Origin of the sequence: Corynebacterium glutamicum ATCC 13032 (assembly GCF_000011325.1) — a bacterium.
GTDB classification, from domain to species: domain Bacteria; phylum Actinomycetota; class Actinomycetes; order Mycobacteriales; family Mycobacteriaceae; genus Corynebacterium; species Corynebacterium glutamicum.
Window position 1 is genome coordinate 632,061 of record NC_003450.3, and the last position, 115,343, is coordinate 747,403.

A 115,343-nucleotide genomic window follows, 5' to 3' on the forward strand; every position below is an offset into this window, starting at 1 on the left:
TCCACGCGCCCCAATTACAGTGGCAATTGAGCTCAGATTAGCTTCCCGGTCTGCATTAACATCCTGTACTGCTCCAAGGATCTGACTGGCCATGCCCCACAAGAAAAAGGATCCCAGTGCTATCCACATCGCTGCTGAAGGAGATGTTCCAGTGATCGTTGCACCGATTAATGCAGGTGAAGTGAAGTGAGTAGAAGATGTTAGAGCATCGATAAAGGGGCGTTCTTTAAAACGCAATTTCGGTGCTGAATAAGCAATCACTGCTAGCACTGAGAGTGTCAGCCATAAAGACGACATCCAGGTGCCAAATATGAAAAGAATAACTAGGAAAGGAATTGTTGAGATAGCCGAGGCCCATAACAGTGTGCTGTGGGAACTTTTCGGTAGCACGGCCCCCTCGACGCCGCCTTTGCGGGGATTACGCATATCAGATTCGTAATCAAAAACATCGTTGATACCATACATGGCGATGTTATACGGGATAAGAAAAAATACGATGCCTAGCCAAAACAGCCAGTCAATCTCTCCTGCATTTAATAGGTAGGCCAGACCAAAGGGGTAGGCGGTATTGATCCAGCTAATGGGGCGAGATGACAATAGAATTAGTCTTATTTTTTCCATCATGACTACGGCTTTTCTGGCTCAGATTGCGTGGTGGTGGATCTAGTAGTGATGCTTCCATTGGCGATGGTGGGTAAGGAATGGTGTGGACGTTTTTTCCTGCGTTTAAACATATTTCCAGGCAACCATAGGGCAGGAATCAGAAGTACTGCGAAGAGCGGATAGAAAAGATCCTCTAGGGGGATTAAACCGAGCCAAATGCCAAGGTGCTGGGTATCGCCATATCCAAAGAGATCAGCCCAAACCATGAGGTTATCAAATATGATAGTTAGGGAACATAGGGTAAGGGCACTGACAGCGGTGATTGGTAAAAGTTTAGGTGTTCCAGACTGCAGCTTTAAGACAAATAGGACCATGGCTATTGCTAAAAAAGGAATGCTTATAAAAATATAAGTCATGGTTCAACCTCGGGAGTGGTAGTTGGTTGGAAAGTATCGCGCTGTGGTGTGAGGGGAGACTTTTTACCGGGTTTTTTAGGCAGTGGTGCTTTAAGCCATAATGCTGCTGCCGAGGTAAGGTTGAGGGTGATGTAGCAGAGGAAGAATAAGAAAAAAAGTTCTTCAATGGGCATATGGGGTGCAAGGTTAATACCGGACATAAACGCTGAGTCTCCGCGATAAAAAGTGCCAGTAATAATGCCAAATATATCCCATAAAAGAAATCCAATATATGCAGCACCTACCGAAAGAATTGCTCGTAACGGATGGCGGAAGAACGCTAGCTTCCAACGGTGGTCGCACAAAGCCATGCACCCAATGAGAACTAGGAGAGTACCTAGATAAATAAAGGCCATAAAAATATCGCTATCTTGCTCATTTTGTGAAATATCGATGATAGGGATCAAAATTTAATGATCGTATGAGGTCTTTTGAGATGGTGTCGTTTTAGGCGGCAATGGTTCGGGCAGTGGTCCTGCACTGGTATCGGCATGTAAACGCTTAATAATATTCTCGGCAGAAATTAAACACATGGGTATTCCTACACCCGGGACGGTGGTGGCACCGGAATAGAAGAGGTTATTGACCTTGCGGGAGCTATTGCGCCCTCTTAAGAAAGCGGACTGTCTGAGGGTATGTGCTGGACCCAGCGCACTGCCTACCCATGAATGGTAGCGGTGCTCAAAATCCGCAGGGCCAATGGTGCGTTTGACCACAATTCGGTCAGTGAGGTCAGGGATGCCGGCTTGCGTAGCAATTTGATTGATTGCATGTGACGCGATTGTTTCCACGGATGCTGAAGCCGACTGCATATACGCATCACCGTGGCCGATGCTGCTAGAGGCCTTGGTCGGAATTAAAACAAAAAGGTTTTCGTATCCAGCAGGTGCAACGCCGTCTTCGGACGTTGAAGGCTTGGAGACATAAATGGAATTTGATGCATTGTGGGGGCGGGTAAGTTGAGGCCCGTCGAAAACTACAGCAAAATCATCTGTCCAATCTTCACTGAAGAAAAGGTTGTGATGGTCGAGCTGGGGTAACTCTCCTTTTACGCCCAGGAGGATTAATACCGCTCCAATTCCAGGATTGCGATTGGACCAATATCGTTCGGGATAGGTTCGAAGTTCCCGGGGAAGCAGATTATTTTCTGTATGGTGTAGGTCGCCTGCTGAAACCACAAGATCCGCATCTAGATTTTGCACTTTTCTGTTGTGAAGCAAGCTCACACCTGTGGCGCTTGTGTTGCCCCTCGATGAAGCAGTGTTGATGGAAATGACCTCAGAATCGAGTTGAAACTCAACCCCGTTTTCCAGCGCTAACTGATGCAGAGCGTTAACCACTGCAGTAAAACCACCTATAGGGTATTTCACTCCCTGCACCAAATCGGTATGACTCATCAAGTGGTACATCGATGGGGTAGTAGTGGGTCGGGAAGACAGGAAGACTGCTGGATAGGTTAGGATCTGGCGCAACACCGGGCTACTGAATTGACTATTTACGTACTTTTGTAAAGAACGGGTCAGTAGAGAAAACAGTCGGCCAGCTCGGGTCAGTACATCCCGGTGAAGCAGCGGGCCTAACGTGGAGAAATTATTATAAAGGAATCTATCAATGGCAATGTCATAGGCGTCTGCCGCGCTATCAAGATAATTTCCTAGTTTTGCACCCGCGCCGGGTTCGATGGATTCGAATAGCGCAATTGCTTCTTCACGCCCAGTGGGGACATCGACAGCGTCATGTGTGCCAGAAAAAACTCGATAACCAGGCGTTAATTCTACCAAATCGAGATAATCAGAAGTACATGCACCAAAAAGTGCGAAGAAATGGTCAAAGGCCTCGGGCATGAGGTACCAAGAAGGTCCGGTATCCCATCGAAAGCCAGGAAAGCCTGATATTTCAAGCGATCCAGCTCGGCCACCGACATCAGTATTTTTTTCCAAAACAGTTACTTGCCAGCCATCACGTGCTAAAAGTGCAGAAGTGGCTAAACCAGCAACACCTGCGCCTATGACTACGGCGGTACCTGAGGAGCGTGGAGTTTTAGTCGAGACCTTCATCACGAATTCTTTCTGTAGATGCTCATAGATAGACCTTTCATCGTGGCTCTAGCGAGTGTAGAGAGTTTGATATGAAGTGGAACTCTGATTCGCTCCCGCAATAAATCGGCGGTAGGAGTAGCCTCAATTCGGTCAGTGAGTTTTTGAAAGAGCAAATAAGCAGAGATCACTCCGATGCGAGCCTGCACTGGTATTTCTGGAAATGCATCGTGGGCAATTGCTAGGTCTTGACGGATATCAGCGATGAGATCTTCTTTTTGTTCTTTAGTAAGAGTTCCTTGGCTGGTTTTGGGGAAATAAAATCGGCCCAAATTTTGCTGATCTTCTGCCAAGTCACGGAGAAAGTTAATTTTCTGGAATGCCGCTCCCAATGAGCGGGCTCCGTTTTGCATAATCTCTAGCCGTTTTTTGCTAATCGTTCTACCTTGGTTGAAAACGCTGAGACAAAGCAGGCCTATAACTTCCGCGGAGCCATAGACATACGTTGTGAAGCTATCTGGGTCGTGTGTATTAGCTTTGAGGTCCTTACGCATTGATGCAAAGAAGGCTATTACATGCTCTTGTTCGAAATCACAGCGTCGGGCAGTTTCACCATAAGCTTGTAAAACAAGATCTGTGTTGAAGCGTTGTTGTGGTGCTGCAAGAACCGCAATTTCATAGGCATCGAGAATCTCTTCGATTTTGGCAGTTGAGCAACCAGCGGCATGTGCAGTGCCGTCGACAATCTCATCGGCGATACGAACTACTGCATAGAGATTTCGTATGTCATTTCGTATGCGTGGGGATAGCAACCACGTAGACAGACTGAAGCTCGTCGAATATTCTTCGATCACTTTATGTGAAGCCTTGAATGAGGCCCGATTGTAAAGTCTCAGTGCACTTTTAAGGAAGAGAGGCGAATTTTGGTGTGTCATAGCTGAGGCTGCTTCTGGTATTTCTGATTGGACAATTTTGACGGCCACCAGATTTTCGGTCCGATGTCGTAGAACAAAGCAGGCACCAAGAAGGCGCGAACGAGCAGGGTATCAATAAGAACTCCAAAAGCGACAATGAAGGCAATTTGTGCCAGGAATAGAATTGGGATGACATAGAGTGCTGCGAACGTTGCGGCGAGAACTACTCCAGCTGAGGTAATTACTCCGCCGGTTACTGTCAGGCCTCGAAGAATTCCAAGTCTTGTGCCGTGGGTTTTGGTTTCTTCACGGATTCGGGTGACTAAGAAAATGTTGTAGTCGATGCCCAAGGCTACTAAAAATACAAATCCGTAGAGAGGTACTGCGGGGTCTGCTCCTGGGAAACTGAAAACGTGATTGAAAAGTAAAGCAGCCACGCCTAAAGCAGTAGCAAAAGACACCACGGTGGTGACTACTAGCAGGAGTGGTGCGACAATAGACCGCAGCAACAGCATGAGAATAACCAAAATGACCAGCAATACAATTGGGATGATCAGGTTGCGGTCATGGATGGAGGCATCGTTAGTGTCTACGGAAGTTGCAGTGACACCGCCTACTACCGCTGATATATTTTCATCTGCAAAAGTTTGGCGGATACTGCGAATAGCTTTTTGAGCTTCTTCGGAATCTGGTGCTTCGACAAGTGTTGCTTGTAAAAGGACTTGCCCTTCTACAACTACCGGGCCTGGAGCTGTACCAGAACCTAACGGCACAATACCGTCAGCGGTGATTGGGGCTGAGCCAGAGGGGGAGTCAGCACTAGTTACAGTTACAGTCTCGAAATTGTCGTTGTTAAGGACTACGTCAGCAGCCTGTGCTGCCTGTGTTTCATCAACGATAATATAAGCAGGACTGCCGGATCCACCGGGGAAGTGTTCGCCTAAAGCCTGCTGGCCATCACGTGCTTCAGAGGAACCCAGAACTAGGTCGGATTGGGACACACCGTCCGCTTTTAGTGTGGGAACGAAAGCCGCACCCAAGAGAAGCACAATAAGTGTAGATACCCAGATTGCACGAGGATGCTGCTCCACTAAATCAGCCACTTTTGACCAGATCCCGCTGGCGGGGATGTCGTTTTTCGCACGGGCTTTTTCAGGTTCGTATTTTGGTCGCTTGGGCCAAAAGGCCACCCGACCGAATACAAACAGCAGGGCTGGTAGCAGAGTAAGAGCAGAAAGCATTGCAAAAATAATGCCCACCGAAGCTACTGGACCTAGCGTGGAGTTAGATTTCAAATCACTAAATAGCAAACAAAGGAGGCCCGCAATAACAGTGCTGCCCGAGGCAAGAATGGGTTCCACCGATGCCCGGATGGCTTTCCCTGTGGCTATCCCTTTATCTTGTTGAACGCGTAACTCTTCACGGAAACGAGCAACGTATAGCAATGAGTAGTCGGTGGCGGCGCCAATGACCAGAATGAAGAGGATGCCTTGAGTCTGACCCGAAAGCAGCAGGATGTCCCACTTAGCTAGCCACCACACCACCAATAGAGCTACAGTCAGCGCAAACAAACTGGTGGCAAGCACGGCGATGGGCAGAATGAAGGAGCGATAGACGATGACAAGAATGACAAGGACGGCAGCCAAGGCGACTGCTAGGAGTAGCCCATCAATACCCGCGAAAGCTGCGCTGAGATCAGCGGTAAACCCAGCCGGTCCGGTCACATAGGTGCTCACATAGTCCGGCGTTTGCTGGGTCAAGGTCTCAGAGAGCTTCTCGACGCTTTCCGTCAGCTCCGCTGATGGATTGAGGGGGACAAACACTTGGACAGCTCTGCCGTCCTCGGATGGAATAGCAGGGGAGACTTCATCGGAAACTATGTCTAATTCTGAAAGCCCAGCAACAACTTCATTGAGTTGTGTGATGTCTTGCTGTGTTAAGGGTTCATCGCTGACCATTACGACAATGGCTGGGATGGATTCAGAATCAGTAAAATCTCCCAACTGTTCCTGTACTTGAGTGGCATCGGCAGATTCTGGCAGATATGTGGTCTGGCTGTTGGAGGAGACCTCACTAACCTTGCCAAAATAAGGACCGCCGACTCCAGCTCCTACAAGCCAAACTAAAATTAGCAAGGCGGGCAGAAAGATTCTCATCAAGCGAGGAGGACCAGATTTCTTCTTGTTCTCTGTTGTGATGCTAGTAGACATCAAATTCACTTCCGTTAAAGGCGTAAAGGTTAGTTCTAAGATTTGCGGCTGGCTAGTTGCTCAACTTGTTTAAGTAATAAATTTTGAGCCTTGGGATCTACCTGGGGGCTTAGTGTTTTGATCATCGAACGGCAGATATTTAAGTGGTCGGAGATGGCATTCAAGGAGTGATTCTTTGCTCCACACTGTATGAGAAGATGTTGAATTCGCTCTGCCTGAGAGGTGCTCAGATCTGCGGAGCCGAAGTTGTCTTGAATATCAGTCCATTTAGCAGTATCTCGAGCGAAGGCGATAATTGTAGTTTCTTTTCCTTCTCGAAGGTCAGAAAAGGCATCTTTGCCGTGTTCGGCTGCGTCACCAAAAGTAGATAAGTAATCGTCCTGCAATTGATAAGCGATGCCCAAGTTTGTGCCTATCTCACCTATCTTTGTTTCAATCTCCTGAGGTAGTTCCGCGAGAATTGCCGCTGCTCTCATTGGAAGTTCAAAAGTGTATGTGGCTGTTTTTAGCCGACTCATTTCTAGAGCAATGTCCATATTGGGGCTGATGGCTTTGCTGCTTAATCCCACATCAAGAAACTCACCCACAATAGTGTCATTTATCGTGTGGTTGAGTAAATCTAAAAGTCGAACCCGTTGGTGATGTGGAAGGTCAAGGCGCGCGAAGATTTGATGGGTGGCAGCAAGAAAAAGATTTCCCATAAGCAGTCCATTAGATTGTGCCCAATCTAGATGCTCTGGATCGCGCTGGATTTGTGCAAAACTTTCAGGTGTGCGATGCATGAGAATCTGCCCAATAAAATTAAGTTTGCCTCGGCGATAGAGGTCTCCGTCAATAACATCGTCATGAACCAAAAGGGAAAAATGCAGTAGTTCTAAAGCCACTGCTACCTGTAAAACGGTGTTGAGTTTGACCTCAATGTCATCGTCTACAAGCGTGTTGTATAGCCCCAGTAGCATTCGAGGGCGGATTAACTTGCCACCTCGCAAAGCTTGGAAAGCAGCATCTAGGCAGGTACGGAACTCTGGTTGATATGTGCTGCACTGTTGAGATAGCGAAGCGCAGATGCGGTTTAGTTCCCGATAAATCTCATCATTGAAATCAAGATCAGGATGAGTTGAATGTTCTGTGGTGATTGTCATGCCATTGTCCATTCGAGTATCACACGGCCAGTTATCTCGCAAAAATTCCCAATCGTTGTATATGGCGCTTTATTTTGATGAAGTACAGAAAGTGTGAATTTGGGTCCATAAAAATAATGTGCCTACAAGAAATTTATAGTATCCCATGAGTTAATATTTTTAAAAATAAACTTTATCTGACTTTGTAGAAAAAGGTGATTACTATGCTGAATATGCAGGAACCAGATAAAATCCATCCGGCAGAACCTACACTTCGTAATATTTATGACGTTAAAACTAGTGATCCCAAAAGTGAATTAGTTGATCGTTCTGGCATGTCGGAAGAAGACATTGCGCAAATTGGGCGGCTAATGAAATCGTTGGCCAGTCTTCGCGATGTGGAACGTAGTATTGGTGAAGCCTCGGCACGTTATATGGAGCTAAGTGCCCCTGATATGCGAGCTTTGCACTATTTGATTGTGGCGGGCAATGCGGGCGAAGTGGTGACTCCAGGAATGCTTGGAGCTCACCTTAAGCTTTCCCCGGCATCTGTAACAAAGACGCTTAATAGGCTAGAAAAAGGTGGGCATATTGTTCGTAATGTGCACCCCGTCGACCGCAGGGCTTTCGCCCTCATGGTCACTGATGCCACTCGTGGAGAGGCGATGCGGACGCTTGGTAAGCATCAGGCGCGTCGTTTTGATGCTGCTAAACGATTAACTCCACAAGAGCGTGAAGTGGTTATCCGATTCCTTCAGGATATGGCACAGGAGTTATCCCTTAATAATGCACCATGGCTCAACACGGAGTAGATGACCATCTACGTTAATTAAAGTGTGCAGAGCGGAGTGGCGGTGTTTAAGCCACCTGTCGCTGGGACTGTAATGAATGCGCATGGCCACCACCCACTGTCCTCTGTAATGTTCCGAACGTGAGACCATTGGTCACTACTGAGCTGTGGCGTGCGGGATAGTATAAATCCTGAGGACCGGCTTGGGCTGCCGACGATTGCTAGTGAATAATCATCTTCGATATAGGTCACGCGGTAGTTTGCTTGATTGTCTTCACTCTGAAATGGAATACCTGGGAAGCTAACCTTTAATGAAGCATTGGAAACTACTTTAGCGCTGCCTTCAATAACTGAAGGCCCAAAGAAAGTGCCACACTTATTTGTTACAGAGATTGTGTCCGAGTCGATCACGCCGTAATCAGCGGTAACGTCATGTGAGCACTGTAAAGAGAATGGTTGGGGAATTGCTGCGACTTGATACCACTTGCCTTTGTAGCGTTCTAGGTCAATGCTATTTTCAATTTCGGGCAGCGCTAGGTTTTCAGGAACCGAACTTAGGTTAGATACCTGCGAGGAGCCACCTGCAAGTCGTCCGCCGTCAAAAATGTCTTGGGCTTGTGCCGTGGATATCCCGAAAAGTGAAATGGCTGCGAGTAGTGCTGTGGTGACAAGTTTGCTTGAAATGCGCATAAAGCAAATCCTTTCTTCATGTTTATATTAACTCAATAGTTATTACTTCTAAAAGTATAGTAGATAGTTGTGGATGGGTGAAGAATTTCATAGAAATCGCACTCGATTCACTAAAGACCCAAGAGTAAAATCCCAGGATTTGCTTATACTTGCGCTCATGGATAATCAACTTCGTCCCACTTTGCATTATCAAGCTCAAAACCCGCACCGGCGAGTGCTGGTCACCGGTGCGACAGGCTACATTGGCGGCAGGTTGATTACTGAGTTACTTGCTGCCGGTTTCCAAGTTCGGGCCACCTCGAGGAAAAAAACAAGTCTTCAGCGCTTTGACTGGTACGAGGACGTCGAGGCAGTGGAAGCGGATCTGACTGACGCGACTGAGTTAGATACGTTATTTAAGGATGTAGACGTTGTTTACTATCTAGTGCATTCCATGGGAGGTAAGAATGTTGATTTTGAAGAGCAAGAGCAACGCACTGCTGAAAATGTAATTCAAGCTGCTGATCAAGCCGGGATAAAACAGATTGTCTACCTTTCCGGCTTACACCCGCGTAATCGAAAAATAGAAGAACTATCTAAGCACATGCGCTCACGGGAAAAGGTCGCCCAGATTTTGCTGGCAGGCCAGACACCAGCTTTAATTTTAAGGGCTGCCACAATTATTGGTTCCGGCTCTGCATCATTTGAAATAATCCGTCATCTCACGGAGCGTTTGCCTAGAATGATAGCGCCTCAGTGGATTACTAATCAGATTGAGCCTTTAGCAATACGGGATGTTTTGCATTACCTAATCTCGGCGGCTGATTTAAAGGATCCAGTCAACCGCTCCTGCGATATTGGGTGTGGAAAGTCGTATGAATTTGCGGATCTATTGCGTATCTATGCCGATGTTCGGGGACTGAAACGTCATGTAAATTCCGTACCTCTCAATTTGCCCATGGACAAGCTATCCGGTCTTTGGATTAGTCTAGTGACACCTGTTCCATTTCAATTGTCTTTCCCTTTAGCTCAATCAATGGCTGAGGATGCCGTCACTGAAGAGCACAGCATTAAAGATATTATTTCAGATCCACCCGATGGTTTTATTGAGTATCGGGAAGCAGTGGAGCTGGCATTAGCTGCAGAATTTGATCGTGGAGTTCCAACGTCATGGGATCGAAGCTGGACTGTACAACAACCGTGGGCTGGCCAGCCTACCGATCCAGAGTGGGCGGGCAAAGCTGTATATGAAGACGTCCGCACAGAAGATACTGATCTCCGAGCAGCGCAGGTCTGGCCGATCATTGAAGGTTTGGGTGGCGTGAACGGCTGGTATTCTGCACCACTGCTATGGCGATTGCGGGGTATCGCTGACAGACTCATCGGCGGTCCAGGTTTGGGCGGACGGCGGGATCCCCGTCATTTGAAACTTGGGGATCGCATTGATTGGTGGCGGGTTACTGAGATCGATCCACCACATAGATTAGTGCTCACCGCAGAGATGAAAGTAGATGGTGGCGCTTGGCTGATCCTGGAAGTTGCGGACAAGGAAAATGGCGGATGTACTTATACCCAGCGCGCAATATTTGAGCCGAAGGGTTTGCCCGGTTATCTCTATTGGTGGGTTGTTTCACCGTTCCATGCGATTATTTTTCCTTATATGCGTTCGAATATTTTAAAAGCTGCGCGTAAACTCACTTAATCGCAGAGTAGGCGTCTAAAGCAATTTGACGGGATTCTTTCAGATCGACGATGGGATCCGGATATGATGGTGTTCCATATTCGGGTACCCAGCGACGAATATAAGTTTCATCTGGATCAAATTTTTTCGCTTGGGTGACCGGATTAAAAATACGGAAATAAGGCGAAGCGTCATCTCCGCTACCCGCAGCCCATTGCCAGTTGAAAGCATTAGAAGCTGGATCAGCATCTACGAGAGTTTCCCAAAACCATTCTTCGCCATGACGCCAATGGATCTGGAGATTCTTGGTTAAAAAACTAGCTACTACCATTCTGACGCGATTGTGCATTGACCCGGTGGCCCATAATTCTCGCATGCCTGCATCGACCAGCGGAATTCCTGTTTTTCCTGCACGCCATGCTGCTAAATCCTCATGGAATTGGTCAGCTTTGGTGGGGATAAGAGGGGTGGATGGAGTGTTAAGTTTATCTTTTTCACTCGGATCCCAGGACCATCCGAAACGATTAAATTGCATACGAACGTTTTGCGTGTCCATGTGTGGCAGGGCATAAAGTCGATGCCACGCAAAATCTCTCCAGAGAAGTTCTTTAAGAAATAACTCAGTTCCTTCAGAGTCTATTGCTGCAGTCTCTGCCCACACGCGGTGGATGCTGATCTCACCAAACCTTAGATGAGCAGATAATTTACTTGTAGCGGATCGGGCTAAGCTGTCTCGAGCTTGCGGGTAGTCCTGTAGATGTTCCAAAAAATCAAAGAGTTTTTCCGAAGCATTTTTTTCACCGGGAGCACACTCCTTAACTAACGTTGTTGACCAAAAAGGTTGCTCCATTTCTAGGATGGGCAGCTCTACATCCTCTGGTCCTGTTAGGTGAGAGGGGACAGGCACATTGTTTTTAACAGTTTCATATGCATGTACTCTGGCTACTTCCCATGCGGCTTTAGAAAAAGGGGTAAATACCTTGTAGGGAGTTCCGGTAGCGGTACTGACTTCCCAGGGTTCAGTGAGTAAAAAACCTGGGTGGCTATGCACTTCAATCCCTTTATCACGGAGATTCTTTTTGAGAGTGGCATCCACTTCACATAACGGTTGATGATAGCGTCGATTCCATGTGACGGCTTTGACTTCCATCTCAGAGACTATTTTCGGCAGTATTTCAAGCGGATTACCGGTACGTCGTAGTAAAGGTACTCCGTAAAAAGAAAGATCTTGGGCTAAAGCATTAAGGCTTTGTTCTCGCCACCATCGTGCTGCGGCCCCAATGCTGCGATTGATCGTTTCATCAATGAAGAGTCCAATAACGGGGCCATGATCAGCAGCCCATTTTAAGGCAGCATTATCACTTAGTCGGAGGTCATCGCGGAACCATAGAAGGGTGGGAGAGCGTTGTGGATCATTCATAGCTAATGAGTTTAAAATAAACACCCTTGCGTTTGCATTCATTCAACCGTGGAGAAAGCCAGATTTATGACAACCTCAATCCAACGCAGAATCAGTATCGTAATTCCATGTCTAAATGATGCAGTACTTCTAGAACAGTGCTTAAGCTCAATTGTTGCGCAGACTCTTCAACCTGAGGAAGTCATCGTCGTGGACAACGGTAGCACTGATAACTCAGTTGAAGTGGCAAATCGGATGGGGGCTCGCGTGGTTCATGAGCCACTTCAAGGCATCACTTGGGCTAGTGCAGCTGGATATAATTCTGCGCGTGGAGACCTAATTGTCCGTTTCGACGCAGATTGTGTGATTCCTCCTGATCATCTAAGCCAAGTCAATGCCATTTGGAACCGTACAGAGGAGACGCCTGGCCGTACTATAGTTGCGCTAACAGGTACCGGCAGTTTTGATATTCCTGGCCGTATGGGAGAGTGGTTGGCTCTATGCTATCTAGGCGCCTACCGATGGTCTACGAAACAAGCACTAGGACACTATCCGATTTTTGGTTCGAACTCCGTAATTAGCAGGCAATGGTGGGAGGATGTAAAAGACCAAATTACGTTATCAGAAACTTTTGTGCATGAGGATATGTACTTTTCCTTCTTTGTCCGCCCACATGAGACGGTCTGGTTCGAAAAAAATTTAAAACTCATCATGCATCCACGTGCTTTGATGGGAGTCAGGCAGTCCTTTATCCGATTGGTACGAGGATTTTATACTATTAAAATTGCTTGGAAAAGAGAACCAGTCCATCAGCGGCTGGAATCTAGAAGAGATTGGACCTAACTTTTCTTTTTTAGATTCCTAACATCTCCGAGAACCTGGGGTTGGGGGCTCATCTGTTTATGGTGGTTAATCACAACACATCTTAGGAGATTAATCGCGTCTGAATCGACCAGAAAGCGCTGTAGCTTGAATCCTAGCCTATACAAGAAGATTCGGCTGCAAGAAGATTCGGCATAGAATTTTAGCGGCTTATCAAGCCTGGTGCCTATGATTATTAAGGCTGTATTAGTCGTAATCGGAATTTATGAGGTCGTTGTCCAACCCGAACGGATGCTGTTTATTTTCCTTATTCATCTTGGCTTTCGATTCTGCTTAGGCGGTTTGTGAAATGTTGTCAACTGGTTCTGGTTCGAAAGAACCCAGGTAAATAGTCGATTTTTGGATTTTATAATCAAACCACCCGACGTCGTTTGTTCGCCAGCACGATGAGCGCGCACAGTACAGATCCTGCGACCATCGCGAGAACCGTTCCGCCGAGAATGTCTACTTGAAGTGGTGCCGTCGCAGCGGTGTTGGTGGCAGAACTGGCAACGAATCTGCCTAAGAATCCTCCCGAAACTGCACCAACAATGGCAGCCGGCAATGAGAGCGCGATCATTTCAATAGCCATCACCAGAATCTGACCAGTTGAGGTCAGTCCAATGGTGCGCAGCAAATAACGATCGCGGGCACGCTCAGAAATGGTGAGTGCCACTGTGTTGATCAGGCCAACGGCAGCGATCGCTAAGGCCACGATGGCAAGCAGTGTGGACATGGTGGTGATGCGGGAAACCAGTTCAAAAGTGTTTTGGCGGGCGGAGAAACCCTCGGTGATGGAGTATCGTCCGTCGAAAAGCGAAATGGTCTTGCGTACCGCCTGCGCCGTGGCGTTGTCGGGGGCCTGGTTGGAGTCGCCGTCGAGCAGGATCAGTACGTTGCGTGTGGTGCTGGGGCCGGTGGCGAGTGCTGGGTCGATCATGGAGAAGTAGTTGTCGCTGTGGAAGATTTCCGCCTGCGTTGGGGTATCCGCGACAATGATGTTTGCAGCCTGGCCGGCCGGGTAAGCATCCTGGTCAGGAGAGTTTCTGCCCAAAACAAGGCCACCAGCTGGTGCACCAGTATCGCCTGCGCGCATCACGGAGGCTCCGTCTTCTTCAGCGAGCATGAGCACAGAGAAATTGCCGGAATCTTCCAATTCCACAGCGGTGGTGGCTGGCGCGATGGCAGTTTTCACGCCGTCGATGCTAGAGATTTCCTCCAGCATTCCGGCGGGGATTTCCCCATCAAGCGCTGTAACCATCATGTCTGTGCCGCCCATGCCTTTAGCCACGGCCACCAAATGCGTGCCGATATGTGCCTGGCCATGCAGAACAGCGGAGCTTAATGCAGAACCAGCAAGAATCACAGCGATCAGCGCCGCCGAACGAGATTTCTGCTTTGCTGCAAACGCCAATCCCAACTGAAGTGTTGGGACGGTGCCGCCCACAATCCTGGAGAATACGTGCAATAACCAGGGCACGAGCACCGCCGTGGCAATCAACAACGCACACACCAAAGCGCCTGAACCGGCGATGGATAAAGCCACTGAACGCATGCCGCGGTAGTCCGAGGTTGCCTCATACGCCCACATTCCGCCGGCGCCCACAATGCCCGCGAGCAGCAACCATAATGCACCGAACCAGGGGGAAGTCCTCGAAATAGCAGGCGTACTCAGTGATTCCACTGCGGATTTTCTGCACACACTGAACACTGCCGGTAATGCCGCAATCACGGACATCACCACGCCGACGCCAGCGATGAGCCACATCGTGCTACTTGGCAGATCAATCACATCAATGGGCACACGAATGCCAAAACGTGCGGCATTATCCGCCAACAAACGCGCCGCCATCAATCCGGCGGGCGCACCAAAACCAGCAGCCACCACACCGAGGATGCCGGCTTCAAAAATCACTGACCCCAAAATCTGCGGCGTCGATGCGCCCACTGAACGAATCAGCCCGAACTCGCGAACTCGCTCACCAGTGAGCACCGAATATGCAGAAAAGACCACCAAAAACGCCACGGCAGCAGCCACTGCCACAAACGCTGCGAGCAGCAAGAAATAGCGATCTCGCTGGCCCAAATAAGAATCAGCAAGCTTATCGACGTGCCCCTCCGCCGAAGCAACCACCACCGTAGCGTCGCTAAAGCTTGCAGCCTCTAGCGAGGCAGGATCGGAAGTTGCCACTCGGAATTCACCCCGCACACCGGAAGAATTCCACTCCATCAGCGCATCAGGAGACGCCACAACGAACGGTGCGCCACCTAAAGTTTCCTGCGCCGCTGGCTCCACCACGCCAACCACAAGAACCTCAGTGTCCTCAGTGTTTTGGGACAGGCGAATGGATACGTGCTCACCAACTTCAGGCGCACCCGGGGCCGTTGTTACTGCAATCTCACCAGGTCCTTGGGGCAATCGGCCTTCTAGGATTGGCCGCCACTGCAGTGGGCCTTCCGAAATTGACTGGACTGAAGTACTGGCGTAAATCCCGTCTGATTGCTTTACAGAGGCTGCAAAATTTTGATCAAAAGCCAGAGCTTCAACACCAGGTGTCGTAGCTAATTGTTGCTCAAAAGCTGCAAAGGAATCTTCGTTTTTCGCAGACACCGTGACCACAAGATCAGCGTTTTCATACGGCTTGGCAAAAAGATCATTAACACTGGACACCAAAGAATTTGTCAACGCAGTGGCGCTAACAGTCAATGCAACCGAAGCGAAAATCGCGAAAAACAATGAAAAATAGCGCCCACCTCGTCGCCGAAGTTGAGCGAAAGCAAGCCTGAACATTAACGCCCCACCCGCAAATCTGCCGTATCGATGATCTTGCCATCACGCATTGTGATCAACACGTCACCACGGTGAGCAGCATCTTTATCGTGGGTGACAAACACAAGTGACTGCCCAAAATCATCAACAATGCTGCGGAACAAATTCAACACTGCATCGCTGGTGACGGAATCCAAACTTCCTGTTGGCTCATCCGCAATGACAATATCGGGCCTAGACATCAACGCCCGGGCAATCGCGGCGCGTTGTTGCTGACCGCCAGACAGCTCCCCAGGCAAATGGCGCATACGATTATCAATCTTCAACACACTGGTGATGTGTTCAAACCACTGCTTATCCACCCTGCGATGCGCAAGACGCAACGGCAGCAAAATATTGTCCTTCACCGACAAAATAGGCACCAAGTTGAAATCCTGAAACACCATGCTGATGTGCGTGCGACGCAGCTTGGCACGCTTATTTTCTGACAGGGAGCTCAACGTGATGTTGTTTTTGTTCAGTGTCACTCTGCCTGAGGTTGGCTGCGCCAATCCGGAAAGGCACTGCAACAGAGTTGTTTTGCCAGAGCCTGATTGCCCCATGATGGAGGTCCATTTGTCGGACTGAATCTGTACAGAAATGCCATCGAGAGCCCGAACTTCTGTTGATCCTTTTCCATAGATCATCATGAGATCTTGGGCTGAAAGGACCGGCGGAGCGTTATCTGTGGCAGGGTTCAAGATTATTCCTTTGGGGCGTAGCTGCGTGGGTGGACTAACGCATCAACACTATATGGGCATTTGGGCATAGAAAAACCCGCGATGCCTACTTCGAGGTAGATATCACGGGTTTTTCTATGCAAGAGGTTTAGCGGCGCATGATCTTCTTGGACAGCCAATTGCCCAGAAGCTGGGCTGCCTGCACGATGATGACGATAACCAGGACGGCAACGTACATAACTTCGTTGTCGAAGGCGCGGTAGCCGTAAACAATGGCGAAGTCACCAAGACCACCGCCACCGATGTAGCCGACCATTGCGGACATATCGACGATCGCGATGAACAGGAAGGTGTAACCCAGAACCAATGGTCCAAGTGCTTCTGGAATGATCACGGTGGCGATGATGCGCATCGGGGACGCACCCATGGAGCGAGCTGCCTCGATGACACCAGGATCAATGGAGACCAAGTTTTGCTCCACGATTCGAGCCACAGAGAAAATCGCTGCGACAACCATGACGAAGATGCCGGCATCTCGGCCGATGGAGGTGCCCATGACGGCGACCGTTAGTGGCTTGATGGCGGCGATCAAAATAATGAATGGGATGGGTCGAACAAAGTTCACCAGCACATTCAAAATGGTGTAGATGACCTTGTTCTTCAAGATTCCACCAGCGCGGGTGGTGTAAAGCAGCAGGCCGACGACAAGACCCAGTAAGCCAGCCACCACCATGGTGATGATGACCATCAACAGGGTGTCAATGATGGCTGTTTGGAAGGTGGGTCCTAGCCGGTTCCAGTCAGCTGCGAGGATCATCTCGTTCATCGGGTGATCTCCTTGATGGTCGTGGTCTTGGTCAAGGTTTGATAGAACTCTTCAATCGCAGCGGTGTTGCCGGTGAGTCGAACAGTCATTTTGCCAAATGATTGGCGTTGCAAGGTGGTCACGCCACCGTGAACGATGTTGACAAAAGCACCTTGTTCGGCAGCACGAGCGGTTGCTGCAAAGAAGCCGGACGTTTCAGTCAGATCAATGGTGAACAGACGTCCCTCATGGCTAAGCAGATCTTCCGATTCCACTTGGTCTGGGGTGTTACGCAGCGCGGTGGCCACGAACTTTTGAGCAACCTGTGTTTGTGGATTGGAGAACACCTCGTAGACGCTGCCGTATTCCACAACTTTGCCGGATTCCATCACAGCAACCTTGTCTGCGATGGAACGCACAACTTCCATTTCGTGGGTGATCACAACGATGGTGATGCCCAGTTCGCGGTTTACCTTGCGCAGCAGCTCCAGAACTTCATGGGTGGTTTCTGGGTCCAAAGCGGAGGTGGCTTCGTCGGCAAGCAAAAGCGTTGGATTGGTGGCCAGTGCACGGGCAATGCCGACGCGCTGCTTCTGGCCGCCCGACAGCTGCTCGGGGTAGTTTTTGCCTTTGTCGCCCAGGCCGACGAACTCGAGCATTTCTTGCACGCGAGCTTTACGAGCTGCCTTGTCCATCTTGGCAACTTCCAGCGGGTACTCCACATTTCCAGCCGCAGTACGCGACTGGAACAGGTTGAACTGCTGGAAAATCATGCCGATATTACTGCGCAGTTTACGCAGCTTAGACTCGGGCATTCCGACGATGTCGGTGCCGTTGAGCAGCAACGAACCGCTCGTGGGGGAGTCAAGGCCATTGATGAGGCGGACAAGAGTGGACTTGCCGGCGCCAGAGTAACCGATGATGCCGATTACCTCACCGGGTTCTACGGTGAGAGTGACATTATCAAGCGCGGTGGTTTTAGCAGATTTATTGTTGCTAAAGACTTTGGTTATGCCGCGGAACTCAACGCGAGTGCCCTGGGTGCTGGGTTGCTGCGCGGAGTATTCCTCTGGCGTCGGTGTGGACGCGGTGTGTGACACGACGGTGTCCTCGATTCGTACAAAAGTCGGGGGACAAAAGCTGGAAGACAAATAGTTTAACGCCCCGAGGAAGCGTACGCGACGTGGTGTTCGTCAAAAGATTCCAAGCGGGGCGTTTGAAGTTCACAGTCTGATTTTCAGGCTGTGATTGTGCAAAGAAATCTGCACATGGGTATGCAAAGAACTCAAAAGAGATTATGCGTTTTCCTGATCAGCCTCAAGGCGATCAAGGATTTCCTGAAGGTCAGCTCCTGGACGATCAACTGGGACGGAGGTGCCCTCAGAGTCGCGGTCTACTGCAGCCAGAACCTCTGGGTCGTGCCACAGCTCAACGAGGCGGGCGATGTTGGCATCGTCCTTGTCCTCAGCCTTGGTGACGAAGACGTTGATGTATGGCTCTGCTTCTTCAGACTCAGGATCATCTTCGAAGACCGCGAGGTTTGGATCGATGCCTGCGCGGTCAAGGAAGGAGTTGTTGATGATCGCTGGGCGACCCTCCTGGTAAGCGGTTGGTGCCTGAGCTGCGTCGACTGGGATGACGGAAACCTTGGAAGCTGCCTCGTCGATATCGACTGGAGCTGGGGTGACCAGACCTGGGGTCTTCAGGGTGACCAGACCTGCCTGAACGAGAACGTTGATGGCGCGGCCCTGGTTGGAAGGATCGTTAGGGATGGCAACGGACTCGCCGTCAATGCCGTCGATGGAGTCGTGGTCCTTCCAGAATAGTGCCAGTGGCACGATTTCGCTGGAGCCAACTGGGGTGAGGTCTGCGCCGGAGCCGACGTTGTACTCAGCCAGGAACTTCAGGTGCTGGAAGAGGTTAACGTCCAGCTGATCCTGGGCAAGAGCCTCATTTGGGGTGGAGTAGTCAGAGAAAGGAACGATGTCGAGGGTGATGCCCTCTTCAGCTGCCTTGTCTTCGAATACGGTCCATGCTTCCTTCGCAGCGTCGGTGGTGCCGATGCGGATGGTCACGCCTTCGGTGCCTTCAGCAACAGTGGTGCTGCTTCCATCGGAATCGGAGCCACAGGCAACAAGTGCGGTTGCGGCGAAGAGGCCAGCGATGGCGGTGGTTGTGATGCGACGAAGTTTCATTTTCAAATACGTCCTTGTTTGGGAAAGTTTTTGTGAATGGATCATGAAATGGTCATTCAAGTATTTAGGAGATTAGCACCATAGACCGCGATCTGTACAGCTTGGTCTATTTCCTTCTCCGGCTGGCGTGGAAAACTTATTGGAAAATTTGTTCTAAAAATGTATCCTATCATTATGGAATGGAATGGCGGGGGAAGCTTTAACGGCAGGCCATTATCGTGGTCCAAATTGGAAAGAATCCTCTCAGGTAAAAAGGTCGAATCTCTGCGTCCGGTGCTGCATGAGCCGGATGCGCAGGCGCCTTCATCTGCCATGCAGGGGGAAGCGTCGGTTCCTTTTGCCGAGCTGCATGCCACCAGCAGTTATAACTTTCTCACTGGCGCATCGGATCCGTCTGATGTGGTTGTGCAGGCCAAAAAGTTAGGACTTGTTGCTCTATCAGTCATGGATAGGGATGGTTTTTATGGTGCAGTGAGATTTGCGGAAGCTGCCGCGGAAGCTGGAATGCATACCGTTTATGGTGCGGAGCTGAGTCTGCAAGAAGGCGTGTTGACAGTCTTGTGTAAAAATCCGGAAGGCTACAAAAAGCTCAGTCACCTGATCAGTGACGCGAAAATGGCAACGGGAGAAAAGGGGGAAGTTCGCTATCCGCCGCTGCCAATGGTTGCTGAACATGCTGCAGGGGATTGGGTGGTCCTTGCAGGTTTTCAGTGGTTGGACAAAATCGACTATGTGATCGATTGCTTTAAACCGGAAAATATTGTGCTGGAATTCGGTTCAACCATGACACCGGAAGACGCCGACCGCAATGAATACCTCAGAAGAACGCAAGCCAAATTCCAGCTTCGAGGCATCCTAAGCACCAACCCAGAATCCGCTGCCCGGGGGAGCGTGCGGCTTGCCGGCGCCAAGCAGGCACTAGCCCGCAAGATGCCGCTTGCCGACGCCGAAAGCGAGCTACATCCCATGGGCACTACCTGGATGCGCAGCGGGGATACATTGTTAAAAGCACACCCTGATTACGCGGATCTCATTGCAACCACGGTGGAATTAGCTGCTGAATGTGCTTTCACCCTAGATTTGGTGGCCCCGAATCTGCCCAAGTGGGATACCCCTGGTGAACACACGGAAATGTCCTGGCTTGCGCACCTGGTTTCCACTCGGATTGATACCCGCTATGTGGGGCGCTCCGCAGACATCAAAGCACGAGCTGCCACACAAATTGACTATGAATTAGGCGTTATTGAAAAGCTGGGTTTTCCAGGCTATTTCCTCGTCGTTAATGATCTGGTGGAGTTTTGTCGCGATTCCAATATTTTGTGCCAAGGCAGAGGTTCCGCGGCGAACTCGGCGGTGTGCTTTGTCCTAGGCATCACCAACGCGGAGCCGATCTCTGCTGGATTGTTGTTTGAACGGTTTTTATCTCCTGACCGGGATGGTCCACCAGATATTGACATTGATATTGAATCCGGCAGGCGCGAAGAAGTAATCCAATACGTGTATGAAAAATACGGAAGGGATAACGCAGCTCAAGTAGCCAATGTCATTACCTACCGAACAAAAGGCGCGATGCGTGATGCTGCCCGTGCACTGGGTTACCCGCAAGGTGCTGCCGATGCCTGGGCTAAAGGAACCTCGGAACCACCCGATGATGTGCTGGAATTAGCTGCGCAATTTAAAGGGCAACCACGGCATTTGGGTATTCACTCCGGTGGCATGGTCATTTGCGATCGCCCCATCGCCGATGTGGTGCCAGTGGAATGGGCTCGGATGGATAACCGCTCGGTTGTGCAATGGGATAAAGATGACTGTGCCACGGCAGGCTTGGTCAAATTCGACCTTTTGGGATTGGGCATGTTGGAAGCCATCCATCACATGCTGGATCTGGTGGCAGAACACCGAGGTAAAAAGATCAATTTGTGGGAACTAGATCTGGCGGAACCGGAGGTCTATGACATGTTGTGCAAGGCAGATGCCGTGGGTGTGTTCCAGGTGGAATCACGTGCGCAGTTATCCACGCTGCCTCGACTCAAGCCCCGCACCTTCTTTGACCTGGTCGTGGAGGTAGCTCTGATTCGTCCAGGTCCCATCCAAGGCGGATCGGTGCACCCGTATTTGCGGCGCCGTGCTGGTGAAGAGGCCATCACTTATGACCACCCCGTGTTGGAAAAGTCTTTGGGTAAAACCTTAGGAATCCCACTGTTTCAGGAACAGCTCATGCAGGTAGCTGTTGATGCTGCAGGTTTTAGTGGTGGGGAAGCGGATTCCTTGCGCAGAGCGATGGGGTCGAAACGCTCACCTGAACGCATGGCTGCGTTGCGCTCGCGGTTTTTCCAAGGGCTGAAAGATACCAATGGGATTGTGGGGGAGACCGCCGAGAAACTGTGGAACAAAATTGTGGCCTTTGCTGCCTACGGTTTTCCGGAATCGCATTCGCAGTCGTTTGCGTCCTTGGTGTATTTCTCCGCGTGGTTTAAATACCACTACCCGGCTGAATTCTGCGTGGGATTATTGCGGGCACAACCCATGGGTTTCTATTCACCACAGTCTTTGATCAGTGATGCCAGACGCCACGGCGTGAGTATCCTGCCGATCACGGTCAATGATTCCGGTGTGGAGGCCGATGCTCCGAATGGTGCGATTCGATTGGGGCTCAACCTGGTGAAAGGCCTTGGCCACGATGCCGCGCAAAGAATAGAGGACAACGCCCCGTTTGATTCCATTCCGGATTTATCGCGCCGGGCTGATCTTAATGTTGCTCAAGTTGAGGCATTGGCGCGAGCGGGAGCGGTGGACTGCTTGGGGGTCGGACGTCGACAAGCATTATGGCAAGCGGGCGTCGCAGCGACCGAAAAACCTGGAATGCTGCCTGGCCTTTCGGTGATTGAAGCTCCGGCGTTGCCGGGGATGAGCGCCTTTGAGCTGATGGCGACCAATATTTCCGCCACGGGAGTCACCGCGGATTATCAGCCGATGGCGTTGATTCGGGAGCGGATGGAGGAGCTGGGGATCGTGCCGGCGGATCGGCTATTGGAGGTGGAAGATGGCACGCGGCTGCGGATCGCTGGCATTGTCACGCACCGGCAGCGCCCGCAAACTGCGTCGGGGCTGACATTTTTAGGGATGGAGGATGAGACCGGGCTGATGAATGTGATGGTGTCCGTTGGGTTGTGGCAGCGGCAGCGCGTGCTGGCCAGAAATGCCAAGGCGTTGATTATTCGAGGGATTGTGCAGAATGCGCAAGGGGTGGCGACAGTTGTCGCTGACCGGTTGGAACCGTTGGACATGGGGGAGTTTCTCAGCCGTGGCTCACGAGATTTTCGATAATTTGGCAAAGTGGACATTATGACAAATACGCACAGGCGAACCCCAGAACCACATGAGGGCATGAATCCAGTGTCACCAAAACTGACCACGGCCAGGTACCTCACCCGCATTCCATGGCTGCTGATCAGCGCGATTGTGTTTGGGGTGCTTGGAGTTTTTGTGTCTTCGTGGTTTTACGCCGGTGTGATCGTAGTTGCCGTCATTCTTATCTGGCAGCTGTGGCTGATCCCGCAGCAGGTCAAGCGACTGGGATGGCTGGAAACCTCCGATGAGCTGCTGATCACCAAGGGAAAACTGTGGCACACCTTCACGGTTGTTCCCTATGGCCGCATCCAGTTTGTTGATGTCACCGCAGGTCCCCTCGAGCGCGCGTTTGGCATGAAACAAGTGCAATTGCATACCGCGTCGGCGTCCTCTGACTCCACCATTCAAGGCCTGCCTGTCGCGGAAGCCGATGCCTTACGTGAGCGACTGGCTATTAAGGCCCGGGAGAGGATGAGCGGACTATGAGCAGCCTTGAAGGGTTTCGAAAAGTCCACCGCGCCACCCCATTCCTTCGCATCTGGACCATCATCGTCGCAGTTCTCGCGGCATTCGCATTCAATTCCGGCGCATCCGTTTTAAGTTTCATCTGGGGTGTCGTCACCGGCGAATACGGATTCGCAGTGCTGCCGATTCTATTGACCGTCGGTGGCGCCGTCATTGTGGTGGCACTGGCCTGGATTATCACCGGAATTTGGTGGAAAGCCGTCGGATTCCGCATCACCAATGAAGAGGTGCAGCTGCAACGCGGAGTGATCAGCAAAGACCTCCGCACCGCCCGATTTGACCGTATCCAAGCCGTTGACCTGGTGGAATCATTCATCGCCCGTATCTTCCGACTGGCAGAAGTCCGCATCGAAACCGCCGGCGGCAGCGACTCCGCCATCAGCATTGGCTTTTTAAGAAAAAGCGAGGCCGAGGCCCTAAAAAGGGAGCTTCTCGACGCCTCCCAGCACTCAGTCGCCACCACCCCAGCCGGAGTTCCGGCTGAGCCTGGGGTAGGGGAGACCGTTGTAGTTGAGAGCGCGGGCGATGTTCTGGTTCCACAAATCCCCGTGCAACGCACCCTCGCCAGCACCGCCTTATCACTAGCAACCATCATCACCGCGATCGGTATTGTGATTTTGCTCTTCGTTCCTTTCGGAGTGAGCATTGCCGTGCCGTTCTTTGTAGGCATGGTGCCAGCGGTCTGGAACTTGATCGATAAGTCGTGGCAATTCACCGCAACACAGCGCAACGATGTCCTGCATGTCAGCTATGGACTTGCCAACCGCCGCAAACAATCAATCCCACTGGGACGCATCCACGCAGTGAAACTAAAACAGCCATTGCTGTGGCGACTGGTTGGCTGGTGGACCGTGACCGTGACTGTAGTTGGCTACGGCGACACCACCCAAGGCGGAACCTCCAAAATCTTGCCCGTGGGTTCCAAAGAACTCGCACTAAAAGTCCTTGAAGCGGTGGGGCCACTAAACAGCGCCGACATCGCCGAATCTGCAGACCCATCACATATGAGCAGACCCCAGTACACACCACCAGTTGCTGCACGCCTGCTCACACCAGTCGATCGGACCCGCCAAGGCGTCACGTTGATTGGTGTGGCTGGTGCCCCTGGTGCGGTGGTCGTGCATGAAGGCAGATTCATGCCACGTATGTCTGTGATTGATACCTCCCACATCCAAGAACTCACCCTTAAACACGGGCCGATCCAAAGAATACTGGGACTCTCCACCGTTGTGTTTAACCTGGTCCAAGGGCCAGTGGGAATGGCCGCATCGGATCTCAGTGCAGCTGATGGAAAAGAACTTCTCAACATTCTCCGCAACAGAAAACTACCCGCACTGGAATCAGCTCCGCTGGGACAAAACAGCCTGGACTAAGGTGTAATCATGCACATCTCAGATCTTCCCGATAGGTCCCAGGACTACCTGAAGACAATCTGGGACATCACAGAACTCCTTGATGATCAACCAGCAGCACTCGGCGATATCGCCGAAAAAATGAACCAGAAAACTCCTACCGCCTCCGAAGCAATCAAAAAGCTGGCGGCAAGGGGCCTGGTCAACCATGAAAAATATGCTGGTGTCACCCTCACTGAACAGGGCAAAACGCTAGCCATCGACATGGTGCGACGCCACCGCCTGCTGGAAACCTTCCTCCACGATGTTTTGGGATACACCTGGGACGAAGTCCACGCCGATGCAGACCTGTTGGAACATGCAGCCTCTGATCAGCTCATCGAACGCATCGATGCTCACTTGGGTCGTCCACGCAAAGATCCCCACGGCGATCCCATACCAACTGCCGAAGGCGTTATTGAAGAGTCTCCCCGAACCACCCTCGAGGCAGTTCAGCCAGGGGAGACTGTCACGATTTCCAGGGTCAAAGACATTGATCCTGAATTGCTGCGCTACCTCGCGCAATACAACGTCTCACCAGGATGCCGGATCACCGTTGCGTCCGGCCCACTAGCTGGCATGGTGCATGTCGTTGTAGAAGGCACCGACACCAGCTTCCCCCTGGCCGAAACGCAACTGCCATTAATTACAGTGCAGGACTAAGCAGATTCATCATAATGGTGCTCATATTTCCCGATGAGACCAAACCAATCTGAATGATGACCGCCACCGAGAATACGAACAGTAAGAACTTATCGGCAGGACCGTTGGCACGAATGCTTAAAAACTTAGGCAATTTGAGGTTCCACCAGCGTTTGCCCTTCAGCGGAATGACCGGGGCAAATGCTGGGATACCGGCCTTAGTGGCCATATCGCCAGCCAAGTGGGTCAGGCTTCCAACTGTAATGGCGGAGCCTAACACAATGCCGAATGAACTTTCGGGAGCATAATTCCATACTCCCACTGCTAATGCAGCGGAAGCTCCAGTAACTAAAAGCCAATCTGCGTTCTTTGACCATTCAGGCATGAGACCTCTAATGGCGAGCCCGAGGAAGAAAAACAGCAAACCAATCACCGCAGGTTTTCCATAGGCGCCAATTAGCGCTGTGGCACCAGCGCCTGTGGCAGCAGCGCTCCACACCGTATGTGTCAACGTGCGGTGCCCGTTGTTGCAGTGTTTGTCTTTCCTGCCCCTGGTGACATTGACGAAAGTTTGGCAAATATTCTCTGTAAAACGCGAAATCACTTGGGTAATCGGACCAAAAGAACGCGACACCGTGGCCTGCGGTGAATCAAGGTCCGGGAGCAGCGCTGCACCCGCCGCTAAACCCGCATAAATAAAAGCCTCCGTGGCGGTGGTAACCCCACCCCATTCTGCTGGGAGAATTTGAGCAACAGCAAGCCCCACGGCTGCACCGCTCATAGCGTGGGTTGGCCCCATAACCACTTGTGCATCAACTACTTTCACAACTAAAAATTCAAAACTTAAGTGAGTTCAAGAATAAACCAAAGGGTGGACACTTATTCGAACGGGTGCTTGATTTAGGCAACTTGAGCAAAATTCTGCCATTTCGCCTCAAATCGGGCTAGTTTTGAAGCATGAGCGAACGTCAGCTGGAAAAGTCAATTGAGCACGCCGTCGAGTTAGCCCGCGAAGCCCGAAACATCGAAGTTTTTACCGGAGCCGGAATGAGCGCCGACTCCGGGTTGGAAACGTATCGTGATGATAAAACCGGGCTGTGGAGCAACGTAGATCCACAAGCGATGGCAAGTATCGATGCATGGCGCAAAGATCCAGAGCCAATGTGGGCGTGGTATCGCTGGCGCGCCGGGGTGGCAGCTAGGGCAGAACCCAACGCGGGGCATCAAGCTATTTCCTACTGGGAGGGGAGTGACACCGTCGAACACGTTCACATCACCACCCAGAACATTGACAACCTGCACGAGCGAGCTGGCTCTAGCGATGTGACACATCTTCATGGCAGCTTGTTTGAATACAGGTGCTCTGATTGTGCGACTCCATGGGAAGACGATAAAAACTATCCGCAAGAACCCATTGCACGCCTTGCTCCTCCACAATGTGAAAAGTGCGGAGGGCTGATTAGACCAGGTGTGGTGTGGTTTGGTGAGAACCTGCCCGTAGAAGAGTGGGATATTGCAGAGCAACGCATCGCAGAAGCCGATCTCATGATCATTGTGGGTACCTCCGGGATTGTTCATCCTGCAGCAGCACTCCCGCAATTAGCCCAACAACGCGGCGTTCCCATCGTGGAGATCTCCCCAACGCGCACCGAACTTAGCCGGATCGCAGACTTCACCTGGATGTCCACCGCAGCCCAAGCGCTACCAGCGTTGATGCGAGGTTTGAGCGCCTAACATGACTGAAGATGACTTAGATCTGCTGCACCGCACAGTAGAACTAGCCACCCAGGCACTCAAGCAGGGAAACAGTCCTTATGGATCCCTGCTGGTTGATCCCTTCGGCGCGGTCGTTTTTGAAGACCACAACCGAGATGCCGATGGGGATCTGACCAAGCACCCGGAATTCGCCATCGCCAAATATGCGATCGAAAATTACAGTGCATCAGAACGTGCTGCGTGCACTGTTTATACCTCGACGGAACATTGCGCGATGTGCGCCGGTGCCCATGCGTGGGCTGGACTGGGCAAAATTTACTGCGCCACCACAGGTGGGCAAACAGCCGCTTGGTACGCAAAGTGGGGTGCAGAATCTGGGCCTTTGAACCCGATTTCAGCGGACAAAATTAGCCCGAACATATCCATCGAAGGACCTGCTTCCAGATTTGAGGAAGTCCTGTATGAACTGCATCGATGGTTTTATTTAGGGCAGTCTCCGAATAAGGCTCTTTAGCGCTGGGCATGTGACTTTAAAAGCGCACTAAGAGCTCGTCAATTCTTTAAAACAAGCTGAGAATGTGAATAATAGGATAGGTTAACCTGATTCGATTAGAAAACGGAGATTTGTCGTGCAATCCCGCCTGTCCAAAATCCTGCGCAGTAGCGTCGTAGGCGTTGCTGTCCTAGCCCTGTTAGCTGGGTGTTCTAACAATGCAGATGACACCGACGCTGATTCAACATCCACGGGAAACTCCGCTTTTCCTGTTTCGATTGAACACGAGTTCGGAACCACCACAATCGATGATGTACCCGAAAGAGTTGTCACCCTTGGCGTTACCGACGCCGATATTGTCCTCGCATTGGGGACCGTCCCAGTAGGCAACACCGGATACAAATTCTTCGAAAACGGATTGGGACCGTGGACTGATGAGTTAGTGGAAGGCAAAGAATTAACACTGCTTGACTCTGATTCCACACCAGATCTTGAACAAGTAGCAGCCCTGGAGCCAGACCTGATTATTGGAGTCTCTGCGGGGTTTGACGACGTTGTATACGAGCAACTATCTGATATCGCACCGGTGGTCGCCCGTCCAGCGGGAACAGCTGCATACGCAGTAGCTCGCGAGGAAGCTACCAACCTTGTTGCCCGTGCGATGGGGCAATCAGAAAAAGGACAAGAGCTCAATGAGGAAACAGATGCTCTGATCCAAGCTGCGCGTGATGAAAATCCTTCTTTTGACGGTAAAACAGGAACCGTCATCTTGCCATACCAGGGTAAATACGGTGCCTACCTGCCAGGCGATGCACGGGGACAATTCCTCGATTCACTTGGCATTTCGCTGCCGGAAGCAGTTCTTTCGCGAGACACCGGCGACAGCTTCTTTGTCGATGTCCCCGCTGAAAGCGTCAAAGACGTAGACGGTGATGTTCTCCTCGTGCTTTCCAACGACGAAAATCTGGATATCACAGCAGAGAATCCACTGTTTGAAACACTCAACGTTGTGCAAAAAGACGCAGTAATTGTGGCAACAACCGAAGAACGCGGGGCGATTACCTACAACTCAGTGCTGTCTGTTCCTTTTGCGTTGGAACATCTCGCACCACGTATTGCTGAGGCTTTGAAGTAAAACTCAACTACTCGAGCACAATCAAAAAAGAAGCACCCCGGAGAATCTATCCCCGGGGTGCTTTTTAAATGAGGCACATGCCTGCCCCAGAAGCCCAGCAAAAAACTAAACCCCACCCACAAATCCGAGTTGACGCCATGCTTCATAGGTCGCTACCGCCGCGGAATTTGAAAGGTTCATGGAACGCCTACCGGGAAGCATGGGGATCCGAAGCTCACTGGTGATTCGGGAATGCTCAACATGTTCTTGAGGGAGTCCTGTTGGTTCAGTTCCAAAAAGGAGTGCATCGCCAGGTTCAAAAGCGATATCGGTGAAGCGGGTATTGGCCGTTGTGGTGAAGGCAAATACGCGACCAGGGACTGCAGCCATGGCTTCATCGAAGGTTGCATGCACTGTGACATCGGCTAAGTCGTGGTAGTCAAGGCCTGCTCGGCGAAGGTGCTTTTCTGTCAGCTCAAAGCCTAAAGGTTCAACAAGGTGCAGGTGAGCGCCTGTTCCTGCACACATTCGGATGGCGTTTCCGGTGTTGGGAGGGATGACAGGATTGTCGAAGATAACGTGAAGTGGGTGTTCCGGCATGTGTTTGATTGTAAGGCCTTGGAAAAGGGTGGAATAATAGCGGGCGTGACTGCAATCAAACTTGATGGAAACTTATACCGCGGGGAAATTTTCGCCGACTTGGAACAGCGCGTTGCTGCGTTGAAGGAGAAAGGGATTGTGCCGGGGCTTGCCACCGTGCTGGTGGGTGATGACCCAGCGAGCCACTCTTACGTGAAGATGAAGCATCGTGACTGTGAGCAGATTGGTGTGAACTCGATCCGTAAGGATCTGCCTGCTGATGTCACGCAGGAAGAGCTTTTCGCTGTCATCGATGAACTGAACAACGATGATTCTTGCACTGGTTACATTGTGCAGCTTCCTTTGCCTAAGCACTTGGACGAAAACGCTGTGCTGGAGCGCATTGATCCAGCTAAGGATGCTGATGGCCTGCACCCTGTAAACCTGGGCAAGCTTGTGCTCAACGAGCCAGCTCCACTGCCATGCACCCCGAATGGTTCCATCAGCTTGTTGCGTCGTTTCGGCGTTGAGCTTGATGGCGCGAAGGTTGTTGTCATTGGCCGTGGCGTCACCGTTGGTCGCCCAATTGGCCTGATGCTGACCCGCCGTTCCGAGAACTCCACGGTTACTTTGTGCCACACTGGCACGAAGGATCTGGCTGCGGAGACCCGTGCGGCTGACGTCATCATTGCTGCAGCTGGTCAGCCGCACATGCTGACCGCAGACATGGTCAAGCCAGGCGCAGCGGTGCTCGATGTCGGCGTCTCCCGCAAGGACGGCAAGTTGCTTGGCGACGTCCACCCCGACGTGTGGGAAGTCGCCGGCGCGGTCTCACCAAACCCAGGCGGCGTTGGCCCTCTGACCCGTGCATTCTTGGTGCACAATGTTGTCGAGCGCGCTGAAAAGCTGGCTGGACTCTAAAAACACATGACTAATCCCGGCAAAAAGCACATCAGTGAAGAGCAACTTCTGGCGAATCCCCATGACGGTGGATTAGCCCCATCGAAGTTTCCCATCAAGGTGCAAAAAGCCGGGATTGTCGTATTCGTACTGGCAGTAGTGGCGGCTTCGGCCTTTGCTCTCACAGAGCACTGGCGCCGAGCCACATTCACACTTGGTGCATCACTGCTGTATCTTTCGCTACTGCGTCTGACCTGTGACTCCAAGATTCTTGGAGTGCTCGCAGTGCGATCGAGGCGTTTTGATGCCATCTACACCGCCATTGTTGGCGGATTGATGACATTCCTTGCTACCTCAGTCGATGCGCTGGGCAGCTAGATTATTTTTCAGAGCGATCTTCCACAGTTTCATCGCGTGAAAGCGCTTCAGCAATCGCTGCACCCTGAGCGGAGCCCTGTGCATGTCCAGCAGCACGGCCTTGGATGATCTCAGCTAGATCAATGCCGGTGGTTTGCTTGACTGATTCAATAATGGATTTCAGTCCAAGTGCTTGTTCACCGGCAAAACGTGAACCCACGGAATTCTCGGATCCTTCTCCACCGGAGAGCACTGTCATGGATCCAATGTTTGCGTATCCAGAGGCGAAGTTGCTCATGAGTTCCGGCAGGATTTCCATGGCTTGCTGGGCGAGTAGTGCTTCTTGGTTTTCGCGGTAGGCCTCGGCCTTTGCCTTGATAGCGTCTGCCTCTGCCTGTCCCTTCAATCGAACAGCTTCGGCTTCAGCCATTGCACGAACCTTTGCAGCGGTAGCTTCGGCTTCTGCGATTTCGACCTGAGCCTGTGCGCGCCTGGTTTGCTCGAAAGTATCGGCTTCGACTTCCTGCTTGCGGCGGTAGCGTTCAGCGTCGGCCACCTTGTTCACTTCGGCTTCCAGCTCGATCTGCTTATTTTCAGCCTGTTGGCGAAGAACCTCTAGTCGAGCTTTTTCATCGGCAAGGCGTTCAGCCTGCATAGCCTGGGCACGGGCTTCACCGACCTGAGCATCAGCGGCAGCCTTGTTGGCATCAAGTTGGGTCTGTTCAACCAGATCTGCCTCTTGGTTAGCAATGCGTGATTTAGCGATCGCACGAGCAGCTTCAGTTTCTGCAATTTCCGCAGCCTGCTTCTTTGCCTGAATTTCCGGTGCGCCGAGGGATTTGATGTATCCCACATCATCGGTGATGCCACGAATCTGGAAGGAGTCAAGAATCAAACCCTGCTTCTCTAGCTCGGGGATGACTGTTTCAGCGATCTGCTCGGAGAATTTTTTACGCTCACGCATGAGCGACGTGACTGTTTGCTGCGCCACGACACCACGAAGCACACCTTCCAGCTGATCCTGTGTGAACCGAACAATTTCTTTGTCACTGGAAGCGAAGCGCTGGGCAGCGCGACGAATAAACTCAGCTTCGGAACCGATCTTCACCAGCGCAACAGCCTCGACATTCAACGTGACATTGTCATCGCTTTGTGCCGTCACCTGCATATTTACCTGACGGGAACGCAGAGAGATCTTCTGGTGAGTCTGGGTAATAGGCATTACCACAGCTTTGCCGTGGACAATGACCTGCGATTCCCCCTTCTTCTTCGCAGAGACAATGAGCGCTTCATCAGCTGCAGCCACCTTGATCCAGGTGCGTGAAGTTAAGAAGAAAATACCGAGGACAATGACCGCGACGACAAGAATCGCCCCAATGACAAATAGTATGGCAATAGCTTCCATAAATGATCACTTGCTTTCTGTGTTGCTGGTTTCTAAAAGGACTGGGCGGAAAAGGGCGGTAGTCAAAGCGGATGCACATGTAGAAAATGACAAGGCTTCAAACACAAGAGCAAAACTCTTTGCCCTAACCAAACTACTATTTTCCGTTTATAAATCACCCTATGGTCATTAATCGGGTGCCCCTGAATAAGCCCAGTTCCGGACTGGTAGGAAACTTAAGAGCTGAAAAATTAGACGGAATGACCGTAGTAGAGAGTGCCTATTTTTGAACCACAGAAGCTCTGAGCGGAAGTATTCGGCATTGACAAACTATTCGAGCACGACTACTCGAGCTATTAGATCCAAACTAAACCAATGCCAGTTAAGGTGACTGAAAAGAGGTCTGAATATTGGGGACTCCCCGTGCAGAGAGTTCAGCGTTTTCAGGCACGCTCTCTTTATAGCTGAAGTCGAGCTCAGGGCCTTTCATCTGGAAGAATGCTGAGCCATCTTTCTGCTCATTCCAAATGATGTAGGTATCACTGAACGTATCAGCGATTTCTTCTTGCTGTTCAGAGCCGGAATCGCCATTGGCAAGGTCGATCCAGTTGGAGGTCATCTTTAAGAACAGGGTCTTTTGCTCTTCAGTGAGCTGTGCTCCTCGCAAACCGGATCCTTGGAGCGCTGCCTGCTGGGTTGGATTGAGGCTTCCCACCAGTTGTTCCGCAGCTTTTTTGATTTGCGATTCCGAATAGGAGGTATCTAACGCCTCAGTGACACTAACGACCTCAGCTGGGCTCAGGCCCAAATGAGCATCCTTGAAAGTGATCTGACCGTCCGGATCGAAAGTGACTTTCAATCCGACAGTTGGTCCATCCAGGGTCAATTCCCAAGAATTCTCGGTGGATGGTTCAGGCGAGAACTTCAGAAAGTGGTGTGGATTATCGCCAGGTTCTTGAGCTACATGCTGAATCACTGCAGAAACCAGCTCGTATGCATGCTCATTGAAGAGGGATTCCAGCACACGCAGCGCGGTAACCTGGTTGGCCCAGGTCAGCGTGCTGATGTCCAGGCCTTCACCGAGCAAGGCGGCGCGTTGCTCCTCGTCAAGATAGTCCAAGAAACCCAGCGCCGTCAGCGAGGTTTCGCGTGAGGCGTTAAACGAGGTTTCATTGCTTATCGACGTCTCCCCAGTCGTTGTCTGCATTGCCGCCGCAACTTTAGTCGGCGGTTCAGGGGAGCTCGTAGCACTGGAAGTTACGGAGGTACATCCGCTTAATCCGAGAGTGCTGGCGACTAGCGTGGTAGCAAAAGCGCCAGCGGCCCGACGAGAGTTCAACAAAGTCACAACTACTTATGTTAGAGATTGTTTTTTGGTTTATCCGGAGGGTTGCCTGTGAGTTGTTTAGAGATCCCTGTCTATTTGTCGTAAATACCTATTAGATGTAGAACTCGATGTAGGTCGAAGGGTTGTCTTCGTCTGGGGAGATGAGGCTGAAGAAGTTCCTCACGATGCGATCCATTTGGCGGCTTTCGGTGAGGAAAGCATCGTGGCCGACAGGGGATACGATTTTTGCCATTGCCAGTAGATTTCCCAGGTTTCTGGAGAGGTGTTCTTGCTGGTGGTAGGGGTACAAAATATCGGTATCTACGCCTGCGACAAGGACTGGAACTTTGATGGATTCGAGTGCCTTGTTGAGGCCTCCGCGGTCGCGACCAATGTCGTGGCGGTTGAGGGCGTCGGTGAGCAAGACGTAGGAGCCGGCGTCGAAACGCTGTACTAGCTTGTCTGCTTGGTAGTCCAAGTAGGATTCCACGGCGAAGCGCTGGTCGGGCTTGCGGTAGGGACCGAGTGGGTTTTCGTTCTTTTGGGCTTTGGTGCCGAAGCGTTCGTCGATTTCTAGTTCGCCACGGTAGGTGAGGTGGGCGATGCGTCGGGCGGCGCCGAGTCCGGTGGCTGGGTTGCAGCCGGATTCGTAGTAGTTGCCTTCGTGCCAGTGGTGGTCGTTTTCAATCGCCTTAATTTGGGCGGATTGAATGCCGATTTGCCAGGCGCTGGCGCGTGCAGAAACTGCAAGAACAGCAGCTGCGCCAACAGTTTCTGGGTACATTGCGGCCCACTCTAGGGTGCGGGCACCACCCATGGAACCACCAAGTACTGCGGCGACCGTGGTGATGCCGAGTGCGTCGAGGAATTGTTTTTCGGCGTTTACCTGATCACGAATGGACGTGGCGGGGAAGCGATTACCCCAGAAATTTCCATCTGGATGCATGGAGCCAGGTCCGGTGGAACCGTTGCAACCACCGATGACGTTGGTACAGATCACGCAGTAAATATCAGTGTTGATGGCTTTGCCGGGACCGAGCAAGTCAGCCCACCAATCGGCTGCGTTGGAATCTCCAGTGAGGGCGTGTTCGATGAGAACGACATTGCTGCGTCCTTCTTTATCTACGCGGTATTCACCCCAGCGGTGATAGGCGATTTCAGCGTTTGTAATGATTGCTCCGGCTTCGGTGGAGACATCACCGATCGCTTGGATTTCAAGTTGACCTGAAGGCGCGAGGGTGGGCATGAAAATAACCGCCTGTTCTGGGTGGACAAGACTAAAACTTCGTCCAGTGTATATGGACAGCTCTGTCTAGTCTAGTTTGCATTCTCACGAGTCTGAAAAAGAAAAACCCAGCGCTTTAAGCACTGGGGTGAGTCTATTTAAAGCTAGATTGCAGCAAAGCCGCCTTCGAGGTCAGCGATGATATCATCAATGGTCTCGATGCCAACGGACAGGCGGACGGTGGACTGGGTAACGCCCGCGCGTGCCAGGCCAGCTTCGTCGGACTGTGAATGGGTGGTGGTTGCTGGGTGAACAACGAGGGAGCGAACATCGCCGATGTTTGCAAGGTTGGAGTGTAGCTTCAGGGCGTCGATAAATGCCCAAGCCTCATCCTTGCCGCCCTTGATCTCGAAGGTGAGAACGGAGCCGGTGTACTTCAGGCCAAGCTTTTCCTTGGTTGCGTACCAAGGGGAATCCTTCAGGCCTGCGAAGTTAACCTTTTCCACCTTCTCGTGGTTGTTGAGGAATTCTGCAACCTTGATGGCGTTTTCGTTGTGGCGCTCCAGGCGCAGGGAAAGGGTGTCGATGCCCTGGACTGCAGCCCATGCGTTGAATGCGGAGAGGGTGGAGCCGGTGTCGCGTAGAAGGCCAACGCGAACCTTGAGGCCGAAGGCTGGTGCACCAAGGTCTGCGTACTTCAATCCGTGGTAAGCAGCATCTGGAGTGACGAAGTAGGGGAATACTGGCTTTCCATCCTTTTCGACAGTCCAATCGAACTTTCCGCCGTCGATAAGCACGCCGCCCAGTCCGGAGCCGTTGCCGGTGTAGAACTTGGTGAGGGAAGCGACGACAACGTCTGCGCCGAGCTCGAGCGGGCGCACGAGCGCTGCGGTAGCGATGGTGTTGTCGATGATCAGTGGAACGCTGTTGCGGTGCGCAACTTCAGCCACCGCAGGAATATCCAGGACGTCTGCCTGTGGGTTGGCGAAAGTCTCGCCGAAGAATGCTTTGGTGTTTGGCTGAACGGCTGCCTGCCAGGACTCAGGGTCGTCGGGGTTTTCCACGAAGGAAACATCGATACCCAGGCGGTTAAGAGTGATAAGGAATAGAGTCTCGGTGCCACCGTAGAGGCGTGGGGAGGTGACGATGTGGTCGCCCGCTCCTGCCAGGTTCAAAATGGCGTTGGTGGTTGCGGCCTGTCCGGAGGAGAACGCTACAGCGTGGACGCCACCTTCGAGGGAAGCGATGCGGTTTTCCAAAGCCTCAACGGTTGGGTTGGTGAGGCGGGAGTAAACAGGGCCTAGATCCTCAAGTGCGAAACGCTGCTTGGCGTGCTCAGCGGAGTCGAACACGAAAGCGGTGGATTGGTAGATCGGAAGGTTTCGTGCGCTGGTCTGTGCGTCTACTGACTGGCCTGCGTGAATGGAGCGGGTTTCAAAGCCCCACTGGTCAGCATTGGAATTGTCGTACTTTGGCATTTGGAGGTCCTTAAGAGTTTTTATTAGGAAATTCTTCTCCCATGCACCCTACTGAACAGCTTGGTCTATTGCAATAGACTGTGTGGTATAAATTTATTCTCGGGTAATTTTCTTGACTTTTTCCAACTGATTTGAAATCGATTGCGTACAGCTAGGGTTATGGGGGTATGACTAGCCCCACTCTAAATGGTGCAGGATGGTATAAATCATCTCTCAATGTTACTTTTCCATTGTTAAGAATTAACAACTCTCGGTGATTTGTCGCATACCCAGCTGTCAAAGATCCGATCATCGGCATACAGAAACACCCATCTGGCCGAACTTTCCTTTTTCTGCATGCATTTCTGCACACAGTTTCTGCCCGCTGTTTCTACGCATAGTGGCTTTGAAACGACCCGAAGAGAAAACAGTAAAGATCGTGACCATAAAACAGACTGACAACATCAATGACGATGATTTGGTGTACAGCAACGCTACTGACCTTCCAGTAGGCGTGAAGAAGTCCCCTAAAATGTCACCGACCGCCCGCGTTGGTCTCCTTGTCTTTGGGGTTATCGCGGCGGTGGGTTGGGGAGCAATCGCTTTCTCCCGTGGCGAAACAATCAACTCTGTGTGGCTGGTTTTGGCGGCAGTTGGTTCCTATATCATTGCGTTTTCTTTCTATGCCCGACTGATTGAATACAAAGTTGTTAAGCCGAAAGATCAGCGAGCAACCCCGGCGGAATACGTTAATGACGGCAAGGACTATGTCCCAACGGATCGTCGTGTGCTTTTTGGCCACCACTTTGCAGCTATTGCAGGTGCCGGTCCATTGGTTGGACCTGTCATGGCCGCGCAGATGGGCTACCTGCCAGGCACCTTGTGGATTATCCTCGGTGTGATTTTCGCCGGTGCAGTGCAGGACTACCTAGTGCTGTGGGTGTCTACTCGTAGGCGTGGACGCTCACTTGGCCAGATGGTTCGTGATGAAATGGGCACGGTCGGTGGAGCTGCCGGTATCTTGGCGACCATCTCCATCATGATCATCATTATCGCGGTGCTCGCATTGATCGTGGTTAATGCACTGGCTGATTCACCATGGGGCGTTTTCTCCATCACCATGACCATCCCAATTGCACTGTTCATGGGTGTGTACTTGCGTTACCTGCGCCCAGGTCGTGTTACTGAAGTGTCCATCATCGGTGTGGCACTGCTCCTGCTGGCTATCGTTGCTGGTGGTTGGGTTGCAGACACCTCATGGGGCGTGGAATGGTTCACCTGGTCTAAGACCACTTTGGCGTTGGCCTTGATCGGTTACGGAATCATGGCTGCGATTTTGCCGGTGTGGCTGCTGCTTGCACCGCGCGATTACCTGTCTACCTTTATGAAGATCGGCGTCATCGGTCTGTTGGCAGTGGGTATTTTGTTCGCACGTCCTGAGGTGCAGATGCCTTCCGTGACCTCCTTCGCACTTGAGGGCAACGGTCCGGTGTTCTCTGGAAGTCTGTTCCCATTCCTGTTCATCACGATTGCCTGTGGTGCACTGTCTGGTTTCCACGCACTGATTTCTTCAGGAACCACACCAAAGCTTGTGGAGAAGGAATCCCAGATGCGCATGCTCGGCTACGGCGGCATGTTGATGGAATCTTTCGTGGCGATGATGGCACTGATCACCGCTGTTATTCTGGATCGTCACCTGTACTTCTCCATGAACGCTCCGCTGGCACTGACTGGTGGAGATCCAGCAACCGCAGCTGAGTGGGTTAACTCCATTGGGCTGACAGGTGCGGATATCACCCCGGAACAGCTGTCGGAAGCTGCTGAAAGTGTCGGAGAATCCACTGTTATTTCCCGTACCGGTGGCGCACCAACCTTGGCGTTCGGTATGTCTGAAATCCTCTCCGGATTCATCGGCGGCGCTGGAATGAAGGCGTTCTGGTACCACTTCGCCATCATGTTTGAGGCTCTGTTCATCCTCACTACTGTGGATGCAGGTACTCGTGTGGCTCGCTTTATGATGACCGATACCTTGGGCAATGTTCCAGGTCTGCGCCGTTTCAAGGATCCTTCATGGACTGTCGGTAACTGGATTTCTACCGTGTTTGTGTGTGCTCTATGGGGTGCTATTTTGCTCATGGGTGTTACCGATCCACTGGGCGGCATCAACGTGCTTTTCCCACTATTCGGTATCGCTAACCAGCTGCTCGCCGCTATTGCACTTGCTCTCGTGCTGGTTGTTGTGGTGAAGAAGGGCCTGTACAAGTGGGCGTGGATTCCAGCTGTTCCTTTGGCATGGGATCTCATTGTCACGATGACTGCGTCATGGCAGAAGATTTTCCACTCTGATCCGGCTATTGGCTACTGGGCTCAGAACGCGAACTTCCGCGATGCAAAGTCTCAAGGCCTTACCGAATTTGGTGCCGCTAAATCTCCTGAGGCAATCGATGCGGTTATCCGAAACACCATGATTCAGGGCATCTTGTCCATCCTGTTCGCGGTGCTCGTCCTCGTTGTTGTCGGCGCAGCCATTGCGGTGTGCATCAAGTCCATCAGGGCTCGTGCAGCCGGAACACCTTTGGAGACCACTGAAGAGCCTGATACTGAATCTGAGTTCTTCGCCCCAACTGGATTCCTTGCATCTTCCAGGGATAAGGAAGTCCAGGCCATGTGGGACGAGCGCTACCCAGGCGGTGCGCCCGTGTCTTCTGGAGGGCACTAAAACATGATGGCTCTTACTCATGCACTGTGGAAAATCCCGCGGGCGGTGTGGTGGTATCTCACTGAGCTCATGGGGGACACGGCGTATTCCAAGTATGTGGTGCACTTAAAGCACCACCATCCGGATGCTCCGATTCCTACTGAGCGGGAGTATTGGCGGGCAAAGTATGCAGATCAGGACGCTAATCCTGGTGCCCGCTGCTGCTAGATAAAACGAAAAGGCGCGTTGATTCTTAACTGAGTCAACGCGCCTTTTATCTGTGGCAGGAAGCGATTAGCCGCGAACCAAACCAGGTGACCGAAAAACTTCCGCCACTCAATTTTCGGCCACATAGGACAGTTATCAGCGCTCGAAACCAGTCCATATGACCGAAGAACTCTCAAAACTTCTCCCGTAGGTCACCTGGTTTGGAATGAAGAGCGAGGCCACCCCAAAAAAGACTTTGCTTATCGACGCCTCCCTCCAGCGTCCAAGAATATGCCCCCGCGCGCCGGGTGGGGAGCGAAGGGAACCCCCAAGGAATTGGCGTTGAGGTGGTGATTTTGCATGTTTTACTCAAAATCACTTTGATGGTCACAAAATTACACAACTTTTACAGTGACCTACATTGCTTTTTAAAGAATTAGTGTGGTGTGCAACATTAGTTCGTTGAGAAGGAGTCACATTCCAGCCATGATTAACCACGAAGTGCGCACCCACCGTTCTGCGGAAGAGTTCCCGTACGAGGAGCACCTGGCTCACAAGATCGCTCGCGTTGCAGCCGACCCAGTTGAGGTTGCTGCGGACACTCAGGAAATGATCATCAACCGCATCATCGACAATGCATCGGTGCAGGCAGCTTCCGTGTTGCGTCGACCAGTTAGCTCTGCCCGTGCGATGGCACAGGTCAGGCCAGTTACCGATGGTCGGGGTGCATCTGTTTTCGGTCTGCCAGGACGTTATGCCGCGGAATGGGCTGCGCTTGCTAACGGCACTGCGGTGCGTGAGCTTGATTTCCATGACACGTTCCTCGCTGCGGAATACTCCCACCCAGGAGATAACATTCCTCCGATTTTGGCTGCAGCACAGCAGGCTGGAAAAGGTGGCAAGGATCTGATCCGTGGCATCGCTACTGGGTATGAGATTCAGGTTAACTTGGTGCGTGGAATGTGCCTGCATGAGCACAAGATTGATCACGTTGCTCATCTTGGACCATCAGCGGCTGCTGGTATCGGAACCTTGCTAGACCTAGATGTGGAACACCATCTACCAGGCAATTGGTCAGGCATTGCACACCACCACGGCGACGAGGCAGTCCCGTAAAGGTGCGATTTCTTCATGGAAGGCATTTGCTCCTGCGTTTGCGGGCAAGATGTCCATCGAGGCAGTAGATCGCGCAATGCGTGGCGAGGGCGCACCGTCACCAATCTGGGAAGGCGAAGACGGCGTAATCGCGTGGCTGCTGTCCGGTCTTGATCACATCTACACCATTCCTTTGCCTGCAGAAGGTGAAGCCAAACGAGCAATCTTGGATACCTACACCAAGGAACACTCGGCGGAATACCAGTCACAGGCACCGATCGACTTGGCGCGCAGCATGGGGGAGAAGCTGGCAGCACAGGGCTTGGACCTGCGTGATGTGGACTCCATCGTTTTGCACACCTCCCACCACACTCACTACGTGATCGGCACCGGATCTAATGATCCACAGAAGTTCGATCCAGATGCATCGCGAGAAACCCTTGATCACTCCATCATGTACATTTTCGCTGTCGCGCTGGAGGATCGCGCGTGGCACCACGAGCGTTCCTATGCTCCTGAGCGAGCCCACCGCCGAGAGACCATCGAGCTGTGGAACAAGATTTCCACGGTGGAGGATCCTGAATGGACCAGGCGTTACCACTCCGTTGATCCTGCAGAAAAGGCCTTCGGCGCACGCGCAGTGATCACCTTCAAGGATGGAACCGTCGTGGAAGATGAACTGGCTGTGGCGGATGCGCATCCTCTGGGAGCACGGCCTTTCGCTAGGGAGCAGTACATTCAGAAATTCCGCACCTTGGCTGAAGGTGTTGTGTCCGAAAAGGAACAGGATCGCTTCTTGGATGCGGCACAGCGTACGCACGAGCTTGAGGATCTTTCAGAACTCAACATTGAATTGGATGCCGATATTTTGGCCAAGGCTCCTGTGATTCCGGAAGGACTGTTCTGATGGCGGGTTTGTTTTCCTCTGCTGTTGCACCAACGGAGCGTCGAAAAGCATTACGCGCGGCACTGGCTGCGCCTGAAATTGCCCGCATGCCTGGTGCATTCTCCCCGCTGGCGGCGCGCGCAATCCAGGAAGCCGGATTTGAAGGCGTGTACGTCTCGGGCGCCGTCGTGGCGGCTGACCTTGCATTGCCGGATATCGGCTTGACCACATTGACCGAAGTGGCGCACCGCTCCCGGCAGATCGCACGCGTGACAGACTTGCCCGTGCTGGTCGACGCCGACACCGGCTTCGGCGAACCCATGTCCGCAGCGCGCACCGTCTCCGAACTCGAAGATGCAGGTGTCGCGGGCTGCCACCTGGAAGATCAAGTCAACCCCAAACGCTGTGGGCACCTGGACGGAAAAGAAGTAGTGGGCACGGACATCATGGTTCGTCGCATCGCCGCAGCTGTCAACGAGCGTCGCGATGAGCAATTCGTCATCTGCGCTCGCACCGACGCCGCGGGAGTGGAAGGCATCGACTCCGCGATCGAGCGCGCCAAAGCTTACGCGGATGCCGGCGCCGACATGATCTTCACCGAAGCGCTGTACAGCCCTGCAGATTTTGAAAAATTCCGCGCGGCCGTCGACATTCCGCTGCTGGCCAACATGACGGAATTTGGCAAAACCGAACTTCTGCCCGCGCAGCTTCTGGAAGACATCGGATACAACGCAGTGATCTACCCAGTGACCCTGCTGCGCATTGCGATGGGACAGGTCGAACAAGCTCTCGGCGACATTGCAAACACCGGAATCCAAACCGACTGGGTCGACCGGATGCAACACCGATCCAGGCTGTATGAGCTGCTGCGCTACAACGAGTACAACGCTTTCGACCAGCAAGTATTCACCTATTCCGCTGACAGCTACAAGCCCATCTTCTAACCCGCCTATATATAAGGAGTGAATCACCATGTCCAGCGCCACAACCACTGATGTTCGCAAAGGGCTCTACGGAGTCATCGCCGATTACACGGCCGTTTCCAAAGTCATGCCAGAGACCAATTCACTGACCTACCGTGGCTACGCGGTGGAAGATTTGGTGGAAAACTGCAGCTTCGAGGAGGTGTTTTACCTCCTGTGGCACGGCGAGCTGCCCACTGCGCAACAACTTGCGGAGTTCAATGAGCGTGGCCGTTCCTACCGCTCCCTGGATGCCGGTTTGATCTCCCTGATCCACTCTTTGCCCAAAGAAGCCCACCCGATGGATGTTATGCGCACCGCGGTGTCCTACATGGGCACCAAGGATTCCGAGTATTTCACCACCGATTCTGAGCACATCCGCAAAGTTGGCCACACCTTGTTGGCGCAGCTTCCGATGGTGCTAGCCATGGATATTCGTCGCCGCAAGGGCCTCGATATCATCGCCCCTGACTCCAGCAAGTCAGTCGCCGAAAACCTGCTGTCTATGGTGTTTGGTACTGGCCCGGAATCACCTGCATCCAACCCAGCTGACGTCCGCGATTTTGAGAAATCACTGATCCTCTACGCCGAGCACTCCTTCAACGCCTCCACCTTCACCGCCCGCGTGATCACCTCCACCAAATCGGATGTGTACTCCGCAATCACCGGCGCGATCGGTGCTCTCAAGGGCCCATTGCACGGTGGCGCCAACGAGTTTGTCATGCACACCATGTTGGCGATCGACGATCCCAACAAGGCCGCCGCCTGGATCAACAACGCTTTGGACAACAAGAATGTGGTCATGGGCTTTGGCCACCGCGTGTACAAGCGCGGCGATTCCCGCGTGCCATCAATGGAGAAGTCCTTCCGGGAATTAGCTGCCCGCCACGACGGCGAAAAGTGGGTTGCCATGTATGAAAACATGCGCGACGCCATGGACGCCCGCACCGGCATCAAGCCGAATCTCGATTTCCCTGCTGGCCCTGCCTACCACCTGCTCGGTTTCCCGGTCGATTTCTTCACCCCGCTGTTCGTCATCGCCCGCGTCGCCGGCTGGACGGCCCACATCGTGGAGCAGTACGAAAACAACTCGCTCATCCGCCCACTGTCCGAGTACAACGGCGAGGAGCAGCGCGAGGTCGCGCCCATTGAAAAGCGCTAAAAGATTTTCGCTTTTCGACGCCCCCTCCCACTCATTTCAGCCATGGTGCAACATTCTCGTCCCCACCATGTTCTTCTGACTCCCGGGAAGAACATGTTTCGCCACCGCTTCGCGCCACACGTAAAAATGCGGCGCGCAGCGGTGGGCATCAAGAGCCGCTTGATCCGCGTAAAGTTCGAAGAAACTGAAATGAAGCTCATCATCAACATCTTGTGAAACGTCGAAATACACGCAACCTTCTTCATCCTGAAAGCTGCGCTGCGCATTCTCCGAAATGGCGTTGAGGAATTCCTCTAGATGGCCAGGTTTAACGCGCAGATCAACGGTGAGTTACAACATGGTTCTCGATTGCCAGTTCTTGCAGTTCCATCCACGTTTTTTCAGGCAATGAAATACCGTGCGCAGAGTTTTTCCGATGCGCACGGTCTTCCGATTCACCGGGGTAGAAAATCTCCTCGGTGTTTTGTGCTTTCGGAGTGGATTTAACTTCCCCAACCAGATCGCTGAGTGCGTCATCGAAATCTTGTGGATCGCGAAACGCTGCAACATCCAACGCGATGAACAAGTGGCCAGCTCCACCTGGGGGAGTGGGATCATACGGACCATGTACCTTGGTGCTGTGCTGGGAACCAGTGAGAACTCCAGAAAGCACATCCATCATGAAGCTAATCGCATAACCTTTGTGACCAGCCATGGGAAGGACGACACCGTTGATTGCCTCAGCAGGATCCGTGGTGGGTGCGCCCTCACTCGTGATCGCCCAAGTCTCAGGAATGGGCATGTTTGTCTGTCGTGCGTGGTAGATCTTTCCGCGCGCAACCGCAGTATTGGCTATATCGACTACCGTAGCCGTTTCTCCAAAAGGTGCCGCAATAGACCATGGGTTGGTACCGATCCGTTTTTCTCTGCCACCCCAGGGCGCCATCGCCGGAGATGCATTGGTGGTGAGAATGGAAACACATCCTTGCGCTGCCGCTTTCCGGGTGTAGTACATGGCAGTTCCAAAATGATTGGAGTTGCGCACCGACACCGCACCGATGCCGAACATCATTGCCCTAGTCACTGCTTCTTTACGAGCATGATCAGCTAAAACTTGGCCGATTCCATTGTGTCCATCCAACGCCAACACGGCACCCAAATCATTGAGAACCTCCACGTGTGCATGTGTAGTCATCGCGCCACTGTGGAGTCTGCGCACATACCAAGGCAGTCGAAGCACACCGTGGGAGGGGTGACCCCAAAGATCAGCCTGCACCAAACTATCACCGACAAGATGGGCGTCTGCTGCAGGTACTCCAGTTTTGGTGAGGATGTCTGTGCAGAGAACAGTGAGTTGTTGGGCGTTGACAGTGACTTCTGGCATGAATCCCTCAATTCGGTTTAGGTATACCGAAATGTATACCAGCAATAGGTATAGGCGCAACCCCCTTTAATCGCCATCAGTGCACGCTGGTTCTAAGACCTAATATCAATGCCCTGCGAGCCCGTAGAATCAGCATTAATCAATGCGGTCAAAATGCTCTTTTCTACATGGATCAGGTGCTGTCTACACGCAGCGCCTGCCGACCTTAAATCTCCTGAGGCCACAGCTTCACACATTTCAATATGTTCCTGAACCGATTGGCGCAGACGCGCATGATCGGAATGCGCAATGATCCGCAGCCTCGTGGTGTGCGGTTTTAAACTTAAGATGCTGCGTCCAAGGAATTGGTTGTGAGTATTTGCTGCAACAAGATCATCAAACTTACTGGTCAATCGCCTAAAATCGGCGGTGAAATCTGCATCGTCTGCAGAGTTTTCCAGCTCTCGAAAATCTGCCGCCAACGTAGAAAACTCACCAAAGATACGCGGTGATTTACTCGCTCCAACAGAGATTTCCTCAAGCGCTGCGACCTCGACGATCCTGCGGAACTCAAACAGATCCTTAATGTGGCGAAGCGAAAGTGGCGACACCATAGGCGCCTGACGTGGCTCCAAAATGATCAACTCGTCTGCGGCTAACCGGCGGAGAGCATCCCGGACTGGGGTTCTCGAAGCGCCGGTGTGTTCAACCAGCCACACTTCCGACATTCGTTGCCCAGGATTTAAGGTTCCATCTTCGATTTCACGACGAATCTGTGTGTATACCTGATCTGCTTTTCTCGTAGCAGGGGAGGCCTGGGCATCTTTTTGGACCATGACAACACCTTAGTACACCGAAATTTAGACTATTTGTGACACTGGGTTGCAGAAAGTGGATGCTAGGTTGGGGGAGACGTCGACAAGCAATTTTTTGCTTGGCGTATTACTGGCTGTGCTTGGACTGCTTCCTTGAGTTAGTCCACGCCCTGATCCCGAGGACGATGACCGCCAAAGCGATGGCGCCTCCAATCAGGATGTACTGCAGTGGGATTGGGCGGGCGTCATCGATGGCATCGATGCAGTTTTGGAAATCCTCTTTAAGAGCGGTTTGGGATTCGTTGTAATCATCGGTGCGGTCGGCGAATACTTCGGCGCGGATTTCTGCGGTGCGGGTGCCGGTGGTGGCGGCTTGTTGAAGTTGGCTGAGTACATCGCTGGCTGGATCGCTGGAGAATCCGCTGATGATGTCTTTGGCTTCGTCGTATGTGTACTCCGTTTTGAAACTTTCCTCGGCGTTGGGGTCTGCCAGCGTGGGATCGTCTGGGAGGAGCATGGCTAGGCCTTCGCCGGATTCGATGGCATCGAGGCGTACTTGCAGTTCAGCAGCAGTTGGGGCGTTGTCATCTTGGGCGATGTAGCTTTCAATCGCCGCTTTGATTCCTGGATCTTGGGCGTCTAGTTCGTCGAGGCGTTGTTCGCGCACGGAGTCTTCAATGGAGTTCCAGAAGGTAACCACCGCGGAATCGTCGGTGTTGCTGGCGATGCACAATTCCTTGTCGGTGTCGGCGGTGAGTGTGGCAGCAGATGCTGTTGGGATGCTCACGGCGGTGGTGATAAGAAGTGCGGGAAGAACTCGAGAAAAACGCATGTGCCCATTATGGCAATAAAAATATGAAAAAGCGCTGTGCTTCCATGTGAGGAAGCACAGCGCTTTTTGTGAAGAGACTTTACTTCTTCAGTGCGTCAACGATCTCGTTGAACTGTGCGACTGGGCGCATGATGTTGGTGAGCTTCTCCTCGTTAGGGGAGTAGTAGCCACCAAGGTCAGTTGCTCCACCCTGAACTGCGAGCAGTGCAGCATCGATGTCTGCAGCGCCTGTGTTCAGTGCTTCTGCGACTGGTGCGAAGGTAGCAGCCAGATCTGCGTCCTCGGTCTGAGCAGCGAGCTCGTCAGCCCAGAACTTGGTCAGCCAGAAGTGGGAGCCACGGTTGTCGATCTCGCCAACCTTGCGGGATGGGGACTTCTCTTCGTTCAGCAGCTTCTCAGTTGCCTTGTCCAGAGCGTCAGCCAGAACGCCGGCCTTGGTGTTGCCGTTGTTGTTGAGCTCGTGGCGGAAGGACTCAGCCAGTGCGAGGAACTCACCGAGGGAATCCCAACGCAGGTGGTTTTCTTCCTGAACCTGCTGGACGTGCTTAGGAGCAGATCCACCAGCACCGGTCTCGAACAGTCCGCCGCCAGCCATCAAAGGAACGACAGACAGCATCTTTGCAGAGGTGCCCAGCTCCAGGATTGGGAAGAGGTCGGTGTTGTAGTCACGCAGAACGTTACCGGTGACAGAGATGGTGTCCTCGCCACGGCGGATGCGGTCGATGGAGAGCTGGGTTGCCTCAACAGGGGAGAGGATCTGGATGTCCAGGCCCTCGGTGTCGTGGTCAGCCAGGTACTTCTCAACGAGGGAAGCCAGGTTGCGGTCGTGTGCGCGCTCTGGATCCAACCAGAACACTGCAGGCATTCCGGAGAGACGGGAGCGGGTGACAGCAAGCTTTACCCAATCCTGGATTGGGGCATCCTTGACCTGGCATGCACGCCAGATGTCATTTGCCTCAACGTCGTGCTCGATGAGAACGTCGCCGTTGGAGGAAACAACCTGAACCACACCGTCTGCTTCGATGCGGAAGGTCTTGTCATGGGAGCCGTACTCTTCAGCCTTCTGAGCCATCAGACCAACGTTAGGGACGGTACCCATGGTGGTTGGATCGAATGCGCCGTTCTTGCGGCAGTCTTCGATAACGGTCTGGTAGACGCCAGCGTAGGAGGAGTCTGGGATGATTGCCAGGGTGTCCTGCTCCTGGTCGTCTTTGTTCCACATGTGGCCGGAGGTACGAATCATTGCTGGCATGGAAGCGTCCACGATGACATCGGAAGGGACATGCAGGTTGGTGATGCCGCGAGCGGAGTTAACCATGGCCAGGTCTGGGCCGTCTTCCAAGCCCTTCTCGAATGCAGCCTTGATTTCTTCGCCGTTGTCCAGGGACTCCAAGCCGGAGAGGATTGCAGCGAGGCCGTTTTCGCCGTTGAGGCCAGCTGCGAGCAGCTGCTCACCGTACTGTGCGAAAACGTCTGCGAAGTAAGCGCGCACAACGTGGCCGAAGATGATTGGGTCGGAGACCTTCATCATGGTGGCCTTCAGGTGTGCGGAGAAGAGGATACCTTCTGCCTTTGCGCGAGCGACCTGCTCGAGAAGGAATGCGTCCAGTGCCTTTGCGGACAGAACGGTTCCGTCTAGAACTTCGCCTTCAAGAAGCTTGAGGCTGTCCTTGAGGATGGTCTCGGTGCCGTCAGCTGCGATGTGCTTGATCTGAACTTCATCAGCAGCGTCGAGGATGATGGACTTCTCGTTGTGGCGGAAGTCGTTTGCATCCATGGTTGCAACGTTGGTCTTGGAATCTGCAGACCACTCGCCCATGCGGTGTGGGAACTTCTTAACAAAGTTCTTGACAGCGATTGGTGCGCGGCGGTCAGAGTTGCCTTCACGCAGCACTGGGTTCACAGCGGAACCCTTAACAGCGTTGTAGCGTGCGAGGATGTCTTTTTCCTCGTCGGTGGTGGCGTTATCAGGCAGTTCTGGGATGTCGTAGCCCTGGTCCTGCAGTTCCTTAATAGCAGCCTTGAGCTGTGGAACAGAAGCGGAGATGTTTGGAAGCTTAATGATGTTTGCTTCAGGAGTCTTAGCAAGCTCGCCGAGTTCTGCGAGTGCGTTGCCTACCTTCTGATCTTCGGTGAGGCGCTCTGGGAACTGGGCGAGGATGCGTCCAGCGAGTGAAATGTCCCGGGTCTCGACCTCAATGCCCGCGGTAGCAGCAAATGCCTCGACGACCGGCTTCAGCGAGTAGGTCGCGAGCAGCGGTGCTTCGTCGGTGCGGGTCCAGATGATCTTAGCCATGAGTCTCCTTGGTTGATGGGCTCTTTTGTTCAGCTACCTAGAATACAGTGTTCTACTAATTGCTGGCGCCTATGGTGGCAGTTTCAGCCCCGCATGGAAACGCCGTGTTTCCAATACCCCATGAATGCCACTTGGGAACGGTCGAGGCCTTTCTCTTTCACTAGAGATCGACGAATGCTGGTCACGACACCACTTTCGCCAGCAATCCAGTAGTAGTCGCCTGAACGTGGGTTGGATTCTGTGATCTGTTCGCCAGTGGCGGAGAACACAGGAGTCTCCCACACAAGTTCGCCTTCGGAGGTGGCTGCAGCTTCTGTTTCTTCATGGTGGAGGGCCAGGGTTTCCATCAACAATTCACCGTGCTTGCGGCCGTTGCGGGGCAGCCATTTCACATCGATGGAGGAAGGTCCCTCGATGGCAAGTGCATCGTCATCTGAGGGGATTTCGATCATGGCGGTTCCTGGAATATCGGAATCTGCGAGGTCTTCGAGGATGCGCGCGATTGCGGGTGCTGCGGTTTCATCGCCTGCCAAGATCACCTTGGTGGCTGCACCGGGAGCGAATTCAATGCCACCCATATATTCAGCATCGAGTCGTGGTGCCACAATCAAAATTTCATCACCAGCTGCAGCAGACGCCGCCCACGTGGATGCAGGTCCGGTGAGCCCCGGCGCGATGTGGAGGACGAAATCGACGGTCATGCGGGTGGCTTCTTCGGTGCGCTCCAGTGAGCGGATGGAGTAGGTGCGCATGACGCCGCGGGAGTCTTCGGGAAGTTTGGCCCATTCTTCGTACCAGAGTCCTTCTTGGGGGAATTCAGGTAGGGGTTGGCCGGGGTTGGGAAAAATGAGTTTGATGCGCTGATCGTAAAGCGGTGTGTCGCTGCCCACCACTTTGAGTTCTGGTCCGGTGAACACAATCCGGATGAAGTTGGGGCTGATCTGGGTTGCGGATTCAACGATGGCGGTTACTGGGGCGGGCATGGTGTTCTCCTAGTGAAGTGCGGTGATGTGGTGTCGTCCCATGGGCATGACCAGTGGTGCGCCGGAGACTGGGTCGGCGATAATGCGGGCGTCGGTGTGGAAGACCTCGCTCATCATGGTTTCGGTGATGACGTTGGTGGGGGTGCCTTGGGCGTAGATTTTTCCGGCGTTCATGGCGATGAGGTGGTCAGAGTAACGTGCGGCAAGTCCCAATTCGTGGAGCACCATGACGATGGTGGTGCCGTGGTTGTGGTTGAGGTCAGTGAGGAGATCAAGCACTTCGAGCTGGTTGGCGATGTCGAGGTAGGTGGTGGGTTCATCAAGAAGCAGGATGTCTGTTTCTTGGGCAAGGGCCATGGCGATCCAGACGCGTTGGCGTTGGCCGCCGGAGAGTTCGTCGATGGGGCGTTCGGCAAGCTCGGTGGTGTTGGTCATTTCCAATGCTTGGGCCACTACTTCGTAGTCGCGTGTGGACCATCTGCCCATGAGTCCTTGGTGGGGGTGGCGGCCGCGGCCCACGAGGTCGGCGACGACGATGCCTTCAGGTGCGGTGGGGGATTGCGGTAACAGCCCGAGCATGCGAGCTAGTTCTTTGCCTGGCAGTGAAGGAAGGGGGTGGGCGTCGATAAGCGCTTGCCCGGCGCTAGGTTTAAGGAGGCGCGCAAAGGCGCGCAGCAGCGTTGATTTGCCGCATCCGTTGGGGCCGACGATGGAGGTGATTTTGCCGGGGACGATGTCGACGCTGAGCGAATCGATGATGGTGCGCTCGCCGTACGCCAGGGAAATTTCTTCGGCGGATAGTTGATGGTTGGTGGTCACAGGGTTACTCCCGCGCGGTTGGAACGAATGAGTAAATAGATAAGGAATGGGGCGCCGAATGCGCCGGTGACAACTCCGACGGGGTAGCGGGTGCCGAGGAAGTATTGGCCAATTAGGTCGGCGATGAGCACGATCAACCCGCCGATGAGTGCGGAGGGGATGATGAGCGATCCGCCGGAGCCTAAAATGCGCGCGGCAATGGGGCCAGACACAAACGCCACGAATGCGATCGGGCCGCATGCAGCGGTAGCAACGGCGATGAGCGCAACAGCGGCAATAATCGCAATGACGCGCGTGCGATTAGTAGCAACGCCCAAACCCACCGCGGAATCATTGCCCAAACGCATAAGATCCACATTGCGCGCATTAGCCACCAGCAGCGGAATGAGTACCACAGTGGTGACAATCAGCGGCATCGCACGATCCCACGTCGCACCATTGAGCGAGCCGGTAAGCCAGCGCGTCGCGGTCGGCAGATCCCAAGAATCAGCCTTGGACAGCGAATACGACACTAATGAATTCAGCATCGCAGCAATACCAATGCCGGTAAGAATCAGACGCGTGGCCGAAAAACCACCGCGATACGCCACCAGATAAATCAACAACGCCACAGCCAAGGACGCACACAAAGAAATCGCCGACACTGCAGACTGCGACATCCCGAAAAACACAATGCAAATTACGCCCGCCGCCGACGCGCCAGAAGAAATGCCGATAATATCCGGCGACGCCAACTGATTACGCAACACCGTCTGAAAAATCACGCCCGCCGCGCCAAACGCCAAACCCGCAGTCAAACCCATCACCGCGCGCGGCAAACGCAACACGCCAACGGAATAACTCGCGCCGGGAACCTGCTGTCCAGACAACACTTTCAGCACCTGAGCAGGGCCATAAAACACCTCGCCCCACATCAAAGAAAAAGCAAAAATACCAAGCGTGACGACGCCCAATGCCGCAACAATCAGCCACCTGCGGGAGTTGCGCGATGCGCGCTGGCGCTTGAGTTGATGGCTAAGGCTCATAGCTCTTTGACTTTCTGACGACGAATAATCCAAATAAACAGTGGCGCACCAATGATCGGCATGATGATGCCCACGGCAATTTCACTCGGACGAGTCACCACGCGCCCAAAAGTATCCGCCGCAACAATCAACACCGCGCCCGCTAGCGCCGAACAGGGCACCAGCCAGCGATGATCCGTGCCCACAATCAGGCGCGTAATGTGCGGCACCACCAGCCCCACGAACGCGATCGGGCCGGCCAGCGCCGTAGCCACGCCGCACAAAATAACAGCGCCTATCGACGCCACAATCCGTGTTCTCAGCACATTCTCACCTAAACTGGTGGCCACATCATCACCCAACGCCAACGCGTTCAAACCAGTGGATGTGAGCACACACAGCAAGAAACCGACAGCGAGAAACGGTGCAGCCAGGGCCATTCGATCCCACTCTGCGCCACCCACGCCACCGATCTGCCAAAAGCGGAATCTGTCCATGACATCAACGCGAGGCAACAACACAGCACTGACCAAGGACGTGAGCGCAGCGGTGGTGGCTGCACCTGCAAGAGCAAGCTTGAGCGGCGTGGCCCCACCGCGACCCAAAGAACCCACGGTGTACACAAACACCGCAGCAGCCGCAGAACCAACGACCGCAACGATCATCGTGGGGACCGCGCCAGCCAAACCGAAAAAGGAAATGCCAATGACCACAGCCAGAGAAGCACCAGCAAGAATGCCAAAGATACCTGGATCTGCCAGCGGATTCCTGGTCACCGCCTGCATGGTGGTTCCCGCAATCGCCAGGGCAGCACCAATGATGATGCCCAGCACAGTCCGTGGAATTCTCTTTAATGCTGCTGCTTGCTCCGTGGTGTCCGAATGCCCAAGCAATGCCTGGATCGCATCATCAGTGCTGGTGGAACGCACACCAAATTTCACAGAGCACACGCACGCAACAGCTAAAAGAACCAGCGTGGCGCTGAGAAACAAAAGCTTTTTGGTTGTTGACATCAAGCAGTTTTACTTCAGAGGTTCGGCGAGTTTTGCAAAGTAATCGTTGATACCCCAAGGAATAGATAGTGGGGATTCATTCGCTGAAGCAGCCAGTGGGTTAGCACCCAAGAACACAACCTTGCCCTCGGCGATAGCTGGGATTCGAGACAGCAGTGGATCAGCCTGCATCTTGGACAACAGCTCAGCGTTTGCAGCATCATCTTCGGTGCCGTAGGTGATGATCACATCAACATCGTCGAAGGTTTCAGGGTTTTCTGCAGAAACCTGCTCGTAGAAGCTATCTGGGCTGGAGTGCTCCTTGAGGACTGAAGCTTCCTGGACACCCGCATCAAGCAAGAAGCTCATGCGAGGATCAATGCTGGTGTACACACCAATCTGCGAGAAATCGCTCTCATCGAAGAACGCGAATACAGGCTTCGCATCCTTCAACTCTGGGTTGGCATCGATGGCGGAAGCAACCTCTGCATCCAGATCTGCGATGAGATCCTTGCCTTCTTGCTCCAAGCCAATCGCCTTAGAGTTCATCTCAATCATTTCATCCAGGGAGGTGCCCCATGCGATTTCTGGGTAGGCAACCACAGGTGCGATCTGGGACAGCTGATCGTAGTCTTCCTGGGTGATGCCAGAGTAGGACGCCAAAATGACATCCGGAGCAGTGTTGGCGATCTCCTCAAAAGGAATGGAATCGGTGGCATCGAAAAGCACAGGCTCATCGGAGCCGAGCTTGCTCAAGGTTTCTTCCACCCATGGCAAGATGCCGTTGTTGTCATCGTCGCCCCACGTGACCTTCTCAAAGCCGACAGGAGTCACACCCAATGCGAGAGGGACTTCATGGTTGGACCAGCCAACAGTTGCGATGCGTTCTGGCTTGGACTCAATGGTGGTCTCGCCGAAAGCGTGCTCAATGGTGACAGGGAACGCCTCGTTGGAAACGTCAGAGCTTTGGGATGCTGCTGAAGACGAATTGGAGGACGTTTCTGAAGAATCCTGGGAGCAGGCCGCGAGGGACACCGTGAGGGTTGCGGCAAGAATGCCGGCTAGAACGCGAGACGTACGCATGAAAAGTTTCTCTCTCTTTCTCGAACAACAACGGAATAACTTAGGTTAGGCTGCCCGACAGAATATCACTGGAGAGGTATTGGAGGAAATGTCTCACGTCACAACCTTTTGAAAGGTGGCTAAGTACGCACATTTGTTGTCTGCAATAGTGCCGGTGAGGGAGCTGTCCGATATTGTGCTTACATGCACGAATCTGGAAAAAATCCTGTCAAGGTTGTCGACTCGCAGGCACCACAAGGACGCGGTGGGCATATCGGCGGACATATCAAACGCCGCCCGATTCCTAGGCAAACGGAAATTTCCGAGGTTCGTCGATATATCGTCATGACTGCCCTCGCACTCGGTGGCTTCGCCATCGGTGTGACGGAATTTGTCTCCATGGGTCTGCTCAGCGCGATCGCCTCCGACTTTGAGATCTCCGAAGACCAAGCCGGACACATCATCACCATCTACGCCCTCGGCGTGGTTGTGGGTGCCCCGCTGATCACAGCGTTTACCGGCAAACTTCCACGACGCCGCCTGCTGCTCATCCTGGTGGCCTTCTTTGTGGTGGGTAACGCGTTGTCCACACTGAATGCGTCCTATGAAGTCCTGTTGATTGCCCGCTTCATCGCTGGTCTGCCACACGGCGCGTACTTCTCAGTTGCAGGTTTGGCAGCAGCATCGATGGCACCAGACGGACAGCGTGGACGTGCGATCGCCTATGTCGGTATGGGTCTTTCCGTGGGTACTGTCGCCGGTGTTCCAGCAGCCCAAGCACTGGGCGATGCTTTCGGTTGGTCCACCGCCTACGTGCTGGTCACCGTCCTGGGTGTTCTCACCTTGCTGGCCCTATGGTTCCTCATGCCACACATGACAGAGATGAAACCCACCAGCCCGCTGACAGAACTCAGTGCTTTGAAGAACAGCCAGGTCTGGCTCACCCTGGGCATTGGTTCCATCGGTTTCGGTGGCATGTTCGCGGTCTACACCTACATCTCTTGGACCATGACCGACCAAGCTGGCATGCCAAGCTCCCTGATCTGGATTGTGCTGATGGCCTACGGCGTGGGCATGATCTGCGGAAACTACGTCGGTGGACGCATCGCCGACTGGAACGTGGACCGCGGAATCCTCCTCGCACTGATCTGCATCGTGGTGGCCCTCATCGGTTTCTACTTCACCTCCAACAACGCCATCCTGGGAACCATCAACTTCGGACTCGTCGGATTCTTCGGCTCCACACTGATCCCATCACTGCAGATCCGACTCATGGACGTTGCAGGACGCGCACAAACGTTGGCTGCATCTCTGAATCAATCTGCACTGAATATCGGTAACGCTTTGGGCGCAGCGATCGGTGGCGTGGTTATCGGCGCGGGTTATTCCTACAGCACTCCAGCCCTTGCTGGCGCTGGCCTGGCATTCCTTGCCATCGTGGTGTGGTTCCCCATGGTGGCCTTGCGTAAACGCACATAAACGGGGTTGGCGGATGGAGGATTTCCCCAAGCACCCACTAGTGTGACAAGCATGAGTTTTCACATCACATCCGTCAATGTCAACGGCATTAGGGCAGCGGTCAAACAGCGAAGCGAAACAAACCTAGGTTTCCTTCCGTGGCTTGAAGAAACTCGCCCGGACGTTGTCCTCCTCCAAGAAGTCCGCGCAAGCGAAAAAGACACCGCCACCGCACTGCAACCCGCCTTAGATAACGGATGGCACTACATTGGTGCCCCAGCAGCTGCCAAGGGACGTGCCGGTGTCGGCATTTTGTCTAGGCATGAACTTGAAGATGTGAACATCGGTTTTGGATCTTTCCTTGACTCCGGCCGCTACATTGAAGCAACCATCAAAGACACCACCCTGGATGTGCCAGTAACCGTGGCATCTCTTTACCTCCCCTCAGGTTCAGCGGGCACCGACAAGCAGGATGAAAAGTACCGCTTCCTCGATGAATTCGAAGGGTTCCTGGACCAGCGCGCTAAAGAACGCTCCCACATGGTCATCGGTGGCGACTGGAACATCTGCCACCGCCGCGAAGACCTGAAAAACTGGAAAACCAACCAAAAGAAATCCGGTTTCCTTCCCGACGAACGCGCATTCATGGATTCAGTCTTTGGCACCTTCCCAGATGAGGCAACCCAGGTTGCAGGGGCCGGCGACTTCTTCGGTGCCGTGGACTATGAAGGAACGAGGCGTCGAGAAGCAACTACGGACCCTGCGTGGTTCGACGTTGCACGTCGCCTGCAACCTGAAGGCGACGGCCCCTACACTTGGTGGACCTACCGCGGAAAAGCCTTCGACACCGGCGCCGGATGGCGCATCGACTACCAAGCAGCAACCGCAGCGATGCTCGAACGCGCAGAACGCTCCTGGGTAGACAAAGCCGCTGCATACGATTTGCGCTGGTCAGATCACTCACCACTGAACGTGATCTACTCCTAAAATGCTGCTGACAATTCTATGGGCCATCGGCATCACCGCCGAAGGCATGACAGGCGCGCTGGCCGCAGGCCGACAAAAAATGGATCTCTTCGGAGTATCCGTCATCGCATGCGTTACCGCGATCGGCGGCGGATCCATCCGCGACATGCTGCTGGGACATTACCCGCTGGTGTGGGTGGAAAAGCCACTGTATCTACTGCTGATCATTGGCGCAGCCATTTTGACAGTGTCCATTTCCTTCCTGATGGAGCACTTCCGTGTGTTGTTCCTCGTGCTCGACGCCGTGGGTCTTTCTGCATTCGCTGTGATCGGCACACAAATCGCACTGGAAATGGGCTACGGATTCATCATCGCAGTAGTGGCATCAGTGCTCACAGGTGTATTCGGCGGCGTCATGCGTGACCTTTTGTGTGACCGCATCCCACTGGTATTTCAAAAAGAGCTCTACGCATCAATCGCATTCCTCGCCACCTGCGTCTACTTTGCGATGATGTACCTTGGAGCTTCCGAAAACGTCACCGTCCTGGTCTCTGTGGTGGTTGCCTTTGTAGTCCGACTGCTATCCATCTGGCGCGGATGGAGCCTCCCCGTATTCGACTACCAAGAACGCGAATACAAACGAGATCCCAAAATGCGTCTGTGGAGAATGTTCCGGAAGTAAGGATTTTGCACTCGGGGGAAAATTTTACTACCCCTAATTGCAGAAGTTCCTTAAAATACGGGTAAGGTCAGATCAGAAAACTTCAATGAGGATGTATCAACTTTTCTCAAGCTGATACGAAAAGTAAGGATTGTACATGGGTAAGTCATTCGCCCTTCTAGTTCTTGGCGCTATCATCTTGGCCGGTGGTGTCTGGTACACCATCGAGGTTGGGTACTCCGTGATGGCAATTGTTGCCGCACTGATCATGGCTGCCGGTGGCGGAATCATCACCTGGGGTCTCGCAGTGGCTGCAGATGTAAATTCACCAACCTCACACAAGATCTAAAACAGACGCCCCTTTGGGGTGTTTTAAGTTAGAGGCGTTTAAGGCGCACGTTTGCTCTACTAGCTGTGGCTAGGGAGGGAGCGTGCGCCTTTTGCTGTGCTTACTGGGCTTAGTGGACTTTTCATTGCGTGCGAGAGGCCGAACCCTGCTTTGGACGCAGGAGGCGATTTAAGAGGGTGAGAACTTCAAATTAGGTCCTGGTATGGGGTGGGCCAGCTGAGGCGCTTAAAAGCGATTCTGAGAGGTTTCGATCTTGAGGCTAGTGGGGCGGATGTGATTCCTGTGGATTTACTGATCAAGGATTCACCACAAACGTGTGGGCTAACCACTAAATCGAACTTATTTTTGCATCACAGGGTCTCATGAGTACAAAAATCCACCACAAATGGAACTTTACCTCCATCCTGTGGTGGATATTCGCACATTCTTTCCCCTGCGGGCTATTCGTGGGTCAGTAAGCAGTCAAACAGGGAACTTCCGCCGCGGGATCCGAACTAAACACCCACGATAAAGACAAAAGAGGAATTACGTAGGGGAGTTCTTGGGCACTTGGGCTAGTTTCAACATCTCAAAACTAGCTCAGCATTTCTGCCACTTGCTGCAGACCAGTGGTGATATCGGTACCTGCAGTAACTCCAGTGGTGACAGTGTCGGCGTAGAAAATCTTGTCGTTTTCAATGGCGGGAACGTTGGCTAGCGCTGGGTTGGAGAGGAAATTAGCGAAGTTCTCTCGGCCTTTACCTTGGAAGTCCTGAATGATGATGATCTCAGGTGCCATCGCAACAACTTGTTCTGGGTCTGCAGTGATGGTGCCTACCGCGCCGAGAGAATCTACCACTGGAGTGCCGCCGGCTTCGCGGATCAGGCCGTTGAGCATGGCAGATTCTGGCATGACCATTTGGCGTGGTCCGCGTTGCATCAAAGTGAGCACAGTGGGGGAGGTGGCAGGCTTGTCGATGTCGATGCGGTTTGCATCGATTTCTGCGATTGCTTCTGCGGCTTTGTCTTCTTCGCCGACGAGTTCACCCACAATTTCTAGGTGTTTGGTGATGGCGTCGATGTCTCCCCAAGCGTCTGAATCGAAGTTAACTACGGGGACGTTGAGGCCTTCCAAAATGTCGATGGTGCCTTGTTCGGTATCGAAACGCGCACTGACGATCACCAAATCTGGGTCGGCGGCGACAACTTGTTCGGGGTCGAGGCTGCCACCGTTTTTGACTTGGTATTCCACTTGGGAGGCCAGAGCTGCGGTTTCTTCGTCAGCGGTGTCCATTTCGGCGGTCATCACGACGCGGTCGGCGCCTGTGATGGGGAGAACCAAGGATGCTGCCTCTGGGGTGAGTACGGCGATGCGCTCTGGTTTGGATTCTAAGGTGATGGAGGAATCGTCGAGTGTGACGGTGCGTGGGAATGCGCCGTCAGCTGCGGCAACGCTGGTTGTAATCGAAGTGGTTTCCACAGTTCCGGAAGTGCCGGAAGAGTCAGAAGAATCAGAGGTGCAGCCGCTTAACACGAGCGCACTGGCAACAATGGCGATGAGTGATTTTTTCATGGGTTTTTAAGTCAAACTTTCAATCAAAAGGGATTTGGATGCGGGATCACGCGAAGTGAGCTGGTTTCGGGATCATCGCGCACCGCAATGGGCAGTCCGTACACGGTGGACAGTGTGGCAGGTTCGAGCACCTCGCGGATGTCACCTTGGGAGACAACTTCGCCGTCGGCCATCAACACTGCATGGTCGCACCAACGGGCAACGTGGTTGAGATCGTGAAGGACGACGATCACGGTGGTGCCGGAATTAGCTCGGGCGCGCAGGAGTTGAAGGACTTCAACTTGGTGCCGTAGATCAAGGGCGGAGACGGGCTCGTCGAGAAGCACGACGGCGGTGTCTTGGGCGAGCGCTCGGCCGATGTGGATGAGCTGCTGCTGGCCGCCCGATAATTCGTTGACGGGCTGCTCGGCGATGTCGAGCGCGTTGATGGCGCGCAGGGCGTCATCGGTGGCGCGTCGATCTGCGTCGGTCTCCACGGCGAAGCGGCCACGATGCGGGTAGCGGCCCATCGCGACAACGTCGCGTGCACTAAAACCAATGCGCAACTCGGTGTTTTGCGGCACGAGTGAGAGCAGGCGGGCTCGGGCTTTAGCGCTTTTCGACGCAACCCCACTCCCACCAACCATTACCTCGCCGGTGGATTCAACCAATCCTGCAATCGCCGAAAGGGCAGTACTTTTACCAGCACCATTTGGGCCAATCAGTGCGGTGACTTTTCCAGCAGGTGCAGAAAAAGACACGTTTTTCACTGCATGGCGAGAGGGGAATTCAACGTTGAGATCACGAATTTCAACTAATTGAGGCATGAGTTTTTACAGCCCCAATCCGCGTCGCTTGCGCATGCTGAGCAGTAAATAAAGGAAAATTGGTGAGCCAATGAACGCCACCACCACGCCTGTTTGCAAGACGATGGGGGAGAAGATCATGCGGGCAACAGTGTCGGAAACGATAACAAACGTGGCGCCCAAAATCGCGGCGGCCGGGAGTAACGCTCGGTGATCGGCACCTAAAACAATGCGCACCAGGTGGGGTACTACCAATCCAACAAACGTAATGGTGCCGGAGACCGCAACAGCTGTGGCGGTGAGCAGTGCCGCAAGTGCTAGCAAAATGATGCGTGCGCGGTTGACGTTGAGTCCAGATGTTTGCGCTGTGGAATCACCCAGCAGCAACAAGTTCAGATCGCGGGAACCGCCGATAGCTAGAATCAACCCAACGATAATGGGGATTATTGCAACGCCCACATGTTCCCACGTCCGAGATACCAGATCGCCGTTGAGCCAAAACGTCACGGATCGAAGCTCAGAATCTTGTGGTGCGTTCGCAGTGGCGCTGGAAATAACAGCACCCAAAAAGGCAGTGATAGCCATGCCGACCAGTACCAACGTGGCCGGATCTGCGCCACGGCCATCCATCGCGCGGGAACTAGCGATCAAATATACCACAGCCACCGTGACCAATGCGCCCACGAAGGCCGCAAAAGGAACGGTCCATTGGCCAAAGAAACTCGCACCGGTGACAATCGCCAAGACAGCTGCAACAGCTGCACCGGAGGACACACCCACAATGCCGGGATCCGCCAACGGGTTGTGAAACACCGTCTGCATGATCGCACCGGAGACAGCCAGCGCCGCACCCACCAATGCTGCGATGATAATGCGTGGTGCACGGATATCGGTGACAACGGGGTTGGTTGCAAGCTCATTCAATGGAACCGTCACGGGACCCAGCATGAGGGAAGCGGTGAAGGCGATGATCAACAAGACGAGGGTGCCGATGATGACAACAGGAGCGGTGAGCTTTGGTTTTTTCGAAACACCTGTGCGCGACAAAACGACCCTTAATGAAAATTGTTATGACTTGTTTACCCAAGCAATACTAACCAACAGATTGAACAAAACCCTAAACTTTCGGCCGATAGCAACCCCGCTCGACTGGTAAATGTTGCCTCACCGGAAAAGGTCTGTCCAAGGTGACTACACTGATACAGCATGACGACGCAGGATAAAGATCTCACCGCACAAACCGCTTCCAGAGTCCTTTCTGGAATTCAGCCCACCGCCGATTCCTATCACCTGGGCAATTACTTGGGAGCAGTCAAGCAGTGGATTGACCTGCAAGATTCCTACGATGCCTTCTACTTCATTCCAGATCTCCACGCGATTACCGTCGATCAGGAACCAGAAGAGCTGCGCAACCGCACCATTTCCGGCGCCGCACAGCTGCTGGCCCTGGGCATTGATCCAGAACGCTCCACCTTGTTTGTGCAGTCGCATGTTCCCGCACATGCAGAACTGTCATGGGTTCTGACCTGCCTGACCGGTTTCGGCGAGGCATCCCGCATGACCCAGTTCAAGGACAAGTCCTCCAAGCGTGGCGCCGACCGTACCTCAGCTGGTCTGTTCACCTACCCGATGCTGATGGCAGCAGATATTTTGCTGTACCGCCCACATCTTGTCCCAGTCGGTGAAGATCAGCGCCAGCACCTGGAGCTCACCCGCACCCTCGCGGAGCGTTTCAACAATCGTTTCGGCAAGGCCTTCGAGGTTCCAGAAGGATTCATCCCGCAGGGCGCATCCAAGATTTACGATCTGCAGAACCCCACCGCCAAGATGTCCAAGTCCGGCGACAACCCGAAGGGCATCATCAACCTGCTTGATGATCCAAAGGTGTCCACCAAGCGCATCAAGTCCGCAGTCACCGACAACGACGGCGTCATCGCCTACGATCCAGAAAACAAGCCTGGCGTGTCCAACTTGCTGGTCATCCAGTCTGCGCTGACGGGTACCTCCATCGATTCGCTTGTCGACGGCTACCAGGGCGCTGGCTACGGTGCGTTGAAGGGTGACACCGCCGACGCGCTTGAGGCTTTCACCACTCCTTTGAAGGCAAAGTACGACGAGTACATGAATGACCGCGGCGAGCTCGAACGAGTCTTGGCTATCGGTGCTGAGCGCGCCACCGAAGTTGCCAACGAAACCTTGGCTGATGTGTACGACAAGATTGGTTTCTTGGCGTCTCGTCGCTAACAACTAGACCCTCGATTATTACAATCCGGCTACTTCGGAAGCGTTTGTGGCCGGATTTTTCTATCCTGGAAGGTATTAATACTTCTTTAAGGGTCGGAGGATTTTCGTATGTCTACTAGAACAACGCCACAAGACCGTTATACCGACGAATACGGCATCGAACGCGTCAACAAGGATGAACCCGGCCTGGTGGACAAACTCCGGGACAAGCACGACTGGTTTGATCATCTCATGCGCATGAATGAACGTTTCGGCGCAAAAGGTGGCAACCAATTGTCGGCGGGTATTACGTATTTCTCCGTGCTGTCGATCTTCCCGATTGCCATGCTTGTCTTCGGTATTGCAGGTGTCATCCTTGCCGGAAACCCTGAAGTTCTCACAGATATTCAAAATCGAATCAACGATGCTTTAGAAGGCGAGATCGGTAACACCGTCAACGGCATCATTGATTCCGCGATTGCGCAGCGTGGTGCTGTGTTGGGCATTGGTGGTGTAACTGCCCTGTGGTCTGGACTGGGGTGGATGGCGAACCTGCGCTTTGGAGTTTCCCGCATGTGGGCCATTGACCCAACTGAAGGCAACTTCATTCAAAAGAAGCTCACCGACTTGGTCGCGCTGATCGTCTTGCTGCTGGCCATGGGCGTAGCCTTCGGTATCACGGCGCTCGGTGCTTCCGGACTAACCAAAAACCTGCTGGACTTTGTGGGCCTGGGGGAGATTCCGGGCATTAGCTACATCACCTGGGTGGTCGCAGCACTTGTTGGTGTCTTGGCTAACTTCCTGGTGTTCATGTGGCTGATTTTCTCCCTGCCACGTACCAAAGTTCCCATGAAACCGGGTCTTCAGGCAGCACTGCTTGGCGCAATCGGTTTTGAGGTGGTCAAGCAGGTTGGATCGCTGTTGGCTTCAAATGCATTGAGTAACCCCGCGGGTGCAGCATTCGGTCCGATCATCGGCATCATGGTTGTGCTGTATTTGATCTGGCGCATCCTCATGTATTGCTCTGCGTGGGCTGCCACCAGTGAAGAAGCGTTGCGTCTTGCGACTGTTCCAGCACCAGAGCCTGCGATCATTCGGGTTCGCCATGAAATTGATCCAGGTGAAGAAGTCTCCCAATCTGCTCGAAAAGTGGGCATTGGAGTGGCCGTGGGTGCCGCGACTGCGGGTGCTTTTGCGCTGTTGCGTAAAAAATAGTTTTTATTAAGGGCATTCCCTGATTCCCAGGTGGTGCCACATTGTTTATGGTGGAGATATGAACACGAACTTGCCGAACCTATACACCGCATTTGACCTTGATCGAAGTGAATCCTCCGAAGCTTTAGGTGTTTCCCTTTCTGCCCGCGATCTTCGCTTAGAACAAATGGGAATTGCCCAGGACGATCCTCGACGTGCCCAAACCGTCCAAGCTTTCGCAGTGCTTGCAGACCCAGCAAAACGCGCCACCTACGATGCTCAATTAGAAGCTGGAGTTCCACTCACCTGGGCGCAGATTCAGCATTTAGGAAACTTCGGCACCTTGCCTTCCACCCCTACTGCGCAGCCGTTTGCGGCACCTCAGCCGGAGCCGTCGCCGGAACCGCAACAGCAGTGGAATAGCGGACAAAACTATGCGTATGGCAATCCGACCATGGATTACCAAACTCAGCAGAGCTACAACCCGATGCAGGACCAAACCCAAGCGTCGATGTATGCGCAACCTTTCGCGAACACCCCTGCACCGATGTACAACAGCAATCAGGTTTTTAACAGGCCTACTGCGGGTACGCGTTTGTGGATGGCGATCCTCGACAGTATTTTTGCCGGCATCGCTGGTGGAATTGTCTCCGGTATTTTCGGCTTTGGATCTGAATTCCTCACCAGTGTCATCATGATTTTGGTGCTGATCGTCTATATCGTGGGTAGTGAATCCTTCCTGGGATCCACCCCTGCGAAGAAGATAATGGGCTACGAGACCCGTGATGTGGACACTCACTCCAAGCTTTCCGCTGGTGCCGCAGCAAAGCGCAACTGGTGGAAACTGATCAGCTTCACCGGTATCGGTTCTGTGGTGTCGTTTGTGATGGCCATCGTTTATGGCTCTTCCATTAATGAAAGCAATCAGATGCGCGGTATGCACGACCGCTTGGCCAACGCAGAGGTCGTGAAGAAGAACACCTAGTTCTTTTTCTTGGGAGATCTGAATGTCCACGCTAGTGCGGCGATTAGCAACAGCACGATGATTCCGATGGGCACCACGAGCTTAAGCAGCGTGTTCTGCGACCCACCCTCACCTGAAGTCAGGTTGTCGGTGGGTTCTGGTAATTCTGGGGTCGCCGGTGCCACATCGTTCGCGCTGCCGGAGCCCAGCTGGCCCACGCCGGACCCCGGCGTGATGGGGAGGGAGGCGTCGATAAGCAATCGTGCTTGTTCCCACGGACGAATGTCGCTGACGGTGGAATCCAAGAGTACGGCGGCGAGGCGGCGACCACCCCGATCGAGACCGCCGACAAAGGTGTGGTTCGCGTCGTCGGTGTAGCCGGTCTTGCCGCCGATGCCATCAGGATCGTTCATGAACAAGGCGTTATCGTTCCAGACTTGGAAACCCTCATTGTCGCCCCAACCAGGGAAATCAATGTGATCGGTGGAGATAATCGACTCGAAAACCGGGTTCTGCCACGCATGCTGATAAATCAATGACATGTCGTATGCGGAGGTCGACATTCCCGGCGCATCCAAACCGGAATAAGTGGCAACGAAGGTGTCTTGAGTGCCCAACTCCTTGGCCAGCGCGTTTACTTTCTCCAGGGTTGCTTGATCCCCACCAAGTTCCTGAGCCAACAGATACGCCGCATCGTTACCGCTGGCTAAAAGAAGACCGTGCAGCAGCTGATCAACGGTATACTGGCCGCCCTCGCCGACACCCACGCGGGAGCCCTCGATGTTGGCGGCTTCCATCGTGCCCGTGACCACGGTGGTGGGGTTCAGCTCATCGATGGCAACCAAGCTGAGTAACACCTTGATGATCGATGCGGGGCGATACCTTCCGTGGGGATCCTTTGCTGCGATGATCTCACCGGAATCAATATCAAACACCATCCACGCCGACGCAGTGATAGTTTCATCAGAATCTTCAGGAAGCTCAAAGCCATTGGGAGTGATCACACCGCATGTCGCCAATTTCTCACCACCTGCGGGAACAGATGGAACCGGAACCAGCGCGGGCGTTTGTGCACCCGGCGCGACTACCTCTGATGTGCTGCGCGCCGGGGAAGGAGATTCCTTGTAGGGGCACAGATCAGTGTTGGGAGCTTCCAACCGGGTGGTGGGGGTAAGCGCGTCGTCGATGATGTCTTCGAGAGTTTCTGCGTTGTCGGCTGTCACTTCGGGGACGTTGTCGATCGGTTCCTGTGCTACCGCAACAGTGGGTAAAAGTAGCGCCCACGTTGTCAGAAGTGCTGTGAATCCGTGTCGAAGTGATCTCCTCATGGGTTGGACATATTACCTTTTCTTGCGTGCTCGACGAGGGACCGGTGGTGTTTAGGCGTGTCTGTGTGCCTGTGATGTCGTGGCCGGCTGGGCGGCTATTTAAGAGGTCGAGATTCCTAGATGAATGCTTGTGTGGTTTAGTGCGTTAAAAGGCCTTAGAGACGAATCTGGAGCCTCTGTTTTTGGGCGATGCTGGACAGAAAAAGGATGGTTTCCAGTGCGACCAAACAAGAGTGCCCACGAGAGCCTCGAAACCAAACTTTGGGCATCTGTGACCGGTATTGAGGCCGCAAAACCACACAGGTGTGCCCACGGACCGGGAAAAGCTGATCCGTGGGCACTCCTGTTTGGTGCGGTGGGGACGAACCCCAAATAGGCGACCTAGAACTTGCTGAATCGCTTGATCAGCATCTCCTCCAGCTCGCGCCAGCTCTCAGAGTGGTCGTTGAATGGTGCGTGAGGGACATATCCGGAGGTGTCGCTGCCGCCGAGCATGTAGGAGATGTAGTCCTGCATGCGTGGGTTGGCCAGGAAGTAGGAATTCATGGAGTCGTCGTCGGCCCAGTCGGCGGTGTCTGCCATGAGTTCGTAGGCGCGGGCCATTTGTTGGGTGTCTACGGCGTCGACGGAGGTGTTGATGTCTTTGACCAGGCCGTTGAAGGAGTAGACGTTGTCGCTGTGGACGAGGAGTTCGGTTTCACCGGCGTTGATGCCGAGCATGAGGTCGCTCCAGGTGGAGGCGCGGGCGAGGTCGTGGTCATCGTGTTCGACGAGCCAGCGCAGGAGGGATTTTTGGCTGTTGAAGGTGAAGATTTCGCCGAATTTTCCGAGGAATACTGGCTGTCCGCCGAGGTAGGTGCGCAGGGTGTAGATGGTGCGTCCGTCGATGGAGACCTTGATGGGGTCGATGCCTGCTGCAGCCCATGGGGAGTTGTCGTAAGGGTCGACCTTTTCGGCTTCTTCCTTGGCGATTTGCTCTTCAGCCTCGCGAGCTGCCTGAACAGCTGCTTGTGCTTCTTGAATGCGGGTTGCGGCGTCTTCGGTAAAGAGGCTGTTTACTTCCTTGACGGTGATGGCTTCGTCGAGGGCGTCGACAACGCCGTTCCAGTTGGTGGCTACTGCGCGACCAACGGAGGTCCATTCGCCCAGGCCGTTGGGTCCGGAGTAGTGCTCGGATCCGCGGTCAACGTTGCTGAGCACGGAGTGGGAGGAGAAGAACACGGTGACTGGGGAGGCAGCGGTGACGTGGCCGAGGCTGCGCATGACAGCGAAGATGCGGGAGAGGGTTTTGACGTTTGCGTAGGAGGGGCGATCGGCAAGAAGTGCTGGTGCGCCGATGATGTCGAGCTCTGCGTTGGCGTCTGGGACAACGCGGGCTGCGTCGCCGGAGTTGAATTTCTTCCACTCTGGGTGGGAGGTCAGATCATGCTTGTCGTCGGATTCTAAGAAGACGAGGAGCTCTTCCGGGGAGTTGAATACATAAAGGTCATCGTTCGCACCGAGAAACGCTTGCCATTCATTGCCGCCTTCGCGCCAGTTTGGTGCCCACAGGGTATAGAAGTCACCTTCTGTGAGGGAGAGTTTAACGGGAACGATTCCTTTTTCAGCCATGCTGATAAATCCTAGCCGGTAGTGGTTTTCTTCGTCACGTATGAGGTAGGGCCTTTAAGGATTTTCTTAGCCTGTGGGTCGGAAGTAGCCGTGAAAAGCCATCCCGATGTTGGAGGTTCGGATGGGATTGAGCTGCACGGGGTCGCCGGCTTCGATGATTTGCCCACCGCCGGCGTACATGGCTACGTGGCCGTCCCAAATCAGTAGATCGCCTTCTTGAAGTTCGTCGTAGGTGACTTGCCGGCCGACTGCTTGCTGGTCCGCGATGCGCGGAATTTCCACCCCGGCGCGACGCCAAGCCCACTGTGTTAAACCGCTGCAGTCGAAGCCGGAAGTGCTGGTCCCGCCCCATAAATAGGGTGTGCCGAGGGCTTCTTTCGCCGCGGCTACTGCTTGTTTGCCCACCTCGTTGTCATTGCTTGGCGCCTGCGCCGCCATATAGACCGGCGCAGTTTCCGCGACGGGTTCGGCGGTGGGCTCAGGTGTGAGGTCCTGAATCTGCACTAGCTTTTCGACGATTGGTTGCACCTGTCGGGACATCTCTTCTAGCCGTTGACTGGCTTCGGCAATCATCAGTCCAGGAAGTGAAATTAATTCGGTGCGCGCTGCGAAAGATTCCGCCGGATTCATGGAGAAACTGCGCATGACTAATCCCGCTGCCTGGTTGAGGTAGTGCTGCGCGGTGGTGGCGATGTCGTGGCGGGCTGCGTCAATGAGGGGAGCGGCCTGGATGAGGGAGGTGACAAGGAGGTGGTGTTGTTGTGACGTGGCGTCGAAAAGCGATAAAAGGGTGGTGGGGTTGGCGCTGAGCTCGCGCCCGAGCGCGATGGCGGCTGAAATGTCAGGCGCCTGCGGGATGGCCAGTTGCGGAAGTTGTGCTGGTTCGTGTGTGGCTAGGCGGCTAAGGGCGCTGATCAGACCGATCATGTCAGGCGCTCCAATGCGTGTGCGAGTTGGTCGTCGGTGTCTTCGATTTCAGCGAGGCCCGTCAGCGCGCGGTTTCCTAAATTCTCGGCGGTGTGGGACAGCAAGGTGAGGTTGCGGGCATAGGTGGCAAGGGAGGCGGATAGTGCCTGGTGGATATCAAACTGCGCGCCAGAATCAGTGGGAAGCGCGGGCACAGCAGGGGTGGGCAACAAACACAGCTCGTGGGCGAGCTCTTTGGCGTGGGGCAAATTAATCCTCATACTTTGTTGGACTGGAAAAGTGGCCGTTTGGTTCCCTCCAAGCCCAAATTCGCCCGCGCGGTCTTCTTCTGGGCGGCAATGATTTAACATGTGAAGCTATGGACATCACCATCGTCAACCACCCACTCGTTGCTAGCCGCCTAACCCTGTTGCGCGACGAGCGCAGCGACAACGCAGCTTTCCGTGCAGCAGCCAACGACCTCGGCGCCATGCTGATCTACGAAGCATCCCGAGATCTGGAAGTCGAACACTTCGACACCAAAACCCCCGTTGCCATGGCTGAAGGTACTCGCCTGAAGCAGCCACCCATCATCGTTCCCATCATCCGTGCAGGTCTCGGCATGATCGACCCAGCGCTGTCGATGATTCCGGATGCACAGGTCGGCTTCATTGGCCTTGCCCGCGATGAGGAAACCCATGAGCCAGTCCCATACCTTGAGGCGCTGCCACAGGATCTAAGCAACCAGCCTGTATTCCTTGTCGATCCCATGCTGGCCACCGGCGGTTCCCTCCTGCACGCGATCCGCCTTCTTGCTGATCGTGGCGCCACCGACATCACCGCCATCTGCATGGTTTCTGCGCAGCCAGGTGTGGACGCATTGGCGGAATCTGGTCTTCCAGTTCGTTTGGTTACCGCCACCATCGACCCAGGTCTAGACGAAAACGCCTACATCGTGCCTGGTCTTGGAGATGCCGGTGATCGTCTCTACGGTCCGCGAAACATCGACCTTTAAAAGTTTCTAAGGGCATTACGGAAAATTCTTGCCCACTGTAGTGGGCGGTGAGTATTCTTATGCATCGGCAATGTTGTCTATGTGTCGAAGGAAATGTCGGAAAAGCGGTGGTCAAGCTATGGCCACGCTTTCGCGAGCCGACTGAAAAAACTTCGAACCCTCCGTGGCTTCAGCCAAGAAGAGCTCGCAGATCTCTCCGGAGTGTCCCGAAACACCATTTCTAATTACGAGCGCAACGAAAACAACAAGGGCAACGCCGTCGATCCGCAGCTGTCCAACATCTACAGGTTGGCCCAAGCCCTCGATGTGCCGCCCATCGCGCTCATGCCCGCCGGCTCCGTGCCCGTGGCAAAAATCTGCGTCGACGAAACCGCCGCCATTGACGTGCGGTGGCCTTCAGAAAAAGATCCACTGCTTTTCGACGCAGACCTCCGGCTCACCCGCAACCGCGAGCAGCCAGGAAACTAAAGCTTGCTCAACCAGCTTTGGACTTCATCCTCCAGCTGATGCAACAACTGAGCTGCTTCATCATGGGAGCTGGCCTGACCAACTTCCAAATAGAGCTTGGCTTTCGCCTCAGTTCCAGAGACTCGACCAATAGCACGGATATGCACATGCCCCACCTGGCCATGCAAAGCAATGCCCTGTTTTTCAGGAAGAATATGTGGGGTGACAGACACTCCAATGAGTTCTTGCTGAGGATGCGCAATCCAGTGATCAACTAACTCGCGTGGACTGCTCGTGCGCACAGCAATTTGCGAGGACGCAAAATACCCATATCGGCGATACAACTCATTGAGTTTTTGCTGCAGGCTTGCGCCCTGAGCCTTCAGTTCGGCAGCCCACGACGCCATGAACAACGCTGTAGAGATGCCGTCCTTATCCGGCACGACATCTGGAACCGGGCAGGTGCCCACAGCTTCCTCATAAGCGAAAGCAAGCGGTCCGTCGAGACCATCGGCAGCCCTCGACAGATTTTTGAATCCCGTCAGTGTCTCGGAATAATCCCACCCTTTATCCTCGGCGATGATACCCAGAAGCTGCGAAGACACCACCGTGGTGGCAACCACGGGACGTGGGCCTTCACCGGAATACTCCGGAACCAAACGAGTAGCCAAAAGTGTGCCCACCTCATCGCCAGAGAGCATTCGGTGGCCGCCATCAGCGGTACGAATACCCACAGCACAACGATCGGCATCAGGATCAAGCGCAAACAAAATGTCAGCGTTCTTTTCCTTTGCGCGTTCCAACAACAACTCAATCGCAGAAGGCTCTTCCGGATTGGGGAACGCCACAGTGGGGAAGGTGGGATCAGGATACTGCTGAGCCTTCACGCCATGAGTATGGGGAAAACCAGCAAATTGGAAAGCATTGGCCATCGCGCGGCCACCCACACCATGCAGAGCGGTATACACCACGCGAAGATTGCCCCGCTCAGAATTCACCCGCAACAAATCAGCCTGATCAGGAGTCACCAACGACACCATCTCATCAACATATCGACGCAGCTGATCAGCAGTGGGGCGCACCGTCACCCGAGGAACCCGAATCGGATCTTCCACAGCATTGATATGCGCCTCAAGCTCAGGCTCCAGTTCAGAATAAAGCTGGCGACCATTAGACAAAAACACCTTGTAGCCATTGTCCGCCGCACCATTATGCGAAGCCGTGATCTGAACGCCCGCATCCAACCCATGCTTGTTCACCAACCACGGAATCAACGGCGTAGGGCTAGGCGTGGGGAGCAACGTCACCTCAAAACCAGCACCCGCGAACACCTCCGCAGTGGTTGCAGCAAAAGTATGCGAACCATAGCGAGCGTCATACCCCACAACGACCCGCAACGGACCATCTTGGGGATACAACGCCCTGCCGATTCCTGTTTCATCCTCAGGAACCAAATGCGGCACTGGATTTAGTGCCGCACGTTCTGCCAACCAACTAGCAACACCTGCTGTAGTTCTGGTTACCTGCAAAACATTCATCTGATGGCGCGCCGGGCCAACTGGTGCACGCAACCCTGCTGTGCCGAAACTAAGCTGACGAGACTCGTCCATGAACACCCCGATCCTTTGTTTTCGTGGGATCACTATTAGACTCGACTCTACCGCGCTGCAGGTTTTCCTGATACGCCTGCGGACAAAACAGAAAGGTATTTCACGTGATGGAAATTGGTGTGCAGGTTGCCTCATGGATGGACCGCCACCATGACGAGGTCATAAAGTGGCGCAGGCATTTGCACAGCCATCCTGAGCTCTCCCACATGGAATACCGCACGACTGAGTATTTGGCCTCGGTTCTGAAAGATCACGGCATGGAACCACACCTGTTCCCAGGAACCGGTTTGATGGTGGATATCGGACCAGAAGGGGACTCCCGCCTGGCGTTTCGCGCTGATATCGATGCCCTTCCGCTGCTTGAATCAACCGGCTTAGAGTTCTCTTCCACAGCCACTGGCGTTGCGCATGCCTGCGGACATGACGTGCACACGGTGATCGCTTTGGCACTTGCCTGTGCACTGAACACCATCGAACTGCCCATCGGCATTCGGGTGATTTTCCAGCCGGCAGAAGAAGTCATGACTGGTGGCGCAACGGACGTCATTGCCCACGGTGGCCTTGATGGTGTGGATGCGATTTACGCCATCCACGTTGAACCCAAATTGAAGGTCGGTCGCGTCGGTGTACGCGCTGGCGCGATTACTTCTGCCTCAGATGTGATCGAAATCAGAGTCAAGGGTGAAGGAGGACATAGCGCACGTCCACACCTCTCCGCTGATGTTGTTTACGCCTTGAGCAAATTGGTCGTTGATCTTCCCGGTTTGCTGTCCAGGCGCGTCGATCCACGCACCGGCACCGTGCTTGTTTTCGGCACCATCAACGCCGGCTATGCGCCCAACGCGATCCCAGATTCCGGCATCGTGTCAGGCACCTTGCGTACAGCCGACATCTCTACCTGGCGTGACATGCGTCCGCTTATCTCTGAGCTGGTGGAACAGGTGCTCGCACCCACCGGAGTCACCCATGAACTGATCTACAATCCGGGTGTTCCACCAGTGCTTAACGACGATGTCGCCACCGCTTTGTTGGCAAGCGCAGCACGCGACATGGACACACAATCTGTTGTCCAAGCGCCGCAGTCATCCGGTGGAGAAGACTTCTCGTGGTACCTTGAACACGTCCCAGGATCAATGGCCCGGTTGGGTTGCTGGCCGGGGCACGGACCCAAGCAAGACCTCCATCAAAGTGACCTGGTTGTGGATGAGCGAGCCATCGGAGTTGGCGTCAGGCTCTTTGGCTCCCTTGTGCAGCAGTACAGTAGCCGATCTGAAGCTTTCTTAAATTCCTAATGGGGGTAGTGTGTAGGGCTGGCTCTAAATTGCTGACACGTCACCCAGGCTAATTCAGCAGTAATCATTTAGACTTGGAACCGCTTACCAGTGGTTTCAACAATGCATTCACCCAGCTCACACGTGTGGAGGTGCCTTAATGGCAAAGAGGATCGTAATTATCGGCGGTGGACCTGCAGGCTATGAAGCCGCACTCGCAGGCGCTAAATACGGTGCAGAAGTTACCGTTATTGAAGATGTCGGAGTTGGCGGATCCGCAGTCACCATGGACTGTGTACCTTCAAAGTCCTTCATCGCTGGTACCGGTATCAAAACCGACCTCCGACGTGCTGATGACATGGGACTTAACCGTGGGCTTGGAAAAGCACACCTAGAAATCGATGCACTGAACATCCGTGTGAAGGACCTTGCGAAAGCACAGTCCGAAGATATCTTGGGCCAGCTGCAGCGCTCAGATGTCCGCATGATTAACGGTGTGGGCCGCTTTGATGATTACAACACCAAGCAAACCACCCACTACATTAAAGTCACCCACAGCGATGGCTCCGAAGAAACCGTTGAGTGCGATCTGGTGCTGGTTGCAACTGGTGCAACCCCCCGCATTCTTAAAGGTGCAGAGCCAGACGGCGAGCGCATCTTGACCTGGCGTCAGGTCTACGACATTGAAGAACTCCCCACCCACCTTATCGTGGTTGGTTCCGGTGTGACCGGTGCGGAATTTGTCTCTGCGTTTGCTGAACTCGGCGTCAAAGTCACCATGGTGGCATCCCGTGACCGCATTTTGCCTCACGATGACGCAGATGCCGCAGACGTGCTGGAAACCGTTCTGGCTGAGCGCGGAGTATCCCTGGAAAAGCATGCCCGCGTGGAGTCTGTCACCCGCACCGAAGACGGTGGCGTGTGTGTTCGCACTGCTGACGGACGAGAAATCTACGGTTCTCACGCGTTGATGACTGTTGGTTCCATTCCAAACACGGCAGATCTTGGCCTGGAGAACATCGGTGTTGAGCTGGCACCATCCGGCCATATCAAGGTTGACCGCGTCTCCCGCACCAACATCCCCGGTGTGTACGCAGCAGGTGACTGTACTGACCTATTCCCACTGGCGTCCGTTGCAGCGATGCAGGGCCGTATCGCCATGTATCACGCACTCGGTGAAGGCGTGAGCCCCATCCGTTTGAAGACTGTTGCCACCGCAGTGTTTACCCGCCCAGAGATCGCAGCAGTAGGTATCACCCATGCACAAGTTGATTCCGGCGAAGTGTCTGCTCGCGTGATTGTGCTTCCTTTGGCTACTAACCCACGCGCCAAGATGCGTTCCCTGCGCCACGGTTTTGTGAAGCTGTTCTGCCGCCGTAACTCTGGCCTGATCATCGGTGGTGTCGTGGTGGCACCGACCGCGTCTGAGCTGATCCTACCGATCGCTGTGGCAGTGACCAACCGTCTGACAGTTGCTGATCTGGCTGATACCTTCGCGGTGTACCCATCATTGTCAGGTTCGATTACTGAAGCAGCACGTCAGCTGGTTCAACATGATGATCTAGGCTAATTTTTCTGAGTCTTAGATTTTGAGAAAACCCAGGATTGCTTTGTGCACTCCTGGGTTTTCACTTTGTTAAGCAGTTTTGGGGAAAAGTGCAAAGTTTGCAAAGTTTAGAAATATTTTAAGAGGTAAGATGTCTGCAGGTGGAAGCGTTTAAATGCGTTAAACTTGGCCAAATGTGGCAACCTTTGCAAGGTGAAAAACTGGGGCGGGGTTAGATCCTGGGGGGTTTATTTCATTCACTTTGGCTTGAAGTCGTGCAGGTCAGGGGAGTGTTGCCCGAAAACATTGAGAGGAAAACAAAAACCGATGTTTGATTGGGGGAATCGGGGGTTACGATACTAGGACGCAGTGACTGCTATCACCCTTGGCGGTCTCTTGTTGAAAGGAATAATTACTCTAGTGTCGACTCACACATCTTCAACGCTTCCAGCATTCAAAAAGATCTTGGTAGCAAACCGCGGCGAAATCGCGGTCCGTGCTTTCCGTGCAGCACTCGAAACCGGTGCAGCCACGGTAGCTATTTACCCCCGTGAAGATCGGGGATCATTCCACCGCTCTTTTGCTTCTGAAGCTGTCCGCATTGGTACCGAAGGCTCACCAGTCAAGGCGTACCTGGACATCGATGAAATTATCGGTGCAGCTAAAAAAGTTAAAGCAGATGCCATTTACCCGGGATACGGCTTCCTGTCTGAAAATGCCCAGCTTGCCCGCGAGTGTGCGGAAAACGGCATTACTTTTATTGGCCCAACCCCAGAGGTTCTTGATCTCACCGGTGATAAGTCTCGCGCGGTAACCGCCGCGAAGAAGGCTGGTCTGCCAGTTTTGGCGGAATCCACCCCGAGCAAAAACATCGATGAGATCGTTAAAAGCGCTGAAGGCCAGACTTACCCCATCTTTGTGAAGGCAGTTGCCGGTGGTGGCGGACGCGGTATGCGTTTTGTTGCTTCACCTGATGAGCTTCGCAAATTAGCAACAGAAGCATCTCGTGAAGCTGAAGCGGCTTTCGGCGATGGCGCGGTATATGTCGAACGTGCTGTGATTAACCCTCAGCATATTGAAGTGCAGATCCTTGGCGATCACACTGGAGAAGTTGTACACCTTTATGAACGTGACTGCTCACTGCAGCGTCGTCACCAAAAAGTTGTCGAAATTGCGCCAGCACAGCATTTGGATCCAGAACTGCGTGATCGCATTTGTGCGGATGCAGTAAAGTTCTGCCGCTCCATTGGTTACCAGGGCGCGGGAACCGTGGAATTCTTGGTCGATGAAAAGGGCAACCACGTCTTCATCGAAATGAACCCACGTATCCAGGTTGAGCACACCGTGACTGAAGAAGTCACCGAGGTGGACCTGGTGAAGGCGCAGATGCGCTTGGCTGCTGGTGCAACCTTGAAGGAATTGGGTCTGACCCAAGATAAGATCAAGACCCACGGTGCAGCACTGCAGTGCCGCATCACCACGGAAGATCCAAACAACGGCTTCCGCCCAGATACCGGAACTATCACCGCGTACCGCTCACCAGGCGGAGCTGGCGTTCGTCTTGACGGTGCAGCTCAGCTCGGTGGCGAAATCACCGCACACTTTGACTCCATGCTGGTGAAAATGACCTGCCGTGGTTCCGACTTTGAAACTGCTGTTGCTCGTGCACAGCGCGCGTTGGCTGAGTTCACCGTGTCTGGTGTTGCAACCAACATTGGTTTCTTGCGTGCGTTGCTGCGGGAAGAGGACTTCACTTCCAAGCGCATCGCCACCGGATTCATTGCCGATCACCCGCACCTCCTTCAGGCTCCACCTGCTGATGATGAGCAGGGACGCATCCTGGATTACTTGGCAGATGTCACCGTGAACAAGCCTCATGGTGTGCGTCCAAAGGATGTTGCAGCTCCTATCGATAAGCTGCCTAACATCAAGGATCTGCCACTGCCACGCGGTTCCCGTGACCGCCTGAAGCAGCTTGGCCCAGCCGCGTTTGCTCGTGATCTCCGTGAGCAGGACGCACTGGCAGTTACTGATACCACCTTCCGCGATGCACACCAGTCTTTGCTTGCGACCCGAGTCCGCTCATTCGCACTGAAGCCTGCGGCAGAGGCCGTCGCAAAGCTGACTCCTGAGCTTTTGTCCGTGGAGGCCTGGGGCGGCGCGACCTACGATGTGGCGATGCGTTTCCTCTTTGAGGATCCGTGGGACAGGCTCGACGAGCTGCGCGAGGCGATGCCGAATGTAAACATTCAGATGCTGCTTCGCGGCCGCAACACCGTGGGATACACCCCGTACCCAGACTCCGTCTGCCGCGCGTTTGTTAAGGAAGCTGCCAGCTCCGGCGTGGACATCTTCCGCATCTTCGACGCGCTTAACGACGTCTCCCAGATGCGTCCAGCAATCGACGCAGTCCTGGAGACCAACACCGCGGTAGCCGAGGTGGCTATGGCTTATTCTGGTGATCTCTCTGATCCAAATGAAAAGCTCTACACCCTGGATTACTACCTAAAGATGGCAGAGGAGATCGTCAAGTCTGGCGCTCACATCTTGGCCATTAAGGATATGGCTGGTCTGCTTCGCCCAGCTGCGGTAACCAAGCTGGTCACCGCACTGCGCCGTGAATTCGATCTGCCAGTGCACGTGCACACCCACGACACTGCGGGTGGCCAGCTGGCAACCTACTTTGCTGCAGCTCAAGCTGGTGCAGATGCTGTTGACGGTGCTTCCGCACCACTGTCTGGCACCACCTCCCAGCCATCCCTGTCTGCCATTGTTGCTGCATTCGCGCACACCCGTCGCGATACCGGTTTGAGCCTCGAGGCTGTTTCTGACCTCGAGCCGTACTGGGAAGCAGTGCGCGGACTGTACCTGCCATTTGAGTCTGGAACCCCAGGCCCAACCGGTCGCGTCTACCGCCACGAAATCCCAGGCGGACAGTTGTCCAACCTGCGTGCACAGGCCACCGCACTGGGCCTTGCGGATCGTTTCGAACTCATCGAAGACAACTACGCAGCCGTTAATGAGATGCTGGGACGCCCAACCAAGGTCACCCCATCCTCCAAGGTTGTTGGCGACCTCGCACTCCACCTCGTTGGTGCGGGTGTGGATCCAGCAGACTTTGCTGCCGATCCACAAAAGTACGACATCCCAGACTCTGTCATCGCGTTCCTGCGCGGCGAGCTTGGTAACCCTCCAGGTGGCTGGCCAGAGCCACTGCGCACCCGCGCACTGGAAGGCCGCTCCGAAGGCAAGGCACCTCTGACGGAAGTTCCTGAGGAAGAGCAGGCGCACCTCGACGCTGATGATTCCAAGGAACGTCGCAATAGCCTCAACCGCCTGCTGTTCCCGAAGCCAACCGAAGAGTTCCTCGAGCACCGTCGCCGCTTCGGCAACACCTCTGCGCTGGATGATCGTGAATTCTTCTACGGCCTGGTCGAAGGCCGCGAGACTTTGATCCGCCTGCCAGATGTGCGCACCCCACTGCTTGTTCGCCTGGATGCGATCTCTGAGCCAGACGATAAGGGTATGCGCAATGTTGTGGCCAACGTCAACGGCCAGATCCGCCCAATGCGTGTGCGTGACCGCTCCGTTGAGTCTGTCACCGCAACCGCAGAAAAGGCAGATTCCTCCAACAAGGGCCATGTTGCTGCACCATTCGCTGGTGTTGTCACCGTGACTGTTGCTGAAGGTGATGAGGTCAAGGCTGGAGATGCAGTCGCAATCATCGAGGCTATGAAGATGGAAGCAACAATCACTGCTTCTGTTGACGGCAAAATCGATCGCGTTGTGGTTCCTGCTGCAACGAAGGTGGAAGGTGGCGACTTGATCGTCGTCGTTTCCTAAACCTTTCTGTAAAAAGCCCCGCGTCTTCCTCATGGAGGAGGCGGGGCTTTTTGGGCCAAGATGGGAGATGGGTGAGTTGGATTTGGTCTGATTCGACACTTTTAAGGGCAGAGATTTGAAGATGGAGACCAAGGCTCAAAGGGAATCCATGCCGTCTTGGTTTAATACTGCACCCGTCTAATGAAAATCATTACTATTAGGTGTCATGATGGACCATGCACACGATTCCTGCTCACCAACTCTGCGCCGTGATTTGGAGGTCACTGGCCAGCTCCAACCTGAGAAAGCTGTCGATTTAGCAGCGCCGCACGAAGGGAAGGTTGCCAATATAACGAAGGTGACCTCCTCAAATATGGAGCACACCATCACGCAGGCCTCAAAAGCTAAGGAGGTGGTGGTGCTCATTGGTCACTCCCTGCTGCCCACATTTCAGGATTTGGAAAAAGACATTCTGCACTTTCAGGCAGGTAATAAAGGGCGATTTTCTGTAGCGATTGTTGATCCTGATCGCAGTGCAGATGTGGTTGCCAGATTTAGGCCAAAACAGATTCCGGTGGCATACGTGGTGAAAGATGGCGCCAGCATTGCGGAGTTCAACTCGCTCAACAAGGAGCCGGTTGCACAATGGCTTGATCATTTTGTGTCGCGGGAAACGATCCCCAATGAAAAAGAGGGGGACGTCGATAAGCAAATAGACCCGCGCCTGTGGCGGGCAGCGGAATTGGTGAACGCCGGTGATTTTCGCGCGGCGTTGGCGTTGTATGAGCAGTTGCCGCAGGATGCGACGGTGAAGCGGGCGCACGCGGCGGTGTCGGTATTGGCGCGGATGTCTGTGGCGGATCGGGGAGAGGATCCGATCGAGAAGTCGCGCCGGGATCCAGACGATGTGAACAAGGCGCTGGCGGCGGCGGATATGTATGTGTTGATGAATCAGCCGGACACAGCGCTCGCGCACCTTGCAGCACTATTGCCAAAACCGGAGGCTGCCCGGCGGATCGTGGAGTTGCTGAACTTGTTTGATCCGCTGGACCTGGTCGCATTGGAAATCAGGGCGCAGGTGGGGAATGCAATGAGCTAAGAAAACACTTTAAATATTCTAAGAAACAGTTCAAGTTTTGCTGTAGTTTAGATATGACAAGGCAATGACACAAGGAGACAAATGAAGAAGGCCATGAGAGCTGCGATCGGGCTCGCTGTTTCCACCGCCATGACATTTGGGATAGCTCCGAGCGCACACGCTTTTACCGCACTGTCGAGCAACATTTTTGCCCCACCAGCTCGCAATACTGAAAATGCGAACGGCGATGTGAGTCAGGTTGAATTAGAAGTATTTGCGCTCGTTAACCAGCATCGAATTGCCCATGGTGTAGCACCGTTGGCGATGAATGAGTCTCTTAATTCCGGCTCTAAGAGCTGGTCTTATACAATGTCGCGAACCGGAAATTTTGTTCATTCTAGTGGCGGAAACTATGGCGAGAATATTTACTGGGCTAGCAATATCCGCCCAGCTTCGCTCATTTTTGAAAGCTGGAAGAACTCACCTGGGCATAACCGGAATATGCTAGACACGCGCTACTCCCAGATTGGTGTCGGAGTTGTCTATGATAGTTCTGGCCAAACGTGGGCGACAACTCAGTTTTATTTTTAGTGCAAAAAGGGCTTCGAAAAGTAGTATGACCAGTGCTTTTTGCGGATATGGTCGATGATTGAAGGACATTTTATAGGCTGTCGATTCGGCCCGTTGCCCAAATTTCTAAGCAAGGCAACGGAAGGAATCGAATGCGTCTGAGCTTGAGGAAGAGCCCCGGAAATTCCTTCGGGGTCACTGCCTTTACGCTGCCTTTACGAGCGAAGTCACTGTGGAATTCACGGACTTGAGGAACTCACAAAACCAGTGCCGCCACTTCCGCATCGGTAAGCGTCGCGCCTTGTAGCAGTGCGAGCAAGGTGGGGCCGTCGATGTGGATGCCGATCAGGACCAATTCAGTGCCGGGGGTGATCTCTGAATTGGCCCAATAGGCGGCCGGGCGAATGCTCAAATTGGGGCCGGCTTGGTGCCAGACCTGGACGATGTTGAGGTGATCAGCGATCCAGCAATAGCCTTTGGAGCGAACGAGTCCAGTGGTGGAACGCAGTACCTGAAGTAGGCGATCCTTGTTGAACGGCCGGTCAGAGCGGAATACCACGGAACTGATGCCGTATTCCTCGGTTTCGGGAGTGTGCGGGTTTTCGAGTTCTTCCGTGTAGCCCTCGTAGGCGCGGGCGGTGGCTTCGTCGTAGAGGAAAGCTCCGAGGATGTCGTCGGTGATGGGGGAGCCGTCATTGAGGCCATCGATGAGTAAGTCAATGCGGGCGCGTGGACTCATGCTGGCGATTAGTGCGCGGGTTTGCTCGAGGACAGTGCGGTCCACCAGGTCGGATTTGGTGATGTAGATGCGGTCGGCGAACTCGATTTGATCGGTGAGTAGGTCGGCGATGGTGCGTTCATCGTCCTCGGTTGCGCCCATGTCAGCCTCGGTGAGGGAGGTGTTTTTGCGGATGAGGTCGATGAATTGGGTGGCATCGACCAGGGTGACCATGGTGTCGATCGGTGCTTTGTCAGCCAGGCGGGTGCCGTCATCCCACTGCCATTCAAATGTGGCGGCTACCGGCATTGGTTCGGAGATACCCGTGGATTCGATGACGATGTGGTCGAAGCGGTCGCTGCTGGCGAGTTCGCCGACGGAATCCACGAGGTCTTCGCGCAGGGTGCAGCAGATGCATCCGTTGGTCAGTTCCACGAAGCGGTCTTCGCCGCGGGTGAGGTGGCCTTCGGATGCGATGAGGGCTGCGTCGATGTTGATTTCTGAAAAATCGTTGACAATGACTGCGATTTTCCGGGATCCTCGGTGGTGGAGGATCTGGTTGAGCAATGTGGTTTTTCCGGAGCCGAGAAATCCTGATAGCACGGTGACTGGGGTCGTTGTGGCCATGTGAAAGCCCTCCTTTTGGGAATCATTTTCAATAGAGTCGACGCAAGTGTACACTTCTTAATGGAAATTGTTTTCAATAAAGTCAAGTTTTTTGACCTTCGCTTTTTAGGAGCACCCCATGTCATCTCATGATCTCGTTGACGTAGTTGTCGTCGGCGCCGGCGCTGCAGGTCTCGCCGCCGCTGTCGCGCTCGGCCGCTCACTGCGCAGTGTCATCGTCATCGACGCTGGTCAACCCCGTAACAGCTATGCGCACGCTGCTCACAATGTCCTCGGCCAGGAAGGCATTGCGCCCGCCGAGCTGCTGGAAAAAGGCCGCGCCGAAGCGCGTTCCTATGGCGTCACCATTGCGCCCGGGCGCGTAGCAAAAGTTGAGCGCACCGGTTCCACCTTCGCCATAACGCTTGACGACGCCTCCCTCCTTCACTCTCGGCGCATCATTTTGGCCCACGGCGCCGTTGACGATCTGCCAGAGGTAGAAGGACTGTCAGATTTTTGGGGAACCAAAGTGTTGCACTGCGCTTACTGCCACGGCTTTGAGGCCCGCGATTCTGAAATCGTCGTGGTGGGTACCTCGCCCATGGCTGCGCACCAAGCGTTGATGTTCTCGCAGTTGTCCAAAACTGTCAGCTTGGTGGGCACGATCGACATTGATGAACAAACCAGCGAGAGCCTAGATAGTGCTGGAGTAAAAGTGTTGGGCACCAATGCGGTGCGCGTATCCGCCGAAGGTGATGGCCTGTCTGTGGAACTGTCCGAAGGCGATCATTTAAGCTGCGACAACATCGTGGTGGCATCTCGTCCACTGGTGGATGGCACGCTGTACACCCAACTTGGTGGTCAGATGGAAGAAAACCCGATGGGCAGGTTCATTCCAGGTACCCAAACCGGGCGCACTCCTATTGAAGGTGTGTGGGCTGCCGGAAACGCGCAAGCTCCCATGGCGATGGTCTATGGTTCCGCTGCTCAAGGCGTGATGGCTGGAGCAGAGATCAACTTTGATCTGATCCTGGAAGATATTTCCGTGGCAAGCGCGCAGAGCTAAACTGCGTGAGGTTGTGGCCTGTCACACATAATCGGCCTAGGGTGGGACTTTAAGGAAACAGTGCACAAATAAATCTCAAGGAGCCCCATGCGCATCCACGATGTTTATACCCACCTTTCGGCCGATAACTTTCCCAAAGCAGAGCACCTTGCGTGGAAATTCTCCGAGCTTGCCACCGACCCCGTGGAGGTGACACCGGATGTTTCGGAGATGATCATCAACCGGATCATCGACAACGCGGCGGTGTCTGCCGCGTCGGTGTTGCGCCGGCCTGTGACTGTGGCCAGGCAACAAGCGCAGTCCCATCCGCGGGAAAAGGGCGGAAAAGTTTTTGGAATTTCAGGCAGCTACTCACCAGAGTGGGCTGCCTTTGCTAATGGTGTGGCCGTACGTGAATTGGACTTCCACGATACATTTTTAGCAGCTGAATACTCCCATCCCGGCGACAATATTCCACCACTTCTTGCAGTAGCGCAGGCTCAGAGAAGCAGCGGCAGGGATCTCATTCGGGGTATCGCCACTGCCTATGAGGTGCAGGTGGAATTGGTGAGGGGGATCTGCTTGCATGAGCACAAAATTGATCACGTAGCCCACCTTGGTCCCAGCGCTGCAGCGGGTTTGGGCACGTTGTTGCATGTAGATGAGGAAACCATCTACCAGGCGATCGGCCAGGCATTGCACACCACGACGGCTACGAGGCAGTCGCGAAAAGGTGAGATTTCCAGCTGGAAGGCGTTCGCGCCAGCGTTTGCGGGAAAGATGGCCATTGAGGCGATGGATCGTGCGATGCGTGGGGAGGGTTCGCCCGCACCGATTTGGGAGGGCGAAGACGGGGTCATCGCGTGGCTGTTATCGGGCAAAGATCATGTTTATCATGTGCCATTGCCGGAACACGGCGAGCCCAAGCTGGGGATTCTAGAGACTTACACAAAGGAACATTCAGCGGAATATCAATCGCAGGCACCGATTGATCTGGCGCGCAGGATGAAGCCACTGGTTGACGCGGCTGGCGGAACGGAACACATTGCAGAGATTGTGCTGCGCACCAGTCACCACACGCATTATGTGATTGGCACTGGGGCGAACGATCCGCAGAAGATGGATCCGCAGGCCTCGCGTGAAACCCTGGATCATTCCATCATGTACATTTTCGCCGTCGCGCTTCAAGATGGCGTGTGGCACCACGAGTTTTCCTACACCCGCAAGCGTTCCACCCGCCCGGAAACTGTGGAGCTGTGGCACAAGATTCGCACCGTGGAGGATCCTGAATGGACGCGCCGATACCATTCTGATGATCCTGCAAAAAAGGCCTTTGGTGCGAAAGCAGTGATCACAATGGCTGATGGCACCGTGATTGAGGATGAATTGGCTGTCGCGGATGCCCACCCGCTGGGTGCTCGGCCGTTTGCGCGGGAGAATTACATTGAAAAATTCCGCACACTCGCGCAGGGGATTGTCATTGATTCAGAACAGGAACGCTTCTTGCATGCCGTGCAAAGCCTGCCTGACCTGGATGATCTTGATCAGCTCAACATCGAAGTCGACATAAGCAACCAGGCCGCGACGAAAGCGGGGCTGTTATGAATCTCTTTTCGAATGGTGTTGATGTGGGGAGGCGTCGACAAGCATTTAAAGCGGCACTCGCCGCACCCCACATCGCCCGGCTGCCCGGCGCATTCTCCCCTCTGATTGCGCGCTCCATCGAAGAAGCCGGCTTCGAAGGCGTCTACGTTTCCGGCGCCGTCATAGCTGCTGACCTGGCACTACCCGATATCGGCTTGACGACGCTGACCGAAGTCGCCCACCGCGCGCGGCAAATTGCGCGCGTCACAGACCTAGGAGTGCTTGTCGACGCCGACACCGGCTTTGGCGAACCCATGTCGGCCGCACGCACCGTCGCCGAATTGGAGGACGCCGGTGTGGCCGGATGCCACCTTGAAGACCAAGTCAACCCCAAACGTTGCGGGCACTTGGACGGCAAAGAAGTCGTGCGCACAGACGTGATGGTTCGACGCATCGCAGCCGCCGTCTCGGCCCGGCGCGACCCGAACTTTGTCATCTGCGCCCGCACCGACGCCGCTGGAGTGGAAGGAATCGACGCCGCCATTGAGCGCGCGAAAGCCTACTTAGATGCGGGCGCCGACATGATTTTCACCGAAGCCCTCCACAGCGAAGCCGACTTCCGATACTTCCGGCACGCCATCCCTGATGCCTTGTTGCTGGCGAATATGACCGAATTTGGCAAAACGACGCTGCTGTCAGCCGACGTGTTGGAAGAGATTGGCTACAACGCCGTGATCTACCCCGTGACCACGCTGCGTATTGCCATGGGACAAGTAGAACAAGCACTAGCCGAAATCAAAGAACACGGTACCCAAGAAGGATGGCTGGACCGCATGCAACACCGCAGCAGATTATATGAGCTCCTGCGATACGAAGACTACAACGTCTTTGACCAGCACATTTTCACCTACAGAAAAGGAGAAAACAATGAGTGACAGCCAAGTCCGCAAAGGACTCAACGGCGTCATCTCTGACTACACAAGCATTTCCAAAGTGATGCCAGAGAGCAACTCGCTGACTTACCGTGGCTACGCCGTGGAGGATTTGGTGGAAAACTGCAGCTTTGAAGAAGTGATCTACCTCCTGTGGTTTGGGGAGCTGCCCACCACTGAACAACTCCGGACCTTCAACACGACAGGTCGAAGCTACCGCTCACTCGACGCCGGACTGATTTCCCTCATCCACTCCTTACCCAACACCTGCCACCCCATGGACGTGCTGCGCACCGCAGTGTCCTACATGGGTACCTTTGATCCCGATCCGTTTACCCGCGATGCCGATCATATCCGAAGCATTGGACACAACCTGCTTGCGCAGCTTCCCATGGTGGTTGCCATGGATATCCGCAGGCGAAGTGGGGAAGAGATCATCGCACCTGACCACAACAAAGGTATCGCTTCGAATTTCTTATCCATGGTGTTTGGCAATGATGATGGTTCTGTAGCCAACTCCGCAGATGACATCCGCGATTTTGAACGCTCCCTCATCCTCTACGCCGAGCACTCCTTCAACGCCTCCACATTCTCAGCCCGCGTGATCTCATCAACGCGATCCGATACGTATTCGGCGATCACAGGTGCGATCGGTGCTCTCAAAGGCCCACTGCACGGAGGTGCCAATGAGTTTGTCATGCACACCATGCTGGATATCGACGATCCCAACAATGCTGCCGACTGGATGGGCAAGGCGTTGGATCGTAAAGAACGCATCATGGGATTCGGGCACCGCGTGTACAAAAACGGCGACTCCAGGGTCCCCTCCATGGAGAAATCCATGCGCTCCCTTGCTGCTCGTCACCGTGGTCAAAAATGGGTGCACATGTATGAGTCGATGCAAGAAGTCATGGAGGCTCGCACTGGCATTAAACCCAACCTCGACTTCCCGGCCGGCCCTGCCTATTACATGCTGGGATTCCCCGTCGACTTCTTCACACCACTGTTTGTGCTGGCCCGAGTGTCAGGGTGGACGGCACACATCGTGGAGCAATTTGAAAACAATGCGCTGATCCGACCATTGTCTGCCTACAACGGAGTGGAAGAAAGGGAGGTGGTGCCCATTTCGGAGAGAACCTAATCAGTGAGGCTGATTTCTAAATAGCCTTGTGCCCATCTGGTGATGGTGTCGCGGCCCTCCGCCACAGCATCGCCGATGGTTTTCGGAGCGAGCACTGGATCATTGGGCAATTGGGTGGCGGGATCACCTGCGGGCACGACCTCGAGTGTGCGCTGCTTGGGATCAAGGCGTGCCAGTGCCAGTAGTTCAACACTGGTCTGCTCGCAGATAGCCCAGGTGTATTCGGTGTCCTCGTGCCAGGCTGTGGTGGCGTCCGCGATGAACTGTGCTGCATCGGCAAGGATCAGTGAGAGCGCCGGGACATCATCAATCCGATTATCTGAGGTGAGCTTGCGGGCGTAGAAACGACCGCCGTTTAGTTCCATGGGTTCCATAGTGTTTTTTAAGTGCTGCCTTTTTAGTTGAGGAGTTGGACAGGGGCTGGGCGGATAGATTCTTGACCCGATGGTGGGAATGCACGCTGCACACAGTTCTCCCGAGGACAGATCCGACAACCAGGGCCGATCTCTGCGGCGGACTCGGGATCCAAATTAAGGCCTTGGGAATACACCAAGCCTGGTGCCTCGCTGATATCGCAGCCCAGGCCGATGGCGAATTCCGCAGCAGGATACCCGAAACCATGAGTTCGACCTTTCACCGCGCGTGCGAGCCACAAATAGGTCCGGCCATCCGGCATGCGAGCAACCTGGCGGGTGATGTTTCCCTGACGTTCAAAAGCACGATGCAGCGCCCACAAAGGACAAGTGCCGTCTGTTCGCGAGAAGTGGAACGTAGCTGCAGATTGCCGCTTGGAGATATTTCCTGCACGATCCGAGCGCACAAAGAAAAACGGCACCCCTGACGCCCCCGAACGCTGCAGAGTAGACAGGCGGTGGCATGCAGACTCGAAAGACACTCCAAACGCCTCAGAGATCAACTCGATGTCATAGTGCTTATCCTGGGCGAATTCCAAAAAGCGGGTGTACGGCATGACAACAGCAGCCGCGAAATATTGGGAGAGACCCACCTTAGCCAGGCGGATAGCTGCCTCAGAAGGGAGATCCGGTTGATCTGTGGTCAGGGTATCCAAGAGCTCTGCATGAGCAAGAAACGTCAATTCCTCCGCCAACTGGAAACACTGCTGCGCCTCGCTGAGATCTTGCCGCAGCAGAATCTGACGCGATTGGGGATCAAAGTGCCTCCGGCCAGTAATATCCGGCGCCCGGAAACGCACCGTGATGTTGTACTCCGCATCAAGCAACTGCGCGAGCCTAGTAACCCGAAGTCCCGGCTGACCAATGGCAGTTGCCAACTCCTCTCCAAGGCGATCGAGCGAATCAATGTAGTTTTTGTGGGTGGCAAAATAATCCCGAACAAAATCATGCGCAGAACTATGCGTGGGATCAACCTCAGCAGGCTGGATAATATGCTGCGCTAACTGAGGGAAACGATCCGCGAAATCTAAAAGATCATCCATCGACATCGTCGGACCCTGATTCATCGCCAAGGTTTCAGCCAGTCGGGTAGCAGTGGCCGTACCCCGGTCAGGGGAGAAGTAACTGGCCTCAACATCGAACACTTTCATCAGCTGCAGAAGCACCGTGGCAGTGAGTGGCCGTCCGTCATTTTCCAACTGGTTGAGATAGCTGGTGGAGAGATCAAGCTTGTCGGCCAATGCTGATTGGGTGAGCTGATGGGTTCGGCGCAGTGCATTGATCCTTGCCCCCGCGTAAAGCTTCGACATCCTTTGACAACCTCCCGAAAAGCTTATGACCTCATGATTTAACTAGATTTACAAAAACCTTCAAATCCACACGACACAATTACACAAATTTTACCTTGTGCATTGAAAGCCGTCAGCCGATTAGCGTTAAAGAAAATAAAAAACCACAAGGGGAGCACACCATGAAAGACACCACCGAGATCAACTGGCAAGGCTACGCCGATGGAACCGCAATCCGCGAAGCAGTCATCCACTCCATTGAACGAGAAGTATCAGCGGGCGAGCAGCCAACCCCAAACGATCTTAAATTTCTCGGGCTGTTCCAGCACCGCGCCGGGTATGTGGGCTCGTTGATCACCGGTTAAGTGTGGGGAGCAGGCTGGCTAAATAACAATCAACGCAGCGAACCGTGAAAGCCCACAATGCGGTGTACATTCGACAACAAGATTTCCTGATTTTGACCACCTTTTTACCGAAATCTTGTTGTCGAATGTACAACAGGGGCAGAGTGTATTCACAAATAGTAAAACCGGGCCACATCTGAACATCAGATGCGACCCGGTTTTTGACTAACAGGAATCCAAGAACTTACTTGATCTCGAGGAGAACAACGCCCTTGTTGACACCCTCGCCTGCAGCGACAGTAAGGCCGGTTACGGTTCCGGACTTATGAGCCTTCACAGGGTTTTCCATCTTCATAGCCTCGAGGACAACAACGGTGTCGCCTTCGTTGACTTCAGCGCCTTCTTCGACGTTGACCTTGATGACAGTGCCCTGCATTGGAGCTGCCACTGCATCGCCGGATACGCCAGCCTTTGCACCACCTGCGCGACGCTTCTTGGCCTTCTTCTTAGGACCAGCGGTGCCACCGAGTGCCAGATCGCCTGGGAGTGCAACCTCAACGCGACGGCCGTTGATCTCCACAACAACCTTCTGTGCTGGGGTCTTGTCCTCATCTTCGTCGAGCTCGGAAGCGTCAACGTAAGGTGCGATTGGGTTATCCCAAACCTCTTCGATCCACTTGGTGTAGATCTCGAAGCCTTCGTCGTTGCCCACGAATGCTGGGTTTTCCACGATGTGCTGGTGGAATGGGATAACGGTTGGCATGCCCTCGACAACGTACTCTGCAAGTGCACGGCGGGAGCGCTGGAGAGCCTGCTCGCGGGTGTCGCCCCAAACGATCAGCTTTGCCAGCATGGAGTCGAACTGTCCGGAGATTTCGGAACCTTCAACGACACCGGAGTCCATGCGGACGCCTGGGCCCTGTGGCTCGCGGTAGCTGGTGATCTTGCCTGGTGCAGGCATGAAGTTGGAGCCAGCGTCTTCGCCGTTGATGCGGAACTCGAATGCGTGGCCGCGTGGAGCTGGATCTTCCTTGATGGAGAGCTCGTGGCCTTCTGCGATGCGGAACATTTCGCGGACCAGGTCGATGCCGGTGGTCTCTTCGGTGACTGGGTGTTCCACCTGGAGGCGGGTGTTGACCTCGAGGAAGGAGATCAGGCCGTCGGAGCCAACGAGGTACTCAACGGTGCCTGCACCGTAGTAGCCAGCTTCCTTACAGATAGCCTTCGCGGAGGAGTGGAGACGCTCGCGCTGGTCATCGGTGAGGAATGGTGCTGGTGCTTCTTCGACGAGCTTCTGGAAACGGCGCTGCAGGGAGCAGTCACGGGTTCCGGCGACAACAACGTTGCCGTGCTTATCGGCGATGACCTGAGCCTCAACGTGGCGTGCCTTGTCCAGGTAGCGCTCCACGAAGCACTCGCCGCGGCCGAACGCTGCGGTTGCTTCACGGGTTGCGGACTCGAAGAGGTCAGCGACTTCTTCCATCTTGTAGGCAACCTTCATGCCACGTCCGCCGCCACCGAAAGCTGCCTTGATGGCGATTGGGAGACCGAATTCTTCAGCGAAAGCCACAACTTCTGCTGCGTCTTTTACTGGTTCCTTGGTGCCAGGAGCCATTGGAGCCTTGGCGGTATCTGCGATGTGGCGAGCGGTGACCTTGTCGCCGAGGGAGCGGATGGACTCAGGTGAAGGTCCAATCCAGATCAGGCCTTCGTTGATGACTGCTTCTGCGAAGTCAGCGTTTTCTGCGAGGAAGCCGTAGCCGGGGTGGATGGCGTCGGCGCCGGACTTGCGGGCCGCATCGATGATCTTGTCAATGACAAGGTAGGACTCAGCGGATGTTTGGCCACCGAGGGCAAAAGCCTCGTCTGCATATGACACGAATGGTGCATCTGCATCTGGCTCTGCGTAGACGGCGACAGATCCGATGCCTTCATCTCGAGCTGCACGGAACACGCGGATTGCAATCTCACCACGGTTAGCGACAAGAACCTTGGTGATCTTCCTAGTCTCGACTGACACTAATAACTCCTGATTTAAATTGATGACTCAGTGGGTAGACACATAGTTGCCTGACCAATAGTGAATATTCTTGCACACTCAACCCCGAAGAACTCAACCAGATATGAGGACTTACTCATATTCTGGGGGAATTCTTCTGTTTTAGGCAGGAAATATGGCTTATGTTCAGGCAAAAAGGGGATACGCCTATTCTATGACACCGAAACGTTATTTTTGGTGTTTTCGCCAGTTTCGATCGGCATGCGAACCATATTGCCCCATTCTGCCCACGATCCGTCATAGTTTCGGACGTTGTTGAAACCGAGCAGATACTTCAGCACGAACCAGGTGTGGGCCGCGCGGTCGCCAACCTGGCAGTAGACAACGGTATCGTCAGCTGGGTTGAGATCGGCGTAGAGCTTGTCCAACTCTGCACGGGTGCGGAAGTTTCCGTTGGGAAGAACAGCGTCCGACCAATCCAGGTTGATCGCGCCTGGGATGTGTCCACCACGAAGCACGCCGGTGTTTGAGGTTGGGTTGCCGTGCTCATCCAATCCGGAGAACTCCGAAGGGGTCCTGACGTCGACAAGCGTCATGCCACCGGATTGCGTGAGCGAACCGAGCACCTCAGCCACGAACGCGCGCTGGTTTTCGTCGACACGCTCCACGACGGGGTAGTTGGCGGAGGGGTACTCCGGAACCACGTAGGAGGTGTCGCGCTCTTCAGCCATCCACGCGTCGCGGCCGCCGTTGAGCAGGCGGACATCGGAGTGGCCGAACAGTTCGAAGACCCACAGGGTGAACGCAGCCCACCAGTTGGACTTGTCACCGTAGACAACAACGGTGTCATCGCGAGCGATGCCCTTGCGGTTCATCAGCTCAGCGAAAGCTTCACCGTCAATGAAATCGCGGGTGAGGGGATCGTTGAGGTCCTTTGCCCAGTCAATGCGCACAGCGCCGGGGAGGTGTCCGATATCGTAAAGAAGGGAATCTTCATTGGACTCCACAACCTTCAGACCAGGGGAGCCGAGGCGGGCGGAAAGCCAGGATGCAGACACGATCCTTTCAGGGTGTGCGTATTCCTCAAAAGCTGGGAATGGGTCGAACGGTGCTGCCATGTGGGGTCGCTGCCTTCCATAAACGAGTGCATAAATGGGTGAAAATTAAATACTGTATCCCAGCATATTGGTTAAAGGTGTTTGTGTCCTTAATTACTAGTGGCATAGTTGGGAAGCAAAGAACATCATCTGTGCTTTATTGTCTATTTTGTCAACGTGAAAATGCCCGGCGCTCAAGCTCACATTCAAGCGCTTCGAGGTTTCAGGGTTTCCCACGTTGAACATAGAAAACGTGTCTAAAAATTCAGTTTTTATTGCTGCTGATCACCTCTTGAAGAACTCAACCCAAAAGTGCTTCAAGTTATGAGAAAGTGAAATCCAACACCCATGAAAAAGAGCATCGTTGTATTTGAAGTCGAAGGCGGCTCCGACAAGCACTTCGACGGTCACCGTAAAGACACCATGCCTATCGTCAACTCCATAAATGATGCTGGCTGGCAGGCAGAGGTTGTGTACTACCGCCCAGAGTGGACCGAAGGTCTCTTTGAGTACGTATCTGAAAACTTCGACGGCTACATCTCACGTGTCAACCCAGGCAACATCCCAGGCGGCGAGCGCGGCTACTTTGACCTGCTCACCCGCCTGTCCGAAGCAGGGCTCGTGGGCATGTCCACCCCTGAGGAAATGATGGCATACGGCGCGAAAGATGCGCTGGTCAAGCTATCCCAAACCGACCTGGTGCCATCCGACACCGAGGCGTACTACGACGTGGAGACCTTCCACAAGGTTTTCCCAACCTCCCTGTCCTTCGGTGAGCGCGTGCTCAAGCAAAACCGTGGCTCCACCGGCTCCGGCATTTGGCGCGTCCAGTTGGTAGACAAGGAACTGGCTGCATCCATCGAGCCAGGCACCGCACTGCCATTGGACACTGAAATCAAGTGCACCGAAGCAGTCGACAACCACACTGAAGTCCGCAAGCTCGGCGAGTTCATGGATTTCTGTGACCAGTACATCATCGGCGACAACGGCATGCTCGTTGATATGCGTTTCATGCCACGCATCGTCGAAGGCGAAATCCGCATCCTTCTCGTCGGACCACACCCAGTGTTCGTCGTGCACAAGAAGCCAGCAGAAGGCGGCGACAACTTCTCCGCAACCCTGTTCTCCGGCGCGAAGTACACCTACGACAAGCCAGAGCAGTGGCAGGAACTGATTGACCTCTTCGCAGACGCTCGCCCAGTCATCGCAGAAAAGCTCGGCGGCGACAACATCCCATTGATCTGGACCGCAGACTTCATGCTCGGCGATGTCGTTGACGGCAAGGACACCTACGTGCTCGGTGAAATCAACTGCTCCTGCGTCGGCTTCACCTCCGAGCTGGACATGGGCATCCAGCAGCTTGTGGCATCAGAGGCCATCAAGCGCATCGAGGAATTCGCGCAGCTTACTGTTTAAAACTTTGCTTCTCGACGTCTCCCTCCCGCACCTTGCCAGGCAAGGCGCGGGAGGGAGATTGTTTTATTTTTGGTGGTTTATTTGTCGAGTAGGACTGCGACGGACTCTGGATCCGCATCAGAGAGCATCTGGCGGCAACGATCGTATTCGTTGTCCTCACCAATCAGCTTCGCAGCAAGAGCTAGGGAAGCGATAGCCCGCAACACTCCCTGGTTTGGCTCATGAGAGAAGGGGACAGGACCCCAACCCTTCCAACCATTGGCACGCAGACGATCGAGACTGCGGTGGTAACCCGTGCGCGCAAAAGCGTAGGCCTGAATCTTCTCTTCATCATTTGATGCAGATTTGATAAGATTTTCAGCTCGGTACGCCCACACCAATGGGCTGTCAGGATGCGCAATCGCTGTCGAGGTCAAAGTTGGATCGGCGCCGAGGGCAGGATCTTCCGGAAGTTTTACTGGAGGAGGGGCAAGCATGTCATTAATTTGAACCATGTCCCCAATCCTAACTTCAAAGGCAAGTGTGAGAAGATCATAGCGTTGTGCAGGATATGAAAAGAGGTTGTCGGTGGGAACGGCGAGAGGGCTTTCTCAAGTTCTGAAAGAAGCCAGACAAGGTGGAAAACCCACTTCAGCCACCCAGAAAGTTCCACGCTCCGGCTACAGATATGACCTCGATGGGCTCCGCGGCATCGCGATCGCCTTCGTAGTTTTGTTCCATGTTTTCGTCGGAAAAGTCTCCGGCGGTGTGGATGTCTTCCTGCTGCTGTCTGGCTATTTCTTCTTAGGGTCGCAATTGCGTTATGCAGATCGTCCAGATTCTTCCATCAACCCCTGGTGGCCGATTTGGCGCACGCTACGCAGATTACTTCCTGCGTTAGTGCTGGTGTTGGGCGTTTCCATGGTCCTCATCTTGGCGTGGGTGCCCAGACTGCAACGAATAGAAATAGCCAACCAAGCAGTAGCCAGCCTCTTCTATGTCCAAAACTGGGAGCTCGCATCCCAAGGTGCTGCCTACGGAGCAGCCTCTGCAGAAGTCAGTCCTTTCCAGCACTTGTGGTCCATGGCTGTGCAAGGGCAGTTCTACCTCTTTGCCATCTTGTTGAGCATGGCGATCATCCTGATTCGTCGATACCGCCCCGAATACTCCGCAGTGCGACTAGCGACTCCTGTGCTGGCAGTGCTCACATCCGTATCATTTTTCAGTGCAATCCTGTGGCATTTCATTGATCAATCAGTCAACTACTATTCCACCTTCACCAGGTTCTGGGAGCTCGGCCTTGGTGCACTATTGGTGCTGCATGCGCCTCGAATTTTGATTTCTGCGAAGACTAAATCAATACTCGCAGCCGTCGGTTTGTTTATGGTGCTATCCACTGGATTCTTCATGGATGGCGCAGAGACTTTCCCTGGATTCCCCGCGCTGTATCCCATCTTGGGTGCTTGCTTAGTCATCCTTGGCGACGGTAAAATCTCGGTCTTTCTCTCCCGAAAATGGATGCTTTGGCTCGGCGATATCGCCTACCCGCTCTACTTGTGGCACTGGCCTCTGCTGATCATTTTCACCGCTTTGTTCAACCAAGAAGAGCCATCCATCTGGCTGGGTATCGCCGTGATTATGCTGTCCCTTGGCTTGGCGCAGCTGACTAACAAATACGTAGAAAAACCAATGCAACAGCAGGGAAAGCGCCCACTATTTAGGGAATCCCGCAGTGCTGATGCTTTGCAAAAGCTGCGTTCCTCCAGGCCTGCCCGAATGCGTGCGTATGCGGGTATCGCAGTAGTCGCAGTCGGTTTCGCCCTGACATCTACTCCGCAGGTGCTCTACCAACGAGTCCTCGATACCCAAATGAGTGATCTCGATCCGGAGATCTACCCCGGTGCACTCTCCCTGGCGGGCTTCGATGCCCCCGAAGTAAAACCCAAACCAAACCCCTACGTGCTGGCCGATACCGTCTCACCCGCCTGGGCAAAAGGCTGCATGTCCGTCTTCGGCGACGATCCATCTGAACTAGCACCAGACAACTACGACGAAGATTACTGCGCTTTCGGCAACCCCAACTCACCCGTCGAGGTCTACCTCGTCGGCGGATCCCACGCCGAACAATGGATGGCACCACTCGACGCCCTAGGCAAGCAACACAACTTCAAAGTGATCCCCCTCGTCCGCCAATCCTGCCCCACCTTCGTGGTGGAACTCGACGGAATTTTCAGCGACGACTGCATCGAATTCAACGAAAAAGTGATCGAACGCCTCGCAGAAGTAAAACCCGACCTCGTGGTCTCCAACTCCACCAGACCGCTCCTTGAAAAAGGCCGCGGCATCGACGAAGTGCCAGAATCATACATCACGCTGTGGGACTTCCTCGAAGCCGAAGACATCCCATTCATGGGACTCCGCGACAACCCGTGGTTCATCCAGCCAGGAGGCGAAGGATGGATGGTGTCCCAATGCTACGAAGAAGAACAATCCTTGGTGGACTGCTCGATCACCAAAGACAACTTCTACGCACCAGTAGACCCCGCTGAAAAAGAACTAGCCATCAGAAACAATATGCTCGCAGTGGATACTTCACGATGGTTCTGCCCAGACGACCTGTGTATCCCAGTGATCGGCAATGTGTATGTATACCGCGACGGCAACCACATGTCCGATGAATACGCACAATCTTTGGCTCCATTCCTGTGGAGCAATATGCGCAGGCTTCTGGTCGCTTAGGACTCTTTATATAGGCGGGGCTGTGTTAGGCCGTTAGAAGCGGTTCTGAGAGGTCTACTTCTTTGGGGATAAGTGCCGGACATAGCGTCGGACCAAACGAGAATGCCCACGAATCCCTAAAGGGGAGTTCGTGGGCATGTGTGTTTGGTTTCCGAGCCTCAATACCGGTCACAGATGCCCACGGATGGGGAATTCATCGTTGGTGGGCACTGTGGTTTGGTGGGGGACTCGAGACAGACCAGACAGGCGTGCCAAAACTCTCGACGAATCGAAAATCTTGGCACGCCTGTTTGGTGCGGAAAGTGTTTACATGTTCCAGAAGTCGCTGGCGTTGAAACCGAGGCGGTACAAAGCACGGCGCACGACGGGGAGAGACAATCCGATCACGGATGAGGGGTCGCCTTCGATGGAATCGATGAACCAACCACCAAGTGCTTCGAGGGTGAACGCGCCTGCGCACTCTAAGGGTTCGCCGGAGTCGGCGTATCGCTCAATATCTACATCGCTGGCCTCGGCGAAATGAATGTTGGTGGAGGAGGACTCCACGATCACTTCATCGCCAAAGATGATGGCGTGGCCGGTGATCAGTGTGGCCTTGTTGCCGCGTTGTTGTTTCCATCTTTCGATGGTGGCTTCGCGGGTGTGCGGCTTGCCTTGGAGGGTGGCGTCGATAAGCAGCATGGAATCGCCACCGATGACGACGTCGCCCGGATAGGACGGCGCAACCACCTGTGCTTTAGCCAGCGCAAGCTGGCGGACGATCTCCTCCGGCGCAGAGCCGTTGAGGGAGTGAAGGAGCGCGTCCTCATCAACATCAGCTGGGTGGATGAGGGGCTCGACGCCCGCCGAATTGAGGATTCTTCGGCGGGACGGGGACTGCGAAGCCAGAACGATCTGCATGTAACTAGAAGAAATTCACATTCTGAAACGCGCTGGGGTTAAACGTGTTCGGGCGAGACAGACGCTCATCCAGGTTGCCCCAGTTGTTGCGGTCCTTGCTTGCCGACACCATCTGCTGTGCAGCGGCAGCTTTAGCCAAACCAGCGAACACCACGGTCAAGGCAGCAACCTCTTGATCGGTTGGGTTGCCAGATACGATCTGCAGAAAAGGCTTCTCTGCAGCCTTGGTGTCCTGAGTGGTTTCTTCAGACATGGTTCTCCTTTAAAAAACAGTTTCTATAGTGGAATGTTACCGTGCTTTTTAGCAGGAACATTGACCACCTTGCGATCCAGCAGACGCAGACCCTCAATGATCTGGCCGCGGGTCTCAGAAGGTGGGATAACGGCATCAACCAGGCCACGCTCAGCTGCGACATAAGGGTTGACCAGAGTTTCTTCGTACTCCTGCTCGTAGCCCTTCATGACCTCAGCAACGTCCTTGCCTTCGGTGGCAGCCTGCTTGAGTTCCTTACGGTAGATAAATCCAACAGCACCTGAAGCGCCCATGACGGCGATCTGTGCGGTAGGCCAAGCGAATACGAGGTCAGCGCCCATATCCTTGGAACCCATCACGCAGTACGCTCCGCCGTAGGACTTGCGGGTGATGACGGTGATCTTGCCGACGGTTGCTTCAGCGTAAGCGTAAAGCAGCTTTGCGCCGCGGCGGATGATGCCGTCGAATTCCTGGTTGGTGCCAGGCAGGAAGCCTGGAACGTCCACGAACTCAAGGATTGGGATGTTGAAGGCATCGCAGGTGCGGATGAAACGGGCAGCCTTCTCAGATGCCTTAATATCCAAGCAGCCAGCGAACTGGGTTGGCTGGTTAGCCACGATGCCAACAGAACGGCCCTCAACGCGAGCGAAGCCACACAGGATGTTCTCTGCGTAGTCTTCCTGGATCTCGAAGAACTCGGCGTCGTCGACGATGCGGGAAATAACTTCCTTCATGTCATAAGGCTGGTTCGGGGAATCCGGGATGATGGTGTCCAATTCCAGATCCACATCGTTGATGTTTTCCTGGATGGAACCGATCATGATGTCGGCCTCCTGGCGAGGAGTTTCCGCACGGTTGTTGGATGGAAGATAAGAGGTCAGCTCGCGAACCCAATCCAAAGCATCTGAATCATCAGAAGCAGAGTAATGGGAGGTACCGGAGGTAGCCATGTGGGTGTGAGCGCCACCGAGCTCCTCCTGGGTGACATCTTCACCGGTGACAGTCTTGATGACATCAGGGCCGGTGATAAACATCTTGGAAGTCTGATCCACCATGACGATGAAGTCAGTCAGAGCAGGGGAGTACACGTGACCACCAGCGCAGGCACCCATGATCAAAGAGATCTGTGGGATAACGCCAGACGCCTGGGTGTTGCGGTAGAAGATCTGTGAGTACAGACCCAGAGACACAACACCTTCCTGGATACGCGCACCAGCACCCTCATTGATTCCGATCAAAGGCACACCGGTCTTGATCGCAAGATCCATAACCTTAACGATCTTTTCACCATAAACTTCACCCAAAGCGCCACCGAATACAGCGCCGTCCTGGGAGAACACACAGACCTTACGGCCATCGATGGTGCCGTAACCAGTCACAACACCGTCAGTAACTGGACGCTTGGCATCCAGGCCGAAGTTCTTGGAACGGTGACGAGCAAGAGCATCGATCTCTACGAAAGAGCCCTCATCGAGCAAATACTCGATACGTTCGCGGGCAGTCTTCCTGCCAGCAGCGTGCACTTTTTCTACAGTTGCTTCGCCCATTGGAGCTTGAGCTTCTGCAAGACGGGAGCGAAGATCGGACAGCTTTCCAGCCGTGGTGGTGAGGTCAGGTTTGGTCTGTGCTGCAGTCATGGTTTCTTAGTCTAAATCCTGAAGGGTGAGAGTGAATAATGCGCTTGGTCGTGGTCGACGTACTTTGAAGGCGTTGTGCAGGGTTCTTGTGTGAACATACAAACGCCAAAATACGACCCACTTCGAGGGTTAATCCCCCTAACAAGGGACTAATCGTTTCGCTAACCGGTTATATTAGCCCAGCGCCACCCCCCATGTCTTAAAGATTGGGTGTAAAGAGTTGCCAATTTTCATTGGTATTTCTTTACACCCAATCATTTAAGACGGCCCTTATTGAACCCTTATTGAATTCTTATTGAATTCTTATTGAATTCTTTTGAACCTTTATGGATTCGCCGATTTACAGTGGCATGTTGCCGTGCTTGCGAGCAGGGCGAGTGACGTTCTTGTGCTTGAGCAGGCGAAGGTTGCGGGAAATCTGTCCGCGGGTTTCGCTTGGCAGGATCACGGCGTCGATCAGGCCACGTTCTGCAGCGTGGTACGGGTTGAGCATGTGGTCTTCATACTCGCGCTCGAAGGACTTAGCCAGAGCTACGGTATCGAGGCCCTTGGCATCAGCTGCCATGAGCTCCTTGCGGTAGATGAATCCAACTGCGCCAGCAGCGCCCATGACGGCGATCTGTGCGGTTGGCCATGCAAGGTTGATGTCAGAGCCCAAGCCCTTGGAACCCATCACGCAGTACGCTCCGCCGTAAGCCTTACGCATGGTGACGGTGATCTTTGGAACGGTTGCTTCGCCGTATGCGTAGAGCAGCTTTGCGCCACGACGCAGAATGCCACCGTACTCCTGGCCTGCGCCTGGGAGGAAGCCGGGGACGTCGACAAGCATGACGATTGGGATGTTGAACGCGTCGCAGGTGCGGACGAAGCGAGCTGCCTTCTCAGAGGAGTCGATGTCCAGGCAGCCAGCGAACTGGGTTGGCTGGTTGGCAACAAAGCCAACGGACTGGCCTTCGATGCGGCCGAATGCAATAACAACGTTTTCTGCGCGGTCTGCCTGGATTTCCAGGTATTCGCCATCGTCGGTGAGGCATTCGATGACATCGCGGACGTCGTAAGGAACGGTCGCGGAATCTGGGATGATCTCGTCGAGCTTCAGATCGTCAGCGGTGATGTTTTCTTCAACGCCGCCTTCTTCCTCGTCGAAGTCTTCCATCGGTGCGTAGGAGCGATTGTTGGATGGGAGGAAGGACACCAGGTCCTGTACCCAATCCAGTGCTTCCTCATCGGTCGCAGCGGTGTAGTGGGAGTTACCAGCGGTCACCATGTGGGTGGTTGCTCCGCCAAGCTCTTCCTGGGTGATTTCCTCGCCGGTGACGGTCTTGATCACGTCTGGGCCGGTAACGAACATCTTGGAGGTCTTGTCCACCATGACCACGAAGTCGGTCAGAGCTGGGCCGTAAGCGTTGCCACCTGCACATGCGCCCATGATGACGGAGATCTGTGGGATAACGCCAGAAGCCTGAATGTTTTGGTAGAAGGTCTGGGAAATGAAGTCCAGGGAGACAGCGCCGTCCTGAATACGAGCGCCAGCGCCTTCGTAAAGACCGATCAATGGGCGGCCGGTGTCGATTGCCAGCTCCATGATCTTGATCATCTTTTCGCCGTACACCTCACCAAGCGCGCCACCGAATACGGTGCCGTCCTGCGAGAAGATGCAGACTTCGCGTCCATCAATGGTGCCCCAGCCGGTCACGATGCCGTCGGTTGCAGGACGCTTAGCGCCCAGGCCGAAAGCGGTGGTGCGGTGGCGAGCCAGCTGATCGGTCTCGATGAAGGAGCCCTCATCGAGTAAGTAATCCAAGCGCTCACGGGCAGTGAGGCGTCCAGCAGCGTGGACCTTCTCTACTGCCTTTTCACCCATGGGGAAATGGGCTTCCGCGCGGCGAGCCTTAAGGTCGGCGATCTTGCCGGCAGTGGTGTTGATGTCTGGAAGGTTGGCGACGTCAATCAAAGGTGAGGAAATGGTCATGTTTTGAAATCGTAGCGGTAGGCGGGGGTAACGTCCACAATATTTCCGCGGTGATTTACATCACTGAACAGGTTCGTGCTGCGTGCGGGTAGTTTTTAAAGGTAAAACTTTTTGGGCGTGTCGCCCTTAAAGCGCGCTTTTCGACGCGACCCCACTACATTGGCTTCCATGAACGTTGACATTTCACGATCCAGAGAGCCGCTAAACGTTGAGCTCCTGAAGGAAAAATTGCTCCAAAACGGTGACTTTGGCCAGGTCATTTACGAAAAAGTGACAGGCTCCACTAATGCTGACTTGCTGGCACTTGCAGGTTCTGGCGCTCCAAACTGGACGGTGAAAACTGTCGAGTTTCAAGATCATGCGCGTGGGCGACTCGGCCGCCCGTGGTCTGCCCCTGAGGGTTCCCAAACAATCGTGTCTGTGCTCGTTCAACTATCTATTGATCAAGTGGACCGGATTGGCACTATTCCACTCGCGGCGGGACTCGCTGTCATGGATGCGTTGAATGACCTCGGTGTGGAAGGTGCCGGACTGAAATGGCCCAACGATGTTCAAATCCACGGCAAGAAACTCTGCGGCATCCTGGTGGAAGCCACCGGCTTTGATTCCACCCCAACAGTTGTCATCGGTTGGGGCACTAATATCAGCCTGACTAAAGAGGAGCTTCCTGTTCCTCATGCAACTTCCCTCGCATTGGAAGGTGTTGAAGTCGACAGAACCACATTCCTTATTAATATGCTCACACATCTGCATACTCGACTGGACCAGTGGCAGGGTCCAAGTGTGGATTGGCTCGATGATTACCGTGCGGTATGTTCCAGTATTGGCCAAGATGTTCGAGTGCTTCTACCTGGGGATAAAGAACTCTTAGGTGAAGCGATCGGTGTCGCGACTGGCGGAGAAATTCGTGTTCGCGATGCTTCGGGCACCGTTCACACCCTCAACGCCGGTGAAATTACGCACCTTCGCCTGCAGTAAGGTGACGGTATGGGGAATTCACTTGAGAAACATATTGCAGAGGGAGACCGGATCCACGTCGATCTGACATCTCCTTTATCCGCAATGTTGTTCCCCATTTTTGAACTCATTGTGATTACTGGAATCTGTTGGATGGGCATCGGCTTTTTGGATCAGCTTCCAGGAATCGATGGCACCAACCCCGCCGATAGCTTCCCCGAAGGCACCCGCAATCTTCTAGTGGGTGTGTGGGCAGTACTTGCTGCATGGCGTTTCGGTCTTCCTTTAATAAGGCAACGTCGACTCCGCGTGATCTTGAGCGACCGCAAACTGCTGGTCCGACGCGCGGGTCTGCGCACCGGGTTCGATTCCATTCCACTGAGCTACATTCAGCGAGTCCAACGTCGGCGAAACACCCTGGTCTTAGGTGTTGGTGGACACCACCGACCCTATGTAATCAACCAGGTTCCCAAGGCTCGAAAAGTGGAAGCGCTGCTCAAAGATCTTACATTTTGGTGAAGGCGTTATAGTTAGGACTTGTGACTTCTACAGGAAACCAAGCCCACGCTCCAGGAATGCCCATCGTCGCAGTAATTGGTGACGGCCAATTAGCCCGCATGATGCAGACCTCCGCCATCGAACTCGGACAATCACTGCGAGTTCTAGCTGGAGCGCCGGATTCCTCCGCAGCTCAAGTAGCTGCTGATGTTGTTCTCGGCGATTACACCAACATTGATGATCTGCGCGTCGCCATCGAAGGCGCCGATGTGATGACCTTCGACCACGAGCACGTCCCCAACGAACACCTGCACCAACTCATCGCAGAAGGCGTCAACGTTCAGCCACGCCCAGAAGCGCTGGTCAACGCACAAGACAAACTTGTCATGCGCAAGCGTCTACGTGAACTCGGCGCACCAGTCCCACCATTTGCTGCCATTGAATCAGTCGAAGATGCAGTGGGATTCTTCGAAGCAGTTGATGGCCAAGTTTGCCTCAAAGCACGCCGTGGCGGATACGACGGCAAGGGCGTATGGTTCCCAGCCGATGTAGCAGAGCTTCAGTCGCTTGTGGCAGAGCTTCTCGACGGCGGCACCCCACTCATGGCAGAAAAGAAAGTTGCCCTCAACAGGGAACTGTCCGCCATGGTTGCCCGCACCCCAAGTGGAGAAACCAAAGCGTGGCCAGTCGTAGAATCAGTGCAGAAGAACGGTGTGTGTGCAGAAGCAATCGCTCCCGCACCTGAACTATCCGCAGAACTGCAGGAATCCACCAGAGGATTGGCCCAGAAGATCGCCACGGAACTCGGCGTCACTGGTGTCTTGGCAGTGGAGCTTTTTGAAACCCTCGACCAAAACGGCCAGCCAGAGATCTTTGTCAACGAGCTCGCCATGCGTCCACACAACACCGGCCACTGGACTCAAGATGGCTGCGTGACCAGCCAATTCGAGCAGCACCTCCGCGCAGTCCTCGACTACCCACTGGGTGCTACCGACACTTTGGCTGATTACACCGTGATGGCCAACGTGCTCGGTGCCGACACCGACCCAGAGATGCCCATGGCAACCCGCATGGTGGAAGTGGGGCGCAAGTACCCAGATGCCAAGATTCACCTCTACGGCAAGGGACATCGCCCGGGACGAAAGATTGGCCACGTCAACATGGTGGGATCCGACCTTGAAAAGACCCGAGCCGAAGCCCTGGCCTGCGCATACTTCCTTGTCAACGCTCGCTGGGATTAGGTCTTTTCTGAGCGCTAGCATTTCTCCACTCAAAGGAGCATGCTTAACCGCATGAAAAGTGCGCGGCCAAAATCAGTCGCTCCAAAATCCGGACAAGCTTTACTCACTCTCGGTGCCCTAGGTGTTGTGTTCGGCGACATCGGCACCAGCCCCCTGTACTCACTTCACACTGCATTCAGCATGCAGCACAACAAAGTCGAAGTCACTCAGGAAAATGTGTACGGCATCATCTCCATGGTGTTGTGGACCATCACTTTGATCGTCACCGTCAAATACGTCATGCTGGTCACCCGAGCTGACAACCAAGGACAAGGTGGCATCCTGGCGCTCGTTGCTTTGCTGAAAAACCGTGGGCACTGGGGAAAATTCGTGGCAGTAGCCGGCATGTTGGGCGCCGCATTGTTTTATGGCGATGTGGTGATCACCCCGGCGATCTCTGTTCTCAGCGCAACAGAAGGCTTGACGGTTATCTCCCCAAGCTTTGAGCGCTTCATTCTGCCCGTATCTCTCGCAGTTCTGATCGCTATTTTTGCAATCCAACCGCTCGGTACAGAAAAAGTCGGCAAAGCCTTCGGCCCCATCATGTTGCTGTGGTTTGTCACCCTTGCAGGATTGGGAATTCCGCAAATCATCGGGCACCCAGAAATCTTGCAGAGCTTGTCTCCACATTGGGCCCTGCGCTTGATTGTGGCTGAGCCTTTCCAAGCATTTGTGCTGCTTGGTGCCGTTGTCCTGACAGTAACGGGTGCGGAAGCGCTCTACGCTGATATGGGCCATTTTGGGGCGAGGCCAATCAGAGTGGCGTGGTTTTGCGTCGTCATGCCTGCTTTAATCTTGACGTATTTGGGGCAGGGCGCCTTGGTGATCAACCAGCCTGAAGCGGTGCGCAACCCCATGTTTTATCTCGCGCCGGAAGGTCTGCGGATTCCGTTGGTTATTTTGGCGACCATCGCTACGGTGATCGCATCGCAGGCCGTGATTTCTGGTGCGTATTCATTGACCAAGCAGGCCGTGAATTTGAAACTGCTGCCACGCATGGTGATCCGGCATACCTCCCGCAAAGAGGAAGGCCAGATCTATATGCCACTGGTTAATGGATTGCTGTTTGTATCCGTGATGGTTGTGGTGCTGGTATTCCGATCCTCTGAAAGCCTCGCCAGCGCGTACGGACTTGCAGTGACCGGAACCTTGGTGCTGGTCAGCGTCCTGTATCTGATCTATGTTCACACCACATGGTGGAAAACAGCGCTGTTCATTGTGCTCATCGGTATTCCAGAAGTACTTCTATTCGCCTCGAACACCACGAAAATTCACGACGGTGGCTGGCTTCCACTACTTATTGCGGCCGTGCTCATCGTGGTGATGCGGACCTGGGAGTGGGGAAGTGACCGCGTCAATCAGGAACGCGCAGAGCTGGAACTTCCCATGGATAAGTTCTTGGAGAAACTCGATCAGCCACACAATATTGGTCTGCGTAAAGTTGCCGAAGTGGCAGTATTTCCACATGGCACCAGCGATACTGTCCCGTTGTCATTGGTTCGCTGCGTGAAAGACCTCAAGCTTTTATACCGAGAGATCGTGATCGTTCGAATCGTCCAAGAACACGTTCCGCACGTGCCACCAGAGGAACGCGCGGAAATGGAAGTGCTCCATCACGCCCCGATCAGAGTCGTGCGAGTTGATCTGCACCTTGGTTATTTTGATGAGCAGAACCTGCCTGAGCATCTCCATGCCATTGACCCAACATGGGATAACGCCACCTACTTCCTGTCTGCCCTGACTCTTCGGAGCAGGTTGCCTGGAAAGATTGCTGGCTGGCGTGATCGTTTGTATCTTTCGATGGAACGTAATCAGGCATCTCGAACTGAGTCTTTCAAATTGCAACCAAGCAAAACCATCACGGTTGGAACAGAGCTGCACCTTTAATCAGGCAGTTGCTGGCCAACTGAGTTAGCCTAAAACGATGAAGAAAAATCCTTTGGTTGAATGGGTCTGGGTTATGGATGAACTCGGGGTTGGCTGGTGCCAATGCGAGAAAGATTCCATCACCGGAAAAGCACCACATCCCGTGAACAAGCCACTGGTCACCAAATCCATTATCAGGGCTCTAGGCGATGTCCCCGATGTCATGAGCAACCAGGACATCAGCCTTGTGGTGGTGGATTTGTGGAAATTCGATACCATTACTCCTCCAATCGCAGAATCCCTCATGCGTTCCGTCAAAGCTGTTAACGGTGAGATGCACCCGCAGTATCCCACCGCGACAGCAATGGCTGCGATCAAGCATTTCTCCAACACTTTTGATGGACAGATTAACGCTTAAAAGGCCTGTTATAGACTGATAAACCGATACGTAACTTTCGCGCTTAAGGAGAATTTCAGTGGGTCCTCTAGTTGGTTTGATCATGGGTTCGGATTCGGATTGGGACACTGTAGCGCCAGCTGCAGAGGTACTCGCTGAGTTTGGCATTCCTTTTGAAGTCGGAGTTGTCTCTGCACACCGCACCCCAGAGAAGATGCTCAACTACGCAAAGACTGCACATGAGCGCGGCATCAAGACGATCATCGCGTGTGCTGGCGGCGCTGCACACCTGCCAGGCATGGTGGCTGCAGCAACTCCACTTCCAGTCATCGGTGTTCCACGCGCATTGAAGGATCTCGACGGTTTGGATTCCTTGCTGTCCATCGTCCAGATGCCAGGCGGCGTTCCAGTCGCCACTGTCTCCATCGGTGGCGCGAAGAATGCAGGCCTACTTGCCGTTCGTATTCTCGGTGCTGGTGATCCTTCTTTGGTCACGAAGATGGCCGATTACCAAGAGAATATGGCGAAGGAAGTTGAAGCCAAGGACGAAGCACTGAAGAAGCGCTTGCTCGGCTAATGAATCCGATCGTGGTGCTGGGATCCAAAGTTGTTGATGGTCAAGTCACTGGCCTTTTGGCCTCAAGGCTGGAAAAGGCCATTGAGGTCTCATCTTTGACCCCAGAAGCACCCGTTGTGGTCAGCGGTTTCGGTGAAGCCGCCGCCATGGCAGATTATTTACGCGCCCGTGGAGTGACCACCATTGTGGAAGAACCATGGGCCACCAGCACCAATGAGAATTTAGAAAACGCCCACGCATTATTTCCGGACACACTACAGTGGACTGTTGTGACCAGTGGCTTTCATGCCTGGCGCACCTATTTATGGGCTTGGCATTTAGGGATTCCCATCAAGGTGGTCACTGCTCGTACACCTTCAGCTGAGCGCCTAGGGATGGCGATGAGAGAGTGTTTTGCACTGCCGCATTCAACACTTCGAGTGCTGTGGCGAAAAATCCGAACTCCAAAGAACTAGCCTAAGAACTAGCCCCATGAGCTATCCCTCAAAAAATTACTGATAGTGAGGTTTTCGCATGTCAACTGCATATTTTATTGCGCACGGAAACGATACGTACCGCCCAACGGAGCATTCCAGCGGTGTGTGGCGCGATGATGAACTCCACCTTGCACCGGTTGCCGGTTTGGTGATTCACCATATGGAACGTTGGCGCAGGGAAGTGGTTGGCGATGCTTTGGTGTTCAGCCGTTTTAGTTTGGAGGTCTTGGGCCAGATCGCTCGGGATGATGTCACCTTGAGAACAGAGATCGTTCGTCCCGGGCGCACCATTGAACTTATTGAAACCGTGGCTGAAATCAACGGCAGAGTGACGATTCGTGCACGCGCCTGGTTGCTGAAGACCTCTGATCTTGCCCATATTTCTGGCGATACTTTTGAAGCGTTGCCGTCAATGACTGAACTGGCAGATGTTAAGTCAGCGTTCCAGTGGTCTGGTGGATTTATGGACAGCATTGTGTTTGTTGAGGACGCTGAGAAAATTCCGGGCAAAAACCGCGCGTGGATTACCGGCGATGTGCAGTTGGTTGACGGCGAAGATTCTGAGCCTTTGGCAGAGTTTTCCAAATTCTTGGATGTGGCCAATGGCGTGGCGGTTCGGGAAGATCCAAAGACTTGGATGTTCCCGAACGTGGATCTTACTTTCCATCTGTTCCGCCAGCCGGTGGGCACCAAGGTGGGTTTTGATACCCGCGCGGCGTTTGGACCCAACGGCATCGGTTTGACCACGTCGGTGATTCACGATGCCGAAGGTCCTGTGGGCACGCTTAATCAATCATTGACAGTGCGCCCAATTGCTGAGTTAAACAAGTGACCTAGTTAAACAAGTGACCGGGCTGAATAAGCAACCTGGTTAAACAAGTGACCGCGCAGCGTGGTGTGACTGTATTCTGTGCGGAATCGGCCACGTCGCTGCAGTTCAGGGACTACTAAGTCAACAAAGTCGTCCAAACTGTGGGGGAGCATCGGTGGCATGAGGTTGAAGCCATCGGCACCGCCCTCGTCGATCCAGCGCTCGATTTCATCAGCGATGCTTTCCGGAGTGCCGATAAATGTGGCGTGCCCACCGCCTGCTGCGAGGTAGCCCAAAAGTTCGCGGACGGTTGGTGATTTAGATTCGATGATCCGCAGGACCGTTTCGTACCTGCCTTTAGGACCGGAAAACTCTTCTAGCGGTGGCAGTGGTGGGGGAGGTGCATCCAAATCCCACGTCGAGCAATCTTGACCCACAAAGAAACTCAACTGATTTAGTGAGTCTTTGACCGGCAGCAACGCATTAAGAGCCTGCTGTTTTGCACGCGCTTCTTCCACGGTCGTGCCAACAAAAGTCACCAAACCAGGAAGCACCGGCATGGGCTCGCGACCCTGGGCAGTGGCACGAGCATGAATATCAGAGCGATAATCTTGCGCTTGCTCCAAATCCCACGCCACAGAGTAAATTGCCTCGGCGTATTTCGCAGCGATTTCCCGTCCTTGCGGTGAGGATCCAGCCTGAAAAAGTACGGGTCGACCCTGCGGAGGACTGGGGATATTCAGCGGACCAGCGACTTGGAAGAACTCACCATCATGATCGATAGATTTAATGAGCGAGGAGTCCGCAAATTTTCCAGCACGATCCATCACCAAACTTTCCGCAGGCCAAGAATCCCACAGCGCAGTGATGGTTTCAATAAATTCCGCAGCGCGCGCATAGCGAACATCGTGACCCGGCAACGCATCCATCCCGTGGTTACGCGCCTCCGCATCGGTCATCGATGTCACCACATTGATTCCAGCACGCCCACCCGAAATATGATCCAAGCTGGCGATCATCCGCGCCGCATGAAACGGCTGCCAAAACGTACTGGAAATTGTGCTGATCAACCCAATATTGTTCGTCGCCCGCGCCATCGCAGTCAACGCGGTCACCGGCTCCAAAAACCAGCCCGGCCCATTCTCCAGACCGACCGGATTAATCGCCTGCCCATCGGCCAAAAAGACCGCATCCAGCTTGCCCCGCTCAGCGGTGCGCGCGAGTTCCTCCCACCAGGAAATTAAACCCAGCTTTTCGACGCTTCCCTCCACCGCTCGCCACGCCGCCGCGTGGTGCCCGGCACCGAAAGCAAAAAGGTTGAGGTGTATTTCTTTCGGTGTCATTAGTTGAAAACCAGTCTGTAAAGTGTCAGCACGTTGTGCACACCCAATGTCATATCCTTGTGCACGCCCTATCCCACTAGGTTGTGCACACACAAAGCCACAGCAGTGTGCACACCAACCCAGCCCCTCGGGACAAGTTTCTAGCGCAGAAGATCCCCCGGATCTATCGACTTGAATCGCTTCTCAGCCTCATCACGTTTGCGTTGCCACAACGGTGTCGGGTGTTGCATCCACACCCCACGAATGTTGTAAGAATTGATATACGACTTACCCCGGGCAATCGCCACAACCGGCAACGGAATCGACAACTCAAGCTCCCCGGTTATCGCATCCCAGAAACCAAGCTCAGTTGCCGTCACCGTCCGATAAAACTCCCTGTCCCTCATCGTACGAGGAACAGAAATACGCATCCCCTGGAACACCACCTTCTGATTATTCCCAGCAAACGTAAACACATCAGGATCCACCGGCTTTTTACCAAAACGACGTACCCGTCGACGTTGCTCGGTCTGCTGCATCTTAGACACCGGAACAGATTCCTCCTGCCGAACAAGCGGGACATCTGATTGCTTCTCAATTCGACGACGGGCATAGTGATCGGCTTGCTGTTGAAGCACGACGGGATCAATCGGGGGTTGTTGTTCCACACAGCCCACAATCTCCCAGGCCGCGGCCGGGGTGAGATTATTCGGCAACCCCTGATGCGGGCGACGATTGTTGTAATGATCGCGGAACTGTTCAATATAGTGCGCACATTCCTCAAGTGTGTGTGGTTGATGAGCTTGAAGGAAACGAAATAGTGTGCGGTGGCTGCGTTCGTTTTTACCTTGGGTTTGAGGATGCCCAGGCTTGCCGGTAATGCTTAAACACCCCACCGTCGCGAGATAGCTTTCCAAGCTTCCGACGTATCCTTGCCGCATCCGGTTAAACGCTGAGCCGTTATCACTGAGTAATTCATGCGGGGCACCGAAATGAGCAATCGCTTGTTCTAGCGCTGTTCGGGCATCGACTGAGTTTTCATTCGCGGGGAAGACACAGGTTCCGACATCAAACCGAGTGGCATCATCAAGGATTTGATAGATCGTTACCCGAGTCAGATCAGTATCGTGCAGTGTGTAGATGAAACCATCTATTTGCCACATTTCCATGGCTTGACCTCGTTGAAACCTCACCACCGACGACTTCGGTCGCTTCTTAGGGTTACTTTCAACAGCTCCTGCGGCGCGTAACAAACGAGCAATGGTTGAAACAGATGGAATCGGTGCAGTCAGTTCCCCGGTGGAGATGCCTTCGAATCGAATAGAGATCGGGCCGTACTCCCATCCTTGGGCTTTCAGGCGTGCGCGGATGGACAGCAAGGTGCTGGTGATGGATTCATCGTACGTTCGCCGGGCGGTGATTGGGGCGCTGGAGTGTGGATGCAGTGCTGCGTTGGCGTCTTGTTGGTATCGGTTGCGGATGTTGTAGAAGCTGCGCCGCGATATTTTTAGCCGACTGCAGAACTCTTCGATCGAGGGGCTGTTCGGTGCGAACGGATCGAAATCGATGATCTTGCGTCGGGTTTCTGGGGGTAGGGGTTTAGGCATGATGTCAATTGTGAGCAGCCTAGGACTATGCCTGTGGTGTAGGTCTGGGGTGTGCACAAGGTCATGACACTATGCATGCACAAGGTCATGGCATTAAGTGTGCATAAGGTCATGACACTGAGTGTGCACAACCCTCTGACACAAAACAGTTGAAAACCAGTCCTCCGTCGACGACCAAGTTTTGGCCTGTAACCGCGCGCGACCAGGGGGATGCGAAGAAGAGGGAGGCGTCGGCAAGCTCTTGGGGAGTGGTGACGGACCCCAGTGGGGTGCCGGCGGCGATGAAATCAAAGACTTCCTCGGGCGTGGCGGCGCTGGCGCCGGTGGTGCGCAGCAGGCCGCCGCTGACCATGTTGACCGTGATGTGGCGTGGGCCCAAATCCTTGGCAAACGTGCGAGTCAAGGACAGCAGCGCAGCCTTCGCAGCGGTGTAATCGTGGTAGGGGACAGTCGGATTCTGGAAAAGATTCGTGCCGATGTTAATCACACGACCACTTCCCACCTCCTCAAAACCAGGCAAAGCCTCCTGGATGGTGTTCAGCGCGCCCTCGATTGCGCTGGTGTACTGCTGATTAAAACGCTCAATGGTGATGTCCTCCGCCTTGGGACGCGCATCGCCATCAAAGCTGAAATCCGCCAAAGCGCTGTTGACCACAGTGGTGATCGGGCTGCCGAAATGTTCCTTGGCCTGCGCAAACATGCTTTTCACCTGTTCGCGATCACGAACATCAGCCTGAATCGCCACCGCCTTTTCACCAGCCAGCTCTGCGGCAGCATCAGCCGAACGGTGATAGTTCACCACAACACGAGCACCCTCGCGCAAAAATGATTCAGACAACGCGCGACCAAGTCCGCGTGCACCGCCGGTGACCAAAACAATTTGCTCAGAAATATCAAGCATGAAAAAACGCCCTTCTTGGGTTGGGGCGAAGGGCAGAGGGACCTATCCCTTGGGAGGATGGGTCCAATGCGACAGTCCCTTCGCCAGTACTAACTGGATCAGGTTCGACGGGTGTAATCTCAGCGAAAGCTTTTTTAAAGTGCTTTTGCACCCCGTGTCACTAGTAGCCGAGGGTATCAGTTTGTGAGCGCGTGTGGGGCGAGTTGGTACAGAAGAGCAATTCAGGCCGACACCACAAACTCCGATCTAACAAAGATTTGCGCTGCCAACTATGGCAGTTTTGGATCCTAGATACCATGCTTGTAAAAGTACTGCAAATGGATACTGGACTGTCGTAACGGTATACCATAGAAACAATCTGTAATCCTCTAAGGAGCGCGATGAAAGATTCGTCTAAGTTTGCGACAAAAAATTATTCTGCTCGACTGTTCTTATTGCTTTATGTCTTAACGGTCGTAGTCGGGTGGATATTTGCCCTTGGGAATCCCTATTCAGTAGTAACCGCTTTTTCAATTTTTGTTGGAGTTGGTTTTGCTGTAGCTGCAGTTGCTTGTGCCCTAACAAGAAGAGCTCCCTTGTGGCTTTTGGGGTTCTTAGGTGGTGTAGGAATCGTTCTTGTCTTGATGGGAATCTATTTCAGGGTAACTCAGCCTGATGGAATCCTAACTGGATATTTGATACCGATTGGTTTTGGATTTTTTCTCGCAGAAGCAGCTGTGGCAATAGAGCGTTATTGGCATCGTCGTCACTAAGCACTGCGTTCTTAAAGGAAGAGCTTTCTGCCCAAAACTCTACAAATTAAGCCCCTTTAATCGTCTCCAGGGTGATCTCGGTGAATTGTCCAACCTCGCGGACATTTACGGTGCGGAGACGATTACTTTCGATCCGGCGGGGCATCGCTGGCTGCCCTTCATCGAGAAACACTGGCGCCATGGTCAAGATGATCCGATCGAGTGCACCCGCATCAAAGAATTGACCCGCCAGATCGCCACCACCGACGATCCAAATATCAGTGTTCTCTGGACTCTCTTCCAGTATGGCGGGGAGAACATCGGCGACATCTCCATTTACTACCTTGACAGGTTTTCCTTCCGGGGTTTCCAAGTTCCTGCTGCTGAACACCCACGTGGGGCGATCGCCATACACATCGGTCCACTTGTGGGGATCGCTGATGAAATCTAGGTCCTTGAGCAGCCATTCATAGGTGGTGGATCCCATTACGATGGTGCCGGCTTTTGAAAGGAAATTACCGAAGTCTTCAGAGGCACCGTCGCTGCCGGGGACGTCGAAAAGCCATTGCAGGGAGTTGTCTTTGTCTGCGATGAAGCCGTTGAGCGTGCTCGATGTGTTGTAGATGATCGCCATCACACGATGCTACCTACGATGGGGATCATGGGAATTAAACGTTTGGACAACGTGGCGATTGTGGTGGAATCGTTGGATGAAGCAGTCGGTTTCTTTGAGAAATTAGGGATGTCCCTAGATGGCCGAACAATGGTCCAAGGGGATTTTGCTGATCGGACCGTTGGTCTCAGCGGAATTCGATCTGAGATCGCGGTGCTGAAAACTCCGGATGGACATTCTCGGGTGGAGCTTACTCAATATCTACAACCGGAACCGATTGCAACCGCTCCATCTGCACCTAACCAGATTGGGATGCACCGTTTGATGTTTGCGGTGGATGATATTGAGGAAACGATCGAACATATCGGTGCGGAACCACTAGATGGGATCGCAAATTACGAGGACACCTACCGATTGTGTTATCTGCGCGGGCCATCTGGAATTATCGTGGCGTTGGCGCAGGAACTTTAATTAGGGCGGCGCTTTCGCCAAGCCCTCCATACTGACACTGTGGCGATTACTAAAACGAGCGCGAGAAGAGCTGGCCACACGGCAGGTTCGGGGCGTAACACGTTGATGACTGCCTGGATGACGGCGAGGAATGAGAAAAATCCCAGGAATCCAAGCAGCGCTTCGGGTTGAAGCCCTTTGCGTTGCGATTCGGATTGGTCCTGGGATTTATCAGCACTCATGAGTATCTAGTCTAGGCTTTCACGCCACCTGCGGTGAGTCCGGAGACGATGCGGCGTTGGAAGATGAGAACCATGATGATCAGTGGGATGGTCACCAAAGCTCCCGCTGCCATGACAGAGGCGTAGGGGTATTCGAAGGAGCTTGGTCCGGTGAACCTTGCGATCGCAACGGTCACTGGCTCTGTGGAGGTGTTGGATAGTTGGCGGGCCAGCATGAATTCGTTCCACGTTGCAATGAATGCGAGGATCGCGGTGGTAAATAGTGCGGGCGCTGCTAGAGGAAGCAGGATCATGCGGAAGGCTTGGCCACGTGTGGCGCCGTCGACACGTGCTGATTCTTCGAGTTCCCAGGGCAGTTGCCTGAAGAAGGATACGAGCGTGTAGATCGTCAGAGGTAGCGCGAAGGAAATGTTCGGGATAATCAGCGCTTGGTAGGTGCCGATCCAGTTGAGGTCACCGAAGAGCTGGAACAGCGGAGTGACCAGGGCGATGCCGGGGAACATGGAGGCTGCCAAGATGATGCCGGTGACAATGCCTTTGCCCGGGAATTCCAGTCGGGCTAGAGCGTAGGCGGTGAACACTCCCACGAGAACAGCGATCGCTGTTGTGGTGACGCTGATGACCAGTGAGTTGCCAATGGCTGCGAGGAAGTTGTTGCCTTTGTCGGTGGCCAGTGCGTCCCGGAAGTTATCCAAGGTGACGTGCGTTGGCCATGGGGTGGTGTCAAAGGTGTGCTTGGAATCGCGCAGTGCGGTGATAACCATCCAGTAGAAGGGAGCTAGTCCCCAGAAGAGGATGAACACCACTCCGGCGTAGTTGAGGATGAGTCCTTTTGTTCGTTTAGTCATGGCTTAGCGGCTTCCTTCACAGCAGAATCGGCCTTTACAACAGCATCCTTAGCGGTGGGTTTCTCATCCTTGGTTCCGCCCAGTTTCTTTTTCTTTATTCCGCGTTGGCCCGAAACATCTGCGCCGAGGAATCGGATCATGATGAACGCCACGAAGAAGATCAGCAGGAAGATCAGTGTGGAAAGGGCGGAAGCGGAGTTGAAGTTGTTTTGGCGCATGTCTTCCACAACCAGCTGGGAGATAACAGCGGTGGGGGAGTTGGAGGAGCTGGAGATCATGATGACGGGGAGGTCATACATGCGTAGCGCATCGAGGGTGCGGAAGAGTACTGCCACCATCAAAGCTGGGCGCACCAGCGGGAGGGTGATCTTGGTGAATTGCTGCCACGCGGTTGCGCCATCGACGCGGGCTGCTTCGTAGGTTTCCTTCGGGATCATTTGCAGACCGGCGAGGATCAGCAGTGCCATGAATGGTGTGGTTTTCCAGACGTCGGCAAGAATGACGGCGGCTCTAGCTGCCCACGGATCGGTGGTCCAACTGACACTAAGTCCAAACATGGAGTTGATGATGCCTTGTGGTGCGAAGATGAACTGCCACAGTTTTGCGGTGACGGCGGTGGGGATTGCCCAAGGGATAAGAATCGCTGCGCGAACAAGTGCGCGGCCACGGAATTCTTTGTTCATGATCAGTGCCATGGCGGTGCCGAGGATAGTTTCCAAGCCGACGGTAACCACGGTGAAGAACAACGTGATGCGTAGTGCTGGCCAGAAGTCGGTGGCTAGTGTGCCGGGTGGGCAGGTACGGATGGTGCCGTCTGAACCCATGCATCGTTGGGTGAGCCAGTAGAGGTAATTGTCTAGTCCTGCGAAGCCACCGTCGGTGAAGAGTCCGGTGGTGGGGTCGAGGCCTTTGTCGGCCTGGAAGGATAGCCAAATTGCTCGGACGATGGGATATCCGATCACCACTGCAAGGACCACGAGGGCGGGGGCGATCAGCCAGGCAGCGCTTCTGGCCTGTTTGAATGTGGCCATGTGTCGTCGCTCCTTTTGTCAGGTCAAAATAAGTTGATTGTCAGTTCTGTGAAACTGCACATTCTTGTTACATGGATCATAATCCGCCACACATCGTGATGGACACATTGCCTATTGCTTATAAAACCCGTCGCGGAGGTTCACTCCGTATTCCAGCCACGCTTTTAGTGCGGACAGCATGCCAGTCCATCCCATCTGGCTGCCCAGAGCCTCTTGGGCTCCTGCGGGAGTGAGCGGCCAACTGCCTTCGGTGATGGTGAGTTTCGTGCGGGTGAAATTTCTAAAAGGTTCGAACTCGAAGTTGACGGAACGCAGCTCATTTGCTTGTCCCCAGCGGAGTTCAATGTGTTCAGCCTGTGTAGCTGAGACAACTTGGACCGGAAACGCACCGGGAAAATCAACGAAGTCCCAATAGACAGTCGATCCGGTTTCGAGGCGGCCAGATACTCCGCCGGTGGCGAAGTAGCGTTCTAGTTGTCTGGGATCTGCGATTGCTTCGTAGACCTGCACGGGGCAGCGGGAGATGTAGCCAAATGTGGAAACTTGAAGATCTTTGCCGGAAGCCATCCGGACTCCTTTCACACAAGTTCAATTACACCCAACAATAGGACAAAACTCCGGCCACCTTTGTGGAAATCCGCTAAGGATTTCAGGGAAGGTGGCCGGAGAATGAACTAAATTACCGAACTAGCTGGAAGCGTTTTCGATCGCTGCCTTCATATCGGTGGTTGCCTGGTCAACGTCGACGTTGCCGTTAAGCGCTGCGTAGGCGTTGTCCTGGATTGCCTTGGAGATGGCTGGGTAGAAAGGAGACACTGGGCGTGGTGCTGCGTTTTCCAGGGATTCCTTCAGTGCTGGCAGGTATGGGTACTGCTCAACAAGGGACTCATCATCGTAGATGGATGCCAGAACTGGTGGGAAGGAGTTGTCCGCGAACCAGGTTTGGTTCTCTTCGTTGATGATGAATTCGATGAAGTCGCGGGCGGTTGCCTTGTTTTCGGAGTTGACGTTGATGCCGTTGTTGTAGCCACCAAGGGTGGATACGCCGACGCCGTCTTTACCTACGAGGGGCTGTACTTCGAATTTGCCTGCGGTTGCTTCGGCTTCTTCGGAGTTGGTGTACATGTATGGCCAGTTAATGGCGTAGGCGGTTTGGCCTTCGGTGAATGCGAGGTTGGTTTCTTCTTCGGTCGCTGCAAGGGATGCCTTGGAGATGGTGCCGTCGTCGAAGCCGTCGACAAGCGCTTGAAGGCCTGCCTTGGCGTCGTCGCTGTCTACGGTGACGTTGCCGTCATCGTCTAGGACGCTGCCTCCCCAACCTTCGATGAAGCCGATGGTGTTCACTGAAAGGCCTTCGTACTGCTTGAGCTGAGTGGTCAGGCAATCAACGCCTGCTTCTTCAGCAAGCGTGCAGGATTCCACGAGGTCAGCCCAGTTTGCTGGTGCTTCTGGGATGATTTCGGTGTTGCGGAACAGTAGCTGGCCGTTGGTGTTCTGTGGCAGTGCGTAGAGGGTGCCGTTGTAGGTTGCGGAATCCACGGTGGATTGCAGCAGTCCGGAGGTGTCTACCTCGAGGTCGCCTTCAAGTGGTGCGAGCCATTGGTTTGCCGCGAAGTCTGCGGTCCAGATGACGTCGAGCGCCATGACGTCGTAGTCAGAGTTGCCGGCCTGCAGGGATTGCACGAGGGTTTCGCGCTGCGCGTCGGCTTCACCGGCGAGTTCGTTGAGCGTTACCTGCTCATCGGGGTGGGCTTCGTTCCAGCGGTCGATGATCGGAATGACTTTGTCGGTGTCGTTTTTGCCCATCGCAAAGGTGATGGGGCCGCGGCTGTCTGCGCCTTCGCTAGCGGTGGAATCTGTGGAGTCGGAGCTTGAGTCTGAACTACAACCGGCCAGTGCGATCGCTGCCAACAGTGTGGTGGCTGCAAGTGACGCGCCGGTCTTGCGGGAAATCGAGGACATAGGAAGTCACCTTTCTTAACAACAGATGCTTATCAATCTAATGACCTCGAACACGTTTGTGTGGAATTTTAGGTTAAATCACCCCCGGAGGGTCAAAAATAAAGATGCTTTTCGACGCCTCCCCACGTCCGAAACTAAGCGATACGCTCGCCCGACTCCAGATCGAAATGATGCGCCTGCGCCGCATCATAGGAAAAAGTCACAGGCGTGCCAGGGGCTGGCACGGGGCCTTCCACCCAACGGGCCACCAGGCGGTGGCCCTCCCAAGTGGCATAAACATACGATTCGGAGCCAAGCTCCTCGACGATATCCACCACAGCATCAATGCTTGTGAAACCCTCAGGGGTCTCATTGACCAGCATCTTCTCCGGGCGCACACCCATCTTGTGCCCGTTGGCAGGGAAGAGGTTCATGGACGGCGAGCCGATGAAGCCCGCAACGAATTCGTTGACCGGGGCGTCGTAAAGCTCCCTGGGCGGTGCGACCTGCTGCAGCAACCCGTCCTTGAGC

105 protein-coding genes, 1 pseudogene and 1 riboswitch (2 of these 107 cut by a window edge) are annotated in these 115,343 nt (G+C 53.9%); of the genes and pseudogenes, 48 read left to right on the forward strand and 58 right to left on the reverse strand.

Going from position 1 to position 115,343, the window contains the following annotated elements:
• The 7 genes from CGL_RS03110 to CGL_RS03140 form a co-directional block, all read right to left on the reverse strand.
• Positions 1-624, reverse strand: partial view of a prenyltransferase gene (locus CGL_RS03110; RefSeq protein WP_011013770.1) — the 5' portion only. The gene continues 240 nt to the left of window position 1, outside the view; only the first 624 of its 864 coding nucleotides appear in the window; it begins with the start codon at positions 622-624; the stop codon falls past the left edge of the window.
• A 2-nt stretch (positions 625-626) separates the two neighbouring features.
• On the reverse strand, positions 627-1,019 hold the full coding sequence (locus CGL_RS03115) for a lycopene cyclase domain-containing protein (protein ID WP_011013771.1): 393 nt from the start codon (positions 1,017-1,019) through the stop codon (positions 627-629).
• Complete coding sequence (locus CGL_RS03120; RefSeq protein ID WP_011013772.1) at positions 1,016-1,465, reverse strand: lycopene cyclase domain-containing protein; 450 nt, start codon at positions 1,463-1,465, stop codon at positions 1,016-1,018. The genes CGL_RS03115 and CGL_RS03120 overlap by 4 nt, the downstream gene beginning before the upstream one ends.
• A gap of 3 nt (positions 1,466-1,468) precedes the next feature.
• Positions 1,469-3,115 (reverse strand): phytoene desaturase, encoded by a 1,647-nt coding sequence (locus tag CGL_RS03125; RefSeq protein WP_011013773.1) that lies wholly within the window; start codon positions 3,113-3,115, stop codon positions 1,469-1,471.
• A complete protein-coding gene (locus tag CGL_RS03130; protein ID WP_011013774.1) occupies positions 3,115-4,029 on the reverse strand; it encodes a phytoene/squalene synthase family protein in 915 nt (304 codons plus the stop codon). Before CGL_RS03130 ends, CGL_RS03125 begins: the two co-directional genes overlap by 1 nt.
• On the reverse strand, positions 4,026-6,164 hold the full coding sequence (locus CGL_RS03135) for an MMPL family transporter (protein WP_011013775.1): 2,139 nt from the start codon (positions 6,162-6,164) through the stop codon (positions 4,026-4,028). Before CGL_RS03135 ends, CGL_RS03130 begins: the two co-directional genes overlap by 4 nt.
• Positions 6,165-6,253: 89 nt before the next feature.
• Positions 6,254-7,177 (reverse strand): polyprenyl synthetase family protein, encoded by a 924-nt coding sequence (locus tag CGL_RS03140; RefSeq protein ID WP_306556813.1) that lies wholly within the window; start codon positions 7,175-7,177, stop codon positions 6,254-6,256.
• A gap of 386 nt (positions 7,178-7,563) precedes the next feature.
• Between CGL_RS03140 and CGL_RS03145 the strand changes: the two genes are divergently transcribed.
• On the forward strand, positions 7,564-8,151 hold the full coding sequence (locus tag CGL_RS03145; RefSeq protein ID WP_011013777.1) for a MarR family winged helix-turn-helix transcriptional regulator: 588 nt from the start codon (positions 7,564-7,566) through the stop codon (positions 8,149-8,151).
• 17 nt (positions 8,152-8,168) lie between these two features.
• Here CGL_RS03145 and CGL_RS03150 read toward each other — a convergent pair whose 3' ends face one another.
• Complete coding sequence (locus CGL_RS03150) at positions 8,169-8,819, reverse strand: lipocalin family protein (protein WP_011013778.1); 651 nt, start codon at positions 8,817-8,819, stop codon at positions 8,169-8,171.
• A 157-nt stretch (positions 8,820-8,976) separates the two neighbouring features.
• Here CGL_RS03150 and CGL_RS03155 point away from each other — a divergent pair, with 157 nt between their 5' ends.
• A complete protein-coding gene (locus CGL_RS03155; protein WP_020948522.1) occupies positions 8,977-10,500 on the forward strand; it encodes an SDR family oxidoreductase in 1,524 nt (507 codons plus the stop codon).
• Here CGL_RS03155 and CGL_RS03160 read toward each other — a convergent pair.
• A complete protein-coding gene (locus tag CGL_RS03160) occupies positions 10,493-11,941 on the reverse strand; it encodes a cryptochrome/photolyase family protein (RefSeq protein WP_011013780.1) in 1,449 nt (482 codons plus the stop codon). The genes CGL_RS03155 and CGL_RS03160 overlap by 8 nt on opposite strands.
• A 24-nt stretch (positions 11,942-11,965) precedes the next feature.
• Here CGL_RS03160 and crtX point away from each other — a divergent pair, with 24 nt between their 5' ends.
• Positions 11,966-12,721 (forward strand): C50 carotenoid glucosyltransferase CrtX, encoded by a 756-nt coding sequence (gene crtX, locus CGL_RS03165; protein ID WP_011013781.1) that lies wholly within the window; start codon positions 11,966-11,968, stop codon positions 12,719-12,721.
• A gap of 391 nt (positions 12,722-13,112) precedes the next feature.
• On the opposite strand, the gene CGL_RS03170 is transcribed toward crtX, so the two are convergent.
• The 5 genes from CGL_RS03170 to CGL_RS03190 form a co-directional block, all read right to left on the reverse strand.
• A complete protein-coding gene (locus CGL_RS03170) occupies positions 13,113-15,410 on the reverse strand; it encodes an FtsX-like permease family protein (protein ID WP_231838286.1) in 2,298 nt (765 codons plus the stop codon).
• Positions 15,411-15,529: 119 nt separating this feature from the next.
• Positions 15,530-16,249, reverse strand: coding sequence for an ABC transporter ATP-binding protein (locus tag CGL_RS03175; protein WP_011013783.1), 720 nt, complete (start codon positions 16,247-16,249; stop codon positions 15,530-15,532).
• Positions 16,250-16,376: 127 nt separating this feature from the next.
• Entirely contained in the window at positions 16,377-17,054 is a 678-nt protein-coding gene (locus CGL_RS03180) for a methionine ABC transporter permease (protein WP_003854626.1), read from the reverse strand.
• Positions 17,051-18,133 (reverse strand): methionine ABC transporter ATP-binding protein, encoded by a 1,083-nt coding sequence (locus CGL_RS03185; RefSeq protein WP_003854632.1) that lies wholly within the window; start codon positions 18,131-18,133, stop codon positions 17,051-17,053. The genes CGL_RS03180 and CGL_RS03185 overlap by 4 nt, the downstream gene beginning before the upstream one ends.
• A gap of 195 nt (positions 18,134-18,328) precedes the next feature.
• Positions 18,329-19,228 carry a MetQ/NlpA family ABC transporter substrate-binding protein gene (locus CGL_RS03190; protein WP_011013784.1) on the reverse strand — a complete coding sequence of 300 codons (900 nt, stop codon included), beginning with the start codon at positions 19,226-19,228 and terminating at the stop codon, positions 18,329-18,331.
• Positions 19,229-19,387: 159 nt separating this feature from the next.
• On the opposite strand from CGL_RS03190, the gene CGL_RS03195 reads away from it, so the two are divergent.
• The 4 genes from CGL_RS03195 to CGL_RS03210 are packed head-to-tail and all read left to right on the forward strand — an operon-like array spanning position 19,388 to position 25,158.
• On the forward strand, positions 19,388-22,555 hold the full coding sequence (locus CGL_RS03195) for an error-prone DNA polymerase (RefSeq protein ID WP_011013785.1): 3,168 nt from the start codon (positions 19,388-19,390) through the stop codon (positions 22,553-22,555).
• A 60-nt stretch (positions 22,556-22,615) separates the two neighbouring features.
• Positions 22,616-23,065 (forward strand): PH domain-containing protein, encoded by a 450-nt coding sequence (locus tag CGL_RS03200; RefSeq protein ID WP_003860754.1) that lies wholly within the window; start codon positions 22,616-22,618, stop codon positions 23,063-23,065.
• Complete coding sequence (locus CGL_RS03205; protein WP_011013786.1) at positions 23,062-24,477, forward strand: PH domain-containing protein; 1,416 nt, start codon at positions 23,062-23,064, stop codon at positions 24,475-24,477. The genes CGL_RS03200 and CGL_RS03205 overlap by 4 nt, the downstream gene beginning before the upstream one ends.
• Positions 24,478-24,486: 9 nt before the next feature.
• Positions 24,487-25,158, forward strand: a complete 672-nt coding sequence (locus CGL_RS03210) for a metal-dependent transcriptional regulator (RefSeq protein WP_003854638.1) — start codon at positions 24,487-24,489, stop codon at positions 25,156-25,158.
• Here CGL_RS03210 and CGL_RS03215 read toward each other — a convergent pair.
• Entirely contained in the window at positions 25,142-25,918 is a 777-nt protein-coding gene (locus tag CGL_RS03215; RefSeq protein WP_003854639.1) for a metal-dependent hydrolase, read from the reverse strand. The two genes, CGL_RS03210 and CGL_RS03215, sit on opposite strands and share 17 nt — an antisense overlap.
• Before the next feature lie 176 nt (positions 25,919-26,094).
• Here CGL_RS03215 and CGL_RS03220 point away from each other — a divergent pair, with 176 nt between their 5' ends.
• The 3 genes from CGL_RS03220 to CGL_RS03230 all read left to right on the forward strand — a co-directional run bounded on the left by CGL_RS03220 (position 26,095) and on the right by CGL_RS03230 (position 28,481).
• Positions 26,095-26,871 carry an SIR2 family NAD-dependent protein deacylase gene (locus CGL_RS03220; protein ID WP_003854640.1) on the forward strand — a complete coding sequence of 259 codons (777 nt, stop codon included), beginning with the start codon at positions 26,095-26,097 and terminating at the stop codon, positions 26,869-26,871.
• A gap of 1 nt (position 26,872) precedes the next feature.
• Entirely contained in the window at positions 26,873-27,367 is a 495-nt protein-coding gene (locus tag CGL_RS03225; protein ID WP_011013788.1) for a nucleoside deaminase, read from the forward strand.
• Between the two features lie 115 nt (positions 27,368-27,482).
• A complete protein-coding gene (locus CGL_RS03230) occupies positions 27,483-28,481 on the forward strand; it encodes an iron-siderophore ABC transporter substrate-binding protein (protein WP_011013789.1) in 999 nt (332 codons plus the stop codon).
• Positions 28,482-28,586: 105 nt separating this feature from the next.
• On the opposite strand, the gene CGL_RS03235 is transcribed toward CGL_RS03230, so the two are convergent.
• Positions 28,587-29,060 carry a tRNA (cytidine(34)-2'-O)-methyltransferase gene (locus CGL_RS03235; RefSeq protein ID WP_003854647.1) on the reverse strand — a complete coding sequence of 158 codons (474 nt, stop codon included), beginning with the start codon at positions 29,058-29,060 and terminating at the stop codon, positions 28,587-28,589.
• A 45-nt stretch (positions 29,061-29,105) separates the two neighbouring features.
• Between CGL_RS03235 and CGL_RS03240 the strand changes: the two genes are divergently transcribed.
• Together CGL_RS03240 and CGL_RS03245 are read left to right on the forward strand one after the other, a co-directional pair.
• On the forward strand, positions 29,106-29,960 hold the full coding sequence (locus CGL_RS03240) for a bifunctional methylenetetrahydrofolate dehydrogenase/methenyltetrahydrofolate cyclohydrolase (RefSeq protein ID WP_003860764.1): 855 nt from the start codon (positions 29,106-29,108) through the stop codon (positions 29,958-29,960).
• 6 nt (positions 29,961-29,966) lie between these two features.
• Positions 29,967-30,317 (forward strand): DUF3017 domain-containing protein, encoded by a 351-nt coding sequence (locus CGL_RS03245; protein WP_011013790.1) that lies wholly within the window; start codon positions 29,967-29,969, stop codon positions 30,315-30,317.
• Between the two features lies 1 nt (position 30,318).
• Here CGL_RS03245 and CGL_RS03250 read toward each other — a convergent pair whose 3' ends face one another.
• From CGL_RS03250 to CGL_RS03265, 4 genes are all read right to left on the reverse strand, one after another.
• Positions 30,319-31,701 (reverse strand): SPFH domain-containing protein, encoded by a 1,383-nt coding sequence (locus CGL_RS03250; RefSeq protein ID WP_011013791.1) that lies wholly within the window; start codon positions 31,699-31,701, stop codon positions 30,319-30,321.
• A gap of 361 nt (positions 31,702-32,062) precedes the next feature.
• A complete protein-coding gene (locus tag CGL_RS03255; protein ID WP_011013792.1) occupies positions 32,063-32,887 on the reverse strand; it encodes a DUF3500 domain-containing protein in 825 nt (274 codons plus the stop codon).
• 232 nt (positions 32,888-33,119) lie between these two features.
• Complete coding sequence (locus CGL_RS03260; RefSeq protein WP_011013793.1) at positions 33,120-34,253, reverse strand: homoserine O-acetyltransferase MetX; 1,134 nt, start codon at positions 34,251-34,253, stop codon at positions 33,120-33,122.
• A 143-nt stretch (positions 34,254-34,396) separates the two neighbouring features.
• On the reverse strand, positions 34,397-35,710 hold the full coding sequence (locus CGL_RS03265; protein ID WP_003854667.1) for an O-acetylhomoserine/O-acetylserine sulfhydrylase: 1,314 nt from the start codon (positions 35,708-35,710) through the stop codon (positions 34,397-34,399).
• 418 nt (positions 35,711-36,128) lie between these two features.
• Here CGL_RS03265 and CGL_RS03270 point away from each other — a divergent pair, with 418 nt between their 5' ends.
• From CGL_RS03270 to CGL_RS03290, 5 genes and pseudogenes are all read left to right on the forward strand, one after another.
• The gene (locus CGL_RS03270; RefSeq protein ID WP_003860780.1) at positions 36,129-38,408 is read left to right on the forward strand and encodes a carbon starvation CstA family protein; all 2,280 of its coding nucleotides are present in this window, start codon (positions 36,129-36,131) and stop codon (positions 38,406-38,408) included.
• A gap of 3 nt (positions 38,409-38,411) precedes the next feature.
• Positions 38,412-38,615 (forward strand): YbdD/YjiX family protein, encoded by a 204-nt coding sequence (locus CGL_RS03275; RefSeq protein ID WP_003854670.1) that lies wholly within the window; start codon positions 38,412-38,414, stop codon positions 38,613-38,615.
• Positions 38,616-39,080: 465 nt separating this feature from the next.
• Positions 39,081-40,596 (forward strand): annotated as a pseudogene (prpD, locus tag CGL_RS03280) (2-methylcitrate dehydratase PrpD).
• Positions 40,596-41,519, forward strand: coding sequence for a methylisocitrate lyase (gene prpB, locus CGL_RS03285; RefSeq protein ID WP_011265603.1), 924 nt, complete (start codon positions 40,596-40,598; stop codon positions 41,517-41,519). The pseudogene prpD (CGL_RS03280) and the gene prpB (CGL_RS03285) overlap by 1 nt, the downstream one beginning before the upstream one ends.
• Before the next feature lie 28 nt (positions 41,520-41,547).
• A complete protein-coding gene (locus CGL_RS03290; RefSeq protein ID WP_011013797.1) occupies positions 41,548-42,699 on the forward strand; it encodes a bifunctional 2-methylcitrate synthase/citrate synthase in 1,152 nt (383 codons plus the stop codon).
• 36 nt (positions 42,700-42,735) lie between these two features.
• On the opposite strand, the gene CGL_RS03295 is transcribed toward CGL_RS03290, so the two are convergent.
• The 10 genes from CGL_RS03295 to CGL_RS03340 form a co-directional block, all read right to left on the reverse strand.
• The gene (locus CGL_RS03295; protein ID WP_020948527.1) at positions 42,736-43,017 is read right to left on the reverse strand and encodes a putative quinol monooxygenase; all 282 of its coding nucleotides are present in this window, start codon (positions 43,015-43,017) and stop codon (positions 42,736-42,738) included.
• Between the two features lies 1 nt (position 43,018).
• On the reverse strand, positions 43,019-44,062 hold the full coding sequence (locus CGL_RS03300) for an Ldh family oxidoreductase (RefSeq protein ID WP_011013798.1): 1,044 nt from the start codon (positions 44,060-44,062) through the stop codon (positions 43,019-43,021).
• Between the two features lie 92 nt (positions 44,063-44,154).
• Complete coding sequence (locus tag CGL_RS03305; RefSeq protein ID WP_003860791.1) at positions 44,155-44,877, reverse strand: GntR family transcriptional regulator; 723 nt, start codon at positions 44,875-44,877, stop codon at positions 44,155-44,157.
• A gap of 106 nt (positions 44,878-44,983) precedes the next feature.
• A complete protein-coding gene (locus tag CGL_RS03310) occupies positions 44,984-45,688 on the reverse strand; it encodes a hypothetical protein (RefSeq protein WP_011013799.1) in 705 nt (234 codons plus the stop codon).
• A gap of 79 nt (positions 45,689-45,767) precedes the next feature.
• Entirely contained in the window at positions 45,768-47,984 is a 2,217-nt protein-coding gene (locus CGL_RS03315; RefSeq protein WP_011013800.1) for an NADP-dependent isocitrate dehydrogenase, read from the reverse strand.
• An 83-nt stretch (positions 47,985-48,067) separates the two neighbouring features.
• Positions 48,068-48,967: a siderophore-interacting protein gene (locus tag CGL_RS03320; RefSeq protein WP_011013801.1), complete on the reverse strand. Its 900-nt coding sequence runs from the start codon at positions 48,965-48,967 to the stop codon at positions 48,068-48,070.
• Between the two features lie 9 nt (positions 48,968-48,976).
• Positions 48,977-49,786 carry an ABC transporter ATP-binding protein gene (locus CGL_RS03325; RefSeq protein WP_011013802.1) on the reverse strand — a complete coding sequence of 270 codons (810 nt, stop codon included), beginning with the start codon at positions 49,784-49,786 and terminating at the stop codon, positions 48,977-48,979.
• Positions 49,783-50,811: a FecCD family ABC transporter permease gene (locus tag CGL_RS03330; RefSeq protein WP_011013803.1), complete on the reverse strand. Its 1,029-nt coding sequence runs from the start codon at positions 50,809-50,811 to the stop codon at positions 49,783-49,785. The genes CGL_RS03325 and CGL_RS03330 overlap by 4 nt, the downstream gene beginning before the upstream one ends.
• Complete coding sequence (locus tag CGL_RS03335) at positions 50,808-51,803, reverse strand: FecCD family ABC transporter permease (protein WP_011013804.1); 996 nt, start codon at positions 51,801-51,803, stop codon at positions 50,808-50,810. The genes CGL_RS03330 and CGL_RS03335 overlap by 4 nt, the downstream gene beginning before the upstream one ends.
• 9 nt (positions 51,804-51,812) lie before the next feature.
• On the reverse strand, positions 51,813-52,865 hold the full coding sequence (locus tag CGL_RS03340; RefSeq protein WP_011013805.1) for an iron-siderophore ABC transporter substrate-binding protein: 1,053 nt from the start codon (positions 52,863-52,865) through the stop codon (positions 51,813-51,815).
• Between the two features lie 183 nt (positions 52,866-53,048).
• Between CGL_RS03340 and CGL_RS03345 the strand changes: the two genes are divergently transcribed.
• From CGL_RS03345 to CGL_RS03360, 4 genes are all read left to right on the forward strand, one after another.
• Entirely contained in the window at positions 53,049-54,323 is a 1,275-nt protein-coding gene (locus CGL_RS03345; protein WP_003854698.1) for an MFS transporter, read from the forward strand.
• 51 nt (positions 54,324-54,374) lie between these two features.
• Positions 54,375-55,289, forward strand: coding sequence for an exodeoxyribonuclease III (locus CGL_RS03350; RefSeq protein WP_003860808.1), 915 nt, complete (start codon positions 54,375-54,377; stop codon positions 55,287-55,289).
• Between the two features lies 1 nt (position 55,290).
• Complete coding sequence (locus tag CGL_RS03355) at positions 55,291-55,950, forward strand: trimeric intracellular cation channel family protein (RefSeq protein WP_003854700.1); 660 nt, start codon at positions 55,291-55,293, stop codon at positions 55,948-55,950.
• Between the two features lie 136 nt (positions 55,951-56,086).
• Positions 56,087-56,278, forward strand: coding sequence for a hypothetical protein (locus CGL_RS03360; protein ID WP_003860810.1), 192 nt, complete (start codon positions 56,087-56,089; stop codon positions 56,276-56,278).
• Positions 56,279-56,852: 574 nt separating this feature from the next.
• Here the strand turns inward: CGL_RS03360 and CGL_RS03365 are convergent.
• From CGL_RS03365 to CGL_RS03375, 3 genes are read right to left on the reverse strand one after another with little or no spacing between them, the layout of a single operon-like run.
• Positions 56,853-57,830 (reverse strand): ABC transporter substrate-binding protein, encoded by a 978-nt coding sequence (locus CGL_RS03365; RefSeq protein ID WP_011013806.1) that lies wholly within the window; start codon positions 57,828-57,830, stop codon positions 56,853-56,855.
• A 23-nt stretch (positions 57,831-57,853) separates the two neighbouring features.
• Complete coding sequence (locus tag CGL_RS03370) at positions 57,854-58,636, reverse strand: ABC transporter ATP-binding protein (RefSeq protein WP_011013807.1); 783 nt, start codon at positions 58,634-58,636, stop codon at positions 57,854-57,856.
• 6 nt (positions 58,637-58,642) lie between these two features.
• Complete coding sequence (locus CGL_RS03375; RefSeq protein WP_003858297.1) at positions 58,643-59,662, reverse strand: FecCD family ABC transporter permease; 1,020 nt, start codon at positions 59,660-59,662, stop codon at positions 58,643-58,645.
• A gap of 159 nt (positions 59,663-59,821) precedes the next feature.
• Between CGL_RS03375 and trpS the strand changes: the two genes are divergently transcribed.
• The 3 genes from trpS to CGL_RS03390 all read left to right on the forward strand — a co-directional run bounded on the left by trpS (position 59,822) and on the right by CGL_RS03390 (position 63,017).
• Positions 59,822-60,859 (forward strand): tryptophan--tRNA ligase, encoded by a 1,038-nt coding sequence (gene trpS / locus CGL_RS03380; RefSeq protein ID WP_011013808.1) that lies wholly within the window; start codon positions 59,822-59,824, stop codon positions 60,857-60,859.
• 108 nt (positions 60,860-60,967) lie between these two features.
• Positions 60,968-62,053: a YihY/virulence factor BrkB family protein gene (locus CGL_RS03385; RefSeq protein ID WP_003858295.1), complete on the forward strand. Its 1,086-nt coding sequence runs from the start codon at positions 60,968-60,970 to the stop codon at positions 62,051-62,053.
• Positions 62,054-62,111: 58 nt separating this feature from the next.
• A complete protein-coding gene (locus CGL_RS03390) occupies positions 62,112-63,017 on the forward strand; it encodes an RDD family protein (RefSeq protein WP_011013809.1) in 906 nt (301 codons plus the stop codon).
• On the opposite strand, the gene CGL_RS03395 is transcribed toward CGL_RS03390, so the two are convergent.
• The 4 genes from CGL_RS03395 to CGL_RS03410 form a co-directional block, all read right to left on the reverse strand.
• Positions 63,014-64,219 (reverse strand): D-alanyl-D-alanine carboxypeptidase family protein, encoded by a 1,206-nt coding sequence (locus CGL_RS03395; protein ID WP_172820760.1) that lies wholly within the window; start codon positions 64,217-64,219, stop codon positions 63,014-63,016. The genes CGL_RS03390 and CGL_RS03395 overlap by 4 nt on opposite strands.
• Positions 64,220-64,705: 486 nt before the next feature.
• A complete protein-coding gene (locus CGL_RS03400) occupies positions 64,706-65,935 on the reverse strand; it encodes a hypothetical protein (RefSeq protein WP_011013811.1) in 1,230 nt (409 codons plus the stop codon).
• A gap of 66 nt (positions 65,936-66,001) precedes the next feature.
• Positions 66,002-66,862, reverse strand: a complete 861-nt coding sequence (locus CGL_RS03405; RefSeq protein WP_011013812.1) for a C40 family peptidase — start codon at positions 66,860-66,862, stop codon at positions 66,002-66,004.
• Positions 66,859-67,110, reverse strand: a complete 252-nt coding sequence (locus CGL_RS03410; RefSeq protein WP_003858290.1) for a hypothetical protein — start codon at positions 67,108-67,110, stop codon at positions 66,859-66,861. Before CGL_RS03410 ends, CGL_RS03405 begins: the two co-directional genes overlap by 4 nt.
• A gap of 110 nt (positions 67,111-67,220) precedes the next feature.
• On the opposite strand from CGL_RS03410, the gene upp reads away from it, so the two are divergent.
• Positions 67,221-67,856, forward strand: coding sequence for a uracil phosphoribosyltransferase (upp, locus tag CGL_RS03415; protein WP_003858289.1), 636 nt, complete (start codon positions 67,221-67,223; stop codon positions 67,854-67,856).
• 93 nt (positions 67,857-67,949) lie between these two features.
• Complete coding sequence (locus CGL_RS03420; RefSeq protein WP_003863635.1) at positions 67,950-68,324, forward strand: helix-turn-helix domain-containing protein; 375 nt, start codon at positions 67,950-67,952, stop codon at positions 68,322-68,324.
• On the opposite strand, the gene CGL_RS03425 is transcribed toward CGL_RS03420, so the two are convergent.
• A complete protein-coding gene (locus tag CGL_RS03425; protein WP_003858287.1) occupies positions 68,321-69,913 on the reverse strand; it encodes a phospho-sugar mutase in 1,593 nt (530 codons plus the stop codon). The genes CGL_RS03420 and CGL_RS03425 overlap by 4 nt on opposite strands.
• A 107-nt stretch (positions 69,914-70,020) precedes the next feature.
• Between CGL_RS03425 and CGL_RS03430 the strand changes: the two genes are divergently transcribed.
• From CGL_RS03430 to CGL_RS03450, 5 genes are all read left to right on the forward strand, one after another.
• Entirely contained in the window at positions 70,021-71,205 is a 1,185-nt protein-coding gene (locus CGL_RS03430) for a M20 family metallopeptidase (RefSeq protein WP_011013814.1), read from the forward strand.
• Positions 71,206-71,344: 139 nt separating this feature from the next.
• Positions 71,345-72,754: an NAD(P)H-quinone dehydrogenase gene (locus CGL_RS03435; protein ID WP_011013815.1), complete on the forward strand. Its 1,410-nt coding sequence runs from the start codon at positions 71,345-71,347 to the stop codon at positions 72,752-72,754.
• A 396-nt stretch (positions 72,755-73,150) separates the two neighbouring features.
• Positions 73,151-76,573, forward strand: a complete 3,423-nt coding sequence (locus tag CGL_RS03440) for a pyruvate carboxylase (protein WP_011013816.1) — start codon at positions 73,151-73,153, stop codon at positions 76,571-76,573.
• A 205-nt stretch (positions 76,574-76,778) separates the two neighbouring features.
• The gene (locus CGL_RS03445) at positions 76,779-77,651 is read left to right on the forward strand and encodes a thioredoxin (RefSeq protein WP_011013817.1); all 873 of its coding nucleotides are present in this window, start codon (positions 76,779-76,781) and stop codon (positions 77,649-77,651) included.
• Between the two features lie 81 nt (positions 77,652-77,732).
• Positions 77,733-78,221: a CAP domain-containing protein gene (locus CGL_RS03450; protein WP_011013818.1), complete on the forward strand. Its 489-nt coding sequence runs from the start codon at positions 77,733-77,735 to the stop codon at positions 78,219-78,221.
• 235 nt (positions 78,222-78,456) lie between these two features.
• Here CGL_RS03450 and CGL_RS03455 read toward each other — a convergent pair whose 3' ends face one another.
• Positions 78,457-79,545, reverse strand: a complete 1,089-nt coding sequence (locus CGL_RS03455) for a GTP-binding protein (protein ID WP_011013819.1) — start codon at positions 79,543-79,545, stop codon at positions 78,457-78,459.
• A 118-nt stretch (positions 79,546-79,663) separates the two neighbouring features.
• On the opposite strand from CGL_RS03455, the gene CGL_RS03460 reads away from it, so the two are divergent.
• From CGL_RS03460 to CGL_RS03475, 4 genes are all read left to right on the forward strand, one after another.
• A complete protein-coding gene (locus CGL_RS03460) occupies positions 79,664-80,590 on the forward strand; it encodes an NAD(P)/FAD-dependent oxidoreductase (RefSeq protein WP_011013820.1) in 927 nt (308 codons plus the stop codon).
• Between the two features lie 87 nt (positions 80,591-80,677).
• Complete coding sequence (prpD, locus tag CGL_RS03465) at positions 80,678-82,174, forward strand: 2-methylcitrate dehydratase PrpD (protein WP_011013821.1); 1,497 nt, start codon at positions 80,678-80,680, stop codon at positions 82,172-82,174.
• A complete protein-coding gene (prpB, locus tag CGL_RS03470; RefSeq protein ID WP_011013822.1) occupies positions 82,171-83,088 on the forward strand; it encodes a methylisocitrate lyase in 918 nt (305 codons plus the stop codon). The genes prpD (CGL_RS03465) and prpB (CGL_RS03470) overlap by 4 nt, the downstream gene beginning before the upstream one ends.
• A complete protein-coding gene (locus CGL_RS03475; RefSeq protein ID WP_011013823.1) occupies positions 83,081-84,226 on the forward strand; it encodes a bifunctional 2-methylcitrate synthase/citrate synthase in 1,146 nt (381 codons plus the stop codon). The genes prpB (CGL_RS03470) and CGL_RS03475 overlap by 8 nt, the downstream gene beginning before the upstream one ends.
• On the opposite strand, the gene CGL_RS03480 is transcribed toward CGL_RS03475, so the two are convergent.
• Together CGL_RS03480 and CGL_RS03485 are read right to left on the reverse strand one after the other, a co-directional pair.
• Positions 84,223-84,600, reverse strand: coding sequence for a hypothetical protein (locus CGL_RS03480; protein WP_011013824.1), 378 nt, complete (start codon positions 84,598-84,600; stop codon positions 84,223-84,225). The two genes, CGL_RS03475 and CGL_RS03480, sit on opposite strands and share 4 nt — an antisense overlap.
• A 23-nt stretch (positions 84,601-84,623) precedes the next feature.
• A complete protein-coding gene (locus CGL_RS03485; RefSeq protein ID WP_011013825.1) occupies positions 84,624-85,949 on the reverse strand; it encodes a helix-turn-helix domain-containing protein in 1,326 nt (441 codons plus the stop codon).
• A gap of 161 nt (positions 85,950-86,110) precedes the next feature.
• Here CGL_RS03485 and CGL_RS03490 point away from each other — a divergent pair, with 161 nt between their 5' ends.
• On the forward strand, positions 86,111-86,293 hold the full coding sequence (locus tag CGL_RS03490; protein WP_003863623.1) for a hypothetical protein: 183 nt from the start codon (positions 86,111-86,113) through the stop codon (positions 86,291-86,293).
• A 223-nt stretch (positions 86,294-86,516) separates the two neighbouring features.
• Here CGL_RS03490 and CGL_RS03495 read toward each other — a convergent pair whose 3' ends face one another.
• Positions 86,517-88,292 (reverse strand): acetyl/propionyl/methylcrotonyl-CoA carboxylase subunit alpha, encoded by a 1,776-nt coding sequence (locus CGL_RS03495; RefSeq protein ID WP_011013826.1) that lies wholly within the window; start codon positions 88,290-88,292, stop codon positions 86,517-86,519.
• Between the two features lie 191 nt (positions 88,293-88,483).
• Positions 88,484-89,389, reverse strand: a complete 906-nt coding sequence (locus CGL_RS03500; protein WP_011013827.1) for a sulfurtransferase — start codon at positions 89,387-89,389, stop codon at positions 88,484-88,486.
• Between the two features lie 327 nt (positions 89,390-89,716).
• On the opposite strand from CGL_RS03500, the gene CGL_RS03505 reads away from it, so the two are divergent.
• Positions 89,717-90,784: a Cj0069 family protein gene (locus CGL_RS03505; RefSeq protein WP_011013828.1), complete on the forward strand. Its 1,068-nt coding sequence runs from the start codon at positions 89,717-89,719 to the stop codon at positions 90,782-90,784.
• A gap of 77 nt (positions 90,785-90,861) precedes the next feature.
• Here CGL_RS03505 and CGL_RS03510 read toward each other — a convergent pair whose 3' ends face one another.
• On the reverse strand, positions 90,862-91,278 hold the full coding sequence (locus tag CGL_RS03510; RefSeq protein WP_011013829.1) for a DUF3151 domain-containing protein: 417 nt from the start codon (positions 91,276-91,278) through the stop codon (positions 90,862-90,864).
• Positions 91,279-91,351: 73 nt separating this feature from the next.
• On the opposite strand from CGL_RS03510, the gene CGL_RS03515 reads away from it, so the two are divergent.
• A complete protein-coding gene (locus tag CGL_RS03515; RefSeq protein ID WP_011013830.1) occupies positions 91,352-93,502 on the forward strand; it encodes an acyltransferase family protein in 2,151 nt (716 codons plus the stop codon).
• A gap of 306 nt (positions 93,503-93,808) precedes the next feature.
• On the opposite strand, the gene CGL_RS03520 is transcribed toward CGL_RS03515, so the two are convergent.
• From CGL_RS03520 to CGL_RS03535, 4 genes are all read right to left on the reverse strand, one after another.
• Positions 93,809-94,402: a nucleoside triphosphate pyrophosphatase gene (locus CGL_RS03520; RefSeq protein WP_011013831.1), complete on the reverse strand. Its 594-nt coding sequence runs from the start codon at positions 94,400-94,402 to the stop codon at positions 93,809-93,811.
• Between the two features lie 4 nt (positions 94,403-94,406).
• Positions 94,407-94,655, reverse strand: a complete 249-nt coding sequence (locus tag CGL_RS03525) for an acyl-CoA carboxylase subunit epsilon (RefSeq protein WP_011013832.1) — start codon at positions 94,653-94,655, stop codon at positions 94,407-94,409.
• Positions 94,656-94,678: 23 nt separating this feature from the next.
• Complete coding sequence (locus tag CGL_RS03530; RefSeq protein WP_003863615.1) at positions 94,679-96,292, reverse strand: acyl-CoA carboxylase subunit beta; 1,614 nt, start codon at positions 96,290-96,292, stop codon at positions 94,679-94,681.
• A gap of 340 nt (positions 96,293-96,632) precedes the next feature.
• Positions 96,633-98,264 carry an acyl-CoA carboxylase subunit beta gene (locus CGL_RS03535; protein ID WP_011013833.1) on the reverse strand — a complete coding sequence of 544 codons (1,632 nt, stop codon included), beginning with the start codon at positions 98,262-98,264 and terminating at the stop codon, positions 96,633-96,635.
• 111 nt (positions 98,265-98,375) lie between these two features.
• Here CGL_RS03535 and CGL_RS03540 point away from each other — a divergent pair, with 111 nt between their 5' ends.
• The 8 genes from CGL_RS03540 to CGL_RS03575 are packed head-to-tail and all read left to right on the forward strand — an operon-like array spanning position 98,376 to position 105,147.
• A complete protein-coding gene (locus CGL_RS03540; RefSeq protein ID WP_011265607.1) occupies positions 98,376-99,242 on the forward strand; it encodes a biotin--[acetyl-CoA-carboxylase] ligase in 867 nt (288 codons plus the stop codon).
• Positions 99,243-99,251: 9 nt separating this feature from the next.
• Positions 99,252-99,740, forward strand: a complete 489-nt coding sequence (locus CGL_RS03545) for a hypothetical protein (RefSeq protein WP_003863611.1) — start codon at positions 99,252-99,254, stop codon at positions 99,738-99,740.
• A gap of 56 nt (positions 99,741-99,796) precedes the next feature.
• A complete protein-coding gene (locus tag CGL_RS03550) occupies positions 99,797-100,960 on the forward strand; it encodes a 5-(carboxyamino)imidazole ribonucleotide synthase (protein ID WP_011013836.1) in 1,164 nt (387 codons plus the stop codon).
• A gap of 39 nt (positions 100,961-100,999) precedes the next feature.
• A complete protein-coding gene (locus CGL_RS03555) occupies positions 101,000-102,886 on the forward strand; it encodes a potassium transporter Kup (RefSeq protein WP_011013837.1) in 1,887 nt (628 codons plus the stop codon).
• A gap of 37 nt (positions 102,887-102,923) precedes the next feature.
• Positions 102,924-103,283, forward strand: coding sequence for a hypothetical protein (locus CGL_RS03560; protein WP_011013838.1), 360 nt, complete (start codon positions 102,924-102,926; stop codon positions 103,281-103,283).
• Positions 103,284-103,341: 58 nt separating this feature from the next.
• Positions 103,342-103,839: a 5-(carboxyamino)imidazole ribonucleotide mutase gene (gene purE, locus CGL_RS03565; protein ID WP_003858249.1), complete on the forward strand. Its 498-nt coding sequence runs from the start codon at positions 103,342-103,344 to the stop codon at positions 103,837-103,839.
• Entirely contained in the window at positions 103,839-104,294 is a 456-nt protein-coding gene (locus CGL_RS03570) for a YdcF family protein (protein ID WP_011013839.1), read from the forward strand. The genes purE and CGL_RS03570 overlap by 1 nt, the downstream gene beginning before the upstream one ends.
• A gap of 58 nt (positions 104,295-104,352) precedes the next feature.
• Positions 104,353-105,147 carry a thioesterase family protein gene (locus tag CGL_RS03575; RefSeq protein ID WP_011013840.1) on the forward strand — a complete coding sequence of 265 codons (795 nt, stop codon included), beginning with the start codon at positions 104,353-104,355 and terminating at the stop codon, positions 105,145-105,147.
• Positions 105,148-105,152: 5 nt separating this feature from the next.
• On the opposite strand, the gene CGL_RS03580 is transcribed toward CGL_RS03575, so the two are convergent.
• The 3 genes from CGL_RS03580 to CGL_RS03590 form a co-directional block, all read right to left on the reverse strand.
• The gene (locus CGL_RS03580) at positions 105,153-106,469 is read right to left on the reverse strand and encodes an LLM class flavin-dependent oxidoreductase (RefSeq protein WP_011013841.1); all 1,317 of its coding nucleotides are present in this window, start codon (positions 106,467-106,469) and stop codon (positions 105,153-105,155) included.
• A 140-nt stretch (positions 106,470-106,609) separates the two neighbouring features.
• Positions 106,610-108,055 (reverse strand): integrase core domain-containing protein, encoded by a 1,446-nt coding sequence (locus CGL_RS03585; RefSeq protein ID WP_011013842.1) that lies wholly within the window; start codon positions 108,053-108,055, stop codon positions 106,610-106,612.
• A gap of 109 nt (positions 108,056-108,164) precedes the next feature.
• The gene (locus tag CGL_RS03590) at positions 108,165-108,956 is read right to left on the reverse strand and encodes a 3-oxoacyl-ACP reductase (protein WP_011013843.1); all 792 of its coding nucleotides are present in this window, start codon (positions 108,954-108,956) and stop codon (positions 108,165-108,167) included.
• A 57-nt stretch (positions 108,957-109,013) separates the two neighbouring features.
• A riboswitch (TPP riboswitch) is annotated at positions 109,014-109,121 on the reverse strand.
• 215 nt (positions 109,122-109,336) lie between these two features.
• Between CGL_RS03590 and CGL_RS03595 the strand changes: the two genes are divergently transcribed.
• Positions 109,337-109,708, forward strand: coding sequence for a hypothetical protein (locus CGL_RS03595; protein WP_003863600.1), 372 nt, complete (start codon positions 109,337-109,339; stop codon positions 109,706-109,708).
• Positions 109,709-109,754: 46 nt separating this feature from the next.
• On the opposite strand, the gene CGL_RS03600 is transcribed toward CGL_RS03595, so the two are convergent.
• Entirely contained in the window at positions 109,755-110,321 is a 567-nt protein-coding gene (locus CGL_RS03600) for a dihydrofolate reductase family protein (protein ID WP_011013844.1), read from the reverse strand.
• 27 nt (positions 110,322-110,348) lie between these two features.
• Between CGL_RS03600 and CGL_RS03605 the strand changes: the two genes are divergently transcribed.
• Positions 110,349-110,771, forward strand: a complete 423-nt coding sequence (locus tag CGL_RS03605; RefSeq protein ID WP_011013845.1) for a VOC family protein — start codon at positions 110,349-110,351, stop codon at positions 110,769-110,771.
• Here the strand turns inward: CGL_RS03605 and CGL_RS03610 are convergent.
• The 6 genes from CGL_RS03610 to CGL_RS03635 form a co-directional block, all read right to left on the reverse strand.
• Complete coding sequence (locus tag CGL_RS03610) at positions 110,768-110,992, reverse strand: hypothetical protein (RefSeq protein WP_011013846.1); 225 nt, start codon at positions 110,990-110,992, stop codon at positions 110,768-110,770. The genes CGL_RS03605 and CGL_RS03610 overlap by 4 nt on opposite strands.
• 11 nt (positions 110,993-111,003) lie before the next feature.
• Entirely contained in the window at positions 111,004-111,840 is an 837-nt protein-coding gene (locus tag CGL_RS03615) for a carbohydrate ABC transporter permease (protein WP_011013847.1), read from the reverse strand.
• Positions 111,837-112,871, reverse strand: a complete 1,035-nt coding sequence (locus CGL_RS03620; protein WP_011013848.1) for a carbohydrate ABC transporter permease — start codon at positions 112,869-112,871, stop codon at positions 111,837-111,839. The genes CGL_RS03615 and CGL_RS03620 overlap by 4 nt, the downstream gene beginning before the upstream one ends.
• Before the next feature lie 111 nt (positions 112,872-112,982).
• Positions 112,983-113,438 carry an SRPBCC family protein gene (locus CGL_RS03625; protein WP_011013849.1) on the reverse strand — a complete coding sequence of 152 codons (456 nt, stop codon included), beginning with the start codon at positions 113,436-113,438 and terminating at the stop codon, positions 112,983-112,985.
• A gap of 120 nt (positions 113,439-113,558) precedes the next feature.
• Complete coding sequence (locus tag CGL_RS03630; RefSeq protein WP_011013850.1) at positions 113,559-114,833, reverse strand: ABC transporter substrate-binding protein; 1,275 nt, start codon at positions 114,831-114,833, stop codon at positions 113,559-113,561.
• Between the two features lie 134 nt (positions 114,834-114,967).
• Positions 114,968-115,343 carry the end of an ABC transporter ATP-binding protein gene (locus CGL_RS03635; protein ID WP_011013851.1) on the reverse strand. 623 nt of this gene lie beyond the right edge of the window, so only the last 376 of its 999 coding nucleotides appear in the window; its start codon lies off the right edge, out of view; the stop codon is at positions 114,968-114,970.

Excerpts from the sequence above, each read along its gene's own strand:
- CGL_RS03115 (WP_011013771.1), bottom strand. The coding sequence starts at position 1,019 with ATGACTTATATTTTTATAAGCATTCCTTTTTTAGCAATAGCCATGGTC.
- CGL_RS03125 (WP_011013773.1), bottom strand. The coding sequence starts at position 3,115 with ATGAAGGTCTCGACTAAAACTCCACGCTCCTCAGGTACCGCCGTAGTC.
- CGL_RS03130 (WP_011013774.1), bottom strand. The coding sequence starts at position 4,029 with ATGACACACCAAAATTCGCCTCTCTTCCTTAAAAGTGCACTGAGACTT.
- CGL_RS03135 (WP_011013775.1), bottom strand. The coding sequence starts at position 6,164 with ATGAGAATCTTTCTGCCCGCCTTGCTAATTTTAGTTTGGCTTGTAGGA.
- CGL_RS03140 (WP_306556813.1), bottom strand. The coding sequence starts at position 7,177 with ATGCTACTGGGGCTATACAACACGCTTGTAGACGATGACATTGAGGTC.
- CGL_RS03145 (WP_011013777.1), top strand. The coding sequence starts at position 7,564 with ATGCTGAATATGCAGGAACCAGATAAAATCCATCCGGCAGAACCTACA.
- CGL_RS03150 (WP_011013778.1), bottom strand. The coding sequence starts at position 8,819 with ATGCGCATTTCAAGCAAACTTGTCACCACAGCACTACTCGCAGCCATT.
- CGL_RS03155 (WP_020948522.1), top strand. The coding sequence starts at position 8,977 with ATGGATAATCAACTTCGTCCCACTTTGCATTATCAAGCTCAAAACCCG.
- CGL_RS03160 (WP_011013780.1), bottom strand. The coding sequence starts at position 11,941 with ATGAATGCAAACGCAAGGGTGTTTATTTTAAACTCATTAGCTATGAAT.
- crtX (WP_011013781.1), top strand. The coding sequence starts at position 11,966 with ATGACAACCTCAATCCAACGCAGAATCAGTATCGTAATTCCATGTCTA.
- CGL_RS03180 (WP_003854626.1), bottom strand. The coding sequence starts at position 17,054 with ATGAACGAGATGATCCTCGCAGCTGACTGGAACCGGCTAGGACCCACC.
- CGL_RS03190 (WP_011013784.1), bottom strand. The coding sequence starts at position 19,228 with ATGAAACTTCGTCGCATCACAACCACCGCCATCGCTGGCCTCTTCGCC.
- CGL_RS03195 (WP_011013785.1), top strand. The coding sequence starts at position 19,388 with ATGTATCCTATCATTATGGAATGGAATGGCGGGGGAAGCTTTAACGGC.
- CGL_RS03200 (WP_003860754.1), top strand. The coding sequence starts at position 22,616 with ATGAATCCAGTGTCACCAAAACTGACCACGGCCAGGTACCTCACCCGC.
- CGL_RS03205 (WP_011013786.1), top strand. The coding sequence starts at position 23,062 with ATGAGCAGCCTTGAAGGGTTTCGAAAAGTCCACCGCGCCACCCCATTC.
- CGL_RS03210 (WP_003854638.1), top strand. The coding sequence starts at position 24,487 with ATGCACATCTCAGATCTTCCCGATAGGTCCCAGGACTACCTGAAGACA.
- CGL_RS03215 (WP_003854639.1), bottom strand. The coding sequence starts at position 25,918 with ATGAGCGGTGCAGCCGTGGGGCTTGCTGTTGCTCAAATTCTCCCAGCA.
- CGL_RS03220 (WP_003854640.1), top strand. The coding sequence starts at position 26,095 with ATGAGCGAACGTCAGCTGGAAAAGTCAATTGAGCACGCCGTCGAGTTA.
- CGL_RS03225 (WP_011013788.1), top strand. The coding sequence starts at position 26,873 with ATGACTGAAGATGACTTAGATCTGCTGCACCGCACAGTAGAACTAGCC.
- CGL_RS03235 (WP_003854647.1), bottom strand. The coding sequence starts at position 29,060 with ATGCCGGAACACCCACTTCACGTTATCTTCGACAATCCTGTCATCCCT.
- CGL_RS03245 (WP_011013790.1), top strand. The coding sequence starts at position 29,967 with ATGACTAATCCCGGCAAAAAGCACATCAGTGAAGAGCAACTTCTGGCG.
- CGL_RS03250 (WP_011013791.1), bottom strand. The coding sequence starts at position 31,701 with ATGGAAGCTATTGCCATACTATTTGTCATTGGGGCGATTCTTGTCGTC.
- CGL_RS03255 (WP_011013792.1), bottom strand. The coding sequence starts at position 32,887 with ATGCAGACAACGACTGGGGAGACGTCGATAAGCAATGAAACCTCGTTT.
- CGL_RS03260 (WP_011013793.1), bottom strand. The coding sequence starts at position 34,253 with ATGCCCACCCTCGCGCCTTCAGGTCAACTTGAAATCCAAGCGATCGGT.
- CGL_RS03265 (WP_003854667.1), bottom strand. The coding sequence starts at position 35,710 with ATGCCAAAGTACGACAATTCCAATGCTGACCAGTGGGGCTTTGAAACC.
- CGL_RS03275 (WP_003854670.1), top strand. The coding sequence starts at position 38,412 with ATGATGGCTCTTACTCATGCACTGTGGAAAATCCCGCGGGCGGTGTGG.
- prpB (WP_011265603.1), top strand. The coding sequence starts at position 40,596 with ATGGCGGGTTTGTTTTCCTCTGCTGTTGCACCAACGGAGCGTCGAAAA.
- CGL_RS03290 (WP_011013797.1), top strand. The coding sequence starts at position 41,548 with ATGTCCAGCGCCACAACCACTGATGTTCGCAAAGGGCTCTACGGAGTC.
- CGL_RS03300 (WP_011013798.1), bottom strand. The coding sequence starts at position 44,062 with ATGCCAGAAGTCACTGTCAACGCCCAACAACTCACTGTTCTCTGCACA.
- CGL_RS03305 (WP_003860791.1), bottom strand. The coding sequence starts at position 44,877 with ATGGTCCAAAAAGATGCCCAGGCCTCCCCTGCTACGAGAAAAGCAGAT.
- CGL_RS03310 (WP_011013799.1), bottom strand. The coding sequence starts at position 45,688 with ATGCGTTTTTCTCGAGTTCTTCCCGCACTTCTTATCACCACCGCCGTG.
- CGL_RS03315 (WP_011013800.1), bottom strand. The coding sequence starts at position 47,984 with ATGGCTAAGATCATCTGGACCCGCACCGACGAAGCACCGCTGCTCGCG.
- CGL_RS03320 (WP_011013801.1), bottom strand. The coding sequence starts at position 48,967 with ATGCCCGCCCCAGTAACCGCCATCGTTGAATCCGCAACCCAGATCAGC.
- CGL_RS03330 (WP_011013803.1), bottom strand. The coding sequence starts at position 50,811 with ATGAGCCTTAGCCATCAACTCAAGCGCCAGCGCGCATCGCGCAACTCC.
- CGL_RS03335 (WP_011013804.1), bottom strand. The coding sequence starts at position 51,803 with ATGTCAACAACCAAAAAGCTTTTGTTTCTCAGCGCCACGCTGGTTCTT.
- CGL_RS03340 (WP_011013805.1), bottom strand. The coding sequence starts at position 52,865 with ATGCGTACGTCTCGCGTTCTAGCCGGCATTCTTGCCGCAACCCTCACG.
- CGL_RS03345 (WP_003854698.1), top strand. The coding sequence starts at position 53,049 with ATGCACGAATCTGGAAAAAATCCTGTCAAGGTTGTCGACTCGCAGGCA.
- CGL_RS03350 (WP_003860808.1), top strand. The coding sequence starts at position 54,375 with ATGAGTTTTCACATCACATCCGTCAATGTCAACGGCATTAGGGCAGCG.
- CGL_RS03355 (WP_003854700.1), top strand. The coding sequence starts at position 55,291 with ATGCTGCTGACAATTCTATGGGCCATCGGCATCACCGCCGAAGGCATG.
- CGL_RS03360 (WP_003860810.1), top strand. The coding sequence starts at position 56,087 with ATGGGTAAGTCATTCGCCCTTCTAGTTCTTGGCGCTATCATCTTGGCC.
- CGL_RS03365 (WP_011013806.1), bottom strand. The coding sequence starts at position 57,830 with ATGAAAAAATCACTCATCGCCATTGTTGCCAGTGCGCTCGTGTTAAGC.
- CGL_RS03370 (WP_011013807.1), bottom strand. The coding sequence starts at position 58,636 with ATGCCTCAATTAGTTGAAATTCGTGATCTCAACGTTGAATTCCCCTCT.
- trpS (WP_011013808.1), top strand. The coding sequence starts at position 59,822 with ATGACGACGCAGGATAAAGATCTCACCGCACAAACCGCTTCCAGAGTC.
- CGL_RS03385 (WP_003858295.1), top strand. The coding sequence starts at position 60,968 with ATGTCTACTAGAACAACGCCACAAGACCGTTATACCGACGAATACGGC.
- CGL_RS03390 (WP_011013809.1), top strand. The coding sequence starts at position 62,112 with ATGAACACGAACTTGCCGAACCTATACACCGCATTTGACCTTGATCGA.
- CGL_RS03400 (WP_011013811.1), bottom strand. The coding sequence starts at position 65,935 with ATGGCTGAAAAAGGAATCGTTCCCGTTAAACTCTCCCTCACAGAAGGT.
- CGL_RS03405 (WP_011013812.1), bottom strand. The coding sequence starts at position 66,862 with ATGATCGGTCTGATCAGCGCCCTTAGCCGCCTAGCCACACACGAACCA.
- upp (WP_003858289.1), top strand. The coding sequence starts at position 67,221 with ATGGACATCACCATCGTCAACCACCCACTCGTTGCTAGCCGCCTAACC.
- CGL_RS03420 (WP_003863635.1), top strand. The coding sequence starts at position 67,950 with ATGTCGGAAAAGCGGTGGTCAAGCTATGGCCACGCTTTCGCGAGCCGA.
- CGL_RS03425 (WP_003858287.1), bottom strand. The coding sequence starts at position 69,913 with ATGGACGAGTCTCGTCAGCTTAGTTTCGGCACAGCAGGGTTGCGTGCA.
- CGL_RS03430 (WP_011013814.1), top strand. The coding sequence starts at position 70,021 with ATGGAAATTGGTGTGCAGGTTGCCTCATGGATGGACCGCCACCATGAC.
- CGL_RS03435 (WP_011013815.1), top strand. The coding sequence starts at position 71,345 with ATGGCAAAGAGGATCGTAATTATCGGCGGTGGACCTGCAGGCTATGAA.
- CGL_RS03445 (WP_011013817.1), top strand. The coding sequence starts at position 76,779 with ATGATGGACCATGCACACGATTCCTGCTCACCAACTCTGCGCCGTGAT.
- CGL_RS03450 (WP_011013818.1), top strand. The coding sequence starts at position 77,733 with ATGAAGAAGGCCATGAGAGCTGCGATCGGGCTCGCTGTTTCCACCGCC.
- CGL_RS03455 (WP_011013819.1), bottom strand. The coding sequence starts at position 79,545 with ATGGCCACAACGACCCCAGTCACCGTGCTATCAGGATTTCTCGGCTCC.
- CGL_RS03460 (WP_011013820.1), top strand. The coding sequence starts at position 79,664 with ATGTCATCTCATGATCTCGTTGACGTAGTTGTCGTCGGCGCCGGCGCT.
- prpD (WP_011013821.1), top strand. The coding sequence starts at position 80,678 with ATGCGCATCCACGATGTTTATACCCACCTTTCGGCCGATAACTTTCCC.
- prpB (WP_011013822.1), top strand. The coding sequence starts at position 82,171 with ATGAATCTCTTTTCGAATGGTGTTGATGTGGGGAGGCGTCGACAAGCA.
- CGL_RS03475 (WP_011013823.1), top strand. The coding sequence starts at position 83,081 with ATGAGTGACAGCCAAGTCCGCAAAGGACTCAACGGCGTCATCTCTGAC.
- CGL_RS03480 (WP_011013824.1), bottom strand. The coding sequence starts at position 84,600 with ATGGAACCCATGGAACTAAACGGCGGTCGTTTCTACGCCCGCAAGCTC.
- CGL_RS03485 (WP_011013825.1), bottom strand. The coding sequence starts at position 85,949 with ATGTCGAAGCTTTACGCGGGGGCAAGGATCAATGCACTGCGCCGAACC.
- CGL_RS03490 (WP_003863623.1), top strand. The coding sequence starts at position 86,111 with ATGAAAGACACCACCGAGATCAACTGGCAAGGCTACGCCGATGGAACC.
- CGL_RS03500 (WP_011013827.1), bottom strand. The coding sequence starts at position 89,389 with ATGGCAGCACCGTTCGACCCATTCCCAGCTTTTGAGGAATACGCACAC.
- CGL_RS03505 (WP_011013828.1), top strand. The coding sequence starts at position 89,717 with ATGAAAAAGAGCATCGTTGTATTTGAAGTCGAAGGCGGCTCCGACAAG.
- CGL_RS03510 (WP_011013829.1), bottom strand. The coding sequence starts at position 91,278 with ATGGTTCAAATTAATGACATGCTTGCCCCTCCTCCAGTAAAACTTCCG.
- CGL_RS03520 (WP_011013831.1), bottom strand. The coding sequence starts at position 94,402 with ATGCAGATCGTTCTGGCTTCGCAGTCCCCGTCCCGCCGAAGAATCCTC.
- CGL_RS03525 (WP_011013832.1), bottom strand. The coding sequence starts at position 94,655 with ATGTCTGAAGAAACCACTCAGGACACCAAGGCTGCAGAGAAGCCTTTT.
- CGL_RS03530 (WP_003863615.1), bottom strand. The coding sequence starts at position 96,292 with ATGACTGCAGCACAGACCAAACCTGACCTCACCACCACGGCTGGAAAG.
- CGL_RS03535 (WP_011013833.1), bottom strand. The coding sequence starts at position 98,264 with ATGACCATTTCCTCACCTTTGATTGACGTCGCCAACCTTCCAGACATC.
- CGL_RS03545 (WP_003863611.1), top strand. The coding sequence starts at position 99,252 with ATGGGGAATTCACTTGAGAAACATATTGCAGAGGGAGACCGGATCCAC.
- CGL_RS03550 (WP_011013836.1), top strand. The coding sequence starts at position 99,797 with ATGCCCATCGTCGCAGTAATTGGTGACGGCCAATTAGCCCGCATGATG.
- CGL_RS03555 (WP_011013837.1), top strand. The coding sequence starts at position 101,000 with ATGCTTAACCGCATGAAAAGTGCGCGGCCAAAATCAGTCGCTCCAAAA.
- CGL_RS03560 (WP_011013838.1), top strand. The coding sequence starts at position 102,924 with ATGAAGAAAAATCCTTTGGTTGAATGGGTCTGGGTTATGGATGAACTC.
- CGL_RS03570 (WP_011013839.1), top strand. The coding sequence starts at position 103,839 with ATGAATCCGATCGTGGTGCTGGGATCCAAAGTTGTTGATGGTCAAGTC.
- CGL_RS03575 (WP_011013840.1), top strand. The coding sequence starts at position 104,353 with ATGTCAACTGCATATTTTATTGCGCACGGAAACGATACGTACCGCCCA.
- CGL_RS03580 (WP_011013841.1), bottom strand. The coding sequence starts at position 106,469 with ATGACACCGAAAGAAATACACCTCAACCTTTTTGCTTTCGGTGCCGGG.
- CGL_RS03585 (WP_011013842.1), bottom strand. The coding sequence starts at position 108,055 with ATGCCTAAACCCCTACCCCCAGAAACCCGACGCAAGATCATCGATTTC.
- CGL_RS03590 (WP_011013843.1), bottom strand. The coding sequence starts at position 108,956 with ATGCTTGATATTTCTGAGCAAATTGTTTTGGTCACCGGCGGTGCACGC.
- CGL_RS03595 (WP_003863600.1), top strand. The coding sequence starts at position 109,337 with ATGAAAGATTCGTCTAAGTTTGCGACAAAAAATTATTCTGCTCGACTG.
- CGL_RS03600 (WP_011013844.1), bottom strand. The coding sequence starts at position 110,321 with ATGGCGATCATCTACAACACATCGAGCACGCTCAACGGCTTCATCGCA.
- CGL_RS03605 (WP_011013845.1), top strand. The coding sequence starts at position 110,349 with ATGGGAATTAAACGTTTGGACAACGTGGCGATTGTGGTGGAATCGTTG.
- CGL_RS03610 (WP_011013846.1), bottom strand. The coding sequence starts at position 110,992 with ATGAGTGCTGATAAATCCCAGGACCAATCCGAATCGCAACGCAAAGGG.
- CGL_RS03615 (WP_011013847.1), bottom strand. The coding sequence starts at position 111,840 with ATGACTAAACGAACAAAAGGACTCATCCTCAACTACGCCGGAGTGGTG.
- CGL_RS03620 (WP_011013848.1), bottom strand. The coding sequence starts at position 112,871 with ATGGCCACATTCAAACAGGCCAGAAGCGCTGCCTGGCTGATCGCCCCC.
- CGL_RS03625 (WP_011013849.1), bottom strand. The coding sequence starts at position 113,438 with ATGGCTTCCGGCAAAGATCTTCAAGTTTCCACATTTGGCTACATCTCC.
- CGL_RS03630 (WP_011013850.1), bottom strand. The coding sequence starts at position 114,833 with ATGTCCTCGATTTCCCGCAAGACCGGCGCGTCACTTGCAGCCACCACA.